The sequence below is a fragment of the Singulisphaera rosea genome, from assembly GCF_054877945.1.
Window position 1 is genome coordinate 1 of sequence record NZ_JBTYIP020000020.1, and the last position, 115,343, is coordinate 115,343.

Sequence of the window (115,343 nt, forward strand, 5' to 3'; positions counted from 1 at the left end):
CCCCGGCCCACCGCTTGGGTGGGCCGGGGGATCCTCCCCGACCGCCCGGCTTCCCAGCCGGACTCATTCTCGGAGGAGCGACCCCGGGGCCGCGTTGTGTTGAGAGGCTCAGGCCGAGGCCCGTCGGCTGCGGAAGGCCTTGAGGGAGCCGAGGCCGAGGATCAAGGAGAGGACGATCGAGGAGGGCTCGGGGACGGCCGGGATGGTCAGCACCGGGGTGCCCGGGGTGGTGGTCGGGGCGGTCGACCGGATGCTGTGGTTGTCGGTCTCGAAGCCCGAGCCGGAGCTGTTGTTCTGGAAGACGATCGAGGTGAACTGGGTCCCGTCCGTCCCGGTGACGTCGACGTAAGCGAACGGCTCATTCGAGTCCTGCGACCGGTTGTTCGGGTTGCCGTAGTAGGCCGAGGAGTTCGACTGGGTGTTGATGAACGAGATCAGGTCGCCGACGTTGAACGTCCCCACCAGGCTCGACCCGTTGTAGAACTTGATGACGTTCTGGTTGTCGCCCGCCAGCCACTCGAAGCCGAAGTAGGACTGGGGCGAGTTCAAGGTCAGGGTCATCGACGTCTGATGGCTCTGGGCCCCGATCGCGACGTACTGCGAGGTGTTCGAGCCGCCGTACGAGTCGGGGGCCACGATCGCGATCCCCTGCGACCCGGACGTGTAATTGCCGATCGAGGACGAGATCGACGACTTGAGGCCGGTGCTGTAGGAGTTGAACGACTCGGTCATCACGCCGGAGACGGTCGAGGCCTGAACGTTGGGGGCCTCGAGGCTAACGACCAGGGCGGCCTTCGCGTCGCCCGAAACGGCACCGAACGATCCCGCAACCACCAGCATCGAAGCCACGAATCGTCGCATCGAAAACCTCTTCGTTTGAGTTGGGGAACGCCGTCGGCCCCTGCCGTCGCCCGTCGCGACCCGGCTTATTTGCGTGTCAACGTCAGCACTGAGGAAGACAATATCGGGCCTTTCAACGCGCCGCAAAGCCAGTACGACGAAGATGCTTTTTTACAACACCAACCCATCCAAGCATCCCCATCCTCCAGATGCCGGCATCGGAGACGGTCCGGCCTCGAGATTCCTCCTCGCCCTACGGAGAAAGGGTAGCTCAGGATTCTGGGCTTGCTGTCAATGTCGACAGAAAGCCCCATCGGTGCCTTCTCAGATCATGCGGGTGCGTCAGCTTTGCGGGGAAGCGGGCCGAAGGGAACCGCCTCTCCCGACGTTGAGACGCAATAGGGTCACGATAGTCCAAAGTGGCCACGATAGGCACGATCGATCCGCGGGGGCATCAAGGTCACGAAGCGGCCTCTTTGAGCCGTTCCGCCAGCGCTTTTTCGTCACCCGGCACGAGCTTACCGTCCGGGTCGATCAGGATCACCGTGCCCAGGCCGGGGAGGCCGAAGCGTTCCCAGGTCCGGAAGGTGGTGTCGAGCAGGATCGGGAACGGGAAGGTCTTTCGTCCCCAGACGTGCTCGAGGATGGGCGCGAGCCTCCGGTCGACGTCGGCCATCGACGCGACCGAGCCGTCGTCCTCGATGCAGACGGTGAGGATCTGGTACTGGTCGCGTTGCGCGGCGTGGGCCTCGTCGAAGGCCATCAGCTTGGGCAGGCCCGTCTTCAAGCAAGGGCGGCAACTGAAGCCCCAGAAGTCGACCAGGAGCCACTTGCCCTTGAAGTCGGAGGGCTGCGTTTCCTTGGGGACGCCCTTGGCCTCGGTCACATGCCAGCGGGGCGGGGGCTCCCCGAAGTGCTTGGTGTAGTCGCTCCAGATCCCTTCCGACTTGGCCTTGGCGATCTTCTCGGGCATCTGGACACCGTGCTTCGCCAGGATCAGCCGTCCGAGATCCAATTCGGGCACATCGCCTTTCAGCTCGATAGGACGATCGGGGACGAGCTCGCCCTCGAACAGGTCCTGGTCGGCAAACTGGCTGTACGCCTGGAGCGAGTACGAGCCCAGGGGCAGACGGACGTCGAGCTTCGCCTCGAACGACCCACAACTGACGATTCGGGGCGAATCGATGGGGTGAGAAGGATATTCAGGCAGGTTGATATAAACGTGGGTCCAGGCGGGTTGCTGGCCAAGCCCCGGCCCTTCGAACGACCCGAAGACGCGCACCAAGGGACCCAACCGGATCTCGACCGCGGCCTCGGGATCCTTCGGGATCACGACCAGGCCGCCCCGCCGTCGCGCACGGTCCATCGCCATCACCGCGCGATGAACACCGTCGTACGCCATCGAGAACCGCCCGTCCGGCCCCGTCGTCACGACCTTCTCTCGGCCTCGGGCCGCGGTGTGGGGCTCCATCCGCCCGAGGTTCCCCCAAAACGCCTTCACATCTTCAGGCTTGCTGAAATCCAAAGTCTTACCGGCTTCGTCCGTGCCGGTCCCATTGGCCCTCCAGAACTCATCGACGTCCGCGTCGGCGACGGGAATTCCCGTCTCGTCGACGACGCGTCCCCGGATCGTCCTCGACTCTCCGGCTAGGGCACCGACCGCGAGGACCAGCAAGACAAGCGCCGATCGGCCCACGGACAGGCCCAACGACATCGCCCGCCCCGGGCGACCTCCGATGACAAAGCTACGGAGCAAGGCTCGCGACATCGACATCCCCACAGGTTGATCCCACCACGATCACAAATGCCACGCTCAGCCTCAACAAGAGCATGGACAATGATCCACGCGTCCACAATTTGCTGGACGAGCCAACGACACTTGTAGCACACGGACTCAAATCGCACAATCGTCATGTCCAGAGGGATTGAAATTCGTCGTGATGCAATCGCCATCGAGCGCGTCCGGAGCTGCTTTGGGAAGGCCTGACCGGCGGACGTCGGCCCGAAGCGTCGCGGCGAGGCGAACGATCGGCGTGGTCAACGCGGCATAGTTCGACGCGGGTGCGAGCGCATCCAACCTCCTGAGACTCGCTGTCGCCCTGATCCGGAGTAGCTCTCTCCGAACCTCGTAGTCGACGATCACTGGTACGATGATGATCGCCCCGGACATATCGAGTGCGCAGAGCCGAGTCCGACAACGATCAGGACCGGGCTTCCCGATTGGTCCTGTTGCCAACCCAACCGGTCCCGAGTCGAGGAGTATGAGACGAGCCACTCAGTCGCGCCCTTTGAACTGCGGGCGAAGGGGGTGTGACTCGACAAACCCTTGCATGAATTCTTCCCAACGCCCGTCGGTATCAGACTCGTCCGTCATCGTTTCCAGCTCCCGGAGCATCTCCTGGAATCTCTCGGAGCGAGCTTTGCGTTCTTCGGACGATAGGGAGATAAGGCGCCCCGAGTTGTCGACGGCCGAGTTCGGAATCTCGTGAGGGGTTTTTGTTTGTTGGGACATGAGGAACTCCCCAGTGTTCGCCACCACCTCAGGGCGCGGGAAACGATGACTCTATCGCACGACGATCGGCTTCATCGATCTACGAAATGACCAGGCTCTCGCCGAATCCGTCAAATCGACCACCGCCAAGTCTCGCGAACCTTATCACTTCTGGGCTTCGACCGGCTTGCTCCCGTAGAGGCGGGAGAGCTCGAGCATCAAGGGCTCGAGGCGTCGGTAGTACTCGTCGTCGCCGAGCTTGGCTTTCTCATCGCGGAGGGCGGCGATGGAGACTTCGAGCTGGTCGCGGCGTTGGCGGACCTCGGCGGGGAGGGCACGCTCGCGGTCGCTGGGAATGAGGTGGAGCTGGTAGGCCCGGAGGCCGTCGAGGGGGGCGCCGTCCTTGGCGCGTCGGGTGGCGCGGACGCCCCGGAAGAAGTCGGGAGGAGTGCCGAGCTTGTCGCCGTTGTCGTCGATCAGGGAGTGCTCGCTGGCGAGTTGAGATTTGCTGCGATACGACTCCTGGACGCGGCCGCTGGCGATCAGGAACGCTTCCAGGAGGGAGACCTGGCCGTCCTTGTCGAGGTCGGAGCGGGGGTCGCCGATCGCCTCGGCGAGGTACTGGCCGAAGCGGGCGAAGTTCTGCTCGTTGCCGCTGCGGGTCGCCGTGACGATGATGCGGTTGGCGCCCGAGAGCTTGTTCAGGAACGGGCCGCTCGCCGAAGTGCAGTCCAGCACGGCCAGGGGCCGCTTGATCGGGGCGAGCCACTCGGCGAGCTCGGTGACCGACACGTCGGCCCCTCGCAGGTTGTATTTGGCCTCACGGCCGTCGAACGTGCCGTGGCCGATCAGGACGAGCCAGAGCGGCCCCCGGCCCGATTTCGCCTCCTCCGCGAGCACCGAACGCAGCCGATCGCGGTCCGAGCTCCCCGCCGACTCCGGCTGCTGCCCGATCGGGATCAGTTCGGCCGAGGCTTTCCCTACCGCCTCTTTCCAGTGATCGGCCCAACGGCGGAACTGGGCCTCGTACTCCGGCGTCCCCGGCGCACCGACCACGACCACGACGCAAGGCCGGTCGTCGTTCCCCGGCTCGGCCCCGACGCTCGGACCCGCAGCCAAGAAACTCAACGCCGTCAGCAGTGCGAAGGTCTTCAGGAATCGCCGAGACGTCCGATTCCTCGACGACGTCTCCCGTGGCAACCCGATAGGCGATGCCCCCCCTACCCGGAAACGAAGGCGTTCCCGTAGGGTGGGCATCGCCCACCGAGCATGTCCCTCGACATTGCGAAATAAATTCACTGGCTTGCGCTTCGGGCTCGTATCGGACGACGATACTCGGCTCTCGAGTCTGGGCATGGGTTTCCCCAAGAGGGTCGGGCATCGATCGGTGCGCGTCAGGTCAGGCCAACCCGTTGATGCGTCTGAGGCCCCACTCGGCGGTCAGGCAGGCGATGGCGATGAGGAAATAGAGGGGGTTGTGCCACAGCGGCGAGGTCCAGGGTTCGGTGATCGGGGCGTGCCGCGAGGGGAGGCTGTTGACGAACGAGTCGAGGCGATTCCCGTCAATGACCTCGCCGCCGGTCTTCTTGGCGATCGTCTCGAGGTAGTTGCGGTCGGGGGCGAGGCGTGCGAATTCGTCGGCGGAGGGCTGGGCGGCCCAGCCGGTCTCGCGCTCGCCCACGGCGCTGCCGTCGGGGGCGGTCGCGGTCGCGACGACGCGATAGGGCCCCGGCTGCTTGGGCACGTAGGTCGCGGCGTAGGCGCCGGACTCCCGGCCGTCGGGCTCGGCGTCGAGGGTCATGGTGTCCCCCCCCGGGAGGGTCAGCTTGAGGGCGACCTTGGCGTTGTCGAGCGGGCGGTACTCGGCGTCCCGGACGCGGGCGGTCAGCTCGATGGTGGAGGAGGTCGAGCCTTCCTTCGGCTTCGCCGCGATCTCGACCCGGCCGGGGACGTCCCCGACGAGCCAGCGCACGGTCTGCCGCCAGGAGCGTTCGAGGTCGCTCTCGGTGGTGTCGTCGCGTCGCATCCCCCACCGCCAGAGGTCGCCGACGAGGAGTGCCCCGACGTGCCCCTTGCCGAACTGCTGGGCCACGAGCGCCGGCGCGGTCTCGCCGCCGGGGTCGCGGACCTGCGAGAGGACGGCGGCCCCCGGCTTGATGTCGCCGGCCCGGTTCACGGTGTGGAACGGGGGCATGGTCGCCAGCCGCTTCTCTTCCTCGTCCTCCGTCTTGCGGACGCGGACCCAGGGCTGGAGCCAACCTTCTCGAGTCAGCACCAACTGATACGACCCGCCCCCCACCGGTTCGGCGGCGACCCGGTTCAGGTAGATCGGGAGGAGGTCGCCGACCGGCGTCCGGTCATACTTGCCGTCGGCGAACGAGTCCGGGCCGCCGAGCATCAGGAAGCCGCCCCCTCGCAGGCTCACGAAGTTCCGCAGGAGCGCGAGTTGGTCCTGGGTGAAGAACGCGGACTCGACGTCGTCGAGGACGACCGCGTGGTAGCGGTAGAGGGCTTCGGCCTCCTTGGGAAAGCCGTCCCGGAGCTCGACCTCGTCCGTCCCGAGACGGATCAGGACCGGCTGGTCGGAACGTTCGGCAGTGTCGGCGTCGGGGTTGTCGAAGCCGTCGTAGAGGGGGGAGCTCGGCTGGCTCCGGGAGCTTCGGAAGTCGAACTTCGGCTGGCGACGCGCGATCCGCAGGAGCCCCACAAGCTCGATCTGCTTGTCCTCCTCCAGGGCGCGCCGGAGGAACTTGAACTCCCAGTTGGGACGCCCGCCGACATACAGCACCCGATAAGGCCCCCCCCCTTGGTCGACGACGACGAGCCGACTGTTGTTCGCGAGCGTCTGCTCGCCCGAAGGCGACGCCGAAGTCGCCGGCGCGGATGCGGGTGCGGGTGGCGATTGCGACGGCGACCCGGCCGGTGGGGCCGCTTCGGTCTTCTCCTTGGGCTCGTCCGACGCGGCGAAGGCATTCACGCGATAGAAGTTCACGCCCCGGTGATCAGGACGGAACTGGAACCGGAAGCTGAGGGGCTTGCCGTCTCCACCGGCCTTCGCCTCGAGGCGTTCGAGCGGCTTGCCGGCCCCGTCGGTGACCGTGGCGACGATTGTCTCGCCCGAGTAGCCCACGGCGTTGACGTCGGCGCGGACGACCACCGGCGCGGATTCAAAATTGGTCTGGCTGATCGAGACGTTGCTCACGCCGACGTCCTTGGCCACCCCCGGCGACGGCGGGATGACGGGGTAGACCGGCGGGAGGGACGCCCAGTCGACCTCGCCGAGATCGGTCCGGTTGCCGTCGGTCACGAGCAGGACGCCCGCGAGCGGCAGGCCTTTGAATCGTCTCGAGAGTGCGGAGAGGGACGCCGAGAGGGACGAGCCGGTGCCGTCGAACCGGAGCGTCTCGAACCCGTCGACCGCGCGGAGGTGCGAGTCGAACGCGTAACCGCGGACGTCGAAGTCCTGGCCGAGCCGGGTCTTCCAGGGCGACTCCTTGCCGAGCAGGTCGCGGACCCAGTCACCCCGAGTCGTCGCGGACCGGTCGTCTCGGATGAGGAGGCTCTGGCTATTGTCCGCCATGATCACGAAGGCGTTCGCCCCTCGCCTCGGCCTCGAGCCGGCCAGGAGCGGCTCGAGCAGGCTGAGGGCCAGGGCCGCGAACCCGAGCCCCTTGAGCACCGCGCAGAGGATCCGGACCTTCCGCGACGCCCGTGCCCGGCCATAGCTCCACAGCAGCGCCGCGGCGGCGACGGCGAACACCCCGAGGGCGACCGAGAGCCACTGGGGAGCGCCCCAGACCAGGGACGGCATCGTCATAAGCCACTCCCGAGACGTTCGTAGTATCGGCGTACCCCTTCGGTGAACTGGGGGGGGACGGGATCGCGATCGATGGGGACGAGGGCGTCGGGCGACTCGCGGCGGCGGACCTCCTCGGCGACCCGGTTCTGGAGCTCACGGATCGGGTCGGCGACCATGCCCTTGAGCTTCGTCCAGTCGGGCATCTTGGAGTGCCGCTTGAAGTCCTCGCGGGCCCCCCGGGCGCGGTCGCGGATCCGCGCCGCCTCGGAGCGCAGCTCGGGGTCCTCGAGCAGTTCCTCCACGTCCCTCAGGCGATCGGACCACTCCCGGAACCCTTCGCCGGTGATCGGCCCCGCGGGCCCGCCGGGGATGCCCTGGAGCATCTGGTCGAGTTCGGACGAGCCACCAGCCTCACCGCCGCCGCCACCTCCAGGCCCCCCGGCCCCGCCGCGGTTGTTGTTCCCCCGCAAGCCGCCTCCCGCCTGCTGACCTCGCCCCTGGCCCCCTCCCTGGCCTTGCTGACCGCCCTGTCCTTGGCCCCCTTGGGCTTGCTGACCCTGCTGACCGCCTTGTCCTTGTTCCCCTTCTTGGCCTTGCTGGCCCTGCTGGCCGCCTTGCTGACCTCCCTGTTGCCCCTGCTGGCCGCCTTGCTGGCCCTGCTGGCCTCCCTGACCCTGCTGACCGCCTTGCCGACCTTGCTGGCCCTCTTGGCCCGGCTGGTCGCCTTGGCCTTGCTGACCCCCTTGCTGGTCCGGAGGACCGCCCTGTTGGCCTCTCTGACCCGGGCGACTCTGCTGGCCAGTCTGGCCTGGCTGTCCCTGTGGGTTTAGCGCGTCGGCCTCCTGGCCCTCCGCCCTTGGCTGGCCAGGCTCGGCCTGCGCACCGGGTTCGCCCGGCTGGCCCTGGCCTTGGCCCTGTCGGCGTTGTTGTTGCGGCCCCTGGGGATTGCGACGACCTCCCTGTTGGGGCGTCTGGCCTTTCTGTTGGGCATCCCGACCCTGGCGGCCTTCCTGGGCCTCCTGGCCATCCTGAGCGTCGCCGGGCTGTGTCGAGTCCTGGCCATCGGGCCTCGGCTGCCCCTTCGTGTTCGGGCCGCCTTGACCGGGCTGGTTGGGCCGACGCGACGGGTTGTTCCCCTGGCCGGGCCGGTCAGTGCCGGTGGCCTGGGCGATCTCGCGGTTGACCTGGTCGGCGAGCGTCTCGAGCTCCCCTTGCGCCCGGCGGAGGGCGGCCGTCTCGTCGCCGAGGACCCCTTCGGCCGCGCGTTCGACGCCCGCACGCAACTGCTCGAGCCCCTTGCTCGCGAGGCGCGACGTCTTGGCCGCGTCCTCACCGATCCCCGCGTCGACGAGCTGTTGGGTGACCTTCAGGGCGTCGGGGATCGTCTGCTCCTCGGCTTTCTTGACGGTGTCGAAGAGCCCTTTGGCGAGGAGGGGCTCGGTCTCCTCGGCCTCTTGCACGGTCTGGCGCATCTGCTCGAGGAGTTTGTCGAGCTTCGTCTGCTGCTGTTCGAGACCCTTGCGGACCGGCTGGCGGTCGGCGTCGTCCCGGAGCGAGCGCGAGGGCTTGTTGTTCCAGGCGTCAATCTGGTCGGAGAGTCGTTTCTGGTCCTCGTCCAGTTGCCGGGCCTGGTCGCGCATCTCGGTCATCGACTCGGCGAACCGGTCGGAGGCCTTCTTGCGGAGGTCTTCGCGGAGCTCGTTGAGCTGCCGGCCGGCGCGGCTCCCCTCGGTCACGGCCTGGGAGAGCCGGTTTTGCTCGAGCGCCTCGGAGGCCTGCCGGACGTGCTCGCGGGTCTCCTCGACCCCTTGTCGGGTCTCGGCCATCCGGTCCCGGTTCTCCTCGCCCTCCATCCGCTCCCGGAGCTCGTCGGTGTCGCGGAGGACCTGCTGCTGCTGGTCCCTGAGCCGCTTGAGCTGTCGCTCGATCTCCTCGCGGGCCTGGGGCTCCTTGGCCGCCTCGAGGGCGGATTGCAGCTCCTTGAGCCGGTCGTTGAGGTCGGTCTGGCGCTGGGCGAGCTCTCGGAGCCGGTTGAGGACCTGCCGGTCCTCGCGCTGTTCGCGTTCGCGAGGGGTGAGGTTCTCCGGCGCCTTGGCGGCGCTCCGCTCCTCGTAGCGGTTCTCGTCGGACGTGAGCTCGAGCTGCTCGAGCTGGCGCTGTGAGGCCCCGCCGCCGCCTCCTCCCCCTTGGCGCTGACGACGGTTGCCGCGGATGACCTCGAACTCGCGGGCCCGGAGCTTGAGCAGGGCCTGATACGCGGCCTGTTCGGCGGCGAGGGCCGGGCGTTGCGAGGCGATCGTCGCTTCCGCCAGCCGCGTCTCCGCCTCTTTCATGTGCATGACGGCGCGCTTCAGGTTCTCCTTCGACTTCGGGTCCTGGAGCCCCTCGCCGAGCTGCTCGGCCTGCTCGATCACCGCGTGCTGCGACTCCTTGAGGGTCTTCACGTCGTCCGCGAACTTCGCCGAAGGCTTGGCGCCGGCCTCCCTGCGGATGATCGTCCAGGTGCCGTTGATGACCTGCTTCTGGAGCTCGGCCAGCTCCTCCGCTTTCTGGGCGTTCCCGCCGCCTTCTTGCTGTCCCTCGTTCTCGGCCGAGCCGGACGGGGGCTGTTCTCCTTGGCGGAAGATCTCCTCGAAGTGCCGGACCTCGGCGAAGAACATGTCGCCGGAGGCCCGCCGGGTCATGCCGTCGGGCCCGATGTCCTCGGCCCAGAAGAAGTAGGTGACGAGCTGGTCGGGGGCGGCTTTCATCGCCTCGAAGTCGATGACATGCTCCGCCTTGACCTTGCGGATCGGGGCCGGCTTGCCCGAAGGCGAGGCGGGAGCCGGAGCAGGGGCCTTGGCCGAGGCGTTTAGCGACGCTGGTGTTGGGGCCGGGGCCTTGAGGACGAGCTCTTTCGGCTCCTGGCCGGCCAGCGAGTAGCTCAGGCCGTGGCGGACGACGCCGTAGTCGTCCTCGGCCTCGGCTCGGAGCGTGAGCTCCTCGACGGGCGAGACCCGGACGTCCTGGGTCGGCTGCTTCATCACCACGACCGGCGGGCGGTTCTTGGTGACGTTCACCACGATCTCGGCCGGCAGCTTGTTCGCGCGTTTCTCGCGGTCGACGAGCTGGACTCGGTAGCGTCGAGTCTCGTCGAGGGTGACGGTGGCGGAGTAAAGAGGCTCGCCCCCTTCGGCCTTCAGTTCGAGGATCTTCCCGGACGGGTCGACCAGTCGGGCCGTGGCGACGGCTTTGTTGAGGTGGCAGAGCAAGGTCAGCTCGGTCCCCTCGACGGCGGTGACGTGCCGGACGTCCTCGACCGTCTTCGGCTCGAGCGAGGTATACCCGGGGAAGAGGAGCTTGGCATCGGTGCGCTTGAGCTCGGGGTATTCGAACACCTGGACGCGATACGTCTCGGTCTGCTTGCCTTCGAACTCGACGCGATAGGAGAGGTCGGCTTCGACCGACTCGACCCTGGCGGCGAACGTCGGGTCTTCGAGGCTCCGCGTCATGGCCCTCGCAGGCACGGCCGAGGCGCCCTTCTCGTTCACGACGACGAGGCTCGCCTCGGGGGGCACATGGTCGTTGAAGCGGGCGACGACCAGGAGCGTGGACCCTCGCTCGATCGAGGTGTTGCCGGGGTCGACCTGGACTCCATGGGCATTGGCCGGGACCAGTCGCCCCGAGCGCCGGGCCTCGCTCGGGCGGGACTGCCCCGCCATACCGACGGCGACGACGATCAGCAGGCTGAGGGCCAGGGCATGGGCTAGTTGCGACCCGCGCAGTCGCCAGGTCGGCACAGTCTCGTCCCAGTTGTGCGCCCGCCGGTGGTCGAGGGCCTCGCGAATGACGTTGGCCTGGAGGAAGCCGAGTCGGTCCGAAGTCGTGGCCTCATCCTCCTCGACCGCGGCCAGGAGCCCGGCGTCCAGATCCGGGTGCCTCGCCTCGATGCGCCGGGCGACCCAGCGACGGTCGCGGGCCGACCGCAGGGCCAAAGCCGCGCAGAGGCCGGCCGAGGCCAGCAGGCTCAGCGCCCAGATGACGACGAAGGAGCGCGGGATCGCCCCGAAGCTCGGCTTCGAGAGCACGGCGATCGCCGCCAGGCCTGCCAGCGACCAGGCCAGCCAGCAGAGCGCCAGGAGGCTCCAGAGCCGGACCCGGCGGATACGTCGTGCAACCTGTTCCAGGGCCCGCCGCAATTCCCATCTCATGTCGCGAGGACCTCCGCAACGGCCGGGCGAGGCCGCTTGAGCCGCCCGGCGAGCCAGGTTTCGACGATCAGGACGCCGATCACCGCCAGGACCAACCAGCGCCAGAGCTTCTGGCGCCCTTCGAGCTCCCCGTTCCGCAACTGCCGGAGGTGCTCGGGATCCTCGACCTTCCGGGCGTGGGATGCCAACCGGCACCCGAACTGCTCGAGGGTCTCGACGTGCAAGGGCGCGGTCTTACTCTCCGCCGGGTCGAGGTTCACCGCGAACGCCCGCGCGCCTTCGCCCGCGCCGACCGTGTAAATACCGGGCTGGTCCGCCCCGGCGAACGTCGACGACCCCGACGCGAGCATCACGGTCGTCCCGTCCGGCTTGAGCACGGCACGTCCCTTACCGCCGGTGGTGCTCGAGGCCGTCGATGCCGGCAGCGGCACGCGGTCGTCCACCCGGAGGTTCGCCAGGTCGGCCTCCCCCGAGTTTCGGCCTTCGAGCAGGCCCGCCATCAGGGGGACGAACTTCGACGACCGCGCCAGCTGGCTATCGACGGGGTTCCAGCCGCTCGCCAACACCACGAGCCTCCCCGCCCCGACCGGCTTCTCGACGACGGCCGGGTCGCCGTTCTCGAACCGGGCGACCACGCGAACGTCCCCGAGGGCTGCCGACTCGAGGCGTCGATACTTCCAGAAATGAATCTTGGTAAAATCATTGAACTGTGGACCGGCGAGCGGGGCGAAGATCGGATGCTCGAAGGCGATCTCACCGAGCATCACGTCGCGGGGGACCGAACCGGCCTCGACGTCCAAGTCCGGGACCCCGGCGAGCCTCGCGAGCGTCTCGGCCTTGCCGGGGGAGGTGACGACGTCGAGCACCGTCCCCCCCTCGTTCATGTACGCCTTGAGCCGGTTGGCGTTCTCGAGCGTCGTCTCCGTCGCCAGGACGACGAGCGGCAGCGGCCGCAACGGCCCAAGGTCGAGGGCGACCGACGGGGCCTTGGCGACGACACGGACGCTTCGCCTCGGCGACTCGGGGAACACGCGCCCGAGGTAGTAGAGCAGGCCGGCGGGGTCATCGGCCGCGTCGGGGCCGACGTAGAGCACCGTCGCGTCTTCCTTGCGGGCGGTCGCGAGGTAGATCGTGTTGTCGAACGCGTGCGAGTCCCCGGTCAGCCGCAACGCCCGACGCAGGCCGGGGCCCGTCGGCAGCGGCACGCGGACGACCCGGCTCTCCCCCGGCGGAACGTACGCCGAGGTCGGCGCGACCGACGCGGCCCCCTTCTCATCCAGCCAGGCGAGCTCGAACGTCTCGACCTTCGAGCCAGGCTCGTTGGAGACCCGGACGCGGGGCCTCGGGTCGGCGCCGGTGTCGTTGGGGTCGGCGAGCCACTGCAGGCTCGCGTTCGAGCCCTCGTCGACGACCGTCTTGAGGTCGAGCTCGACGTCCGACGGCCATTCGAAGTCACCGAGGCCGTCGAGCCGGCTCCCTTGCTGGAGGTCGCCGATCAGGACCAGCTTCCTCGGCATCCGGGCGGCCTTCTCGCTCGAGTCGGCCTGCTCTTCGATCGTGGCGACGGCGTCGATCAGCGCCTGCCCCAGATCCGTCGCGGCCCAGCTCGGCGAGAGCGACCCGAGTCTCGACCGGGCGACATCCCCGCGCCGGGCCGGGTCGAGCGTCGCCGACTCCTCGAAGCCGAGCAGCGGTCGGGTCGACCCGTCGAACGCGAAGAGGGCGAGCTGGTCGCCGGGCCGGCACTCGGCGATGGCGGCGTCGGCGAGCGCCTTGGCCTTCGTCCAGAGGTCGTCGCGTCGCAGGCTCGCGCTCGTGTCCACGAGGATCGCGACCCGTCGTCGTTCGGCCTCGCCCGAGTCGAGCCGGGCGGGCTGGCGGAGGAAGGGCCTCGCGAACGCCAGGGCCAGGAGCGTCAGGGCCGTCGCCCGGAGGAGGAGCAGGAGGAGCTGATCCAGGCGGCTCCGCTTGGAGAGGCGAGGGGGGGAGGGGGCGAGGAACATGAGCGAGCTGAACTGGACCTCGCCCTTCGGGGCGCGCCGGATCAGGTGGAAGACGATCGGGGCCGCGATCGCGAGGGCCCCCAGGACGTAGAAGGGAGTGAGGAAACTCAACGGCCACCTCCCCGGCCCGGGGCGTTCCGCCGTCCCGGCTGCCGTCCCCGGCGCATCCGGGCTTTCAGGAGGTCGAAGAGGACGAGTTCGAGCGGCCGGTCGATCGTGATCGACTCGTACTCGACCCCCAGGTCGACGCACGCCTTGGCGATCTCGGCGGCGTGCTCGGAGAACCGGCGGAGGTACTCGGCCCTTGCTTCGGTGGGGTCGATGTAGAGTTCCCGCCCCGACTCGACGTCGAGGAACATCGCCGGCGTCTCGAAAGCGAAGGCGACTTCGGCCGGGTCGAGGACCCGCAGGACGACGACGTCATGGCCTCGGGAACGCAGGTAGCCGAGCCTCGTCCGGAGCAAGTCCGTCGGGGCCAGGAGGTCGGAGATGAGGACGATCAGGCCTCGTTTCCGCACGGTCGCCGCGATCTGTTCGAGCGGTCCGGCAAGGTCCGTCGCCTTCCCCTGGGGCTCGCGTTCGAGCACGGCCATGAGTCGCCGGAGATGCCCCGGGCGATGCCGAGGGGGGATGTACTCGGTGACCTTGTCCTCGAACGTGATCAGGCCGACCGCATCCCGCTGGGTGTTCAGGAAGTAGGCGATGGTGGCCGCCAGGGTCCGGGCGTACTCCCCTTTGCCGTACTCCCCCGACCGATACCCCATCGACCGGCTCATGTCGAGCACGAGCGTGCAGCGCAGGTTCGTCTCGTCCTCGAACCGCTTGACGTAGTACCGGTCCGAGCGGGCGAAGAGCCGCCAGTCGAGGTAGCGGGGGTCGTCGCCGGGGCTGTATTCGCGGTACTCGCTGAACTCGACCGAGAACCCGTGGTAGGGGCTGCGGTGGAGCCCTTTGATGAACCCTTCGACCGCGACCCTGGCCCGCATCTGGAGGCTCTTGATCCGCATCAACGCCCGAGGGTCGATCACCGAGCCGGGGCGTGCCGGGGCCCCGCCGTCGGGACGGCGAGGGGAGGGGCCGGAAGGTCGGGGGCGGGCAGGGGGGGCCATCAGCGGCGCGGTCCCTTCACGTGTTCGAGCAGGCGGTCGATCACGGAGTCGACGGTCACGCCGTCGGCCTCGGCCCGGTATCCGAGCAGGATCCGGTGCCTCAAGGTCGGGTGGGCGAGCGCCAGGATGTCGTCGGGCGTCGCGTGGAACCGGCCGGCGAGCAGGGCCCGGGCCTTGGCCCCGAGCACCAAGGACTGCGCCGCCCGGAGCCCCGCCCCCCAGCCGACCCAGTCGTTGACGAACGAGGGGGCTTCGGGGCCTGGGCGGCTGGCCGCCGCGAGGCGGACGGCGTGGCGGATCAGGTCCTCGGCGATCGGCACCTTGCGCACGACCTCGTGGAACTGGAGGACGTCCTTGCTGTCGAAGAGGGGCTCGATCGGATCCGAGCGCTTCGAGGTCGTCTGGCGGACGACCTCCACCTCGTCGTCTTCGGGCAGGTAGTCGACGATCACGTTGAACATGAACCGGTCGAGCTGGGCCTCGGGGAGCGAGTACGTCCCCTCCATCTCGATGGGGTTCTGCGTGGCGAGGACGAAGAACGGCTCCTCGAGCGGGTAGCGGACGCCCGCGGCGGTCACCTGGTGCTCCTGCATCGCCTCGAGGAGTGCGGCCTGGGTCTTGGGCGGGGTTCGGTTGATCTCGTCGGCGAGGATCACGTTGGCGAAGATCGGCCCCTTGACGAACTGCATCCGCCGGCGGCCGTCGCCGGTTTCTTCGAGGATCTCGGTGCCGGTGATGTCCGCCGGCATCAGGTCGGGGGTGAACTGGATCCGCTGGAACTTGAGGTGGAAGACCTGCGCGATCGTCCGGACCAAGAGCGTCTTCGCCAGGCCTGGGGCCCCGGTGATCAGGCAGTGGCCGCCGGCGAAGAGGCTGATCAGGAGTTGGTGGGTCGCCTCCTTCTGGCCGACGATGACCTTGGCGAGCTCGCGTTCGATCCGGCCGCGACTCTCGTGGATCGCCTCGACGACCCGGCGTTCCCCTTCGTAAGCGTCGACATCGTCGGTCACGATCGCTCCTTGTCCAGTCACGGGTCCAAACCAAGCCGAACGGCCGGGGTCCCCCGGGCCTCTCGCCCGAAGGTCAGTGGGTCATGGCGTAGGTCACGATGTTGATCCCCATCGGGTAGGCCTTCTTCTCGGAGAACTCCTTGAAGTACCAGGGATCTTCCCCCTCGCGTTCCCAGCCGTCGCCAAGGTCGGTGTTGTGGCAGATGATCGCCACCATCCGGTTCTTGTCGTCGAAGATCGCCCGGTAGTGGACGTCCCGGGTGTTCCCGTCGTGGTGCCACTCCCAGGTCACCCCCTGGTCGCGCCCCTGCATGGCCGAGCCGATGCTCGGGACCTGCGGCTTCTCCTTGAGCCGGTAGACGCAGCGGAAGATCTCATGGTCGGCGTCGAGCTCCTGCGGCTCGCGGTCGGGGAAGACGCGCTTGATCTGCTCGTAGAAGTTCTGCCACTGGGAGTCGCCCCAGAAGTCGTCGACCATCAGGAAGCCGCCGTTGAGCAGGTAGCGCCGGAGCGTCTTGACCTCCTCCTCGGTGAACTCCAGCCGGCCCGGCTCGATCATGTAGACGAACGGGTAGTCGAAGAGCGTCTCGTCGGTGATCTTCAGGTGGATCGGCTCGGGGTTGACCTTAAGCGCGGTGAGCTGCTGGAGGCGGTAGGAGAGGTTCAGGTCGCTGTCGGGCCAGTCGGTCGCCCACCCACCGCCGCGTCCCCCCCACCCCCGGCCGCCGAAACCGCCCCGGCGCCGGCCGAAGTTCTGGCCCGTGCCGTATTCGAGGCGGACAAACGTGAAAACATCGTTCTTGAATTTCTCGTCCACCTTCCAGTCCGGCACCCCGGCGCGGTCGTCGGGGAGCGACCCGTCCCACCACGGCTGGGCGAACGAACCGGCCGCGGCCGCCAGGATGGCGAGCGAGGCGAAGGCCAGGGTCAAGCGTTTGCGACGTCGAGTCATGGCTTCACTCCCTGGGAGCCCGGCGGTGGATGCGGCAGGAGGGCCGGAGTTGGGGGCGGCGGGGGAGAATCGGGGCCGGCCAGCTCGAGAAGGAGCCGGTGGGCGTCGAGAAACCTCGGCGCCTCTTCGAGCGACTTGAGCACCTCGCGCCTCGCCTCGGCGGGCTTCCCGGCCTCGCGGAGGAGCTTCGCCAGGCGGAAGTGGAGCTCGGCCGGGTCGGACTCGTCGAGCAGCGCCAAGGCCCGGTACGCGGCCACCGCCGCCTCGCGTCCCCCGAGCGCCTCCTCGGCGCGGGCGAGGGCCCGGTGCGGGGCCGGGATCAACGGGTTCACCGCCAGGAGCCGACGCGCGTTCTTCGCCACGCCTTTCCAGTCGCCCGAGGCCTCGTCCAGCTCCATCAATCGGAGATAGGCCGGGCCCGCGTCGCCGTCCCGCGCCGCCAGCGCCTCGAGCGCCGAGTGTTCGGCCCCCGTGTCGGACAATTTCCTGGCGACGACGGCTTGCAGCATGTAGGCGTTCTCCGGCCCGACGTATTCCGGAAAGAGCTCCTTGAGCTTCTCGAGGGCATGCCTGGCCCGCAGCCAGTTCTCCTCGGCCACGAACCGGGCCGCGAGACGTTTCCAGCCCCAGAAGCTCCTGGGGTGCGCCTCGACCCAGGTGGAGAGGGCCTTGGAATCGGCGTCCTGGGGAAGCTCAGGCTCCTCCCAGGTGGCTCCGGGGGCGACGGCCTGGGCCTTCTTGCGGGCGTACTCCGCGAATTCCCGATCTAATTGAACTAGCGACGTTTTTGTGCGAACCGGCAGCGCGTCGTTCATCGCCGTCCCGACGGCCAGGTCGTCGAGCAGCCCCTTCAGGCTCGGCAGGCCGAAACGCTCGACGAGGAACCCCACCGCCAGGGCCGACTCGTAGTAGGCGAACTGCAGGTGGTGCGGGGTCTCCGGGGCGAGGAAGGCCGCGCTCAGCTTGCTCAAGGGGGTCAGCGAATCCTCCAGGAGCATCGCGCGGAACCGGGGGTCCATCGGCATCCCCCAGGCGGGGTCCTGCCGCGACTCCTCGTAGACCGAAATCCCCTCGCTCAGCCACCTCGGCATCTTGTTATGGGTCTTCGTCAGCGTCACCACATGGCAGAATTCGTGCCAGAGCACGGCTTCCCAGTTCGAAGGGGTCTCTCCCTGCGACGCCGGGCTATTCGCCGTGATCAGCCGGCCGAAGCAGACCCCGAGGAATCCGTCCGCCCCCGGCAGTCCGAACGTCCGGACGGCGAACTCCTTCTTCTGCGGGAAAATCTCGACGATCACCGGCTCCTTGAGCGTCACCTCATACGTTTTGCAGAGCGTCTCCTTCGCCCGTCGCAGGAGGGCCAGCACGCGCTCGCCGTACAGGTCGGCCTCGCGCTTGTCCATCCGCACGAGGAACCCGTCGGACTCGAGCGTCCGGAATCCGGCGAGCCGGTCGCGGAGCGTGACGAGGTTGTAGGCGAGCACGTTGTAGCCGTCCTTGGCGAAAATCTCGCCGGCCAGCGTCCACCCTTCCGACTCGTCGCCGAGCCGTAACAGGTCGTTGCAGAGCTGGACCTTGGCGGGCGCGTACTCGGCGTCGAGCTCGAGCGCCCGGCGCTGCGCCGCGGACCCTTCGGCGAACCGGTATTTCTGGGAGAGCTCCCGCCCGATCAGGTGGTCCACCTCGGGGTTCGTCGCCCAGGGGGAGAGCGCCGAGCCTCGCGCGTCGGCCTCCCCCTTGGGGTCGTTCCGGAGGTGGGCCAGCACCGCACGATAGGCCCAGGCCCGAGGCTCCTTCGGGTTGACCTCGAAGACCCGCTTGAGCAGTTCCTCCGCCTCTGGATATCGCTCGGAATCGACCAGGTGGTCGACCCGCAACAGGAGGCTGTCGGCGTGGTTCGGGTTGATCTTCAGGGCGTCGTCCAGCGCCTTCTCCGACCGCGCCCGGTCTTCGCTCGAGAGGGCCGTCGCCAGCAAGACGTGATATTTCGGGTCCTCGGCCGCGTCCTTGGGTGCCTTCGCCAGAGTCGCCGAGGCCAGGGCGTTGTCCTGCTTATCCAGCGCCAGCTCCGCCGAGGCGAGATAGGCGTCGACGAGCTCGGGCTGCTCCTTGATGACGACGTCGTAAAACTGGTCGAGCACCTGCTTGGCATCCGCCCCCCGTAGGAGGAAGAACCTCCCGAGTGCGAGCCGCATCTCCGGCGAGAGGAACCTGCGAGGGGCCTCCCGCAAGATCGTCTCGATCGCCTTCATCTCGCCCGCGGCCGAATCCTCCCGGCCGTTCGCCCGATAGACCTGGCGCCCCAGCAAATGAAGCCCGAAGCTCGTGGGATACCGCTCCAGGGCCTCCTCCAGCGTCGCGGCCGCCTCGGGATACTTCCCGCGCGCCAGCTCCGCCTCGATCTTCAGGTGCGCCCAGCGCGGGTCACGCGTCCTCGCCCCGATCGCCTCCTCGGCCATCTTGGCGCACTCGTCGTACTTCCCCTTTCGCAGCGAGTCCTCGGCCTCCTCCAGGTCCGCTGCGGACGCGGTCGCGGCGAGCAGCCACGCGCCCAGACCCCAGAGGACCAGCTTCCAACGAGCCCCCGGCGTGCCTGGACCGGCTCCGGGCTTCGAACCCCTCGACAGGTCCGGGGACAACACCCCGCAATCGCCAGGTCCGGGGTGGGGGTGGCTTCGCCGCGGTAGCCCTTCCGGCGGCGTTCCTCGTTGCGAGGCGGGTGCGACCATGGAAGCCCATCCCTCTCGGAGTCGTCTTCCGTCCGTCCGAAATGTCTCAGCCAACCGCGATTATAGCCCGTGACGAAAGCCGTTTGCCAAGACTTTCCCAACATGCCTCGCCGACGGATCTCGCCCGAACGCGGGCGCATTCGACGAGGGGCTCACGCCCTTTCCGCATGCGTCCCGGAGACATCTTCGCACAGATTGGCCACGTCCCACTCAACATTGAAACCAGCCCGCAGGCGATGACACCAACCGCCATGTGGCAGGCCAATCCCGAAGAGCGCCAAGGAGCGAGACGACGGCCCCGCACAACTTCAAAATTTACACTTCTTAAGATTTTTGAAAAATAGACCTCACCATGCATCGATCCGCGCGAGATTCGTGCTCGGTCGGCGGAGGATTGGCGAAGAGGGTGGGCCGCGGGCTTCGGTCGTCAGCCACGACTCTCCGCCATCCCCGCCCTATGCGCAAAGAGTCTTTGCCCGAACGAGACGACCTCGATGACGAGAACCTCGGCGAAGAGACTCATCACGGTGACAAACATGGCCGGTCGCCTCAGGTGTTTGTCTCAAACGCACGACGGCGAGCGAGACCGCCCCAGAATGGACCTCGAGGATGCGTCACGATCATCGGTCCGGCGGTATGCGGAGAGTGATGAGGGGGGAGAAGTGGGGGCTGCCTTCGGGCTTCAACAAGCGATCAAATATTCGCGCCAATTCTTGAACATCAAAGAAAAGAAAAAGCCCGGGCCCCCCCGAGGGGCCCGGGCACAGCCAGGGAGAACGACGCTTGCTCGTGAATTGCACTCGAGTCTTCGGGTCAACTGCCTCATCGCAACTGTCGAAGCCGGCACCCTTTACATCGTTTGCCGCTCGAGTTGAGAGGGTAAAAAGCATCTCGTGTGCCACAGCGATTTTCTCCGCCCATATTCCAAGACCATTCGCCGTAACACGCCCGTCTTCTAGGACTTCCGACGAGCAAATTTTCCAAGCCGCCGAGACCGGCGGGGAGCAAGCCGATTTCTTCCTGCTTACAATTTCAACAAAGTCGTCGCGGATTTGAGCACTCGCCCCAATTCCGTCAAGACAGACCCGAGTCGCTTTTCCGATCGGCATTTCGGTAAGATGCTTCATCGGCGAATCTAGGGAATAGGCGAAGCCCAGGGCCGGTGGGTTCAGTTCGAGTGGCATAAGGATCGGGCGACATGAAGGTTTTCGTGCTGGGCCTGGACGGAGCGACGTGGGACATCCTCGGACCTTTGGTGAAGTCGGGAGACCTGCCGAATCTCTCGAGGCTGATGGAACGGGGGGTGTCGGGGTCGTTGAGCTCGGTCTTCCCCCCGCTCAGCCCGGTGGCCTGGACCGGGGTCATGACGGGGAAGAACTCCGGAAAGCACGGGGTCTTCGAGTTCCTCGAGTACGCGCACGACCCGCTCAAGGGGCGGGTGAACTCCTCGAGGTCGATCAAGACCGAGTTGGTCTGGGAGATCGCCGGCCGACACGGCAAGTCAACCGTGGCGGGGGGCGTCCCGATGAGCTACCCGCCGAGGAAGGCGCCCGGGTTCTATCTCGGCGACTTCCTCAGCCCGGCCGGTGCGCCCGACTTCTCCAGCGACCCGAAGATCTTCGCCGAGCTCGAGCAGGCCGTCGGCCCCTATCGCCCGTGGTCGGCCTCGGTCCACGACGGGGGGAATGAGGGGCCGGTGCTCGCCGACCTCACCGAGTTCCTCGACCACCACCTGAAGACGGTCCAGTTCCTCATGGGGCGCTGCGAGTGGGACCTCTTCATGTTCGACCTCATGGCGACCGACCGCGCCCAGCACGAGCTCTGGCACGTCTGGGATCCGTCGCACCGGCTCGCCAAGGGGCACGACTATTCCAAGCTCGCCTCGGGCTGCGTCGACTTCTGGAAGCGGCTCGACCGGGGCATCGGCGAGATCGAGGCCGCGCTGCCGCCCGACACCGCCCTGATCCTGATGAGCGACCACGGCTTCGGCCCGATCGAGTGGTACGTCAACTTCAACGTCTGGCTCCTCGAACGCGGCGACATCGCGCTCCAGGACTCGTTCTACGTCAAGCAGAAGCACTGGTTCTACAAGCAGGGGGCGACCCCCGAGTGGTTCTATAACCTGATGGGGCGGTTCGGCATGGCCGGCCAGCGCGTCAGCCGGTTCCGGGGGAAGCAGACGAGCCCCATCGAGCGACTCGCGGAGTCGGCCTTCCTCTCGCGAAGGCACATCGACTGGTCGCGGACCAAGGCTTATGCCCAGGGGAACTTCGGCCAGATCTTCCTGAACCTCAAGGGGAGGCAGCCCCAAGGGTGCGTCGCCCCCGAGGACGCCCGGTCGGTGCTCGACGACCTCAAGGCCGGGCTATTGGGGATCCCCCACCCCGAGACGGGCGCCCCGTTGGTCGAGCGGATCTACGAGCGCGACGACCTCTACTCCGGCCCGCACGCCCACCTCGCCCCCGACCTCACGGTCGTCCTGCACGACTGGCGGTACCGGACGATCGGCCTGCACGACTTCACGACCAACAAGCTGATCTCGCCCGCCTTCGGCCCGACGGGCGACCACCGGATGGAAGGGATGATCGTCGCCTCCGGCCCCGCGTTCCGCCCCGGGGCGACCCCGAAGGACGCCACCCTCCTGGACATCGCGCCGACGGTCCTCCACCTCCTCGGCGTCCCCGTCCCGCCCGACATGGACGGCCGGGTCCTCGGCGAGATCCTCGACCCCGCGCTCACCCTGGGCCTCGGCCAACCCGACGGATCCGCCCCCCTCGACGCCGAGGCCCCGGTGCCCGTCGCCTACTCCGAGGAGGAAGACGCCGAGATCCAGCAACGCCTGGCGGACCTCGGTTATCTCTGAGCCGTCGAGGTGGGTGCGACGAGGAGCCCTTTGGCGTAACGCCGCCGGGACGGGCCCTCGGGACCTGAGGAGGACGCTCCCCAGAGGCCGGCCCCGATCGCGGAATCAGTGGGCGGGGCCGGGGGAGGCCGTGGTGACGCTCGAGGCCTTGGCGGGGGGCGTCGCGGCCCCTCCGGGAGGCGACGCCTCCGCCCTCGTCCGCCACTTCATGGCCTCGTCGGGCTTCCCCCAGGACTCGTAGAGCTCCGCCAGGCGTGCGCGGGCCTTGTCGACGCTTGGTCGATCTTCGGCCGGGATGGCGGACTCGCGGAGCTTGAGGCCCTGGTAGCCCGAGACCAGCAGCGGCTCGGCCGCCTCGTACTTGCGCTGGGCCGCGAGGGCCCCGCCGAGGGCGGATTCGGCGTCGAACGTCGACCAGTCGTCGGGGAGGATCCGCTGCCGGATCGTAAGGCACTCGCGCAGCGGCAGCTCGGCCTCGGCGGGCTTCTTTTCGAGGAGGAGGGCCTCCCCGCGGACCGCCAAGGCCGAGGCCTTGGCGGGGGTCTCCGGCTTGCGTTCGAACAGGCTGCCGCCTTCCGAGACGAGGCCGGCGAGGCGATAGGCGACGGCGAGCCGGTTCCGGCAGTCGGCGGTGTCGGGGTGGTCGCTCCCCTCCTCGGCCTGGCGCAGGGCCAACGCCCGCTCGTACTGCTTGACCGCCAGGCCCGGCTCCCCGAGCCCGAGGTACGCCTGGCCCAGGATCTCTCGGACCGAGGCCTCCGCCTTCGGCCGTTCCCCGAACGTCCCCGAGACCCTGGACTCGGCCGTGTCCAGCGCCTTGCGCAGGGTCAGATCCCGGCCGTGGCCGCCGTTCCAGAACGTCTCGGAGAGCGAGCCTTCCTGCGGCCGGCCCGCCGACAGGACCGTCCCCTTGAAGAAGTCCAGGACGGCCCGGGTCTCTCGATCCGAGGCCCGGGCTTCCGCCTCCGCTACCTTCGACTCCTTGAGCTCCTCCACCGCGGCCATCCACGCCGCCTGCGCCTGGAGGAGCTTCGACGACCCCGGCTCGCCGCCGGGCCGTGCGGAGTCCGCCCCGGAGCCGCGGCCCTCGCCCGGGCCGGCGTCGGGGTCGTTGCCCGAGGCGTCCGACGTGGCGGAGTCGGAGCCCCGGCCGGCCCCGGGATCCTTGCTCGACGCCTGCGTCCCGGCCGCCTTCTTCGGCCCGAAGACGGCCGAATAGCCCCAGGCGCCGGCGACGCCGCAGGCCAGCGACACGGCGGCCGAGTAGAGCAGCACTCGGCCGGTCGAGGCCCCCTGGGGCGGCCCCAAGCGACGACGGTGATCGTCTCCCGACTCCGCCCGGCCCCCTTCCCGATCTTTCGAGGGCTCGCGACGTTCGCCGCCAGCGCCTCCCCGCGCCTTGCCCCCGCCGTCGTCGGTCTTCCTGCCCTCGTCCCCGGCCCGCCGGTGCCCCTGCCGGAGCTGGTCGGCCTCGACGGGGACGGCGGCGGAGTACCGGTCGTGGGCCGCGTCTTCGCCCCGGATCCGGCTCGTCTCGAGGGCCGTGGTCCGCTCCGGATCGGCGGCCGGCCCAGGGTGGGGGGGGGTGCCGGACGTCGCGATCACGGGGTCTCCGGCCCCGACGGCGGACGGACCGGTGGCCCCGGTCGTCTCCGCCCCTTCCTCCTGGGGCGTCCGGCGCCCTCGGCCTTCGTCATATCCTTCGTCGACTTCCGGTGCCATCGCTAGTGCTCCCCGCCATGACGCCGGCACGCCCCCCGCGAGGCGGGAGTGCCGGGCCAACTCAAGAAAGTCATCGATCCCGTCACCACGAACGCGGCCGAGGGCGTGGGGGGAAGGCGCCCTCGAGCTCGCCTAGCCGGGCCTCGTCGAAGCGGCGAGCTCTCCCTCCGTCCCGGTTTCATCCTTCCACGGCGTCTCCTCGGAGAGCCGCACGAGGGCGCCATCGGTCAGGATCGAGAGCTTGTTGCCGATGAGCACATCTTCCGAGCCGTCGACCGCCTTCCAGCCCTCGTCGTCGTCGGCCCCCTCCTTGATCCGGAGGTTGGTGAGCTCGACCCAATCGGCGTCGGTGACCCCGGTCTCGACCTCCGTCCGGACCGCGTGATGCCCCTGGTATCGCCAGATGAACGCCTTCCCGCCGGCGTGCACCACGGCCGACTTCGGGACGGAGCGTACGTTGGGCCGTTCGACCACGACCTTCCCGTAGGCATACATCCCCGGCAAGATCTGGCCCCCGGGGTTCGGGATGTCGATCTCGGCCCGCATCGTCCGACTCTTTACATTGAGCGCCCAGGAGAGCCGGGTCACGGAGGCCGGGAACCACTCGTCGCGGTAGGCCCAGAGCTTGACGCGGGCCTTGGAGCCGACGCGGACGTGGTTGGCGTCCCGCTCCGGGATGTCGACGAAGATCCGGATGATATCGGTGCGATCGACGACGTAGATCGGGGCGGCTTGGCTCCCGGGCGAGAGGTCGGGCGACCGGCTTTCGGCCGAGGGGTCGCCGGTCCTCGGCAGGACGAAGTCCCAGGTGTTGGCGTTCCGGGCCACGATGATGCCGTCGAAGGGGGCGAAGAGCTTGAGGTAGCCGACCATGGCCTCGATCCGCTTCGCCTCGCTCCGGGCCATGGCCAGCTCGGCGCGGGCGGCGGCGACGGCGACCTTGGCTCGCTCGAGCGAGACCTCGTCGGCCTCCAGCTCCGCGGCCGCCTTCGCGATCGTCGACTTGGCGGCGTCCCTCGCGGCGATGTCCGCCTTCAGCTCGTTCTGCGACTCGAGCAGGATCTGGGGCGCGAGGACGCCGCGCTCGACCTCGCGGGCGAGCCGCTTGACCTGGACGTCCCACCGCACGACCTCGGCCTCGTACTTGCCCAGGATCGACTGCGCCTCCTCGAGCCTCGCCCTGGCCGCGCGGACCTGGGCGTCGGCCACCTCCACGTCCTTCACGGAGAGCCGGACCGCCTCCTCGTCGTACTCGACGGTCGCCTTCTTCGACTCCCACTCCTCGCGCAGCTCGGGCACGAACAGGTCGGCGAGCACGTCCCCCTTCCGCACCTTGTCCCCGATGTCCACGTTCCACTTCTCGATGTAGGCCGTGAGCTTCGGATAAATCGACGTCCGCTCGTAACTCTGGACGAAGCTGGGTTGGCCCACGACCCGGACGATCTTCCGGGGCGAGGGGTGGACCACCCGGAGGACAGGGGGCTCCGACACGCTCGGGGCGACCTTCGACTCCTTCGAACAGCCCTGCGCGGCGAGCAGCGCCAACAGCCAGAAGGCCCTCCTTCCCCGAGGGGCGGGGCGACCCTCGCAGCCGGTCCCAGTTGCCGTTTCCAACGCTCTCCTCCGGTCGTTTGAGAATCGGTCGGGGCGGCCGCGCCGGCCCGCCTTGGGGTCCTGCCTCCGGTCGGCTACGACTCGTCCTCCCCGTCCTCGGCCTCCCCCTCCTCGGGCTCGAGGCCCCCTCGGTCGCCCTCATCGAGCCCGGGATCGTAGTAGGCGCTCGAGGGGTTGCCCGGGTAGAGAGAGGGGGAGCTCGGCTCCCTGGGTCCGATCACGAGGGTGAAGATCGCGGGGAGCATCAGTAGCGTGGCGAACGTCGACATCACCAGCCCGCCGATGACGGCGCGGCCCAGGGGGGCTTCCATCTGGCTGCCGCGTTCCAGCGCCAAGGCCATCGGCACCATGCCCACGGTCATGGCGCAGGCCGTCATCAGGATCGGCCGAAGCCGTTCGCTCGCCCCGAGCAGGGCCGCCTCGGCCGACGGCTTGCCCGCCTTCCAGTGCTCGTCCATGAACGTGACCAGCATCACCGAGTTCGACACCGAGACCCCGAGGCACATGATCGACCCCATGAACGACTCGATGTTCAGCGTGGTCTTCGTGGCGAGCAGCGCAACCGCGATCCCCGCGAGGACCCCCGGCACCGCCCCGATCGAGATGACCGCGAGCCGGGGCGACTGGAAATAGGCCGTCAGCAGGACGACGATGACGAACACGGCGACGGCCAGCCCGATCCCGAGCGCCCGGAACATCTGGGACATCTGCGGCAGGGAGCCTTGCTCCTCCACGCGGATGCCCCGGGGCGGGTCGCCGACCTGCTTGACGGCCTCGCGTACCTGCTTCGCGGCCCGGCCGAGGTCCTCCCCCTCGACGTTGGCGACCACCGTGAGGAACCGCTGCGACATGTCCCGGTCGTACTCGCCGGGCCGGGTGCTCGTGTGCACCCGCCCGTCCTTCAGGACGTCCCGGACCGTCAGCGGCATGACCGGGTTGACCGACCGGAGCGGCAGCTCCTCGACGTCCTCCGGCTTGTCGATGCGCAGCGGCGGGACCTGGATCTGCACGAGGTAGTCGAAGCCGGTCTTCTCGTTGATCCAGTAGTTCAGATTCGTGAACCGCGTCGACGCGGTCGACATGACGAGCGCGTGCTTGACATGCTCGGGGGTGACGCCGACCAGCCCCGCCAGCTCCCGGTCGATCTCGACCTCGACCGTCGGGTAGTCGAGCGTCTGCTCGAAGCCGACGTCGCGGAGGTGCGGCAAGGACCGGAGTTTCCCGGCGATCTTCTCCGCGTGCTTGCGGATCTCGTCGTAATCCGTGCCGATGACCCGCACGGCGATCGGCCTCGAGGAGCCGAAGCTCATGACCTGGCTCACGATGTCCCCCGGCTCGAACCCGAACGTGGACGACTCGGCCTGCTCCCTCGCCTCGTCCGCCGGCAGTCCCCCGGTGCCCCCCCCCGCCTCCAGGCGTTTCGCCAGCCAGGCGACCACCCGGCGGGGCAGGGCCCCGCGGAGCCGCTCCCGGAACGCGTCGAGCGCGATGCCGGACGACTCGTTCAGCTTGACGCGCAGCCAACCGTCGTCCGGCCCCCGCATGAACAGCACCATGTTGTCGATCCCGAAGTTCGGGGCGACCTGGCCGACGAACCCCATCGTGATCTCGACGTTCTCGCGCCCCGCCTCGCGTTCGATCTCCTGGAGGCACTTCAGCCCCATCTCCCTCGTCAGCTCGTAGCTCGAGCCCGGCGGCGGCCGGAACCGCAGGACGAACTCCCCGGAGTCGACCCGGGGGAAGAGCTCGGTCCCGATCTCCAGCCCCAGCCCTCCGAGGATCGCCAGGCACGCCGCGAGGTACGCTGGGACCACGGCCCATCGCCACGCGATGAATCGTTCCACGGCTCCGTGGTAGGCGCCGTTCACCCGATCGAAGAGCCCCGGCCCCCCGCCCCCCGCCGCTTCCCTGCCCTTCTTATGCTTGAGCAGGTACACGCTCAGGACCGGCACGAGCGTGCTGGAGAGCAGGTACGACGTGACCATCGCGAACCCGACCGCCAGCGTCAGCGGCATGAACAGCGAGCGGAGCGGGTCCTCCATCACGAAGGCGGGGATGAACACCGACAGGATGCACAGCAGCGCCAGGAGCCTGGGGACCGCCGTCGCGTTGCTCGCCCGGAGGACCGCCGTCGCGGTCTTCGGCGTCCCCTCCATCTGGACGTGCGTGTTCTCGATGGTCACGGTCGCCTCGTCGACGAGGATCCCGATGGCCAACGCCATCCCCCCGAGCGACATGATGTTGATGGTATTGCCCGTCACCCAGAGCCCGAACAGCGAGCCGGTCAGGGCGAGCGGGATGTTGCAGACGACCACCACCACGCTCCGGAGGTCGCGGAGGAAGAGCAGGATCATCAGCCCCGTCAGCCCCGCGCCGATCGCCCCCTCGCTGGCCACGCTCTCGACCGCGTGCACGACCGTCGGCGACTCGTCGAACTCGAAGCTGATCTTCACGTCCTCGGGGACCGCGGCCCGGAACTTATCCATCGACTTATGTACGTCGGACACCACCGTCAACGTCGACCCCGTGTCCTTCTTGATGATTGGCAGGTGGATCGCCTTCCGGCCGTTGACCAGCGCGTACCCGTAGGTGATGTCCGTGTCGTCCTGGATCGTCGCCACGTCCCGGATGTAGACGTTCTGCCCCAGCTTGATCGGGATGTCGCCGAGGCGCTTCACGTCCACGACCGTTGCGTTGTTGTGCACGATCGGCATCGAGTCTTTGATGTAGATATTCCCCGAGGGGATGACCACATTCCCCTCCGCCAGGGCCGTGACCAGGTCCTGCGGGTCGAGGTTGTAGGAGAGCAGCTTCTGCGGGTCGACGTTGACGATGATCGACCGCATGTTCGGGCCGAAGGGCGAGATGGCGACCGTCCCCGGGACGTTCTTCTGCACGAGCGGGCGGATGACGTTCTGCGCGAGGTCGCCCATCGCCCCGATGGAGGTCTTGTCCCCCTCGCTCGTGAAGACGAGGTAGCCGATCGGCACGCTGCCGGCGTCCATCCTCATGATCATGGGGGGCAACGCCCCGGGGGGCATCCACGACATCGCGCGGTCCGACATCGCGACGACCTGCGCCATCGCCTGCCCCATCTCCGTCCCGTTGAAGAACCCCAGCTCGACCAGCCCGACCTGCTGGATGTTCCTCGACTTGATGTCCTGGACCCCGTCCACGTACTGGAAATAGAGCTCGAGCTCATTGACGATGAAGCCCTCGATCTGGTCGGGGCTCATCCCGATAAAATCAAAGAACACGTAGATTTTCGGGGTGTTCAACGAGGGGAAGATGTCGACCCGCATCCGGGAATAGGCCAGGATGCCGAGGCTGATCAGGGCCACCACCAGCATCGCGAGCGTGACGGGATGGTCCATCGCCAGGACCGTCGGATTCGCCGAACTCGAGCTCGCTCTCGTCTTGACGGCCAATGGACAGCCCCCCCGATCCGGCGCAAGGCGCCACCGGGGCCGACCGGAGGCCCTCCGATCGGCCCGAATCCCCAGAGACCCACCCGTCCGGGCGTCGGGGCGACGCCCGCGTGCCGCGATGGTCGATGCGTTTGCCGGACGCCGCGCGCCCCTTCATCCGCATCAAACCGACGGCCGCCTATTCCTGTGATCCGAGTCTGGGGGGGAATGTCGTGTCTGAACTCTGGTGACATCCAAATCCCATGCCGAATCGCCTTCCACTCCGAATTTCTTCCGGTGCGGGGGCGGGGGCGCGATCTCATCGGAAACCGAGAAGGGCCATCATTCGTCTTCATAGATCAGCTTGAACTGGAACTGCACGCCCCGATAGAACCCCCGGTTGGTCTTGGGCTGGACAGGCTGGCCGATGTCCTGCTTGCCGAAGAGCTCCGTGATGAGGCTGGTGACCTGGAGGATGCCCGTCGCCCCGTCCCGGGTGACGAACAGGAAGGTCGCCGTCTTCTCGGGGTGATAGGTCTTCGATTTGGGGTCGAAGTCCATGAGGAGGTCGCCGGCGGGTCGGCCGAGATCCGGCGGCTCTTCCTTGCGGAGCTCCGTCTCGATCGTGTCGAACCTGCGGTCGTCGATCTGCCAGGTGCGAAGGCCGAGCCCCTGGAGGGCGTAGGTCGGTTGCTCCGCGCCCGGGGCCCGGTAGTCGATCCCCCGCAGGTCGAAGCCTTCGCGCTTCGCCCAGGACTCGACCTCGTCCGATTTCGCGTCCTCGACGGCGGGCAGTTCCTTGGGCCAGGGGACGTCGCCGCCGGTGTCCAGGTCCTTGAACGTCCGGTAGTACTTGAGGGGCTGGGGAGGGCCGAGGATCACGTTGGATGTTGTGGTCGAGGCCCGCACCTTCGGGCCGGTCGGGAACGGCCGGTCGGGGTCGGCGAGGGTGCCGGGCTGATCGGCCAGCGGGGGGAGGTTCACCAAGGCATAGGCCGGGTCGTCGGTGAGCCGCTTCCGGTTCTTCAACCACCAGAGGGCCCAGTGCTCCGCGAGTTGGTGGAGTCGTCGGCGCTGGATTCGGCGCTGCGCCGGGCCCCCTTCGAGATGGATGAAGTTCAGTTCGTCCTCGTTGAACCGCTGGCCGGTGATCGCGTGCAAGGCCCCGGTGATCTCACGGAAGGGCCTGCCAAAATCAAAGTAGCCCCCGGATTCCCCCGCGCTCAGGTCGTGAGCCTTCATGAACGCCAAGAGTTTGGGGTCGTCGACCACCAAGCCGTAGTCGCTCGAGGGCCCGATCAGGGTGCGGGGAATCGCCCGGATCAGGGCAGGCACCGCCCTGGGGTCGCCGATCGCCCGGAGCGTGAAGCCGATCGACCGCAACGGCATCTGGTCGGTCGTCCGGTCCAGCTCCTCGATGAGCGGCGGCACCGCCGGCTTGCCGATCTCGACGAGTTCGCGGACAGCGGCCGCCCACTGCTTCTCCTCGCCGATCTTCGTCTTCCTTAGAGCCTCGATCAGCTCCGCCACACGGGCGGGAGGGGGATCGACGGCCGCGTCGGACGTGCCGGCCGCGACGAGGATCACGACAACAACAACCAGGCAGAAGGCCATGCCTCGTCTCGCAGGACTCTCGCCAACACTCATCGCCATCCCCTTTCGATGACACGTCGTTCGTTGGACGAAGGGCCCGATCACGGGCCGAGATCCGGCCGGAGTTCGTCCCCGCGGCGCTCGCCCCGCCGGATTTCCGCGATCCTCCGAATCCGTGCGAACCCGAAGGGGGCCGAGGGCCTCTGATCAAGAGTACCAAAACATTGTGATGGGAGGCTTGGCCTCGAATTCGCCGAGGACGGCTTCGTGCCCCGAACCTCGGCCCATCACAAAACCCCGCCCGAACCGAAGGAGGCCGACGATGCGCCCGAGTCCCCGCCTGACTGTGCCGTCGAGCCTGCGACCGGAGGCCGGGCTACCCCCGTCCGGCTGATCCGGCCAGGCTCTTACCACGTCGAAGCGTTTTCACCCGCCCATCCGACCGATCGGCGCCGGGGGTACGTTGCGCCGAGCGTTTCCACGTGAGAGCCGAAGATGCCATCCTCCCGGAAGCCGTCACGAAAGACGTTGCGTTCGCTCTGCGCCGAGGTCCACCCGGACGACGGGGTCGACCCCCGCGACGAGATCCGCCAGGGCCTGAAGGGCCAGAAATCCCTCCGCAAGGCCCGCCAGCTCTGCGGCCAGGTCGCCGAGGCCCTTGATGCGGCCTTCGCCGGCGACTGCGGCGACGACATCCTGCGCAACCTCCAGGTCGTCGCCGTCGCGCCGGCCCCCGACGCGTCACGCCTCCTCGTGACCGTCCGCGTCCAACCCCCGACCGACGCCGTCACGCCGGCCCAGGTCCTCGAACACCTCGCCCGGGCCACCGGCCGCCTCCGCTACGCCGTCACCTCCGCCATCACCCGCAGGCGGGCACCCGTCCTCGCCTACCAGGTCGCCGTCCCCACCGGGGGCGCCACACCGTAATATCACCCCTTCCGAAGCCCGTTATCCCCTCGAAAACGGGCCTCGGAGAGAGGCGGTGGCAACTCACCCAAGAGGAGAGACCGGTGGTGGCTGCGGCCGAAACCCGGCTTCTTCTTCAAAATCGGGATTCGGAACACATACGGTATCGACGCAGGAGGTCTCCGTGAAAATCGCCAGTATTCACGAAGCAAAGTCTCGCCTCTCGGAACTGATCGAGCTCGCTCTCAATGGTGAGGATGCCCTCATCGCCAAAGCCGGGCAGCCGGTCATGCGACTGACTCCGATCCAAACCGACGTATCACCCCGTCAAGGTGGGCGATGGAAAGGGCGGGTCAAGATCGCCGACGATTTCGACGAGTGGCCCACTGATCTATAAGCATTGACAAATTGATCCGAAACCCGGCTTTTTCTTCAAAGCCGGGTTTCTGCCGCAGTCCCCGCCAACCCCTATCCCCTCTCAGACCAGCGAACACGAAAATCACTATATTTTTAATTCCAGATCTAACAACATCAATAAAATTGTGCCGCAATTCCCTTGCTTCTGAGCCGTCTGCAAACGACCATCCCAAACAAGAGGCGGGTCGGAAACGCGACAATCCTCTACGTCCTCGATCCCCGTGCGGCGATCCGGTACAAAGGGGTCGGAGGGCCTGGCGAGACGGCCATCGACTTGGCCTTTGACTTGCCTACGAGGGCGCGAGGATCGAGAGCCATGTCGCTTCGGGACAGGCTCCGTCGAATCAAGATTGTCGATCGCCTGATCTTTCCCCGGCCGTGCGGCATCGAGGCAACGGGATCAAATATCCTTCGAGACGAGATTAAGGACGAGCCGATGCAACGCAGAACCTTCCTCGGGTCGATGGCAGCCTTGGCAGTGACGACCAGCGGCGCAGCCTCGCCGCCGTTGCGGCTCGGGATGGCGGGACTCGTGCACGGCCATGCGTCGGGGTTCCTGGGCCGTTACCGCAACTCCAAGGACGTCACGTTGGTCGGCGTCGCCGAGCCCGACCGCGAGGTCGCGGCGCGATACACGCAGCGTTCCCGGCTCGACCCGGCCACGGTCTATCCCTCGCTCGAGGCGATGCTCGACGGGGCGAAGCCCGAAGCCGTGGTCGCCTTCACCAGCACCGCCGGGCATCTCGAGGTCGTTCAGGCCTGTGCCCGCCGCAAGATCCCGGTGATGATGGAGAAGCCGCTCGCCGTCAATGTTGAGCAGGCCCGAGCCATCGAGCGGGCCGCATCGGAGTCGGGAATCCCTGTGCTCGTGAACTACGAGACGACCTGGTATCCGTCCAACCGCGCCGTGTACGCACTGGCGAAGGAAGAGAAGGCCCTGGGCGAGATCCGCAAGGTGGTCGTCCACGATGGCCACCGCGGCCCGAAAGAGATCGGCGTACAGCCGGAATTCCTCGCCTGGCTCACCGACCCCGAGCAGAACGGGGCGGGGGCCCTCTTCGACTTCGGCTGCTACGGCGCCAACCTGATGACCTGGCTCATGGACGATGCCCGGCCGAGTTCCGTCACGGCGGTGACCCAACGGTTCAAGCCCGAGGTCTATCCGAAGGTCGACGACGAGGCCACGATCGTCCTGGAGTATCCCGGGGCGCAAGCGATCATCCAGGCCTCGTGGAATTGGCCGTTCGACCGGAAGGACATGGAGGTCTACGGCCGGACCGGGCAGGTGCTCACCGTCGCCCAGAAGGGCTTGCGCGTTCGCCTCCCGGGCAGCAAAGCCGAGGAATCCCGCCAGGCCCCCGAGTTGAAGGCCCCCGAGGACGACTTCCTCCGCTACTTCGCGGCCGTGGTGCACGGGGAGATCAAGCCCTCCGGCCTCTCATCGCTGCGCAACAACCTCGTCGTCGTCGAGATCCTCGACGCCGCCCGACGCTCCGCCGAGACCGGCCGCGCCGTGAAGCTGGCCTAAGCCGTGTTGGAGATTCACCACAAAGGCACAAAGGAATCACAGAGAGGACTCGAGAGTGATTCATACTCTTGTAATCTTTCCTTTGTATCGTTGTGCCATTGTGGTGAAGAACTTTCCCGGCAAACGTTTTGGTGAGAGGCATCAGCATTTCTATGCCTATCCATGAGGATCTCGGCGCGCGACGAAACGGGCCGGGGTAATCCAGGCCCGTCTCTCGTCAGGCTTACAATCGACCCGGTCAAATCAGGCCGGTTCCCATTCGAGCTCGGCGTCGCCGCAGCTCTTGCTCAGGTGGACCTGGGAATCGACCCGGCTCACCCAGCTCAACGGGATGCGATGGTGTTGGCCGTCGGGGCTATCGGACCTGGTGAGCTTGATCGAGCTCCCCTCGACGTGATCGACCCGGCCGAGCGCCTTGCCGCAGGAGCCGACGACGGTCATGTGCTCGCGGATGTCGGCGTGGGTGCCCGAGGATCCCGAGCCGAGCTCGCCGAACGTCTCCTTGGCCTTGTGCTCGACCTTCTGGGCCGCCTCGTCGATGCGGTTGCCGACCACGTGGGCCTTTTCCTTCGCCCAGTCGGCCGCCTCTTCGACCTTCTCGCCGACCCTGTGCCCGACCTTCGTCGCCGTCTCGGCGATCTTGTGACCGGTTTCCTCAACCTTGTCTTTGAACGACTCGGCCATGACAACCTCCGGGGATTGGATCACGAACGCCTCGCTTCGCAGCAGAGGACCTTGCTGGGATGAGAATGCAAGCGGCGTGCCGCAACGTCCCCGGCGTTTTCGGTCACGATTCGCTGTTCAGGGCCGACCATAGCGCCCTCGATAGACGCGAAAACCAAAGCTCGTGCAACCAATCCCTCCGCCCTCTGGCCGACTCCACACGGCCGAACCGCGGCCCACCACGGAGTTCATCATCGGGCGTCGGCCCCGAAGAATCACCGGTCCGATCCGCGTCCTCGACGCAGTATCTTGGTGACGAGAGGAATCGCGAACGAGGGCCACACGCATGCGAGACGCGGATCAAGGCGCGGTCGCCCGGCAGATCCAGCGGGTTTTCCAGGTGGGGACCGTCTCGGGTCTGTCGGAGGACGAGCTTCTCCATCGCGTCCATGCGCGACGGGATGCCCCTTCGTTCGAGGCTCTGCTTGGTCGTCACGGCCCCATGGTCTGGGGAGTCTGTCGCCGTCTGCTCCACGATACGAACGATGTCGAGGACGCCTTCCAGGCCACGTTCCTGATCCTGCTCGGCAAGGCCGGCTCGCTCCGAGACCCCAGCGGGGTAGGCCCCTGGCTCCATGGAGTGGCCTACCGGGTCGCCTTGCGAGCCCGGGGGGATACGGCCCGTCGTCGCGAGAAGGAGCATCGGGCGGCGCATCCGGAAGCCACAGCCGGGGAGGTCGACGATGATCGGGAACGCCTTCTCGCACTCGATGAGGAGATCCGTCGCCTCCCCGAGAAATACGCCCGGCCGGTGATCCTCTGCGAGTTGGAAGGCCTCACCTACGAGGACGCCGCGAGACGCCTCAACGGGACTCCCGCGGCGATCAAAGGACGACTCTCCCGGGCCCGCAAGCGCCTGCGCGACCGCCTGAGCCGGAGAGGGTTGGCCCCCAACGCCGGGTTGGTCGGGCCCTCATCCCTTTCGATCCCCGCCCCAGCCACTCCCCCCGAAACCCTCACCATCTCGACGATCGGACTCCTGAAAACCACGTCCCTCGGCGATCCGATCGCGAAGACCTCGGTCATGGCGATCGTCAACGGAGTCCTCGGTGCGATGCGAACTTCCCGACTGAAATTCATGGCCATGTCGCTGACCGTGATGGCCGGCACGACGCTGATCGCCCTGGCCTGCGTGTTCGGTCAGCAGGGTGGACCGGACCAACAAGAACCGGGCGCCGGGACGCCGCGAGAGTCGGCTCGTCCCATCGCGACTGAGGAATCGGATCCGCGGGACCGGGATCAGGAAGCCTCCCCCGGCCGAACCATGAAGATCCGCGTTGTCGACAAGCGGACCAGGGGAGCCGTGCCCGCTGTTGCGCTGAGGGTGGCTTCGGACAACCTCCTGAAAGAGGTTGTCACGGACGCGTCGGGGCAATACCTCCTCACTTTGCCCGAGGCGCATCCGAACGGCCTCTGGATCCGGGCCAGGAAGGAAGGATTCGTGCCGACCTGGGTCACATGGGGAGGGGGCCACGACTCTCCCCGATTGTCCCTGCCTGGTTCCTTCGAGATCGAGCTCGAACCGGGGACATCGATCGGCGGCCAGGTCCAGGATCCTCGGGGCCAGCCTATCGAGGGCGTCCTCGTCGAGTTGTCGATACCGAGTGGGTTCATGGCCGATGGCATTTCTCTTCCCAGCCTGTCGGCCGAGCCCATCAAGACCGACGCAAAGGGGCATTGGGTCTGCAACTTCGCGCCGGCGAACCTCGAAGGCTTATCCTTCCGGCTCCAACATCCAGACCACGTGAGCGACCAGATCATATCCCGCAAGTTGACGCGGGTATCGGCGTTGCGAGACACGACCGCGGTGATGGTCATGGATTCCGGCGTACCGCTGACAGGTCGTGTGACAGACCGAGAAGCCCGGCCGATCGCCGGCGCGAAAGTGACACAGGGCACGGAGTCCTCACCAGGCCCGCCTTTCGTGAAAACGACCGACGCCGACGGGCGGTTCTCCTTCCCGCATGTCGAGCCGGGTGACACCCTGCTCGTCGTCCGCGCCCCCGGCTATGCTCCCGACCTTGCACGTGTTCGAGCGAGGGCAGCAATGCCTCCCGTCGACATCCGACTCGAGCCAGGCCGAACGATCGAAGGGCGTGTGCTGGATCTCGAGGGCAAACCGTTGGCGAACACCTCGGTCGGTGCCGTCGGATTCCCGGAGTTCCCAAGCCTGGGGTCTCGGACGAAGTCGACCGCCGAAGGCGGATTCCGCCTCACCGACCAGCCGACACGCCCTGTCACACTTCGGGTTTACAAGCCGGGCTTTATGTTCGTCGAGCGACCATCACGGGCAACCGACGGAGAAAGTCGCATCACGTTGACCCCGGAGTTCACCGTCCGCGGATCCGTGGTCGACGCCGAGACCGGCCAGCCGATCCCTGACTTCAAGCTGCTCATCGGCGACGACTCGACGGATGAGTCGGAACGATGGAACCGCGAATTGGCGTATAAGTGCCAGGGTGGTCATTATGAGGTCGTGTTCACAACATCAAGACCCGAGCTGCGCAGTCTTCGAATCGAGGCGGCGGGCTACTTCCCGGCCGTCTCTCGAGGGTTCCGGACGACCGAGAGTCCCCAGGTCTACGATTTCCAACTGAAGCGGGGCACCCCGGCCAACGATCCTGCCCTCTCGGGCATCGTCCGACTCCCGGACGGGAGCCCTGCGGTCGGCGCGATCGTGACCCTGGCCACGAACTCGCAGAGGGTAAGCCTCAAGGACGGCCGGGACATGGACCCCGAACGACACCCCACCGTGACCACCGGGTCGGACGGCCGCTTCGCGTTCCCACACCAGGACGAGCCGGCCGTTCTCCTGGCCTACCACGAACGGGGGCAGGCCCGGATCCTCGAGGAAGACTTCGCCAAGTCGCACGTGATGACGATCCAACCCTGGGGCCGCGTCGAGGGCACCCTCAAGGTCGGCACCAGTCCGCGAGCCTTCCAGGTCGTCGTGCTATTCCAGGGCAGGACATCGGGTCGCGAAGACCGGCGGGTTGACTACCAGGCTGCCTCAACAGAGTCAGACAGCTCGGGGCGATTCTTCTTCGAGCACGTCATCCCTGGCGACATCCGGGTCGGGAGGGCGAGCAGTGCATCCTCTTGGATCACTTCCGGTCCCTGGTTATCCCTCGAGGTCGCGCCTGGTGCAGCGGTACACGTCACGGTCGGAGGTTCGGGGCGTCCCGTCGTGGGACGATTCGTTGCGAAGCCGGACGCCATTCCCAACCTCGACTGGAGTTCGCTGAGATTCACTCTTACCCCCCAGATCAAGTTTCCTCGGGTCAACGTGCCCGAAGGCCTGACCGGAGAAAAGCGAGCCGAGTGGATCAAGGCCTGGCGGCAGAGCGAGGCAGGGATCGCGTACATGCGACGAAGCGATCGTGAATCGAGTGGGTATTACCAGATCAAAGTCGAGGCCGACGGCTCGTTCCGGATCGAAGATGTCATCGCCGGGGCATATCAGTGGATTATCATTCCCACAAGCCCTTCGAGTGAACACCGACGGTTTTGGTCGGTGACCCCCGGGACGACGACCATCCCCGAGATCCCCGGGGGGCGCGGCGATACGCCTCTCGAGCTCGGCGAGTTGACGCTTGCTCCCTCGGAGCAACCGGCTCGGTGAAGCCGAGGGGCGCGGCCTCGTCTCAGGGTTTCAGCTCGACGTTGGAAACCCCTTGCAGTCCCGGATGAAAGACGTTGTTCGAGAAGTGCAGGCCGACGGGCGCGGTGGGGCCGGACTCGACGAGGACGGCGTAGCGGTATCGGGGCGGGACGACTTCGGGCTTCCCGTCCTTGATCAGAGAATCGCGGCCGGTGTCGTACACGACATTCCCCTGGATGATGACGTCGGCCAGCGGAGGGTTCTCGGGGACCTGGCCGTGGTCGAACCGGATCGGGCAGCCGAGGCTCTCTTCGCCCCAGATCCAGCGCGTCTGGCCGAGCCCGAAGTCGGAGATGATGTTGTTGGCGATGATCGAGCCGCCGTCGACGTTGGCCGCTCGAGCCGGTCGGTTCGACTCCGCGGCCTGGGCCGGGAGCGACGAGGCCCCGGGCATCATGGCGATGCTCCAGAGGGAATTCTTGAGGAACTGATTGCCAATCACAATCACATGCTTCGAGCCATGCATCGCTTTCATGCCGATCAACGCATCATTGACGATGTTTTGGGATAAGATCACGTGGTCGGCGTGGATGTCAAACCCCTGGCCCGCGCGCTCGACGAGGTTGCCGATCACCTGGGTGGCGTCCGTCACCTCGGGCGAGGCCACGTGCACGGCGGTCCCTTGCATCCAGTTGTCGGTCTCGCCCCGCTCCCAGTCTCGGGCGTTGGTGATGCGGCCCCGGACGGCGTTCCTCTTGGTGAACTTGCCCAGCTCGTATCGACGCTTGACCTCCGGCGTGGGGACGAGGCGGTCCTCGCGGACGCGGTTCCCCCGGACCAACGTCCCCTGGCATTCCCGGATCATGATCCCGGTGCCGATGATGCAGCGGAACGCAAATCCCTGATCCGGCGTCGCCGTCCGGTCGTCGACCCCGACGCGCTGATAGTTCTGGACCAGGCAGTCGCAGACCCGGCTGTCGACGCAATTCCGCAGCTCGATCGCGGCGGCCCGGGTCTGGTTGTCGACGACCTTCAGGGCCTCGAGGGTGACGTCGCGCGAGTCGGTGGCGAGCACCGCCTCCGCCACGGTCTCCCGAAGGCCCTCCGGCCGCGTCAGCGTGAGCCCGCGGAGGCTGGCCCCCGGCGCGTGGTCGATTCGGATGATTGCCCGCGCGGGGTCCGTCTGGATGATCCTCCCGGATCCGTCCAGGCCGCCTCCCTCGGTCACGATCCGGATCGTCTCGGCGATCTCGTGGGTCCCCGGGCCGACGTCGATGACCTTGCCCGGATTGGCGTCGAGCGCGGCCTGGATCGTCGGGTAATCCCCCGAGGAAATGCCCGAAGCCTCGGCCCGGGGCGGCCCCACGACCATCGCGAGTACGGCCAGGCTACCCAGACAGGCCAGGGGAGAAGAGAGTGTCATCACGACTCGGTCACCTCGCATCAACGACCCGACGGATCCGTTCCGTTCCGGCCGTTATGGTAGAGGAACGAGTCCAGCCACCTCAAGGAGCCACCCTGGGTGACCGGCGTCGCGGCGAAGACGAACCGTCGGACCTCGTGGCGAAGATCAGGAGACGATGACCCGGCCGGGTTGGTCGAGGGTCGGCTCGATGATCTCGATGGTGCGGTCGAGGAAGGCCCGAATGGTCGCGGCGTTGGTGCGGAGGTGCTCGGTGACGTCGGTGACGGTGTACTCGCTGCGGCCGGGGGCGAGCGCCAGGGGGACGAGGATCTGGTCGGCCGAGTGTGGGTCGACGGCGCCTCCGTCGAACTGCTCGTAGGCCAGGAGTTCATCCACCGCCTCATCGGCGACGGCCTCGGCGGGCTTGCCGCGTTCACCAAGGCCGACGAACGTGGCGGGAGCCCCGTGGGCATGCTCGGCGGTCAAGCGGATCGCCGCGCCAGGGCTGGGCCCTGTCCATTCCGTCAACTCGAACTCGGCCGTCAAACCATAATCGGCGAGCCGGGCCTCGGCCTGGTCGCACATCCGCCGGGCAATGTCCGGGCGGAGCCTGGCGACCCCGGCCACCCCTTTGATCCGCTTCAGGGGGCCCCGGTCGGTCAAGGTCATCGGCCGCAACGTCGCCGGCTCGATCCAGGCCTCGAGGCGTCCTCCCCCCTGGGGATAGAAGCCCGCGGTCGGCATCGCCAACCCCAACGTCGCGCCCACGGCCGCGCAGTGTGCCCGCCAGGTCGAATCGAGGAACGGGAAGGACGGGGCCGACTGGTTGAAGGTCCCACCCGTCAAGGTGAGCCGCACCGCCTGCTCCGTCCGCAGGGCGATCGCCAGATGCAACGTCTGAAGGACCAATGCCGTCGAGCCCGCCGTCCCGATGTCGACCTGGAGGTCGCCGGGCGTGTACGGGCCGGGCCGGAAGGTCAGGTCGCGTGAGCCGGGCTTCCCGCCGATCACGTCGGCATCCGCCAGCATCGCCGCCGCCTCGACCGCCTTCAAATGTTGCGGTCGGAGGCCGGGCCGCTCGCGGTTGGCCCGGATTTTCACCATCCGGAACGGCTTCCCCGTCAGGAGCGACAGCGTGAGCGCCGTCCGGAGGATCTGGCCCCCTCCTTCACCCTCGGAACCGTCGAGTGTGATCAGGCGCGACGACACGTCCCAACTCCCTCCCAACGGCAAAATCGCCCTTCCCCGCTCGCCGACAATCGGGGTCGGCCGATGCGGCGAGGCCACCGCCTCGTGCCGTCCATGATAGACCCATTGCTTCCGAGCCTCCGCCGGCCGGCCGCCTTTGCGCCCTCCCCAAATCGGCTGCCAATCCATGGCGGGACTCCCTTGGGCGTAATCCGTAGACAGTAGTCAGGAGACAGAAGTTCGGGAGGCAGGAAGCCGAAGTCAGCGACTCCTCCGAACCCGGTTTCTTTCTCAAACCCGGGGTTCCGCCGCGGCCGACTCCGACATCTCCTAATCCTTGGCCGGGAGCTCGATCGGCTCGACGCCCGGGGGGAGGCTGATGGTGCCGCCGGGGGTGATGGCAGCAGTACGGGTCGCCCAGATGAGGATGACCTTCTGGAGGAGGCGATCGCTGTTCGTCTCGGTCTCGGTGAACAAGAACGCCCCCAGGCTGCGGGACGCGTCCGCGTGGCAACCGAGCACGGCGACCTGGCCAGGCTTGAGCTTCAAAGTCGTGGCGAGCTCGCGGAGGGTGTCCTCCTGCTGGCCATCCTTCTGCATGAATTGGTGGGGCGCATTCGCCCCTGAGTTCGGGAGCTGCGAGAACACGCGCTGGACCTGCCCGTGGTGGATCTCGGGGACGATCCGCAAGGCCACGTCATTGGTCCCCTCGTGGGTCGGGGTGACCCGGAACCAACCGCTGGCGTCCTGGTAGTCCCTGCCGGACGCATGCCCCTCGCGATTCAGGAGCAGGCTGGCCTGCGGGAGCTTCTCGTTCAGGCTGATGAGCGTCGGCTCGCCGTCAGGCGCATTGATATGTTGAACCGGCTCACCTTTACCCGGCGTCGGCGTCTTCTTCAAAAGAGCCTCGACCTCGGCGGGGACGTCGCCGGTGATCAAGCCGACCCGAAGCCCGTTGCCCTCGAGGTCGTGACGGAGTTCCGAGGGGACCGACTGCTCGTCGGCCACGCTCCAGATCTTGCTCTCGACGATCTCGTCGCGAAGCGGCCGGGCCAGGATCGCGACCTGGAGTGCGCATCGCTTGGGTTCGATAATGTGGCCGCCCCCCCCGATCTTCGACAGGAGAGACGTCTGGCGCAGCTCCGAGCGATTGAGCGTGCAACCCGCCACGGCCATCATGGCCACGACGAGCATCAGGGGTTTCCGATTCATCGGGCGGAATCCTTTCCGCGACACCCATGGGCGAAGGAGACAGGCCGGCCCACGCCCGCCTCTCGAAATGCAGGGCGGAGTCTAGCGCGAACATCCAAGACCGTCAATGCCAGGACCCGCCCCTTTTTCGGTCCCGACCGCGTTTTGATGCCCCACGTTTCGGACTCCCTCTCCGACCTCTCCTACTGCCAACGGCCCCGGAACCTTGATCGCTCTCTCCCACACTTTGACGGCCGCTTCCTCCCTCCTTCCTCCTGCCTCGTGCCTACTGTCTACTATCTACTCTGTCGACTTCATTACAGCTCGCATGAGAAGGATCCCGAAATGCTTTGGAAACCCAGTCGTCGTCGCTTCCTCGGTCAAGGCCTCCGAGCCCTCGGCGCCCTCGCGGCCGTGGGCCGACTGACGCCCGGTCTGGCCTTGGCGGCAACGTCGGTCGGCGAGATGACCGATAAGGCGATCGCCTTCTTACGGTCGCGCCAGGATGCGAAAGGGGGCTGGTCCACCGAGCGCGAGCCGGGGATCACGGCCCTGGTCGTGACCGCACTCCTCCGCTCGAAGCGGGTCACCCCCTCCGACCCCGCGGTCGTGCGCGGCCTGGCGTATCTCGAGCGGTTCATCGGGCCCAAGGGGGGCCTGTCCGAAGTCCCCCACGCGAACTACGCGACCGCGATCTCGTTGATGGCGTTCCACGAAGCCAACACCAAAGGGCGCTATGACGGAGTGATCAAGGACGCGCAAGCGTTCCTCAAGACGATGCAGTGGGATGAGGGGGAGAAGAAAGGACGCGACGATGCGTTCTATGGAGGTGCCGGGTACGGGGGCGGCAACAGCCGTCCCGACCTTTCCAACACCACGTTCTTCATGGACGCGCTCCGCGAGACCGGGCTCCCCGCCGACGACCCGAGCTTGCAGAAAGCCCTGGTCTTCGTCTCGAGGTGCCAGAACCTCAAGGGCGAGTTCAACGACCAGCCCTGGGCCGGCAAGGTCAACGACGGAGGCTTCGTCTACACGGCGGCCAACGGCGGCTCGAGCGTCGCCGGCAACGATCCCAACGGCGGCCTCCGCTCCTACGCCAGCATGACCTACGCCGGGCTCAAGAGCATGATCCACGCCGGCCTGACCCCCGACGACCCTCGCGTCAAGGCGGCCTCAACCTACATCGCCAAGCACTACTCCCTCGACGAGAACCCTGGCCTCGGCGCCCTCGGGCTGTACTACTACTACCAGACCTTCGCCAAGGCCCTGGGGATGCTCGACAGGCCGACGTTCACCGACGCGTCCGGCAAGGAACACAACTGGCGTGCCGAGTTGGTCATCGCCCTCGCCAAGCGCCAGAACGCCGACGGCAGTTGGGTCAACACGGCCGACCGCTTCATGGAAGGCGACCCCAACCTGGTGACCGCCTACGCCCTCCTCGCCCTCATTTACGCCCGGCCCAAGGCCTAAACGGCCGCGAAACCCGGCGTCCTTCGCGAGGCCGGGTTCTTCTGACACCTCGCAGCGAGAGTGACGATCAGCCGCTATGGCGGAGAGGGCGTCGCGCGTGCTCGCGAAGGGCGATCAGTCGTCGAGGCGCGTCGGGTCGAGCTCGCGTTCGATGCGGAACTGCATCTGACCGAGTTCGTCTCCGACGTACTCGGAGTGCGGCCAGGGCCATTCGACGGGGTCGTTGTGGAACCGGGGGATGATGTGCCAATGGCCGTGGTCGACCGTCTGTCCGGCGGCGCGGCCGTTGTTGACGATCAGGTTGAAGCCGTCGGCCCCTGTGGCCGAGCGGACGGCACGGCAGAGGCGGGGCAGGAGGGTGGCGACTCGCCCGGCGAGTGCCTCGGGCAGTTCGACAAGGTCGGCGTGATGGGCCTTGGGCACGAGCAGGACATGCCCCCGGTTCACGGGCCGGATGTCGAGGAAGGCGATGGCGTCCTCAGTCTCGAGGACCTTGGCGGAAGGGATGTCGCCTCGGACGATCTTGCAGAAGATGCAATTCGCGTCGTCGGGATGTCGGGACAAGACTGGGCGCTCCCCGAGGGCCTCATTGGCGAGGACGGTCGCCCTCCGGGGGCTGAACCCCCCGGAGGACCTGGATCCGTGACCGTGACCGTGACCGTTCCCGAGATCAGGAGTTGCTCGAGCTGGAAACGACGGCCGGGCGGGTCGGGGCCTTGATCTGCTCGTTCTCACCCAAGAGGCTGATCACGGCCATCGGCGCCGCGTCACCCTGGCGGACCTTGGCGAGCTTGTAGATGCGGGTGTAGCCGCCCGACCGCTCCTTGAAGCGCGGCCCGATCTCCTTGAAGAGAGCGAAGGCGACGTCCTTCTTGGTCACGACGGCCAGGACGCGGCGGAAGTTGTTCAGGTTCCAACCGTCTTTGGCCAGGGTGATCAGCTTCTCGGCGAAGGGCTGGACCTCCTTGGCCTTGGCCAGCGTCGTCTCGATCCGGCCGTGCTCGAACAGCGAGGTGGCCAGGTTACGGAGCATCATCCGCCGGTGCGACGGGGAACGCTTGAACTTCCGGCCGGCTTTTGCGTGTCGCATGGTTCATCAAACCGTGGCTAGAACTTGATTTCTTCAAGGGCTCGCGCCCTTGGCGAAAGCGGGACCGGCCGGGCGAAGCGGGGGCGCCCCCGCGGTTGTCGCCGCACGCGACCGGGGAATATGTCAGACGCCCTGGCGCGAAGGGAGCTCCATGCCGAGGTCGAGCCCGATCTCGTGGAGCTTGGCCCGCACTTCTTTCAACGTCGTCTCGCCGAAGTTGCGGACCGTCAGGAGTTGGTCCTCGGAACGGCTGACGAGGTGCCGGACGGTGGTGATCCCCTCGCTCTCGAGGCAGTTCGTGGCGCGGACCGAGAGCTCGAGCTCGGCCAGGCTCATGTCGAGCTTGCGCTCCAGTTCGGCGTCGAGCGGCTCGGAGCGGTGACCGTCCTGGCCACCCCCTTCTGAAGGCAGGCCCGGGCCCGGCTCGTAGTACTGTACGAACGGATTCAGGTGCTTCCGGAGGATCTTCGCCGCCTCCACCAGCGACATCTCGGGGCCGAGCGTGCCGGTGGTCCAGATCCGGAGGACGAGCTTGTCGTAGTTGGTCCGCTGTCCGACGCGGGTGTTCTCGACCCGGTATTCGACCCGGATCACCGGGCTGTAGATCGCGTCGATCGGAATCGCGCCGACCTCGAGGTCCTCGGTGTGACCTTCGGCGGCGGGCCGATAGCCACGGCCGTTCTCGACCGTCATCTCGAGAGCGAACGGCACGTCATCGGTCAGCGTGCAAAGGATGTGGTCCGGGTTGATGATCTCGATCGACTCGTCGTGGAGGATGTCGGCCGCCGTGACGACGCCCCGACGATCACGCTCGATGCGGATCGTCCGGTTCTGTTCGGAGTGGTTCTTAACGACCAGGCCTTTGATGTTCAGGACCAGGTCGGTAATATCTTCGACCATGCCGGGGATCGACGAGAATTCGTGCTGGACGCCTTGGATCTTGATCTTGGTGACGGCGCTCCCCTCCAGGCTGGACAGGAGGATGCGCCTGAGGCTATTACCGACCGTGTGACCGAACCCGCGCTCGAACGGCTCGATGTGGAACTCGCCGTACGTATCGGTCAACTTCTCACGGTTGCAGACGACCCGGCTGGGAAGTTCGAGGCCACGCCAACGGATGCGCATCGCACTCTCCAAAAAGGCGATCGGCCCTCGGCGGTCGGTCGAAATGAGCCGGTCGTGCGACCGGCACCCTCGTCCCCGTCGGAGGGCGGATCACCGCTTGTTTTCTTTCTCAGCGGCTCAACAATTCGACGATCAACTGCGGGGTGACCGGCAGCGAGATATCCTGAGTCGCGGGCAACCGGGAGACGCGCCCTTCGGGCGGCTCCGTGCTCGAGCGATCGAGCCAATCGGGCACCGGCGGCATGCCGTCGGTTTCCAGGCTCGCCGCGGCGAGCTTCCGAGAGTGCTCGCGGTCTTTGACCTGGATATGGTCACCAGGACGGACGAGGTAGCTCGGGATGTCGAGCTTGCGGCCATTTACCGTGATGTGCCCGTGCGTGATCATCTGCCGGGCCTGCGGACGGCTCGTGGCGAAGCCGAGACGGGTGACCACATTGTCCAACCGGCGCTCCAGGATCGCCATCAAGGCGTCGCCGGTGTTCCCGGGACGACGACCGGCGAGCTCGAAGTACTTCCGGAACTGCCGCTCGAAGATCCCATAGTAGCGCTTGACCTTCTGCTTCTCGCGGAGGCGGATCGAGTACTCGCTCGCTTTGCTCCGACGGAACTGGTGCATGCCCGGAACGCCTTCGCGGCGGTTGATGGCGCACTTCGGGGTGTCGCAGCGCGTCCCCTTCAAGAACAGCTTCAAGCCTTCACGGCGGCAGAGCCGGCAAACCGGCCCGATGTGACGTCCCATGGTATTCGAGCAATCCTTCAGGCGATGGTCGGGTTGAGTGGGGCCGAGTCTTCCGTGGTCGCGAACGCGCCGACGGGTTCCTCGGACGCTTGACTTACGATCCGCCGGAGGGCATTGACCGCGGGATTCGGCAACCCGATATCCGGTTCACCCGCGGATCCGGCCGGATCCGAACGAAGGAGGTTGGCGAGGCCTCGATCCCGTCGAGGTCGAGGACCAAGCGATGCAATGCGATGCGAGAGGCGTCGAAACGATCCGCTCAGACCCGCCGCTTCTTGGGGGGACGGCAGCCGTTGTGGGGCAGGGGGGTGACATCCTCGATCGCCTTGATCGAGAGTCCCGAAGCCTGGAGGGCGGTGATGGCGCTCTCGCGGCCGGAGCCGGGGCCCTTCACCTTGACCTCGACTTCCTTGACCCCGTACTTCGTCGCGGTCGCCGCGGCGGTCTCGGCCGCACGCTGGGCCGCGAACGGAGTGCTCTTGCGGCTCCCCTTGAATCCGACGGTCCCGGACGAAGCCCAGCACAACGCGTCGCCGTTGGGGTCGGTGATCGTGACCGTCGTGTTGTTGAACGTCGCTTTGATATGCACGACCGCCCGGCTGACGTTACGTCGTGTCTTACGCTTCTTGGCCTTGGCCACGGGTCCGTAGCTCCCTGGGAATCCTCGAAAAATGAAACCGCTCGGCGTTCCGAGCGAATCGATACGGGGGTCGGAGGCCACGTCCTTGGCGGCCTCGCCAGGTCAACGATGGCCTGAAGGGGGATCGAGACGATCGAGACCCAAGGCCACCAACGACGACAGGGCCGACACCGGGGCCCAAAAGGCGAGACCCCAGGCCACCCCATCGGGGCCGGATCCGCGGGCGAGGCGTGATGCCGAAAGGGACGGGCTGACACATCCTCGCGTTGCCACGAGGTTGCCAACGTCCCCCGACATCAGCGCATCTCCTTGACGCCCTTCTTACCGGCGACCGTCTTCCGCGGCCCCTTTCGGGTCCGGGCATTAGTCCGAGTTCGCTGGCCGTGAACGGGCAGTCCCTTGCGGTGACGAAGACCGCGGTAGCAGCCGATGTCACGCAGCCGGGCGATGCTCTGCTGGACCTGTCGACGGAGTTGACCTTCGACCGTGTACTCGTTGTCGAGCAACGCGGCCAACTTGGCCAAGTCGTCTTCCGTCAGGTCGCGGGCGCGCTTGTCGCGGTCGATCCCCGTCCGTTCGCAAAGCTGCTCGGCGAGGAACGGCCCGATCCCATAAATGTAGCGCAGCGAGATCACCGTGCGCTTGTCGTTCGGGATATCGACACCGAGAATACGAGGCATCCGTCCTAATCTCCGTGGGGCGAAGGCGTGGCGTGAGTTGACGTGCTAGGGTCAGTCTCCGACGGCCGGCCAAGACTCCGAGCGGCGAGCGCTCAGCCCTGCCGCTGCTTGTGGCGGGGATTCTCGCAGATGACGTAGACTTTGCCCCGGCGGCGGACGATCTTGCAGTGTTCGCAAATCCGCTTGACGCTGGATCGGATCTTCATCGGTCTCCTGGCTCTCTTTCCCAGCTTCGCGGGGACGAACCCCCGAGGCGGCCCAAGCCTTCGGGTCGCCCCGTCAACATCCCATCCAGACGCGGGCCGAATTGGGCCAATATAATCGCCCCGTCAAACTCACGCAAGCCCGGATTTTCGGACGAAACGGGTTCCCTCGGGAACTTCTCCCCACCGCCGGGAACCGAACCGAACTCCGAACCGTCGATTAATCATTCAAATAAGTCAGGACACGTGGACCATCGGGCGTCATCGCGACGGTGTGCTCGAAATGGGCACTAACGCCACGGTCCTTGGTCTCCACCGTCCAGCCATCGTCAAGGGTCCGCACGTCCTTCGTCCCGAGCGAGACCATGGGCTCGATGGCCAGCACGATCCCAGGCTCGAGGCGAATGTCATTCTTTCGCAGGGCCTTGCTCACGAAGTTCGGAACCTGGGGCTCCTCGTGCATCGCCTGGCCGATCCCGTGACCGACGAACTTCTCGACGACGTACATCCCCTGGCTCTTGACGTACCGCTCCATCAGGCTGGCGACTTCGGACCAGAGCGAGCAACGCTCCATGGCCCGGATCGCGAGATTGAGCGTCTCCGAGGTCACATCCAGGAGCTTCTGGACCTCGGGCCGAATCGCGCCGATGGGCAACGTCACGGCCGCGTCGCCGCACCAGCCGTTGACCTTGCACCCCGTGTCGATCGACACCACATCACCTTCGCGGAGGGGGCGGCGATTCGGGATGCCGTGGACCACCTGTTCGTTCACGCTCGCGCAGATAACGGCCGGGAAAGGAGACTTCCCCTTGACCGAGCTCGGATAACCCTTGAACAGAGGCGTCGCGCCGTGCTCGAGGAAGATCGCGGCCACCGCCTCATCCAGATCTGCCGTCGTCACGCCCGGCACCGCGAGCGAGCGGACTCGGTCCAACGCCTTGGCGACGACCCGACCCGCCTCACGCATCAGGCCGATCTCGCGGGGGCTTTTCAGCTTGATCACGTTTCGCTTCGTTTCGAACCTGTCCGCTCGAACCGCGGAACACCTACTTGAAATTCAACCCACAACGCCCTGGTCTTAACCCACCAGAGACTCGAACGGAAGGGGCCAGCCGGGAACCAGGTCCCGGACGTGGCCCGCTCCGCGCGGTCCTATCGAATCAACGCTTGCTCACGAGGCCACCGTAGTTCCTCATGATCAAGTGGCTGTCGATCTTCTGGACGAGGTCGAGACAAACGCTGATCACGATCAGGAGGCCTGTACCCCCCATGAACGCCGCGATCGTGTAGTCGACCATCAAGGCGTTCTGGACGACGGAGGGGATGACCGCCACGAGGCTGAGGAACGCCGCCCCGACGTAGGTGATCCGCAGCATCACCTTCTCGAGGTAGTCGGCCGTCCGCCGGCCCGGGCGATACCCGGGGATGAAGCTGCCGTAGTCCTTCAGGTTCTCGGCCATGTCCTTCGGGTTGAAGGTGATGGCCGTCCAGAAGTAGCAGAAGAAGTAGATCAAGACGATGTAGAACAGCGTGTAGACATAGCTTTGCTTCTGGAACGCGTCGGCCGTCTCTTGGATCAAGGCGGCGACGGCCGACCAGACGTTCCACGAGTCGGTACGCCACCCCGCCGTGGCCCGCGAGAGCCCGTTCAGGATGAAAGAGGGGAAGATGAGCAGGCTCGAGGCGAAGATGATCGGCATCACGCCCGCCTGGTTCACCTTCAAGGGAAGATACTGGCGAGTCCCACCGAAGACCCGACGGCCCCGGACGTGCTTCGCCGACTGGGTCGGGATCCGCCGCTGACTCTCGGTGATCGCGATAACCCCGACGACCACCGCGATGAACAGGGCCAGGAGCATGACGATCGTGGTGATCGGATACTTGCCGGCGTCGGCGGTGAGCCGAGGGGTCGCATTCACGGCGAGGTCGCGGAGGGCCAGCGGCATCCGGGCCAGGATCCCGGCCATGATCAGGAGGCTGATCCCGTTGCCGATCCCGTACTCGTCAATCTGCTCGCCGATCCACATCAGGAAGACGGTCCCCGCCGTCATGATGCAGACGCACACGAGCCCATCCCAGAAGTTTTGGTGCTGTGGTAGCACGACCCCCATCTGGGGACTCATCATGTACTGGACCCAGAATGCGCTCTGTACCGCGCATAAGAGTACCGTTGCGTATCTCGTGTATTCGTTAATCTTCTTACGGCCGCTCTCCCCCTCCTTCATCATCGCCTCGAGCGATGGGACCACGCTCCCGAGGAGCTGGAAAATGATCGAGGCGGAGATGTAGGGCATGATCCCGAGGCCGAAGATCGTGCTCATGCCGATCGACGTGCCGCCGAACATGGCGACGGTGCCGAAGATCTTTCCCGCGGTGTTGCTGCTCTGGTGTTCCTGCCAGTTCTTGAGCTGGTCCTGATTGACGATCGGCAGGGGGACATAGAACCCTACCCGATAGAGGGCCAGGAACATGGCCGTCATCAGGATCTTGCGCTGAAGCTCAGGAACCTTGAAGAGGATCGTATAGAGCTTGCCCACGTCGAGACGCCTCCTCGGTCGCGATCAAGGGGAACGAACGAAAAGGGTGGGCGCCGGCGCCCACCCCGGGATCGTTTCTATTGGACAACGACCGTGCTGCCGCCCGCCGCGGCGATCTTCGCGGCGGCCGATCCGCTGAACTTGGTGGCGTGGACGGTGAAGGCCTTGGTCACCTCGCCCTCGCCGAGGATCTTGATGCCATCGTCGTGACGCCCCTTGACGAGCCCGCGGGCCCGCAAGGCGGCCTCGTCGATGACGGCACCCGCGTCGTAGCAGGCGTCCAGCGACGCGATGTTGACGATCGCGAAGTCTTTCTTGAAGTAGCCGTTGAAGAAGCCACGCTTCGGGACGCGGCGGGCGAGGGGCATCTGGCCGCCCTCGAACAGGGCGCTTTGCTTGAAGCCCTGACGGGACGAGTGGCCCTTGTGCCCCTTGCTCGAGGTCTTGCCGTGACCCGAGCCGATACCGCGGCCGACGCGCTTGCGCTTCTTCCGCTTGTGAATGCCTTGGTGGACGTCGTGGAGTTGCATTAGAGGGAGACTCCCCGGAGGCGAGCCACTTCTTCCTTGGTCCGCAGTTGGGTCAGGGCATTGATCGCCGCCTTGACCAAGTTCAGCTTGTTGGTCGAGCCGTAGCTCTTGGTCAGGATGTCGGTGATCCCGGCGGCCTGCACGACCGAACGGACGGCACCGCCGGCGATGACGCCGGTACCCGGGCTGGCGGAGAGCATCACGACGCGGGCGGCACCGAAGCGACCGATCACGCGGTGCGGGATCGTGCCACCGCGGAGGTTGACCCGGTTCATCTGCTTGTGGGCGTCCTTGACGCCCTTCTCGACGGCGGGGGGCACCTCGTTGGCCTTGCCGTAGCCCCAGGCCACCTGGCCCCGGCCATTCCCGACGACCACAAGGGCATTGAAGCTGAAGCGGCGACCACCCTTGACTACCGCGGCGCAGCGGCGGATCGCCACCACGCTCTCGGTCCATTCGCCTCGTTCTCGACTATCGCTCGACATGGCGGGCTCCTTTTAGAATTCCAGACCCGCCTCGCGGGCGGCATCGGCCAGGGCCTGGACCCGGCCATGATATTTGTAGCTTCGGCGGTCGAAACAAATCTTGTCAATACCGGCCTGCTTGGCCCGCTCGGCCACCTTGCGCCCCACCAACGTGGCCGCCGCCTTGTTGCCGCCGTACGCCAGCTCAGTCTTGATCTCCGGGTCGAGCGTGCTGGCCGAGGCCAAGGTCGTCCCGGTGCTGTCGTTGATCACCTGCGCGTAGATGTGCTTCGAGCTCCGGAAGACGGCCAATCGGGGCCGCTCGACGGTGCCGAAAAGTCTCTTGCGGACGTGCCGCTGGCGGCGAAGCCGCCTCACCTGGACAAGTTTGCGCTGATTCACGAAAATATCCTCGGCTCGGGGTTCGGGGCGACCGATGCCGACCGGGCGCCCAGCCCTCAACACTCGGCCATTGTTGGATTCGGAAACGAGAGCGCCGACGGGAACCCCCGGGGAGCCGGAGGGCTCGACCCGGGGGAAGACCGCGGCAGGCGGCCCGCGTTACTTCGAGCCGAAGGCCTTACCGGCCTTTCGGCGGACGACTTCGCCCTCGTAGCGAATCCCCTTACCCTTGTAGGGCTCGGGCGGGCGGACCTTGCGGACGACGGCGGCGAACTGCCCGACCGCCTGCTTGTCGGCGCCGCTGATCGTGATGTGCGTCGGGTCGACGACGACGACGCTGACGCCCGTGGGGGCCTCGAGCACGATCTGGTTGGCGAAGCCGACCTGGAGGGCCACGGTGTTGGCCTTCTTCAACTGGGCCTGGTAGCCGACGCCGACGATTTCCAGCTTCTTGACGTAGCCGGTCGCGACGCCCTCGACCATGTTGGCCACGAGGCTGCGGGTCAGCCCGTGCAATGCCCGGCTCTCTCGTTCGTCGTCGACGCGGGTCACGACGACCTGCTTGCCCGCGTCATCAAGAGTCACGCCGACCTCGGGTCGATACGTGAACGACAGCTTACCTTTCGGGCCTTCGACGCTGATGGTCGAGTCGGCGACCGACACTTTCACGTTGGCCGGCACGGGCACCGGCTTGCGTCCGATCCGGGACATGGGACCACGATCCTCTCGCTCAAGGGGCACCCACGGGGGATCCGGGAGACCTCACCGCCGCGGTGCGAGTGACTCGATGTGTTCGTTTCAACGACGACGGCCGGGATCTTAGTGGATCAAGGCGAGGACTTCCCCGCCGACCTTCTCGGCCCGGGCGCGTCGGTCGCTGATCACGCCCTTGGGGGTGCTCAGGATCTGGATCCCCATTCCGCCGAGGACGGGCCGGAGGTCCTTGTACCCGCTGTAGACCCGGCGGCCGGGCTTGCTCACGCGGTCGATCCGCGTGATCAGCCGCTCGCCGTTGGGGCCGTACTTCATGTGCAGGCGGAGGGTCTTGGAGGGGACGGTGTCGACTTCCTCGAAGTCCCAAATATACCCCTCGTCCTTCAACACCTGGGCGACGCCCCGGCGGAGGTTCGAGCTGGGCAGGTCGACCAGCGGGCGCTCGATCCGCACGGCGTTGCGGATCCGGGTGAGCATATCAGCAATCGGGTCGGTCATCATGGCAGGAACGATTCCCGTCAACCGTCGCGGGTAACGCGCCTCGACCCGGCAGGATGGGCTCGCCGGGAAGGGCCGCGTCGGCGCGGCGGGGCATTGATCGAACGAGGCGGACGCACCTCGGGACGACACCCGAGGGCAGGAGACTCACTTACCAACTGGCCTTCTTGACGCCCGGGATCAGGCCCTTGAGGGCGAGGCTCCGGAAGCAGATCCGGCAGATGCCGAACTTGCGATAGACGGCGCGGGGTCGGCCGCAGAGCTTGCAACGGTTGCGGTGCTGGACCGCAAACTTGCGAGGGGTCTGCGACTTGATCATCTGGGCTTTGGTCGACATCGCTGGTTCACCGTCACCTGGGAGATTAGGGAGGGCTCAAACTCGGCCTCGGGCCTCTCGGCCGAAGGACAGGGGTCGTCGTCCCTCGCCGGTCGGTTCAACGAGACTTCTGCTGCGGCTGACGATAGGGCATGCCGAACGACTTGAGCAGTTCGCGGGACTGGTCATCGTTGGCGTTCTTCACGACGATCGTGATGTCCATGCCTTGCGTGTGCTGCAGTCGGTCGGCGTCGATCTCGGGGAACACCACCTGCTCGGCGAGACCGAGGGTGAAGTTGCCGTGCCCGTCGAAGCTGTTCGGATTCACGCCGCGGAAGTCACGAATACGAGGGAGAGCGACCGAGATCAGTCGGTCGAGGAACTCGTACATCCGCTTCCCGCGGAGGGTGACCTTGCAGCCGATCTCGTTGCCTTCGCGGAGGCGGAAGCCGGCGACCGAGGTCTTGGCCTTGGTCACGAGGGGCTTCTGTCCGCTGATCCGGCTCAGGCTATCGATGGCCACTTCCATGAGGGCCTTGTCCTGAGTCGCCCGGCCGACGCCCATGTTGATGACGATCTTCTCCAGCTTGGGGATCGACATCTTGTTGGCGAGGTTGAACTTGGAGGCCATCGCCGGCGCGATGGTCGCATTGTACTGATCGAGCAGGCGAGCCATTCCAGTCGTCCTTCAATCGATCCTTATTTCTTTTCGGCATGGGCCGGCTTGGCCGGCCCGACGTTGCCCAGACTTGCCGAGCATTTCTTGCAGAAGCGTTGCTTCTGGCCGGCCTCGGTGAACCGATGGCCGACGCGGACGCCCCGCTTGCAGCTGGGGCAGAAGAGCATGACGTTCGAGACGGCGATCGGCATCTCCTTGGAGAGCCGCCCGCCCTGCTGGTTCTTGGCGCTCGGCTTCAGGTGCTTGTAGACCCGGTTGACCCCCTCGACGACGATCTTGTTCTTCTCGGGGAGGACGCGTAGCACCTTGGCCACCCGACGATCGGAGGGCGAACCCTTGTCGTCGCCGGTGATCACCTCGACCTGATCATCTTTGCGAATATGCATGGTCGTTTCTACGTGCGAATAGGGTGGCGGTTGGCCCCCGCCGACGGTCGCGAAGGGGCGGGCCCTGGCCGGGCCGCATCGGGTCCTCCCCGAATTCAGACCACCTCGGAGGCCAGGCTGATGATCTTCATGTACTGGCGGTCGCGGAGCTCGCGGGCGATGGCGCCGAAGATGCGGGTGCCGCGCGGGTTCCGCTCGTTGTCGATCAGGACGACGGCGTTGCGGTCGAACTTGACGTAGGAGCCGTCGATTCGTCGGGTCGAGTTGCGGACGCGGACGACGACGCAACGGACCACGTCGCCGGCCTTCACGTCGCCGCCGGGGGACGCCTTCTTCACGCTGGCGATGATCACGTCGCCGAGCCCCGCCGTGCGACGCTTGTAATGCGAGGCGCTACCGCCGAGGACCTTGAAGCACATGACTTCTTTGGCCCCGGAGTTGTCGGCCACGTCGAGCCGAGTCTGCATTTGAATCATGGGACACCCTGCTGATCATTAGGAGGGCGTGAGGTCCACGCCGAAAACCTTCCGAGATGCGTTCCGGCGTGAATCCGATCGACGCCCACCGGGATCCGCCCGCCTTGCCGACACACTGGCCCGCCGACCGAACGCGAAGCTCGGCCGGCCCGGCCCGGTCATCACCGGGGCCGACCGTCCGACCGACCGACTCAGACCGAGGCCTTCGCCGCTTCGCCCTCGCCGGCAAGGGCCTGCTGCGCCCCCTGACGGACGATCCGGACGATCCGCCACCGCTTCAGCTTGGAAAGCGGGCGGGTCTCCATGATCTCGACCTGGTCGCCGATGTGCGACTGGTTCGTCTCGTCGTGCGCGTGGCAGACGGTGCGACGACGGAGCAGCTTGCCGTACTTGGGGTGCGGGTACAAGGTCTCGATTTCGACCCGACGGGTCTTGTTCATCTTGTCGGACGTCACGACCCCGATCTCCGTCTTGCGCCGGCTGCGGGCGGGGGCGGCGGGGTTGGTTGTCGGTTGGCTCATCGCGGTTAACCGGTTCCGGTTCTCGTGTGGGGACGAATTAGGTCGTCGAGGCCGCGGCGGCGGACCGTTCGACATCGATTTCGCGGAGACGGAGGATCGTCTTGATTCGGGCGATCTCGCGCTTCGCCTTGATGATCTCGCTCGGCGCTTCGAGCCGTTCGGTCTCGCTCTGGAGTCGGAGCCGGAACAGGTTCTGCTGGGTCTCCTTCAGGAGGAGGTCCAACTGTTCGTCGGTCTGCTCGCGGAGTTCGGCGGGCTTGCTCATGGTTTCGGTCCTGCCGGCGGCTCAGCCCGCCCGGCGATCGGCCTCGTACTCGGTCTCGGTGGAACGAACGACCAGGGAATGACGACGGCCCGGCTCACCCGGGCGTCGCGAGTTACAGCGTGGGGCGCCGGGTGACGAACCGGCAGGAGACCGGGAGCTTGTGGGCGACCCGCGCCAGGCACGCACGGGCGACTTCTTCGCTCACGCCGGTGACCTCGTACAAGATCGTACCGGGCTTGACGATCGCCGCCCAGTACTCGACCTCACCTTTACCCTTACCCATTCGGGTCTCGGCGGGAATCGAGGTGATGCTCTTGTGCGGGAAGATCCGGATGAAGAGCTTGCCGCCCCCCTTGACCGCCTGGCTGGCCACGACTCGGCCCGCCTCGATGGTCGCCGCGCTGATCTTGCCGGGCTCGAGCGACTGGAGGCCGAACTCGCCGAACGCAACGTAATTGCCGCGGGTGGCGTTACCTTTTACGCGGCCTTTTTGGCTTTTTCGGAACTTGACCCGCTTGGGCATCATGGGCATCGGTGCCGCCCTCCGTCTTCAGGTAATCGCCTTGGTTGACCCACACTTTGATCCCGATGTGGCCTTGCGCCGTCTTGGCTTCGGAGAAGCCGTAGTCGACCTTGGCCCGGAGCGTGCTCAGGGGGATCGAGCCGAGGTTGGCGGACTCGGTCCGCGACATCTCGGAGCCCCCGAGGCGGCCCGAAAGCTGAATCTTGACGCCCTTGGCACCACCGTCCATGGTCTGCTCGAGGGCGCGCTTCATCGTGCGACGGAAGCTCGAGCGCTTCTGGAGCTGCTCGCCGATGTCCTCGCTGATGAGCTGCGCGTCGATCTCGGGGCGGTTGACCTCGACGATCTTGACTTCGATCCGGCGCCCGGTCAGTTCCTGGAGCTCGTCCTTGAGACGATCAACCTCGGCCCCTTTGCGGCCGATGATGATGCCCGGGCGGGCGGTCGACAGGAAGACGGTGACGGCGTCGCGGGTCCGCTCGATTTCAATCTTGGGGATGCCAGCGTAGCTGTACTTACCCTTGATGAATTTGCGGATCTTGAAGTCTTCGACCAAAAGGTCGCTGAATTCGTGCTTGGAGGCGTACCAGCGGCTTCGCCAGTCCTCCATGATCCCGATCCGAAAGCCGGTCGGGTGAACCTTCTGGCCCATGGGTCGACGTCCTTTGGGTTAGTCCTGGTCCTGGTCCGAGGCGCCGGCGCTGACGGCCGCCAGGTCGGTCAGGGCGATCTGGATGTGGGCGCTCCGCCGACGGATCATGTAGGCCATGCCGCGGGCCCTCGGCATCAGTCGCTTGAACATCGGGCCCCCATCTCCCCGGGCGTCGACCACGACGAGGTCGCCGACGTTGCGGATGCCGCGATCTTCGGCATTAGCCATGGCGCTCTTCAGCACCTGCTCGATCATCCGCGCCCCCCGGTGGGGCATGTACTTCATGATGTCCATGGCGTCGTCGGCATACTTGCCGCGGACCAGGTCGAGGATGGGCCGGAGCTTGCGCACCGAGATCCGGGCGAAGCGATGTTTGGCGACGTATTCAGTCGAGGGACTCATGGCCGATTTCCCACACGGTCTCCCGAGAGAAGGCGGGGCCTCCTTCGGATTCAGCTCTTCGGATTGGTTTTATTTCCGACCACCCTTGGTGGCCTTACCGCCGTGACCCCGGAAGGTCCGCGTCGGCGCGAACTCGCCAAGCTTGTGCCCGACCATGTCCTCGGTCACGTACAGCTTGATGAAGTTCCGCCCGTTGTGGATGGCGAAGTTCTTGCCGATGAACTCGGGCACGATCGTGCAGGCGCGCGCCCACGTCTTGATCGGTTCGCGGTTGCCGGTCGAGTCGACCCGGTACACCTTCTCGAGCAACCGCTCGACGACGTACGGGCCTTTCTTCAACGAACGTCCCATAAGTATCAGGTCCCGGACCCTTCCAGGTCGAAAGCGGACAGCGAGAGGCGAATCTCGTTCGGATCCCTAAATGATTCGATCGATTCGGGGCCGGTCCCGATCCGTTCGGATCCGATCCCTTCAGACGGCGAGGCCGGTCGTCGTTTTTCGGGACGACGACCGGCCCAATCGATGCGAGCGGCGAGTCGCCGATCAGAGCTTCAACTGGCCATACCGGACGCTCTTGCGACGGCGGATGATGGCCGAATTCGAGGGCTTGCGACGGCGACGAGTCTTGCCGCCCTTCGCGAGCTTGCCGGTCGGCGAGCACGGGTGACGGCCGCCCGAGGTGCGTCCTTCACCGCCGCCCATCGGGTGGTCGACCGGGTTCATCGCGACGCCGCGGACGTGCGGCCGACGGCCCAGCCAACGCGAGCGGCCCGCCTTACCAAGATGAATGTTCATATGGTCGGAATTACCCACCGTGCCGATCGTGGCGCGGCAGGCGGCCGGGATCCGGCGGACTTCGCCCGAGGGGAGCGTGATCTGGGCCCACGTCCCTTCGCGGGCCGTGAGGGTCGCGCTGACGCCCGCCGAGCGGCAGAGCTTGGCGCCGCCGCCGGGCTGCATCTCGAGGTTGTGGATCGACAGGCCGGTCGGGATCTTCGACAGCGGCAGGCAGTTGCCCACCTTCGGATCGGCCGTCGGGCCGCTGGTCACGGTCATGCCCGCCTTCAGGCCCTCGGGGGCGATGATGTATCGCTTGACCCCGTCGGGGAAGAGGATGAGCGCGATTCGGGCCGAGCGGTTCGGGTCATACTCGATGTGAGTGACCTGCGCCGGGATGCCGTCGTGGTCGTTGCGCCGGAAGTCGATGATCCGGTACATCCGCTTGTGGCCGCCGCCGCGATGTCGCGCGGTGATGAACCCCTGGTTGTTCCGGCCGCCGGTCTTCTTGAGCGGTTCGGTCAGGCTCTTTTCGGGCTTCTTGTTCTTATCGGTCAGCTCCGAGAAGTCGCTGACCGAGGCGTTTCGGCGCCCGGGGCTGGTTGGTTTGTAGTAGCGGATACCCATCGGGGTCGCGTCCTTCGCTGGGCCGATGCGGCCCGGTCTCGTTATCGATATTCCCGTGCAACTCGCGGGACCCGGCTCAGCAGACGGACAGGCCGGCGGCCCCGGGCCTTCGCAAGCATCATCACTTCGGGGCTCGACGGCCGGCGGTGGTCACCGCGACGGCCCCCCGGGTCCGGCCCCTCGAGGAGGAGACCCGGGCCCGGCGACGGTCCCGCACAAACGATCAATAGAAGTCAATTCGATAGTCTTCGTGGAGGGCGACGATCGCCTTCTTCCAGTTCCGCATCCGGCCCGACTTGAGGCGGTGGCGGCGCATCTTGCCGCGACGGTTCTGGGTCCGGACGTCGGCGACCTTGACGTTGAAGAGGGCCTCGACCGCCAGCTTGACCTCGGTCTTGGTGGCGAGCGGGTTGACCTCGAACGTGTAGGCGTTGTGCCGTTCCGAGAGGTGCGTGGCCTTCTCGGTGATCAGCGGGCGGAGGACCACCTGGTACGGCTCCAGAACGGGGCCGCGACGCTGATATTGGGGCGGACGACGGAGCGTGACCATGGACTCAACCCTCCGAGGCGGCCGACGAGGCGGCGGCGTTCTGGGCCGGGCGGCGGGCCGGCTTTTCCTTGACGCGATCCTTCAGCGCCGCCAGCGCCTCGCGAGTCAGCAACAGGTAACGCTGCTTGAGAATGTCATACGTGTTGAAGTCGGCAACCGGGGCGACCTGGACGCCTTCGATGTTCCGGGCGCTCTGGTAGAAGACCGGGTCGTGCGTCGGGAGCCCGATGAGGATCGACCGGTGGTCGAGGGTCCGCGACAGCACCTTTCCCTTCGTCTCGCCGACGGCCTCGGTCGACTCGGCCTCGGTGAGGTCGGGGCGACGGATCGCCTTGAGGGCCTGGACGACCACCTTCGTCTTGGGGGTCGTCAGCGACAGGCCGTCGAGCACGATCGCCTGGCCGTCCTGGAACTTCGACAGGAGGGCCATCCGGATTGCGGCCCGGATCGAGCGCTTCGGCAGTGCGTAGCGGTAGTCGCGGTTCCGGCGGGCGAAGGCCATACCGCCGCCGACCCGCTTGTTGGTCCGCTTGGCACCGGCACGGGCGTTGCCCGTCCCCTTCTGGCGGAACAGCTTCTTCCCCGAGCCGGCGACGTCGGCCCGGCCGCGGGTGTTCACCGTGCCCACCCGCCGGTTGGCCAGGTGCATCAGCACGACCTCGTGCAGCAACTGCTTGTTGACCTGCCCGCCGAAATCGGCCGGGTCGATCGACTCCTCGCCGACCTTCTCGCCGGCGGGGTTGTAAACGGGTACGGTCAGCATGTCGTTAGATCCAGATTCTTACCCACAAAGGCACGAAGAAAAGCATCAAAGATACGAAGATCTTGATCTGCTATCTTCTTTTCCCTTTGTGTCGTTGTGCCTTTGTGGTGAGTCTCTTCCCTTGATATCAGACTTTGTTCGTCTGTCGAACGGTCAGGAAGCCGCCGTTCGGGCCGGGTACCGCGCCCCGGACCAAGATCAGGTTGTTCGCGAGGTCGACGCGGACGACCTTGAGGTTCCGCACGGTGATCTGCGCGTTGCCGTACTGGCCCGGCTTGCGGATCCCCTTGCGGGTGTGGGCGGGGTCGGCACTGGGACCGGACGAACCGGGGTGACGGTGCATACGCTTGACACCGTGCGTCGCCCGGAGGCCCTTGAACCCGTGCCGCTTCATCACGCCCGAGAAGCCACGGCCTTTGCTGGTCCCGATGACGTCGACCCGGCCGATCTCGTTGAAGACCTCGACCGTCAGGGTCTGCCCTTCGGCGACCTCGGTCGGGCCTTCCTGGCGGATCTCTCGGATGTAGCGTTTCGGCTCGGCATCGACCTTCCGGGCATGGCCACGGGCCGCCTGGGTCGCGTTCTTGCGCTTCTTATCGGCGTAGCCGAGTTGCAGCGCATGATAGCCGTCGCGTTCCTCGGTCCGGACTTGCAGCACCGTGCACGGGCCGCATTCCAGGACCGTGATCGGGACGGCCGTGCCGTCGGCCTCGTAAATCTGGGTCATGCCGACTTTGCGGCCGAGCAATCCCACGCGCATCACGCAAACTCCGTCGTCAGTCCGTCCCATCCCGCTCGGGTTCGTTGCCGCCGCCCGGCGAACTGGTCTGTCTGTCGTAGTGTTTTTTCACCGAGAGTGCGACACCGTCCCGCCACCCCGATTGCCGGTGGCCGCGGTTCGGTATACGAACCCCAAATTTTCGTCTTCGATTTCCGGGACGAACGCACGGGAGGTATGGCACCCCCCGAGCGGCCCAGGGTCGCTTCGACATGGCCCGTCGGCCGGGCATGGGTCGATGGCGAGCGATCAGCCCCCGGAGGGACCGGCCTTGATTTTGATGTCCACGCCCGCGGGCAGGCTCAGCTTGTTCAGCGCGTCGATGGTCTTGTTCGTCGGCTGCACGATGTCGATCAGTCGCTTGTGCGTCCGGATCTCGAACTGCTCACGCGACTTCTTGTCGATGTGCGGGCTTCGGAGCACCGTGTAGCGCTCGATGCGGGTAGGTAGGGGGATCGGCCCGTGGACGATCGCCTCAGTCCGCTTGGCGGTGTCGACAATATCCTTCGCCGACTGGTCAAGGATGGTGTGGTCATACGCTTCCATGCGGATGCGTATCCGTTCATTACTGATGCCCGCCACGCGTTGTTCCCTTCGAAACGACCGCCGACCCGAGGGCCTTCCATATCGCTAAGCCCGCATGCCACGCGGGAAAGTAAGAATGTAACGAGTCACTTCGTGACAGTCAACGACTCTTCTTGGAGTATTTCCCGAAAATGCACAGATTTGCCGATCAACCGGGATCTGCAGGTCGTCCTTTTTCTGCGTCGCGCGTCGAGGTTCTGTCCTTCCCCCTTTTTAATGATGTGGTGACGAGCGTTCGATCGGCGTCGGGTGGGAGTTCTGGCTCATGGCGGGCGAACATTTCGGGGCGGTCGTTCGGCAGATCCAACGAGTCTACCACGGTCGGACGTACGCCGACCGCGGCGACGCCGATCTCCTCGATCGCTTTGCTTCGTCCGGGGATGAGGCGGCGTTCACGACCCTGGTCGAACGTCACGGGACGATGGTGCTTTCCGTTTGCAAGGGTGTCCTGAGGGATCCGAATGACGCGCAGGATGCGTTCCAGGCCACGTTCCTTGTCCTCGTCCGAAAGGCCCGTGGGCTCCAGGTCGACGGTTCGCTCGGTGGGTGGCTCCATCGAGTCGCCTTCCGGATTGCGCTCCAGGCGAATGAGGATCTCGCGAGGCGGCGAATCCTCGAGCGTCGGGCCGTGGAGCTGGGGGTTTCGTCCGGACACGGTTCAAGCTCGACTCGCGACGACATCCCTGTCCTCCACGAGGAGCTCGACCGGCTTCCGGAGAAATACCGTGCCCCGATCGTCCTCTGCCATCTCGAGCAGATGTCGCATGCTCAGGCGGCCGAACACCTGGGATGGTCGGTCGGGTCAATCCGCGGTCGGGTCGCCAGGGGCCGGCACCTCTTGCGGACGCGCCTGGTCCGTCGAGGGTTCGCACTCACGGGCGGTCTTCTGGTCGACACCGGGCCTTCCCAGGCATCGACGGTCCCGCTCTCCGGGGTCGTCGCGACCTTCCGGGCCGCCTCTGGGCTCGCGGCAGGGCAAGCCGTTGACCTCGCCTCGACGGCCTTCGCCCTGAGCGAACGGGTTGCCGAGGGCCTTTGGGTTTCACGCCTCAAACCAGTCCTTGCGCTCGTCCTCTCCGTTGGCGTGGCCCTTGGCGCCACGACGGGCCTGCTGGCGTGGGCCAGCGGGTTTGAGAGCCAGGATGCCCCACCCCACTCCAAGACCACGCCCCAAGCCTCCGCCAAGGGCCGCGACGTCAACTCAGTGACGCCTTCGGGAGTTGCTGAAGCCTCAATACCCCTGACGGGGACAGTCATCGGACCCGACGGGCGTCCGGTCGACGGGGCTTTGGTCCAAGTCCTCTTCGATCGGCCGCCCGGCATCGAAAGCCCTGATTTGCGGACCTCGACCGGCCCCGACGGCCGGTTCACCCTTCAGGCGCCTCGGTCTGCCTTCGATGTGCCCGGCCCACCTCCGTCGATCACCGCGAAGGCCGAAGGTTCTGGACCGACCTCGGCGAGACTCGGCTCCCAACCCGATCTGAGTCGGGGCGTGACCCTGCGGCTACGGGCGGATGACGTGCCGATCGAAGGCACCATCGTCGACCTCGAGGGACGGCCGGTGGCTGGAGCCCAGGTGACGACCGAATCGGTGTGGATCCCGACGGGTCCGCTCTCGGCCTGGCTCGACCAAGTCGCACGGGGGAACGTCCGATCCCCTTGGCAAGGGGGGTTCGAGGGCCTGGCATTCTCGACAACGAGGGCGACAGGCCCCGACGGCCGATTCTTCGTGAAGGGGGCCGGTCGTGATCGGCTCGTCGCGCTGACGGTGTCAGGGTCGACGATCGAGACGACCTCGTTCTGGGCCACGACGCGTCTCGGTGACGACGTCCGCTCGAAGCCCCAGCTCCGGAGCACGGAGAAGGAAATCCTGTACCATGATGCCCGGGTCGAGCTCGCCGTGTCGCCGACCAAGCCGATCGCCGGCGTCGTTCGGGACAGGGACACCGGCCGCCCACTCCCCGGCGTCCGGATCCGAGGCCACGCTTACGAGGGGTTTGAGGGACACGTCCCGGTCGGACCGGCGGCCACATCCGACGCCGAGGGACACTATCGGTTGACCGGACTACCCAGGGCGGCCGAATACCGGCTCGTGGCCACCACACCCGACGGGCGTCTCTATCCCGACGCCTATCTCAAGGTTCCCGGCGACACCCCCGGCCTTGACGTCCAAACGTTCGACTTCGCGATGAAGCGAGGGATCCGGGTCCGAGGCCGCCTCCTCGACAAGGCCACGGGTCGCCCAGTGATCGCCCGAGTGGAGTCCTTCACCTTCCCGGACAACCCCCACCTCAAGGATTTTCCCAACTACGGTCTGACCGACTCGGGCACCTGGACCAAGCGCGACGGTCGTTTCGAGCTCCTGGCCCTCCCCGGCCGGGGCCTGCTCGCCGCCGGTTCGCTCTCCGGCGGTTACCTCAAGGGCGTCGGGGCCGACCACATCAAGGGTCGAGTTCAGCGGAATGGCCAGGGTCCCGAGATCTTCCCGGCCCTACCGCGCGACTGCGTCATCAATAGCTATGACGCGTTCGTCGAGATCGACAGCAACCCTGAAGAGTCCTCGATCACCCGTGACCTCCAACTCGACCCCGGACGGATTCGGTCGGGGACGGTCGTCGACCCCGACGGCCGGCCGGTCACCGGGACCCTGGCGGAGGGTCTCGAGTCGGAGACCTCGTGGGGCACCACCCCGCGCGAGGCGCAGTTCCAGGTGGTCGGCCTCGAGCCGGGCAAACCCCGTCGGGTCGTCTTCTCCCACGCGGGTCGGAAGCTCGCCGGCACCGCGCTGGTCTCTGACATCGCGGAGGGCACGGTCACCGTCCAACTCCAACCCTGGGGTTCGATCCGAGGCCGGATCGTCGACCACGAAGGGGAGCCCCTCACCAAGGTCTTCCTGATCGGCCGCTACATCCGATCGAACCCGAACCATGACGATGGCCGATTCCGCAACGACATCCCCGTCGACCGCGAGGGCCGATTTACGGTCGAAGGGCTCGTCCCCGGCCTCGCCTACGAAGGGAGGGTCGCCGCCCAGGGGGGTCGAATCCTGGGATCGGCATTCAAAGGCCTCCGGATCGCGCCTGGCGAGTCGAAGGACCTTGGGGACGTGAAAGCCATCCTCGAGGGGTCGCAGTGAGTGTCTCCCCGGCAGCCCGGATTGGCCGTCAAAGCCGGGCTCGGGCTTCCGTCAATGCCCCCACTTGCGCCCGAATCGCCCGCTCGATGACCGCCTCGTCGGTTCGAGGACTCGGCGTCTCGCAAGCGAGCAGTTGATGGACGCAGGTCACCGCGAGCGAGCCATCGCCCACGGCGAAGCCCACGCGTTTGGTGGAGCCGGAGCGGATGTCGCCCGCGGCGAGCACTCCGGGGATCGTGGTCTCGAGCGGGCAGGGGCCGCGGTCGGCTCGAGGCCAGCGGCCGGAGTTGGCGGCATCCACGCCGGTGAGGATGTACCCTCGGTCGTCTCTCGTCAGGCCGTCGGGGAGCCAGACAGCCTCGGGATCCGCGCCGATGAAGACGAAGGCACCGGAGACCCTGACCCGTCCCGGCATGGCCGACGGCCCACCGACAAGGTCGATCCATTCCAGGCGGTCGTGGCCCCCGAGTTCGACGATCTCCGCCCCCTCGTGGACGACGATGTTCCGGAGCCCTCGGACGCGGCTCAAGAGATATTCGGACATCCCCCGCCCGAGCCTGCTTCGGACGATCAGGTGGACGCAACGCTCCCGGCAGGTTTCGGCGAGATACACCGCCGCCTGTCCCGCCGAGTTCCCCGCCCCGACGATGGCGACGTCGAGGTGGTCATAGAGCGTGGCCTCGATGGCCGTGCAGACGTAATGCACCCCCACGCCCTCGAATCGGTCGGCGTCCTTCGCCGGCAGCTTGCGCCAACGGACGCCGGTCGCGACGAGGACGACCTTCGCCTGGATGCGATCCTCACCGTCGAGGGCGAGGGTGAAAGGCTCTCCAGGGTTCTCGGGAACGTCGAGCCCCTGGACCTCCGCGGGCGCGACCATCCGGGCGCCGAACTTGAGCAGTTGCAAGACGCCGCGGGTCGCGAGCTCGGCCCCGCTCAGGCCGGCGGGGAAGCCGATGAAGTTCTCGATCTTCGACGAACCCCCCGCCTGGCCGCCAGGGCCGAGGCGGTCGATCAGCAAGGTGGAGAGTCCTTCGGACGACGCATACACCGCGGCCGAGATCCCGGCGGGCCCGGCCCCGACGACCGCGAGGTCGACCACGCCCGACGGGCTGGGCCGCCAGGTGTCGGCCGAGCGTGCGAGCTCTCGGAGTGGCGGGGCCTTGAGCACCACGCCCGGCCCGCACGCCACGAGCGGGGTGGGACAGTCGGGCCCGTGGGCGGCCAGGGCCGAGACGCCTTCGGGCGACTCGGAATCGACCCAGGTGAACGGGACAAAGTTCTTGTGCAGGAACTCCTTGGCAAGATTCGTGCTCTTGCAATGACGAGGACCGACGACCTGGAGGCCAAGCTTCCCGGTGCGGGCGAGGGCCGCGCGCCTCAGCTCCACCGCGACGATGAGCTTCTCGCCGAAGCTCGGCACCCGGTTGAGGATCGACCGGAGCCGCGAGTGGGAGACCCGAAGGAGCCTGGTGATGCCCCGGGCGATGCCCTCGACGATGATCGGCCGGCCTGTGAGGAGGTCGATGTCGCCCGCGAACTCGCCCGGCCCGTGGGTCGTGACGATGACGTCGCCGTCGGCGGGGTTGCGGATCTCGATCGCCCCGCCCTCGACGACGAACAGGTCGAGCTCGGCCTCGCCGGGCCGGAAGATGACCGCGCCGTCGGCGAACTCGACCGACTCGCCGAGGGCTCGGAGCAGCTCGACCTCGGCCGAATTGAGTCTGGGGAAGGCGGGATCGTCCCGGTCGATGGTGATCACGCGAACGCTCCGGCGGTTGAGGTGAGGGGTGCCGCCGACGAACACGTCGGCCTGGTGCGGTTGGCGTCAGGGCTTCGCGACGTCCCGCTTCGCCGCCCCATACCGTTGGCCCATCGGCGACTGCTTGTGGACCATCGTGTAGGCGTACTCGACTCCCTGGCCATAGGCCCCGGAGTGTTCCAGCACGATCTGCATCACGGCGTCGTAGGTCTCGCGACGTGCCCAGTCGCGCTGGAGCTCGAGCATGACCTGCTGCCAGGTGACCGGGACGGCCCCCGCCTGGACGACCCGCTGCATTGCGCAGCGGTGGGCGACTTCGCTGGTGCCGCCGCTCGCGTCGTCGACGGCATAGACCTCATACCCAGCCGCCATCGCCTGGATCGCCGGGAACGCCAGGCAGACTTCGGTCCAGAGGGCGGCGATGACCAGCTTCTTGCGCCCGAGGCGCTCGACCTCGGCGACGAACGGCCGGTCCTCCCAGGCGTTCATCGAGGTGCGTTCGAAGAGTTTATTGCCCGGGAAGAGCTCGGTGAGCTGCGGCCACATGGCGCCGCTGAAGGACTCGGTCTCGACCGTGGTCAGGATCACCGGGACGTCGAATACCCTGGCGGCCTTGGCCAGCCCGATCGTGTTGTTGAGCAGGGCCTGACGGTCGATGCTCGTCACCCCGAAGGTCATCTGGGGCTGGTGGTCGATGAAGACGACCGTGCAGTTCTCGGGCGTGAGCAGGCTGTGGATCGGGGTGGACATTGGCAGGAGCTCCTGAATCGAGGAAGGCCGGATCGGCCCGCTATCTACCTGAGCGTGGCGGGGGTTCAGGGTCGGGGATATAATCGAGTTGCGTGACGCAAGTCGCGTCCGGGAGACGCCATGGAGCATGAACCCACCACCCTCGTCGTCCAGCGATACCTCGACGAGCTCGCGGCCGACACTCCTTCGGAACCGATCGTCCGCGAGCTCCTGGGCCGGTCGGCCCGCCGGCTCCAACGGCTCTGCGTCCTGTTCCTGACGCGGAGCTACCCGCGACTGATGCGGCCTCCGCTGAACCTCGAGGCCGAGGAGCTGCTCGGCTCCGTCGCGGAACGGCTGATGAAGGCACTCCGCGAGGCCCGCCCCGCGAACGTCCGGGCCTACTTCGCGCTCGCGAGCCAGCACATGCGCTGGGAGCTGAATGACCTGGCCCGACGCTTGGATGAGCGTCCGACCTCGTTGGAGTTGGGAGACGACCGGTTCCCCGGCCCGCCCGAGAGCGAGTCCGGGCTCACGATGGACGGCCGCAGGATGCTCGCGGCGATCGACGACCTGCCCGACGAGGAACGCGAGGTGTTCGACCTGATCCGCATCCAGGGGATGACCATGCCCGAGGCCGCGGACGTCATGAAGGTCTCGGAATCGACGGCGAAGCGAAGGCTGCGCAAGGGCCTGGCCCGCCTCGCCGAGGCCCTCGTCGACCTGGGGCCTGCGGGAGAGGCCGACGATCGTCGGGGCACCGAAGCCGAGGACGCCTGACGCCAACGGTCGTCGCGACATCGCGATCAAACGGGGGGAGCCGACGTGGCGATGGACGAACGGGTCGACGCCCTGCTCGACGAGCTGTTCGATTCGGGCAGGACTCCGGAGGAGGTCTGCGTCGCCTGCCCGGAGCTATTGCCCGAGGTGCGGGAGCGTTGGCAACAGATCCGGCGGCTCGAAGCTGAGCTCAACGCCGTGATGCCCCCCGAACACGGGGACGTCAGGATCTGGGCGGATCCGCGGACATCGGACGCCTCTCCGAAAATCCCGGGATACGAGTTCGAGGGGCCACTCGGCCGAGGCGGGATGGGCGTCGTCTACCGGGCACGCCACCTGCGGCTGAACCGGCCCGTCGCCATCAAGCTCGCGGCGCTGGGAGGCCTGCCGACGTCGCGCGAGCGGTTCCAGCGCGAGGCGGAGGTCGTGGCGGCGCTGCGGCATCCCCACATCGTCCAGATCTACGACGTCGGCGATTGGGATGAATGCCCCTACTACGCGATGGAGCTGGTCGCCGGGGGCAACCTCGCCCAGTCGGCGAAGCCCTCGGCCCCTCGCGAGGCGGCCTCCCTTGTTCTCGCGCTCTCCGACGCCATCGGGGCGGCCCATGCGGCCGGGATCATCCACCGCGACCTGAAACCGTCGAACATCCTGCTCGAGCCGGACGGGACCCCGAAGGTCGGCGACTTCGGCCTCTCGCGCCGGCTCGACGACGCCTCGGGCCTCACGATGGACGGGGTCCTGATCGGGACCCCCAGCTACATGGCCCCGGAGCAGGCCTCGGGGGACCAGGAGGCCGTCGGCCCCCTCGCCGACGTCTATGCCCTGGGCGCGATCCTCTACGAGCTCCTCACCGGCCGACCACCCTTCCGGGGCGGGACCCCGGCCGAGACGATTCGCCTCGTCGTCCAATCCGACCCGACGCCGCCTTCTCGGTTGAACTCCAAGGTCCCGCGTGACCTCGAGATCGTCTGCCTGAAGTGCCTGGGCAAGTCACCGGCCGAGCGGTACTCCTCGGCCGAGGCGCTCGGGGCGGATCTCCGTCGCTTCCTCGATGGAGAAGCGATCGAGGCGAAGCCCGAGGGGCGGATCTCACGACTCTGGCGGCGGGCGCGTCGCCATCCGAGGTCGTTCGCAACACTGGCGGGGGCCGCCCTGTTGTCGACGTCCCTGGCCGCCGTCAGCGTGCGACTGTCGGCCGAGCGGGTCGAGTTGCGGCGACGGGCCGCGGCCGAGCGGGCGGCGATGGAGAATGCTTCCGGAGGCGACCTCCGGGACATGGTCGGCTTGATGGGCGGGCGATCCTGGAGCGAAGCGAGGGCCGCCTTCGGACGGGCGGAGAACCGACTCGGCGGACGAGGATCGACCCGGATGCGTGCCATCCTCGACCGAGGCCGACGCGACCTCGACCTGGCGGCCAGGCTCGACGCGGTCCGACTCGGTCGGGCCAGGACGGTCGGAGGCGTCTTCGACCCCGGGGAAACGGAGAAATCCTACGCCCAGGTATTCCGCGAGTTCGGGTTCGGAGGGCCCGATGAGGATCCGGAAGTGGTCGCGGCGAGGATTCGGACGTCCAACGCCCGATCGGCCCTGGTCGACGCCCTCGACGACTGGACCATCCAGGCCGAGCACTGGGATCGCAAGACCTGGCTCCTCCGCGTCGCTCGACTCGCGGACGTCGACCAGGCGGATTGGACCAAACACGCCCGCGACCCACAGACGCGCCAAAGCCGGGCCGCTCTCGAACGACTGGTCAAGGACGCCCCCGCGGACGGCCAGCCCGTGACCCTGATGCTGGCGGTCGCCGGAGATTTGAAGGCGCAAGGCGGGGACCCGCTCCCGCTCCTGACTCGCGTCCAGCAAGCCCATCAGGGCGACTTCTGGGCGAATCTCGAGCTCGCGGCCGTCTTGACGAGGGCGGGTCAGTATGGCGAGGCGATCCGCTTCCAGCAGGCGGCCATTACGATCCGGCCCGACGCGGCCATCGTCTACAACAACATGGCGCATGGCCTGTATGCCACCGGCCGGCGGGAGGAGTCCGTCGAATACTACCGACTCGCCTTGCGGGTCGACCCGACGGCCGCGATCCCTTGCCACAACCTCGCGTTCGTGCTCACGGCCCTCGGCCGGGTCGACGAGGCCATCGACCAGCTACGCACCGGCCTGAAATACAATCCCAGGAATCCGCTGATCCACGCCGGACTGGCCCAAAGCCTTGCGGCCCGTTCGAAACCCGAAGAGGCGCTCACCGAGTACTCCACCGCCATCACGATCGACCCGAAGCTGAACTTCGCCCAGTCCGGACTTCGGTCCACGCTGATCCGCCTGGGTCGTCCCGAGGACGCCCGCACGGCCTGGCGCCGGGCGATCGAAGCCTCTCCCGAGGACCTCGAGGCTCGGGACGGCTACGCCGAATTCTGCCTGGTCCTCGGCCATCGAGACGACTACCGGGCCGCAAGGCGTGAGCTGCAAGAAAGGCCCGCCAACCTCGCCGATCCTCGGGCCGCCGAACGGGTGGGGCGAGCCTGCCTGCTCCTGCCCGATACCCCCGAGGAGACCCACAAAGCCTCGGCCGCGATCGATCGGGCCCTCGCCGCGACGCTCACCCCTCAAACCGACTGGGCCCGACCCTACTTCCTCTTCGCCAAAGGACTGGCCGAGTACCGACTGGGCCGCTTCGACGCCGCAATCACGATCCTCCAGGGCGAAGCCCCCGTGATGGGCCCATGCCCCCTCCTGATCACGGCGATGGCCCAACACCACTCGGGCCGAGCCCCCGAGGCACGCAAGTCCCTCGAGACGGCCATCCGCTCGCATGCCTGGGAGACGCCGATCACCGACAGCCGCGAAGCCTGGATCTATCAAATCCTGCGGCGAGAGGCCGAAGCCACCATCCTCGGCCAGGAGTCCACCAAGAGGGGAGATCCGCCACGACCAACCTCGAAGCGATAGGTCCGAGGCGACCAGAACCAACCGATTTGCAAAATCTCAATTTTCCGTATTTTCATTTTATCAATTTTTTCGCGGACCGAAATCCACCCGCCGCCAGGCCCATCTCAGCTCACACGACCACCACCAGCTTCCCGCCCGCCTCATTCGCCTCCATGACACGGTGGGCTTCCTGGATGTCCTCGAACCGGAAGACGCGTGTCGGTTTGGCGTTGTATCGACCTGCCTCCACGTCGGCGGCGATCGTCGGCAAAGGCACGTCCGACAGAGGAAAGCCGGGTTTTCCGAACACGAAGCTGGCGAAGAAGGTCAGGTAGACACCGCTCGCCATCTGCGCCAGCGGGTTGAAGTCGGCGATCGGAGCGAGGCCGCCGAGCCAACCGGCCAGGCAGGCACGCCCGCCACGTCGCAACATGGAGAGTGAGTCGAGGATCGTGCTGTTCCCGACCAGGTCGAGCACGGCGTCGATCTGACCGCCGATCCGCTTCGAGAGGCCCGGCACCTCGACCTCCCCACGAATGGCTCCCAGGGCCTCGAGCATCGGGAAGCGCTCGCGGCTCCGCGTGGTGGCGATGACCCTCGCCCCGGCGTTGACCGCCATGTTGAGGGCCGCCTGGCCGAAGGACGACGTCGCTCCCCGGATGACCAGCGTCTGGCCCGCGGTGAGTTCCAGGTTGCGGAAGAGGCACGTCCAGGCCGTGGCGTAGGTTTCGGGGATTGCGGCGAGTTCGGCCCAGGAGAGGTTCGACTCGATGGCTGCCACGTTCGTCACCGGGACGCGGGTGACCTCGGCATAACTGCCGTTGATCGTCCGCCCCAAACCACCCATCAGGGCCGCGACCTTGGAGCCGGGAGCGAACTCACCCCCGGGGCAGGACTTGACGACCCCGACGCACTCGATGCCGCTGACCTCCGCAATCTCGGCCCATTCCCCCTTGCGCATGTGCAGCTCGGCGTGATTGAGGCCGAACGCCTTGACCTCGATCACCGCATGTCCCTCCACCGGCTCCGGCTCCGGGATCTCGCGGATGACCAGCACTTCCGGACCGCCGAACTCGGTCCTGAGGATCGCACGCATGGGATCGCCTCCAACTCGTGTCTGTCCCGAAAGCCGTGTCTCGAAACCCGGTCCTTTCTTACAGAACCGGGTTTCTGTGGAGTAGGCGGCGACATCCCGGGAGGGGTCGTCGACGTTGAGTGCGTCAGAGACCCGGTTTTCCAGAAACATCCGGGTTTCGAGATAGACACTTAGACAAGTGCCGGGGCCTTGGGAAAATCGATGGCTGTGCCTGCCACGTTGTTGAAGTAGTTGGTGAAGATGTTCAGGGCAACGTGGGCCACCACTTCGGCGATCTCCGCGTCACCATAGCCCGCCGCCCGGACGGCCTCGACGTCGGCATCATCCACCACACCCTGCTTCGTGACCACGGTCCGGGCGAACTTCAGCAGGGCGGCCGTCTTCGCATTGGCCGCCGTCCCCTTCCGGCTATCGGAGATATCCTGATCACTCAGGTGTGCGACGTTCTTGCCGATGTACGAGTGGGCCGAGACGCAGTAATCGCAGTGGTTCACCTCGCCGACATCGAGGGCCAGTTGCTCACGCACCGCCGCCGGCAGCACGCCGTGGGCCAGGGAGCCGCTGAATCCCAGGTAGGCCTCGAGGACCGACGGCGAGACGGCCATCGCGCGGGTCATGTTGGGGACGATGCCGAGCTTGGCCTTCACGGCGTCAAGCAACTGCTTGGCCTTGCCCTCGGCGGTCTCGACGTTGACGGGAGTGACGCGTTCCATGATCGTGCTCCTTGAAAACAAACAGACTGGTCTGTTTCGATGTGGGGAAAAAAAGAGGAGAGCTACGCCCCCCCCTCGGAAATCAGTCTCGCAGCGGCATCGCGAGCTACCTCGACGGCGTCGGGTTTCCCCTGCATGACCGCCGTCACGATGGCCCCCTCGACCAGCAGTGACACGGCGGGTGTGAGCCTCACGGCCTTCCCACCGACCGATTCTTCGATGAGTCCCCGAAGGAACTCGCCGAAGCGTTGCTTGTACCCTCGGGAGAACTCGGCCCCCGAATGCTTCGGGTCGGCCAGCTCGACGGCGGCATTCTGGAAGGCACAACCTCGGAAGCCCGGCGTCTCGAACCACTCTCTCAGGGCGGCAAAGAACGGACCCAGGGCACCTTTCGCCTTGGCGTGCCGCCCCATCGCCTCGCGAAAGAACTCCGAGGTGGAGTGCTCCCTGTGCTGAAGGACGGCCAGGATGAGATCGTCTTTGGACGGGAAGTGGACGTAGAGCGTGGCCTTGGCGACCTCCGCCTCGCCGATGATCCGGTCGATGCCCACAGAACGAAACCCTTCCTCATAGAACAGCCGGTCGGCCGCTTCGAGGATACGTCGCCGGGCTTTCGAGGTTGTCCGTTCCATGCCCGAATCATACAGACCGATCTGTCTAATTTCAAGTGCATCGTGCGGATTATTCTGCGGGGAATCCTCCCAGGCTTTACGCGCCACGAGGTGCGAATGCAAAAATCATCGACCGCCTTCACAGACGCTCAAATATGCAGTCCGTATCCAGCGGCTACCGAGGATGGGCCCAGCGACTTTACAATGCGGAGATGGAAGACAAACGACGCGAGCCTACGGCCGAACCCCGACACTTCCAGACGACGCGTTGGAGCGTCGTGCGGAATGCGGGCGGCCGTGGAACGCCCGAGGCGAGCGAGGCCCTCGCCGCGCTCTTTGAAGCCTACTGGTATCCGCTCTACGCCCATGCTCGACGCGGCGGCTTTGGGGTGGAGCAGGCGCAGGATTTGACCCAGGCGTTCTTCGTGCGGCTGCTCGAGAAAGGTGACCTGGCCGCCGCGGATCGGACGCGAGGGCGATTCCGGTCCTTCCTGCTGGCCGCCTTCCAGCATTTCCAGGGTAATTGGCGCGATCATGAGCGGGCGGTGAAACGGGGCGGCGGCCGTCCCGCTCTCTCGCTCGACTTCGCCGCGGGCGAGTCCCGCTTCGGACTCGAGCCGTCGCACGAATCGACCGCGGAGCGAGCCTTCGATCGCCAGTGGGCGTTGACGCTCCTCGAGCGGGCGCTGGACCGGCTCCGAGGTGAGTATCAACGGGCGGGCAAAGGGGATCTCTTCGACCGTCTCAGGCCGACCTTGGCGGGGGACCGGGCCGTGCCTTATGCCGACCTGGCCGGGCGGCTGGGGATGAGCGAGGGGGCCGTCAAGGTCGCGGTCCACCGACTTCGAGCTCGGTGTCGCGAGTCGGTTCGCGAGGAGATCTCCCAGACGGTGTCCGGCCCCGAGGAGGTCGACCGAGAGTTGCGGGACCTCTTCGCGGCGCTCGGTCCCTTGAAAAGTTCGCCCGCCCTGTAACCTTCCGCCCGTCTTGCTTCAATGGAGGTTGTGGGAGGCAAGTCCAGTCGGCGGAGGCGGAGGGTGTCGCATGGTTTCCTCAACGTCCTGCCCGGAATGCGGCGAAACGATCGCGGTCGACGCCCCGCTGGGGATCTGCCCGGCCTGTCTCCTGAAGCCGATGGTCGAAGACGCACCGACCGAGCCACACCCGTCGCCTCGAGGACCCTTCGAGACCGACCCGCTCTCGCCCGACGGCCTGGTCGGGCGGTTCCCGGACCTCGAGATCCTTGAGCCGATCGGGCAGGGGGGGATGGGGGTCGTGTATCGGGCCAGGCAGAAGAAGCTCGACCGTCTGGTCGCCCTCAAGTTAATCCGGCCGGACTCCTTCGGGCAGAGCGAGTTCGCGCAGCGCTTCGCGCGGGAGGCTCGCGCGATGGCCCAGCTCAACCACCCGAACATCGCCACGATCCACGACTTCGGCGAGGACGACGGCCTCTGCTCGCTCGTCATGGAGTTCGTCCAAGGGGCCGACCTCCAGAAACGGCTCCGCGGCGGGGCCTGGGAGCCCGAGCCCGCTCTGGGTGTCATCCTCCAGGTGTGCGACGCCCTCCAGTACGCCCACGCCCGAGGGGTCATCCACCGCGACATCAAGCCCGGGAACGTCCTCATCGACCAGGCCGGTCGGGTCAAGATCGTCGACTTCGGACTCGCCAAGCTCGTCCTGCCCGTAGGAGGCATCGACGACAGGATGACGGCCACCGGGCAAGTCCTGGGCACACCCCGCTACATGGCTCCAGAACAGATCGAGTCGCCCCGGAGCGTCGATCACCGCGCCGACATCTATGCCGTCGGCCTACTCCTCTATGAGTTGCTGACGGGCGACGTGCCGTTCGGCCGATACGAGCTGCTCTCCGAACGGATCGGCACATGCGAGTCGCTCGACGAGATCCTCGCACGTTGCCTGGCACGCGACCCGGCCGCCCGCTACCAGTCCATCCGTCGGCTCCTCAAAGACCTTTCCGAGTTCGCCGAGGAGCAATACGAGGTCGTCAGCCCCGCGCGGGCCGTGCTCGAGGACGACAGCCAGACCTTCGAGCCCGACGAGGAAGCCGAGTCGAGCGAAAGCTCCGGCGAAATGGGCGATTGGAGCTCGCTGGGTTACCTCGCCATGCTCTTCGGCTTCCACGTGATCTATCACAACCTCCTCGGGGCCTGGACGCCCGGCCCGGCGAGGCTCGCCGTTTCGCTCGTCGTCTGCGCGCCGGTCGTCTTCTTCGTCGCCTGGTTATCCGCGCGGAGTCGAGACTGGGTCTGGCTCTATGCCGCGACAACCCTGCCTTATCTGGTCTGGTTCTTCAGCGACGTCGAACGCCTCCCGAAGGGCGGATGGGCCCCGGCCTGCGGGTTGATCGCCGAGTTGGGTCTGGTCGCGAGCGGCGTCGCCGCATTCTGGGGCTGGCGAGGGGAGGCGCCAGGGTCGCAGGAAGACCGCACCCTGGCGCGAGGCCCGGCGATAGGCCTCATCCTCATTGGCGTGGTCAACTGGCTCGCACTCGTGTTCTGCGTCTGCGGCTTCGCCGGCCTGCTCCTGGTTCGCGAGCTCCACGTCGGGTATTCCACCCTGACGGCGGCCCAGGTCGAGCCACTCTTGCCGCTGTGCGTCTCGTCCGCGGTCGCGGGCGGGGTGATCCTGATGGCCGGGATCCGGCTCTTTCATGGAGCCTCGCCCGACCTGGCGAGGGCTTCGAGCCTCCTCGCGATGGCCCCGCTGACTCCGGGATTTCTGCTCGGCCTGCCGATCGGCATCTGGACCCTCGCCGTCCTGGGTGAACCCCGGAACGCGGCAGGATCCGACGGCCTCAAACCTACCCCCGACGACCTCAACGCCTCGGCCCTGCCCGGGGACAATCCGGTTTGAGCATGGCGGCGTGGTTTTGATTCGAAAATAGGGCCGAAGAGCAACGAGGCTCAAGACTATCCGCAAATTGGCGCCGATGAAATTCCAACCATTCCAAGATTTTTCATCTGTGCCAATCTGCGTCATCTGCGGATCAATCCGTTTGCTCCGGTCCGTGTTCCATCCGTGGCAGATCCAACCCCGATGCCGAGTCATCGCCTTTTTTCCGTCACACGTCACAAAACGACCCCGCTCATTCGTCCTTGGCGTCGGATGGTACGACACCTTCGAGGGAGGAGGCGCAATGACCCACAAGACACTGATGGCGACGGCCGGGGTTGTTCTGGGGGCGGCCGGGATGGCCGCGGCCTGGCACGGGGAGAAGCACGAGGCGGTCAAGCCGCTCGCGGTGCGGGAGATCGCCGAGAAGTTGAATGGGAAGGAGACGAACGCCACGGCGGTCGAGGTAACGCTCGAGCCCGGCCAGGCGGGCGAGCCGCACCGTCACCCCGGCCCGACGTTCGGTTACATTCTGGAGGGGGAGTACGAATGGGCCATCGACGACCACCCTGCCAAGAGGCTCAAGGTGGGTGAGACGTTCTACGAGCCCGAAGGATGTTTGCACCGGGTGACGAGGAACCCGGGCCGGGTGAGAACCCGAGTCATGGCGTGGGTCCTTCACCCTCGAGACGTGAAAGACATCGTCATCCCCGTCCAGAAATGATGATCAAGGCAACTTTCCGATTGGGGACATCATGACCGACGACATGAACGCCCTGCGGTCGCGGATGATGTCCGTCGCGTACCGGATGCTCGGGAGCGTGGCGGACGCCGAGGACGCCGTGCAAGACGCCTTCGTGCGCTATCAAACGGCCGGCGGCGTGTCGTCACCGGAAGGGTTCCTGATCCGGACCACGACGCGCCTCTGCATCGACCGACTGCGGGCGAGACGCCGTCGTGAGTATGTCGGCCCGTGGGTGCCGGAGCCCGTGGCCACCCAAGGGGCCATCGAGGATTCCGCGCTGTCCGAGTCGCTGACCCAGGCCTTCTTGTTGCTCCTGGAGCGGCTGACGCCGGACGAGCGTGCGGCCTTCCTTCTGCGGTCGGTGTTCGACTACGAGTACGCCCAGATCAGCGAGGTCGTGGGCAAGGCGGAGCCAGCGGTCCGTCAGATCGTCAGTCGCGCCCGGCGTCGACTCGGACTGGATGCGGATCGCCGATTCCCGGCATCGACGTCGCGGGCGGAGGGGCTGGCCGAGCGGTTCCTGCAAGCGTGCCGGGCGGGCGACCTGAATGCGGTCGAGGGGATGCTGGCGGAAGACGCCGAGATCCACTCAGACGGCGGAGGCCGCGTGTCGGCCGCCTTGGTCGTGATCCGAGGACGGCATCGGGTCGCGCGGTTCCTCACCGGCGTGTTCGGCAAGAAACGGCGCGATTGCGAGATGCTCCCGACCCCCGTGAACGGGGCGCCTGGGGTCGTTCTCCTGTCCGACGGAGCCGTCTACCTCGTCATGGCCCTGTCCATCGAGGCGGACGTGCAGGCGATTTACATCACCGTCAACCCGGACAAACTGGCCCGTTGGTCGGCCGCCCAGGTCCAATAAATCCAAAGCCGTTCCTCGATGGACGGCCCTCAAATCAAATGCGGGGCAGGAGTGCCCCGCCCACCGGATGTTGGGAGCTCGCTGGGTAGGTGGGGCACTCTTGCCCCGCCAGGCTGAGCAGGAAACGGCGCGTCCCCACATACTGAAATTGTGCGCAAGTCGACCGCAAAACCAAACTAACACAAGAGGATCCATATGAAGATCATCGTCATCGGCGGGAGCGGACTCATCGGGAAGAAGCTGATCCCCCTGCTGCGCGAGCGGGGCCATGAGGCCGAGTCGGCATCTCCGTCGTCGGGCGTGAACACGCTCACCGGAGAGGGGCTGGACGAGGCCCTCGCGGGGGCCCAGGTTGTCGTCGACGTAACCAACTCGCCCTCGTTCGAGGACAAGGCGGTTCTGGAGTTCTTCGAGACGTCCGGGCGCAACATCCTCGCCGCGGAGGCGGACGCTGGGGTTGCGCATCACGTCGCCCTGTCGGTCGTCGGGGCCGACCGGCTGCCGGACAGCGGCTACATGCGGGCGAAGGCGGCCCAGGAGGCCCTCATCAAGGCCTCGAAGATCCCTTATACGATCGTCCGGGCGACGCAGTTCTTCGAGTTCCTCGGCGGGATCGCCGGGGACGGAGCCGAGGTCCGGCTCCCGACCGCCCCCATGCAACCCCTGGCAGCCGACGACGTGGCGGCCGCCCTGGCCGAAATCGCCGAGGCGCCGCCGAGGAACGGCATGGTCGAGTTGGCGGGCCCCGAGTCGCTCTCCATCGCCGATTTCGTGAGACGCTTCCTCACCGCGAAGGGAGACACCAGGACGGTGGTCGCCGACCCGCAGGCGCACTACTTCGGCACGGCGCTGGATGACCTCGGCCTCAATCCGGGGGCCACTCCCTTGATCGGTCGCACGCGGTTCGAGGAGTGGATCGTCCGGCCGGTGTGACACCACACCGACCGGTGACGGAAGTGACCAAGATCAGTCCCATCGACCGATCTTGGCCATTTAACACAAAAGGATATAGGAATCTTATAGAGAGTTCGAAGAAAATTCTTTCTTTCGGGATCTTCCCCCTTTGTGCCTTCGTGGTGAATGACAGACGTGGCGATCGCCAGGAATCTCCAAATACTCATATCAACGAAACGCCGCATCCACCTCGTCCCGGAGGATCTGGAGGGGGAGCCAATGCCAGATGGCGTGGACGGAGACGACGCCGTCGGGCATATCGGGAGGGACCCCGTTGGTGATCTCCCGGAGGAGGCGTTCCGCTTCGTCCCTCGACTTGCGGGCGAGCTCTTCCTGGTTCAGGCGGTGATAGGCGAGGGCCAGCACGAGGCGGGCGCCCATGCGAGAGCTTTCATTGAAGCGATCGCCGCGCAGTTGTTCTTCGAGGTAACGGACGGTGCGATCGGAGTGTCCCCGGCGGTGGTCCTCCAGCCCCAGGAAGGCTTGAGCCATCGGGGAATCCTCGCTGAGCTCGAGCCACTGGCGAACCCGGGAGGTCGGGCCCGGCGCTTGGCCGGCGGCCGGGGGGCCGAGGAGCTCGAGCGTCGCGAGGGCACGCGCCTTGTGACGATCGATCGGCGTCGCGAAGAGGGCTCCGGCACGGTTGCGAAGGTGTTGATAGGCCTCGAGGTCCCCCGCCTTCAAGTGGAGCATGCCGAGCTCGACCCAGCGCAGCGGATCGGTGATGAGCATCGGCTCGAACGCCTTGAGGTAATCCCGGCGTGCGTCCTCCCAGCGGCCGACCCTGGCGAGCAGGGCTCCGCGACGCAGTTGCTGGTGGGCGTCGACCGGAGTGAGCCCGGCCAGGATCGAGGTGTGGAGCAAGAGCCCTCGGTACTTGCCTTCCGGCCAACTCTCCTGCGCACAGCGTACGTGCCAGTCGAACGCACGCGACGTCTCGGCGACGCGGTCTTCGGAGGCATTCACGAATGCAGGGCGATGCCGCCAAAGCGAGATCGTGTCATTGCTGTTGACGGCCGCCAGGGCAAGTCCGTCCGGACTCCAGGCGATCCTCGGCCGGCAAGGCTCGTCGCCCGATCGCGGGCCCTGGCCGTGGAGCACGAGGACTTTCAGCCCCCGGGAGAGCTCCCAGATGACGACTTCCTCGCGGTTGGCCGAGGCGAGTAGTCGGCCGTTGGGGCTGATGCTCAAATGTTCGAGACCTGCCGCCCCCTGAAGCGGCACGAATTCGCGTCGGGCCCAGGTCCTGGTGTCCCAGATCAGGATCCGTCCTCCGCGTTCCGCGGTGGCGAAGATTCGGCCATCGGGGCTGAAGTGGAACGCGCTCAGGATGCCTTCGTGACCGGCGAGTGTCGCGAGCTCCCGGCCGTTGGCGGCGTCTACGACCCGCACGAGGGGCCCGGGTGAGTCGTCGTAGGCCAGGAACCGACCATCGTGGCTGAGCGCGACCAGCCCGGCCGGCTCCTTCGAGGGCGGCCCCGAAGGCGTCCGTTGGACCAGGCGCTGCCCTTTGGCGACGTCCCAGGTCATGACCTCGCGTCCCGTCGTGGCGGAGGTCGTCGAGGCGGCGGCGAGCCGGCCGTCTTCGCTGAGCGCGACGTGGGCGATCGGGGACTTCGACCCGCCGAGGGTCGCCAGAAGTCGAGGTGTCGCCTCTCGGTTGGCGGGAGCCTCCAGCATGGGCTCCAGGTCCCAGACCTGCACCGACGCGCGGTCCTTGGTCGCGAGGGCGACGCGCGAGCTCCGGGCCGAGAAGGCCGCCAGGGTCGTCGGGTAGTCCACCCCCGAGGACGCGGCGTCCAGGGACGCTTCCCTCACGAGGCTCTGCGTGTTCAGGTCCCAGACCTCGAGGCCGTCCTTGCAGGCCTGGAGCAGGTAGCGGCTCCCGCGAGCGAAGCCCACATTCTGGGTCAGATGCCCGGCGAGCTGGTCGGATCCTTGCGGCCGAGCGAGCTCCCAGACCTTGATCTCGCCCGGTTGCTGGTCTCCCGAGACGAGGTAACGACCGTCCGGATCGAAGGCGAGGCAACTCACGCGCCCGTGGTGCCCCCGGAACGTCCGGACCAGCCGGAGGGTCGTCAGGTCCCAAACCTGGATGCTCTTGTCCGCTCCCCCGGTGGCGAGGAACAGGCCGTCGCGGCTGAAAGCCACCGCGAGGACCGCCGCCTGGTGGCCGCTGAGGACGTTCAGGAGTTGGCCGCTTTCGGGGTCGCGGAGCTCGACGTCTCGGTCCGAGAGGTTGGCGAGCCGGTTGCCGTCGGGACTGAGGTACGGCGTGCCTCGCGCGGGCCATCGGCGCACTTCCCGACCGGTGGCCGCTTCCCAAAGGCATTGCGAGTCGAGACCGCCCAGGATGTAACGGCTGTCCGGTGTGAATGACAGGTTTCCGAAAGGAGATTCATTCCAGGCGATCGTGGCCCCGGGTTTGAAGGTGAGGCCCGCGTCGACAGTGCCTGGTGTGACGTCCCAGACGCGCACCGTGCTCCGGGTGAAGTCTTCGACGAGGAACGCCGCGAGCCGCTGCCCGTCGGGGCTGAACGCCAGTCCCGCCGACGGGACGCGAGCCTTGCTCCGCTGGCCGACCTGAAGGGTCTGCACGATGTTGCCGGTTGCTATTTCCCAGACCACGACCTTGCCGTCGAGGTCGATGGCCGCGACGGTACGGCCGTCGGGAGGGAAGGCGAGGGCGGCGACGACGTTGTCGTGTCCCGACAGGGTCCGGATCGGCGCACCCGAGGCGGCGTCCCAGAGCTTCACCTCGCCGGGGCGAATCGAGCGCGGGCTTTCTTGACTGTAGTAAGGAATGCCCCCCCCGGCGGACGCGAGGTATCGCCCGTCGGGGCTGTAAGCGACGCCGCAGACGTAAGGGTCGTGGGCCTTGAGCGTGAGGCGGTCGGCGTGGTGGATCCCCTTGAGATAATGCCACTCCCAACCTCGGCGCGCGGGGTCGCAGTGATCGAGGACCGCCTCGCTCTCGTCGAGGTTGTTGAGCTGCCACTCGAGCCGGGCCTGGGCGATCGCGCTGAAGTAACTCTGGGTTTCGGCGTTGTTCTGGGCGGCCTGGGCTTCCCCGTGGCGCAGCTCGGCACTCCCGCGGGCCTGCTCGGCCCTCGCGCGTTGGTCGTCGGCCTCTCGCCAGCCCTGTAGGGCATAGAACAGGGCCGTGCTGCTCCCGGCGAATCCGCAGATCAGCGACAAAGAAAGGGTCGCCGCGAGCACCGCGGGGAGCGGGTTGCGGCGGGACCATTGCCGGATCCGTTCCGGACGCGTGACCGGTCGCGCGGTGACCGGTTCGTCGTTTCGCCAATGCGCCAGGTCCCTGGCCAGGGCCTCGGCCGTGGCGTAGCGACGACTCGGGTCCTTCTCCAGGCATTTGAGGCAAACGGTCTGGAGGTCCGCCGGGATGCTTCGGCCGGATTTCGAGAGGCGGGGCGGCTCCTGCTGGATCACCGCGTGGATCGTCTGCATGGGACCGTCCGCGCGGAACGGCGGGTGGCCCGCGAGCATCTCGTAGAAGATCGCGCCCAGGCCGTACACGTCCACAGTCGGACCCAGCCGCTTGCTGTTCTGGGCCTGCTCGGGGGCCATGTAGCTGGGAGTCCCCAGCACGACCCCGGATTCGGTGAGGCTGACGTCGAGGTTGAGCCCTCGCGCCAGGCCGAAATCCGTGATCATCGGGTGGAATGGCAGAGATGAGCTCGCGAGCGAGGGAGCGTCCTCGTCCTCCTGGAGCCGCTTGAGGAGGATATTCGCCGGCTTCAGGTCGCGGTGAACGATCCCCTCCTGGTGAGCGTAATGCATGGCGAGGGCGAGCCGCTCGACCAGGACGGCGGCCGTGCGAGGTGGCAATGGCCCTTGCTTCAGGCGATCGGAAAGCGTGATTCCTTCCACATGTTCGAGTGCGAGGTAAGGGCGTCCCTCATGTTGGCCGGCTTCATAGACCTTGACGATGTTGGGGTGGTGCAGCCGCGCCAGGGTCTCGCCCTCGACGAGAAATCGGACGAGGTGATGCTCGGAGGCGAAATCGCCGGCCATGATCATCTTGATGGCCACCAGGCGATTGAGCCGGATGTCGCGGGCCTTGTAGACGATCCCCATGCCCCCCCGACCGATCTCGGCGAGCACCTCGTAGCCGGGCACGCCGGGCAGTCGTCGCGTGGGGAGCGTCGCCGACGAGGAAGGACGGGGCGTGGACGCGAGGAAATCGGCCCCTTCCTTCGAGGCGACGGGCCCCGTCTGCGCGTACGCACGCCGCTTCGCTTCTTCGTCGAACACTTCGCGGGCGATCGCCGCGAAGGCGGGAAACCGCGCGCCGTAGTTCTCCCACGCCGGGGGCTGCCCCTGGCGCTCGCGGTAGGCGAGGTCCAGGATGAGGAGCTCTTGAAAGAGCGCGGGCTGATCCACGACCGGGACCCGGTCGAGGTAGTCTTCGATGACCGGTTCCTGCCCCGCACGCCAGACCGACTCGAACCGCGAACTGATCTGATCGATGGCGTACTGGGCTTCCAACGACGCCTGGATGTAACGATCGAAGGAGCTGTCGCGCATGGCACCAAGTCCGCACGCCTCGGGTGATCTCCTCGGCGGCAGATCCATGGAGGGGAGGACTCAATGGTCGGAAGTCGCTGACGGTATCCTGTCCAAAACCGGGGCTCGCCCGTCACGGGGTCGTCGATTTTTCCCAAAAGCTGCGGATCAGGACCAGCTTCCGCTCGACGGTCCGTTCCGTGCACCCCAGGTTGGTCGCGACCTCGGCGCTCGTATAGCCCTCCAGGCGCATCCGGACGATGAGGCGCAGGGACTCGTCGGGCAGGAGGTTCGAGAGCGTTTCGAGGTGCTCGGCCAGCATCACGGTGAACTGCGGGTCGGGCTCATCGCCGATGATCTGGTCGAGCTCCCAATCCTGGGGAGAGACGACTTCGGCGCAGCGGGGGCCGCCGGCTTCGTGGGTGCCTCCGCGCTTGCGAGTCTGCTGCCGACGACGCTCCTGGTACGCCTTCCGCGCCGTGAGCATCACGAGGACCTGCCAGAGATCCTGCCGGTTGTCGAGCCGGGGGAAGTCTTCGACGGATCGGCAGAAGCTATGGAACGCGGAGAGGGCCACGTCCTCTTCATCGGCGGCCCGCCGCGAGGTCCCCTGGAGCCGATCGCGCGCGACCGTCACGAGCCTGGCGAAATAGCGCTCCCACAGGAGTCGCGCCGCCGCGCCGTCCCCTTCGCGGAGCTTGCCGATCCAGGTCGTAATCGAATGCTCGGAGGCCAAGACCGATTCCCGAGAGTCGCCGGCGACCCATCCGCGATAAAATGTACCACATCGGACCATTTCGGTGATATTTTTGATTATCACGATTCGCCTGTCGGCCTTCCAGCGCATCAGGACAGTATTCTTTAGCTCCGTGAGGAACCCCGATGTCGGGGAGCAACAGGCGCTCGGATGGCCCCCATTCGGATTGGCACCGAAGGAGTTTCGAGAGTGGCGACGGATATCTTGATCGACGAGGTCCTTCGACGTGCGACGCAGGGCCGGGTCGTCAGGCCGTCCTCGACCGGGGATGTCGACGTCCTTTAGAGTCGAGGCGACCCCACGCGCCGAAGATCGCGATCCATCCGGCCGAGGCCCCGCACCGAGGAACGACCCTAGGCCCTCGGCGATCGGCAGGGGCCTTCGCGCGCCCTCGCCTCGGCCCGGCCGCCGATCGCGGCCGGCGACATTCCAAAGCATCGCCCCCGGGATGTCGGGGTGGCTATATGACCTACACACGTTGAATTGGCACGCTCCTGGCACCGATGCCCACATAGGCGAATCTACACCGATCACTGGAGATACACCGATGATCCTGAACCGGCTCACCGAACTCTTCCGCCCGAAGAACGACCCTGCCGAGACGCGACGACCGACTCCCCGTCGCAAGTCGATGGGGCCTCAACTCGAACCGCTCGAGACGAGGCAACTCCTCGCCTATTCCGGGCCCAAGGTCTACGGGATCGACTACAGCCCGACCTGGCCTGGGTGGAAGGCGGTGGCTCACACGCAATTCGAAGACAGCGACTTCTTCAACGGCTCATTCAAAGGGCTTTGGGGGATGGCGGGCAACAAAGGACGCAATGACCTGCAGACGATCCAGGGCGGCGGATACAACCTCGTGCGGCTCTACAACTGGAGCCCCAGCCGCGGGACGGCCAAGGGCAAATTCGACGCCCACGACGTCTTCCTCAAGTCCGCCAAAGCGCTTGGCTTGAACGTCATGGTCCCCGTCTCGAACTTCTTCTTGAGCAGCAATCAATACGCCTGGGGACAGGCCACCCCGACTGCGGATTACAACTACGATAAAGCGCCGGATGCGATCAAGGTTGCCTTGCGCCAGTTCCTCGACAGCATTACACAGGAGCATCGCCAGGGCGGTCGAACGACGTACACTCTCCTCCCGGGGGTGGGATCGATCTCGGTGGGCAACGAGTTTGAACTGGGGGGAGTCGGGGGTGGTCCCAACGCCACGGTCAAGCTCCAGCGAACCATGTGGTGGGTCGTGAACCTCCAGAATGCGCTCGTCAACGTGCGCAAGGTCAATATACCGGACCAGTTCCTGACGATCCCGATCAGCAACGCCGACCAGAACGACGCCTGGTCCTCGGGGACGTCGACGGGCGGCAACGGGGCGACGACCCTCAATGACACAAGCCGAACCGTCAACAACCCGGACAGAAACAAACTCGCCTGGACGCCCAACTCTTTCGCCCAACTGACCCTCAAGATCATCGCGGGCACGGGAGCCGGCCAGGAGCGTACGATCGTCTCCAACACCGGCACTCAGATCACCGTGAGCTCGCCCTGGGCCACCACCCCGAATGCGACATCACAGTACCAGGTGGTAAATCCGAACCCCGTCTCATGGTTCCAGATCTTCGCCAATGGTGTCAAACAAGGGACCCGTGTGCCCACGGGAACCCAGCCGGACGGGCCCGCCGGCAAGTTCTCGAGCGATGTGAAGGGACTGTCCGGCTACTCCTGGTACAACACCAAGTTCTTCAATTCGCTGAACATGTTCCAGACCGGCGACCAGTTGAAGAACACGCTCACGCAGTACGACACGGGGACTCCCAGTGGTACCTCGTGGTCCCAGATGTGGCCAGGTCCGAAAATGACCGTGCCACTTTTCATCACCGAGATCGGCACGTCGCGATTCAACATCAGCGAGACGAGGCAGGCGCAACTCGTGGCCGATCAACAGGCCCAGGTCGCCGAAAACGTGCTCAAGACCTCGACGAACCTCATGGGCTACACCATCTTCGAGTTCAACGACGAGCCCGGCAAGCCTGGCGAAGAGCGAGAGAAGTTCTACGGCATCTATCGCAACGGGACGATCAAGGATCGGCTCCAGACCGGTACTGCCGAGTGGGCAGGCGGCACGCTCCACAACGTCGAATACCCGGTCTACAACCTCATCCCCGTGCAGTACTCGCCCACGGTCACCTTGCCGCAGAGGCTCAAATCCATTTTCAGCCAGGTGAAGTGAGGTAAAGACAAGGTGACATAACGCGATCGAAGCCGTCCCTCCCAGCGCGAATCCTACCACGAGCCCGCACAACGACTCCGAACCTGGAGACGATGTGCGGGCTCCCACGCGTCTTCTGCCCGTCCTCTTGAGTGTCTCTCCCGAAACCCGGTTCCTTCTTCATAACCGGGTTTCTGATCCACTCGACCCCGACGAACCCCTTTCGGGATGTCGTCGCCTCATCCCGAAGAAACCCGGTTATGAAGAAAGAACCGGGTTTCGGGACGTGGCTGGCGGTCAAAGCACTTGGGTATGCACAGGACCGAAAGAGCAAAACGATTGCCGCCCCGTGTCAGGTGGAATCGAACGACTGACCACTTCGGAGAACTGATCCCGAGGATAGCGAGTGCGAGCCGCATGTCGTAGATTGGCCATCCTCATCAACACCTCGAGGCGAGGCCCACTCATGCCGTCCCTTCGAATGCAATTCCCAATGCGCTGGCTGATGCTATTCGTCGTCGTGGCAGCTTTCCTCTGCACCTACCTTGCCGCATGGCAAGCCAGCCGGATCGGCAGCCAGACCGCGCGGGAAGTCTCGATCAGCCAGAGAGAGGTGACCTCCTCAATCCTGAACGACGTCCGATCGAAGAGCACCGACTCATGGGGCCGATGCGCCGAGGCCGGAGGAGGCTCCCCCTCGGCAACCGGCCTCGGCTGGTACATGACGGTGAAAGTTTGGAAAGGCAACGACACGAGCCAGACCCCGGCGATCGACCTGGAGGTCTCAGGAGGGTACGACGGCTCGAAACTTCGTCCGATCCGCATCAAGCACCGGGCAGAACGGGGACGCACGGAATACCTCGAAGCCCTGACCCGCGCGTACAAGGAACGGGGTTGGCAATACAAGATCGCGGAGTAACAATCCGATACCGCAAACGACGCAACCACAGCAATTTATTAATTCTACACGACTTAAAAATAATTATTCTCTCGTTCCCATGGTCTCCGTGGGAATGCCGGCTTCGGACGCTCCGCGTCCTCTTCCTCACCCGCACCTTGAGCGGAATTGTGTCGCATCCGCTTGGCACATTGGCACTTCATCATCTGTAAAAATGAACGCGAAAAATCCAAGGAGGGCATTCCCACAGGGACCGTGGGAGCTTTCAATGAACATTGAATAACCATTAGTGACGAGGAAGGATCGAACCGGAGTTTCGTCATTTCTCTTGAATCTCTCCCTGGCACGGCGTATCACCAGATCATATGGCTGTCTTCGAGGTCAACTTCTCCGCGAGTGCTTGTCTCCGAGGGGACGAAGGGGTTTGGGGTCTGCGAGAGGGTCGGGCAGGAGACGTCGCGTCTACTCGAGTAATCGCCCGGGGAGTATCGCCTCATGCGAGGCGGACGCGGATCGACGTCGAAAGACCCTTCGTAGATCCCGCACGAGGCCAGGCACGTCCTCTCCCGACGACTCATCTGGAGCGATCCATGTCCGGACGACGTTGTGTTCTTGCGTTCCTGGCAATGAGCCTCTTCGCCTCTTGGGACGTCCTGGCCGCGGCCCCGGCGTCGGAGGGGACGCCAACGACACGGACGCCCTACCCGGCGAGGGTCAGCGACAATCATCGCGACCTGATCGATCAATTCGGCAAGCCCTTCTTCTACCTCGGCGACACCGCCTGGGAATTGTTCCACCGGCTCGACCGTGACGAGGCCGACTTCTATTTGAAGACCCGGGCCTCGCAGGGGTTCACGGTCATCCAGGCGGTCGTGCTCGCCGAGTTCTCGGGCCTGGACCTCCCCAATGCGTACGGCCACGTCCCGCTCGAAGGTAAAGACCCGACCCGGCCGATCGAGGCCTATTTCCAGCACGTCGACCACATCGTCGACCGCGCCGAGGCCCTGGGCCTGGTGATCGGCATGCTGCCGACCTGGGGCGACAAGTGGAACAAGAAGTGGGGCGTCGGGCCCGAGGTCTTCACCCCCGAGAATGCCGCCGTCTACGGCGAGTTCCTCGGCAAGCGCTACAAGGACAAGCCAATCGTCTGGATCCTGGGGGGTGACCGGCCCGTCGACAACGACCGCCACAAGTCGATCGTCCGCGCCATGGCCGTGGGCCTCCGCAAGGGCGACGGCGGCCGGCACTTGATGACCTATCACCCTAACGGCGGCCAATCCTCGTCGAAGTGGTTCCAGAACGACGACTGGCTGGCGTTCAACATGATCCAGTCGGGCCACGGCCACGACCACGACAACGACGCGAGGATCGCGGCCGACCTCGCCCGCAAGCCCTCCAAGCCCGCCCTCGACGGGGAGCCTGGCTACGAGGACCATCCCGTCGACTTCGACGCCAAGAAGGGCTACCTCGACGACTACGACACTCGCAAGCACGCCTACTGGGCGGTCTTCGCCGGGGCCCTGGGCCACACCTACGGCTGCCACGACATCTGGCAATTCCTCGGCCCGACCCGCCCGCCGGTCACCTTCGCCCGCACCCCCTGGCGCCAGGCCATCCTCCTCCCCGGCGCGACCCAGATGAAATACCTTCGCGCCCTGATCGAGTCCCGCCCGTTCCTCACCCGGATCCCCGACCAATCCCTCCTGGCCTCCCCCCCCGGCCGAGGCACCGACCACGTCCAGGCCACCCGAGCCGACGACGGCAGCTACGCCCTCGTCTACTCCGCCTCCGGCAAGCCTTTCACCGTCGACCTCGCCAAGCTCTCCGGCCCCCGCCTCCGCGCCTCCTGGTACGACCCCCGCACCGGTGTTGCCAAAGTCATCGACACCATCCCCCGCGAGGGCCACCGCGAATTCCGCCCCCCCTCCCAAGGCCAGGGTCACGACTGGATCCTGATCCTCGACGACGAAGCGAAGAGCTATTCCCTGCCGGGCCAGGGTTCGCATTGATGGGCCTTGAGGACCGAGGCTGAGCATCAACTCGGCGTCGCGTCGACCGCACGTCCGAGCCTCTCGAGAGAGCAGGGGGGACTCGCCGAAGCCGTGTCGCTGAGACTCAAATCCCAACCGACTCCTCAGAGCAAACCCGATTTCCGCACATCTCGACGATCATTTCCCAGATTAGAGGCTGCGGATCGCCGACGATCCTCGGGCCACCAGGCGCGAACCATCGGTCACGAATCAGACATCCCCGGGATCGATCGGCTTCATACGCAACGCCCAATCGGGGATCAGTTCTCCCTCGTCGTCGAGCATCCCTTGCTCCTCGTATTCCAAGAAGACAATGCTCGATCCCGCGGCGAGGGCCTCGAACGCCTCGATGGTGATGTCCCGATACTCGGCATGCGCTCGCCTATAGACCGGCTCGCTGGGCCCTTCGTCCCCGGCGACGATGAGCCGATCGCCGGCCCAGGATCCCCGCATCGGTGTCCCTCCCGTAAGAGGAGCCCCGTCGGCCAGGAGCCAGACCAAGATCTTGGGAAGGGGGCTGGCGATGAGTCCATCGAGCTTGACCGACGTGCCCAGCGCATTGCTGTCGAGGTACTGGCCCTTGTCCGGGTTGACGATCATGAAATACTCGCCCATGTTCGAGGCTCCACAGGTCTATCTCAGTTCCGCTCGATCGGACGCAACTCGGACCGCGAGGAGAGCACCTGTGACTCACAAGATTGTGAGACACCATAGCGTTGAAAATCGACCTCGATCGGGCGTTTCCAGGACGTGTCGGCGAGCCTGGCGTTGCTCGCCGTGGCTTCGATGAGGAAGCGAGGGTTTCGGCCGTCGCGGTCGGCGGTGAGGACCAGACTGGCTTTGCGCGAGTGGAATTGGCCCGGGAAGATGGCGAGCTTCCAGTTGAGGGCACGAGCGCCGGGCTTTTGGCCGGTGCAGCGACGGATCCGATCGGCCTCCTCGGGGACGGCCCGGGCAAGGAGCCAGGGGGCGGATAGGCGCAAGGTCGAGACGAGGAGCTCGGTCCAGGACGCATCGGCGTGGGCGCAGCAGGCGGGGGGGACGATCCGCTGGCCGCCGAGGAGGCGGTGGAGATCGTCGCTCAGGGTCACGCCGAAGAGGGCCAGGGCGTCCTCGATCTTGCCTTCGTCGAGGAGGCGTAGGGAGGCTTGCTCGGGGGATTCTTTGTCATCTCCGGTGGGGGCACCCAGGAGTTCGTCCGCGGGGACGTCGACGCGTTGCCACATCCAGGGGTGTTCTTGCCAGCGGTGCGTCTGGTTGACAGGGAAGAGGGCCGTCAGCTCGATCCGGATTTCCTGCGCATCGCGACGCCGGGCGGGCCCCACCGCGGCGAGGCAGACGAACCTCCGGTTGGCAAGCGGCTTTGTCGTCGCGTAGACCGCCAACATCGCCGAGGCTTCGAGAGCGAGCCGCCCGAGGTGGTCCCAGGGGAAATGCCGCCGGATCCGAGACGAGTCGAGCGAGGCAAGATCCCGTTCAAGGGCCCGACGCGCCTCGACTGTCAGCAATGCGAGGAGGGCGGGGTCGGGGTCGACGGCGCGGACGTCCAGCCGGCCCCTGGCCTCGAGGCCGGCCGAGAGGGTCTCGAGACGACGCTTCTCCTTCAGCCGATCGATCGGCCCGGGCAGCGTCCATTCCTGGGGAAACGCCCAGGGGAGGAGGCGATCCACCACGTCGTCGGGACGGAAAGTGCTCCAGCACTCGGCCTTCTCGCCGTCGTCAGCCTCGCGCAAGGCGAGTAGGTAGTCGATCGACCGAGTTGGATCGGAGGTGCGAAGGCGAGACGGCTCGTACAGGAACGCAAACCCAGGGCGATCGACGCAACGGATCTCCAATCCCGAGGCTCGTCCCTGAGTCCCCGGCCGACACTCGAACTGGCCCGGGAACCGGCCGTTCAGGATACCGATCACCTGGTCGAAGTGATTCATCGGAGACTCCTGGCGTCGCCATCCGTCATATCAGCCGACTTTATCGACAATGAGAACAAAAGAACAGTAGTCTCTCTGGTTCGATTTCTTCGAGACTCATCGCTGAGGCCCACCAAGCGGATCCGGTCAACTTGGTTGGGAACCCTCGGGTTCGAGACCGAGCTGGCACCATCGAGCCGGAGAACTGGCCGACAGGGAGGGTGGCTTGCGATTGTCTTCTCAAAATCTGCCCGACATCGAGAACGTCTCCGAGGCCCTCATCGAGCGAGCCTTCGAGGGCAAAGCCATCGGGGGCTTCGCTCATCTTTGGAAGTCGGACGACGTGTTCATCCAGGCGGGCTGTCGGGGAACACCCTCGCATTGTGCGCCTCCCGATGATCCTTTGGCCGAAGAACTCCGGGCATTCCTCGAGAAAACCGGCTCGGAACCTTGGACGTTAGAATACAGCGACGGGGTCGCGAGGAAGGAATTTCGGGTTCCAGGCGACTTGTCACTTGAGCAAGTCAAAGCGGCATTCGTCGAATTTCTGCGGAGCGACGGCGATTGGCGCCAGAATCATGAGTGGGTCGAGATGGATACGACGAGGAATCCCTTTCCCAACCCGATGCCCGATGAAGCCTTTGAGCTCGTGGAGACGATTCCGAACCAAGTTCTGACGCATGAACACCTGCCGCCACCCGACGCGGACGGGGCGGGGGTCTGGCGGCTCGCCGACACATTCAACGGATTCAAACACTGGGGCTCGTTCGAGCGTTGCGCGGAGATTGCCAATCAGGCACCGGACTCAACATTGACCGAGTTGCGAACCTGCCTCTTCTTCGAGTGCCGCCGCTGGCACCATTACGGCGAACGACCCGATGGGCACGAAGCGCCGTATATCAGGGGATTGGTGGAGAAGATCCGAGCGATGGTCGTCGCCGGTCGGGTCGAATGATCCTGGTCTCTTGCCAGACCGTGCCAAAGACTGTCGAAGGAACGACTCTCTTCGCCGATCTCCACCATACTCTTAACCCAAGGATTCTTTCACGACATAAATATAAAAATACAACATGCGATAGATTAAGAGGGATTAGCCCGCTCGGGGTTCTCCCCTGGTGACTTTGCAGCAAGACCATTCTCGTAAAAACGACATGAAACTTCTACTCGTCGAGGATGACCGCAAGACCATCGACTATCTGCGCAAGGGCCTCGTCGAGGCGGGATTCACGGTCGATGTCGCGTTTCGAGGCGATGACGGCCTGCATTCGGCGAGGACCGTCGACTATGACCTGATCGTCCTCGACGTCATGCTTCCCGGCCAGGACGGGTGGTCCGTGATCGCCGAGCTGAGGGCAGGGGGGCGGCAGACGCCCGTCTTGTTCCTGACCGCGATGGACGCCGTTCATGACCGCGTCCGAGGCCTGGAACTGGGGGCGGACGACTACCTCGTCAAGCCGTTCGCCTTTTCCGAGTTCCTCGCTCGCGTGAGGTCGGTGCTGCGTCGAGGTGCCGGGCGGCAGACGGAGACCCTCCGGATCGCGGACCTGGAAGTCGACACGCACCGGTTCACCGCGAGCCGCGCGGGCCGCAAGCTGGAGCTGACGCCCAAGGAGTTCAGCCTCCTGGCCTTGTTGATCCGACGCGCGGGGGACGTGCTGTCGAGGACCTTGATCGCGGAACAGGTCTGGGACATGAACTTCGACAGCGACTCCAACGTGGTCGACGTCCACGTCCGTCGGCTCCGGGCCAAGGTCGACGACCCGTTCCCGGTGAAACTCATCCACACGGTTCGCGGGGTGGGCTATGTCCTCGAAGACCGGGGGTAAGGCGTGGTCGATGGGGGCGAGGATGGCCGCCTGGTATGCCGGATCGGCGGCGGTCCTCCTCATCGTCGCGACCACGAGCTTGTACGTAACCATCGCGTCGGGCCTGGAGACCGAGGCCGACAGGTGGCTCGTCTTCGGCATCGACTACCTGAAGAAGTACCAGCTCCGCACCGGCAAACTACTCCCCGGACCCGAGGACTGGGAGACCGACGACCTCCGCATTCGCGACGAGAGCGGGAAGGTCCTCTTCGAGACCCGAGTCGGGAGGAATCGACTGCCGAAGGACCTCGTCCCGGGCACGTCGGGGGTCAACTATTTCACCGCCAATGGGCGGTGGTACCGTGCCCTGGCGCGGCGAGTCGACGGCCGGATTTACGAGGTCGCCTTCGACCGGACCCGCGAGCTGGAGTTGCTCAGGCGCTACCGGCATGCCATCGTGTTCGTCATGGTCCCGGCCCTGGCGGCGTCGGCCGTCGTCGGGATCGTGATCGCCCGACGCGGCCTCCGGCCCCTCGAGGAGATCGTGGCGACGACGCGCCGGATCGGCCCGGAGCGGTTGGACGAACGCATCGTCACGGAAGGGCTCCCCGCCGAGCTCGGCGACCTGGCCCGGACCTTCAACGTCATGCTCGGACGGCTCGAGGACTCCTTCGGGCGTCTCGAGCGGTTCTCGGGCGACATCGCCCACGAGCTCCGGACGCCCGTGCATGCGATCCGCAACGTCGCCGAGGTCGCCCTCGCGGCGTCACGCACCCGCGATGAGGATCGCGAGGCACTCGCGGCCTGCCTGGACTCGGCCGAGCACCTCGCTCGGCTGATCGAGCGGCTGCTGTTCCTCGCGCGGGCCGAGGACCCGAGGACCGTGCTCGAGTTGGAGACGTTCGACCTGGCGACCGAGCTAACGGCCATCCGCGAATTCTACGGGCCGGCGGCCGAGGAGGCGGGGATCGAGCTGGCCATCGAGTCCCCGCCCCACCTGTCGTGCCGGCTCGACCGAACCTTGTTCCAGCGGGCGCTGGGGAACCTCCTGACCAACGCCCTGACCCACACGCCCGAAGGGGGCCAAGTCTGCGTCTCGGCGTCAACAGGACCGGATGGCCTCGAGGTCTCGGTCTCCGACACGGGCCTCGGGATCGCGCCCGAGCATCTGCCCAGGCTGTTCGATCGGTTCTATCGGCTCGATCCCGCCCGCTCTTCGGGGCGGGGGGTCGGGCTCGGGCTGGCGATCGTCAAGAGCATCGCCGAGTTGCACGGAGGGAGTGTCTCCATCACGAGCCGGGTTGGGGCCGGGTGTGTCGCGACCCTGTCGTTCCCGGCCGGCCAACATGACGAAATCGTCATCTCGGCGTAACGCCCGCGTCATCCGCCACCTCGTAGTCTCGCCGTGGAGTCCTGGACATCCTTTTCGGAATGGACGACACGGAGCCCCGAAATGACGCGACGTCATGTTCCCCCAGGTGGATTCACGCTGATCGAGCTTCTGGTCGTGATCTCGATTATTGCCATCCTGATCGCACTCCTGCTCCCGGCCGTGCAGGCCGCCCGAGAAGCCGCGAGGCGGGCGCAGTGCGTCAACAACCTCAAGCAACTCGCCCTGGCGTCCCACAACTATGAGTCCTCCAACGGGTGCTTCCCCACGGGCACCCCGATGAGGGTGGCGACCCGCAGCGTCGGCTGGATCAAGGCGGGCGACTATGAAGACGGACCCAGCATCTTCGTGGCGATGCTGCCGCAGATGGAGCAGTCCGCCCTCTATAATGCCGTGAACTTCTCGTTGAACCTCACCTTCCCCGAGAACCTGACCATCCACCGGACCCAGGTGAGCGCCCTCTTGTGCCCGAGCGACTCGACCGCCTGGCAGATCGACACGCCGACCATGTGGACGACCTATAACGGCTTCCAGGTGGCCCACGGCAGCTACAACGGCTGCACGGGGACCTGGTCCCACTGGGCGATGAGGCCATCGTCGAGCCCGACGCTCGCGACGCTCGCGGCGCAGGACAACGGGATCTTCTTCGTGAACAGCCGGACCCGGATCGCCGACGTGACCGACGGGACGAGCAACACGATCCTCCTGGGGGAACGGATCCTCTTCGATCGCTATCGAGCGGACAGCAACTGGTGGTTCAGCGGTTGGGTCGGCGCCAGCCTGTTCGACACCTTGACCGCGATGAACCCCCAGCGCCTCGTCGCGATCGCCTCTCTTCCCGCCCCGGACCCGAACCTCCCGCCGACCGTCGAAGACAATGCCCTGTGGAACTCGGCGTCGAGCCGGCACCCGGGCGGGTCCAACTTCGCGATGGCGGACGGCTCGGTCCGATTCTTCAAGGAGACGATCCAGTCCTGGCCCGTCGACGCCTTCGGCAACCCGACCGGGGTCAAGGACGGCGGCGGCACCTGGCATCCCTTCGACGGGACCACCCTCTACTCGCTCCTCCCCGGAACAAGTCCCGGCGTTTACCAGGCTCTCTCCACTCGCAACGGAGGTGAAGTCATCAGCGCCGACAGCTACTGAGCTAATATTGACCATCCGCGGACGAATGTCCGATCATGGTGGCCCCCTCACACCGGAGACCGTTGTCGTGGCACGAACGTGGCGCGCCCTGAAACAGGGCATGAAGAGCCTGCTGTTGCACAAGCTCCGTTCGGGCTTGACGGTGCTCGGCATCGTCTTCGGCGTGGCCGCCGTCATCTCGATGCTCGCCATCGGCGAAGGGTCGAGCCGCGACGCCCAGGAGAGGATCCAGCAGCTCGGGGCGACCAACATCATCGTCCGCTCGGTCAAGCCGACCGAGGAGTCGCAATCCGCCGGCGGCCGCCCTCAGTGGATCCTCAACTACGGCCTGAAATACAGCGACTACGACCGCATCCTCGACACCATCCCGACGATCCGAAAGGCTCTCCCGATCCGCGAGATGCGCAAGGAGATCCGACGATTGAACCATGTCCTCGACGGCCGAGTCGTTGCCACGACCGAAGACTACGCCGAGTTCAACCGATTAACGATGGAGCGAGGCCGCTTCCTGACCGAATCCGACGACGAACGCGCGATGAACTACGCGGTCCTGGGCCACCAGACGGCCGAGACACTGTTTCCCTACGGGGATCCTGTTGGAGCCTCGGTCAAGATCGGGGCAGATTACTACACGGTCGTCGGCGTCGCGCGTGAGCGAGGGAGCACCGCGGGGATCGGCGGCAGCCTCTCGGGACAAGACTTCAACAAGGACGTTTACATCCCGCTGAGAACCGGCAAGCTCCGGTTCGGCGAGTTGGTCATGAACGCCCGTTCGGGATCCTTCGAAGCCGAGAGGACCCAACTCTCCCAGATTACCCTCCAGGTCGGTTCGATCGCCGAGGTACGGACGACGCACCCGATCATCGAAGCCGCCGTCAAACCCTGGCACGCAAAGACCAGGGATGTCGACATCGTTGTCCCCTACGAATTGCTCGTAGAAGCCCAGCGGAGCGCCCGGCAGTTCAGCATCATCCTGGGCACGATCGCGTCGATCTCGCTCCTGGTCGGCGGCATCGGCATCATGAATATCATGCTGGCCACCGTCACCGAGCGGACCCGCGAGATCGGCATCCGTCGCGCCCTTGGGGCCAAGCGCAAAGACATCACCCAGCAGTTCCTGATCGAGACGATCGTGCTCTCCAGCGTCGGGGGGGTCTTGGGTGTGACCGTGGGAGTCGCCATCCCCCGAGTCATCGTCATGCTGATCCCGGAGCAGAAAGCGTTCGTCACCGTGGGATCGGTATTACTTTCTTTCGGGATCTCGGTCGGCATCGGCATCCTCTTCGGCCTCTACCCCGCCCGACGCGCCGCGATGATGGACCCGATCGACGCCCTTCGCCACGAATGATCGGCAAGGCAATCGGGCGCCAAAAGCACGCGGGCCCGAGGCCAATGACGCACGTAGATTTTATTCAAATACATAAATTTCTCCCGGTAGGTGAAGCACCCTTGCCCCGCGGATTTCACCCCGGCTCACGCGGCAAGAGCGGGGCAGGAGTGCCCCGCCCACCGGGGGGACGGCTCGTGAGACTCGAGTGCGGTCGGGTCAGCCATGTCCGTCCGGCGACCTCTCGTTGATAATCGAGGGACAAGAGCGAATGGCCTGCTGATCTCGCTCGACCCCGGCCGCCGCGGCCGGAGGGTCGACGCGGGGTCGGAGCCAATATCCAGATGGGCGTCGTCCATGACCTTGGCGATCGAAACACACCAGTTAACGCGATACTTCGGCGAAGCCTGCGCCGTGAGCGGGATCGACCTGGCGGTCGAGCGGGGGACGTTCTACGGGTTCCTCGGCCCGAACGGCGCGGGGAAGTCGACGACGATCAAGATGCTGACGGGCCTCCTCGCCCCGTCGGGGGGCCGGATGTCCGTGCTCGGGCGGAACATGCTCGACCCGACCGAAGCCCTCGAGGCGAAGCGAAAGATGGGGGTCATCCCCGAGGACCTCGCGCTCTTCGACAACCTGACGGCGAGGGAGTACCTCACGTTCGTCGGCCGGATCCACCTGATGCCGCGCGAGACGATCCGGAGCCGGAGCGATGAGCTGCTCTCGATCCTCGACCTGCAACGGGAGGAGAAGAAGCTCACGCTCGAATACTCGCACGGCATGAAGAAGAAGCTGGCGATGGCCGCCGCGCTCCTGCCGAACCCCGACTTGCTCTTCCTCGACGAGCCGTTCGAGGGGGTCGACGCGGTGACCTCGCGCGTCATCCGCGACCTGCTCGCGGGGTTCGTGGCGCGAGGGTCCACGGTCTTCCTCACGTCGCACGTCCTCGAGATCGTCGAGCGGCTCTGCACGCACGTCGGGATCATCGTCCGTGGCCAGCTCGTCGAGCAGTCGTCGCTGGATGCGATCCGGCAGGGGGCCTCGCTCGAGGAATGCTTCCTCCAGAAGGCCGGGGCCGACCACGACGCGAGCAAGAAAATCGGCTGGCTCGAGGAGGCGACGTCGTGAACTGGCAACACCTGTCGGCCTTCGTCTGGCTCCGCTGGCGGCTGATGGCCAACCAGTGGCGGCGAGCCGGGTCGCTCAACTCCGTGCTGATGATGATCATCGCGGTCGGGGCGATCGTCTCGGCGGTCCCGCTGTTCGTCGGATGCTGGGTGCTCGGGACCTTCCTGATCCCCATGGCGTCCCCCGCGCACCTGATGTATGCCTGGGATGGGATCCTCTTCGCGTTCCTGCTCTTCTGGACCATCGGGCTGATGAGCGACCTCCAGCGCTCCGACCCGCTCTCGCTCTCGAAGGTCCTCCACCTCCCGGTCCCGGCCAACTGGGCCTTCCTGATCAACTATCTCAGCTCGTTGGCCCGGCTCAGCCTGATCACGTTCGTCCCGATCATGCTCGGCTACAGCCTGGCGCTCATCCAGGTGAAGGGCCTGGCGCTCATCCCCGCATTGCCGGCGCTGGTCGCGTTCCTGCTCATGGTCACGGCGCTGACCTACCAGTTCCAGGGATGGCTCGGCTCGCTCATCAGCAACCCTCGGAGGCGCCGTACGATCATCACGATCGCGACCCTCGTCTTCGTGATGATCTTCCAACTCCCGAATTTCCTCAACATGTTCGTCTTCGCGGATCCCGGACAAGACCGGGCCCTGACAACCAAGCTGGCCGAGGACCAGGCGAAATTACACCAAGCCGCGAATGACAAGCAATTCCCGCCGGAGGAATACCCGAAGCGTCTGGAAGAGTTGAGCACGAACTACACCAAGGCCCTCCATGAGTCGCGTGCCCGGTCCACGGCCCGACTCGAGCGGATCGTGCGGACTGTGAACATGATTCTACCCGTGGGATGGCTCCCGTTCGGGGTCGCGACGTCGGCCGAAGGGCAGGCCCTCCCGGCTTGGCTCGGGATCCTCGGAATGTCGACCATCGGCGCCGTCAGCCTCCGCCGTGCCTACGTGACGACGGTCGGGCAATTCCAGGGACAGGGCTCGAACCGCAAGGTGCGGGCGGCTCATCCGGACACTGCGACAACGACAACGACGACAACGTCAACGGCGGAGCAGGGGAGGCCGAAGCTGCTGGTCGAGTGGACGCTCCCGGGCGTGTCCGAGTCGGTCGCGGGGATCGCGATGGCGAGCTTCCGCTCGCTCCTCCGGTCGCCGGAGGCGAAGATGAGCCTGCTGACCCCATTGATTATGGGCATGGTCTTCGGCTCGATGCTGTTTCACAACCGCAATGACATCCCGGAGATGATGCGCCCGCTCGTCGCCTTCGGCGGCGCCGGCTTCATGCTGCTCAGCGTGCTGCAACTGGCGGCCAACCAGTTCGGGCTCGAACGCGACGGCTTCCGCGTCTACGTCCTCAGCGCGGCCCCCCGCAGGGACATCCTGCTGGGCAAGAACCTCGCCCACGCGCCGATCGCCCTGATCGGAGGGATGATCATGTTGTCGGTCGTGGAAATCCTCTTCCCGATGCGCCTCGATCATTTCCTCGGCCTGTTCCCGCAGATCCTCTCGATGTACATGCTCGCCTGCGTCTTCACGAACTTCCTGTCGATCTACACGCCGATCTACCTCTCGCCGGGCTCGCTGAAGGCCTCGAATCCGAAGCTGAGCACGGTGCTGATCCAGTTGTTCGTCAGCCTCTTCTTGTTCCCGATGACCGAGGCCGTGACGCTCCTGCCGCTCGGGGCCGAGACCCTGCTGGGGTACTTCGGCCAACCCACGAACATCCCGATCTTCCTGCTCCTCTCCTTGATCGAAAGCGTGGTCATCATCCTCGTGTACCGCGCCACCTTATCCTGGCTGGGCGGCTGCCTCCAATCCCGGGAACAGGCGATCCTCGAGGTCGTGACCAACCGCGGGCTCTGAGCTTCATCCCGCTCCCGCCTCCTCACTTCCTTCGCGTCCCCCGGCAACGGGCCGGGGGCGCGGCACGTCTGCAATCGCCACGAATTCTTCTCGACATATTCACGAATCATCCTCGACCGGGAGCGATGATGAACGGGATTCGTACCGTCGACGGGGCTCGAGCCTCGAGACTCGGCGGCGATCCTCGGACGGGCTCCAATTCTCGGGCGGGTCCATGGTCCTCTCCATCCTGATCATCGAGGACGAGCCCGAGTTCGCCGAGTTCATCATCACGGGCCTGGCCGAGGAAGGGTTCGCCGTCGAGCACGGCATCGACGGCGAACAGGGCCGATCGATGCTGACGGGCCGAACCTGGGACCTGGTCCTGCTCGACTGGTCGCTGCCGGGGCAGGATGGCCTCAGCCTGCTGCGCGAGTACCGCGGGTCCGGCGGCGAGGCCCCGGTGATCTTCATCACGGCGAGAGACGAGGTCGCCGACCGCGTCCGGGGCCTCGACGGCGGGGCCGACGACTACCTGTGCAAGCCGTTCGCCTTCGCGGAGCTCCTCGCCCGGGTCCGAGCCCTGGTCCGGCGCCGGGACCGGATCCCTCGCCCGGCCCTCAGCTTGAGCCACGGCGACGTGACCGTCGACCTGGTCTCCCAACGCGCACGACGGGCCGGCCGGGGCCTTGAGCTCACCGCCAAGGAGTTGGCGCTGCTCTCGTTCTTCCTCCGCCACCCGGGCCGGGTCCTCGCCCGCGAACAGATTTATGAACACGTCTGGGGCGAAGGCTCCGACCCCTCGTCGAACACCTTGGAGGTCCATCTCAAGGAGCTCCGTCGGAAGCTCGACGCCCTCGGCCCGAAACTGATCCACAACCGCCGAGGGCAGGGCTATTTCCTGGGGAGGCTCTCGCCGAGGGGGCAGGCATGAGCCTGACCAACCGATTCTCCATCCTCCTCCTGGCCACCCTCGGACTCACGCTCATCGGGTTCTCCACGGCGATGTACGTGACGTGCCGGATCTACCTCGACCGCCAGGTCGACGACCGTTTGACCGCGGCGCTGTTCTTGCTCGACACCTGCACCGATTCCAAGCCGACCTGGGTCCGCTGGGAGCTTCGCAGGCGACGCCTCCCGGTGAGCCGTTGGCACGATCCTGGCGCGACGGCCTGGCTCGTCTTCGACGGCAAAGGCCGGCTCCTCTCGGCCTCCGATCCTCCGATCGAAACGCAGATGACGGAGGAATGGACCCCGAAGCCCGGCCGAGGGCGACTACCGAGGCGGGTGACGGACCGGTCGGGCCGATCGTGGCGGGTCGCGCAACGTCGGGTCGTGCCGACCGGGACGTGGGATCCCGGCACCCCGCCGCCCGAGCGGCCGGGACCGGTCCCGCCCAAGAGCTACCACGACACGCTCCTCCTCGCGGCCTTCGGCTCCCTCGACGAAACCGAGTCGACGCTGGCGACCCTGAGCTGGTTCCTCCTCGCGATCAGCGCCTCGATCTGGGGCCTGGCCGCGCTCTGCGCCCGATGGCTCTCGCGGAAGACGCTGGTCCCGCTGACCCGCCTGGTCGAATCGGCCCGCAGCCTCGACGCGAGCAACTCGGGGTGGTCCCTCGCCGACGTCGGGACCCGTGACGAGCTCGACGGGCTGAGGCAGGCGTTCAACGACCTCCTCGCCCGACTCCACGAGGCCTACGACCGCCAGCGCCGATTCAGCAGCGAGGCGTCGCACCAGTTGCGCACGCCCGTCGCCGTGATGATCGGGCACCTCGAGGTCGCCCAGCGCCACGAGCGATCCGGCGAGGAGTACCGCCGGGTCATCCGGATGGCCCACACGCGGGCCGTCGACCTCGGCCGGATCGTCGAGGCGCTCCTGTTCCTGAGCCGGCCCGACTCGACCACGCTCACCCAGGTCGTGTCCCTCGAGCTCGGCCGTTGGCTCGCGGGATCGATCGAAGGCCGGCCCGACTTGCCCCGATCGGGCGACGTCGTCGTCACCGTCGATTTCGACGACCCGCTGTGGATCAAGGCGCAACCCCACTTGTTGTGGCAATCGGTCGAGAACCTGCTGGACAACGCCTGCAAGTACAGCCCGCTCGGGACGCCCGTCGTGATCTCGGCCACGCGCGACGACGACCACGCGGTGCTCTCGGTCGAGGATTCGGGATGCGGGATCGCCCGAGACGACCTACCGAGGATCTTCGAGCCGTTCTTCCGCGCGCCGCAGGCCTCGCGAGGGCGGATCCCCGGCACGGGACTCGGGCTCTCCGTCGCCCAGCGGATCACCCGATCCCTCGGCGGGACGCTCACGGTGCAAAGCCGGGTCGGCCTCGGAAGCCGCTTCGAGATCCGCTTGCCGATCGCGGCCCACGAGCCCGAACCCGACGAGGGACGCGAGGGCCACCGAGCTCTCAACGACCGAGCGATTCACCACGAAGGCACAAAGACACAAAGGTGAGAATTCCGAAAGAACAAACCTCCTCGGACTCTCTCCCCGTGTTCTCTGTGCCTTTGTGGTGAATCTGGACTCAGGTCGACAAGTCTCCCCACGACAGGGATCCGAAGAAATCCTTTATTCTTCCGACCGACCCGGCCCCGAGCCTCGCATTGCCCGGAAGCTAACCCGACGCGACGACCGGGCTTCGGCGGAAGTCTAAGAAACCCTTTAGAATAAGAAATTCACATTCTTCAATTTTTTGTCGGGTATTCACTACCGGCACCCGTCCAGCCCCCCTAACATCGTCCTCGCGACGTTGGTCATGGCTCTATTGCCAACGGATCTTCTCCCCCGAGGTATCCCATGAAACGGACGGGCTTCACGCTGATCGAGCTCCTGGTCGTGATCGCCATCATCGCGGTCTTGATCGCCTTGCTGTTGCCGGCCGTGCAGGCGGCGCGGGAGGCGGCGCGTCGGATCCAGTGCACGAACAACCTCAAGCAGATCGGCCTGGCGTTGTTCAACTACGAGAGCGCCGTCGGCGCCTTCCCCCCCACCTCGGTCCTCATCGGGGTCGAGCCGGGCAGCCCGAAGAAGCAGTTCAAGTCGAACTGGAGCGTGCTGGGGCGGATCGCGCCCTTCATGGAGCAGGGATCCATGTTCAACTCGATGAACTTCTCTTACAAGTGCGCCGACCCGCAGAATCTGACGATCTCCAACGTCGTGGTCAACACGTTCCTCTGCCCGAGCGACCCGGCCCCGGCCAGGGCGACCAGCGGCAACGGTGGCGCGAGCTACGGCAACGTCGTGGGCGATTGGTACGTTTGGGAGGAGCTCGGCCAGGTCAACCGCGTCGCCTTCAGCCCGAACGTCTCGAAGCACCTCGCGCAGTTTACCGACGGCCTGACGAACACCCTGCTTTTCTCCGAGTCTCAGATCGGACACCACGAGTTCCGCAAGTGCAACTCGTCCGGAGGCATGACCTACAGCAGTTACCCCGACGTCGCCGGGACCGCGGCGATGGTCGCCACCATCGCCCCCACCTGCACCGACATCACCCGCGTGGGGCACGCCACGTGGACGAATGGCAGCGTCTTCAACAGCGGCGTGACCACGGCCAATACCCCCAACAGCAAGGTGGTCGTGCCCGCCTATGGGAGTGTGTCCTACGACCTGGTGACGATCGACGAGGACCAGGGGGGACCGGTCTTCGCCATGCTCACCGCCGACAGCTATCACCCCGGCGGCGTCAACTCCCTGATGGGCGACGGCTCCGTCCGGTTCGTCAAGGACAGCATCAACGGCCCGGTCTGGCGTTCGCTCGGCTCGATCGCCGGCGGTGAAGTGATCTCGGCCGACTCCTACTGAGCCCACGGCTCACACCTGGCCAACGATCCGGGCGGTCGCGGGCGATCCGCGGTCGCGACGAGCGTCCGGGCCGATCTCACGTCCTCTTCCCGAAAACCTGGAGCCGCCCCATGAACACATCGCGAATCCTGATCCTCTCCCCGTGGATCGTCCTGTGCGGGTCGACCCTCGCGCCGGCCCAGGGCCCGGCGCCCGAGGCCGCCAGGGCCGAGGCGAAAGCCCCGTCGAAGCCGGCCTCGGCCGAGGCGACGAAGCCGGAGGCCCCCAAGGGCCCGTTCCTCGCCAAGCCCTATCTCCAACTGGGCCACACCCAGGTGCCGGAGAAGCTGGTGCTGTTGTGGCACACGGCCGACGTCGACGCCCCCTGGACGGTCGAATACCAGACGGGGACCGCGACGCGTTGGCAGGCGACGGCCAAGGCGCCGGGCGCCCGCCGCATCGCGGTGGCCGGCGTCGAGCCGCACCGCCTCTATCACGTCCCCCTTCAGGGCCTCCAGCCGGGACAGACGTTCGGCTATCGGGTGAAGCTGGATGGCAAGGTCGTCTTCTCGGCCGAGGCCCGGGCGCCGAAGGCGGCCGACCAGCCCCAGCGGTTCGTCGTCTTCGGCGACTGCGGCGCCGGCACGCCGGAGGAGCGGGCGATCACCTATCGCGCATACTTATCTAAGCCCGACTTCGTGATGATCACCGGCGACATCGTCTACGGTAAGGGCCTGATCTCCGAGTACCGCGAGAAGTACTGGCCGATCCTGAACGCGGACGAGGCCTCGCCCCAGATCGGCGCCCCGCTCCTGCGCTCGACGCTGACCCTCGCCGCTCCCGGCAACCACGACATCGGCTCCCGCGACCTGGGCAAGACGCCCGACGGCCTCGCCTACTTCTACTACTGGGTCCAGCCCCTGAACGGGCCCGTTGGCAAAGAAGGGGGCTCGCTCGTCGCCCCGCTGCTCGGCTCCGAGGAAAACAAGGCCGCGTTCGCCAAGACCGCCGGCAAGGCCTTCCCCCGGATGGCGAACTTCTCCTTCAACTACGGCAACGCCCACTGGACGGTCCTCGACGCGAACGCCACCGTCAACTGGACCGACCGCGAGCTCCAGCAGTGGGTCGCGGCCGACCTGGCCGCCGCCAAAGGGGCGACCTGGCGGTTCGTCAGCTTTCACCAGCCCGGCTTCAACTCGTCCAAGGAACACTTCAGCGAACAATACATGAGGATCCTTTCCCCCGTGTTCGAGGCGGGGAAGGTGGATATCGTGTTCAACGGCCACGTCCACAACTACCAACGATCCTACCCGCTCCGCTTCGTCCCTTCCTCTGACTCAGGCGCGGTCCCGGTCGTCGGCAAGGACGGGAAGCTGTCGAAGGCCCGGCAGGTCGACGGCCAGTGGACCCTCGACAAGACCTTCAACGGCCAGACGGACACGACCCCCGAAGGCGTGATCTACCTCGTCACCGGCGCCGGCGGCCAGCACCTCTACAACCCCGAGCAGCAGGACGACCCGGCCTCCTGGCAGGAGTTCACCTTCAAGCACGTCTCCAAGGTCCACTCCCTGACCGTGGCCGACGTCGACGGCTCGACCCTGACCATCCGCCAGCTCACCGCCGACGGCGACGAGGTCGACCGCTTCATCGTCACGAAGTGATCGAACCGCCCCGCTCTCACCGGGTGAGTTCTTCACCACAAGGGCACCAAGACACGAAGGGGAGAATCCCATGAGAACAGGGCCCCTTCGAACCTCTTGGAAACTTTGTGGTGAATTCCTTCTCAATTCGATGGGAATGAGCGTGCTGGATTTCAGCGAGGTGTCTCGGGCGTCACATCACAGTCCTCGACCGGTTTCGCGACAACTCGACCGTCCTCCCAGACGATCACGGGAGTCCCCGTCCGTCGGGCACGCTCGAGGACGGCGATTGCCACGAGTTTGAAGGCGGCCTCGTTCTTCTCAGCGAGCGAGAGGTCCTTGGAATGAGTCGGCATTAATTCACCCTTCAAGATTCCGGAGAATTGCGGCGAACAGGTCGGGCTGCTCAACATTGACAAGTCCGTCTTCACCCCTAGCGATCAGCCCTGGCGTGCGTTGGGACGCGTCATAGAGCCACCAGACGTCGCAACAGGGGCGGTAAAGGTCAAAGAAGTTCTTCAGCCCCAATCTGTACCGGCGCCGGATGTCGGCCTCGGGAACGGAGTGGCCCCCTTGCCGCACCCGGTTGGCGACACGCGTCATCGCGAGCTCGTCGTCCGGCAACCAAAGGAAGTAGAGAATGACCCGGTAGCCCTTGTGCTTCAGCCGAGTCAAGAGTCGGACATAAGTACGGCCCGATAAGGTCGTCTCGAATCCGAAGTCCTCACCGGCCGCCGAGAGTTCGTCAATCCGTTCCAGGAGGAGCCGCCCCGCCCGAAGATTCTGCGTCTCGGGGGCGAAAGGCGAGAGGCCGGCGGCGATGAGGTCAGCGTTGAGGAATTGGCGACAATCGCCGAAGGCGGGCAAAAACACAGTAGCGAACGTCGTCTTCCCCGCCCCGTTCGGCCCGGCAATGACATAGACCGTGGGGATTCGACGGGGCGACGACATGAATGAGTCCCGCGTTCCAAATGTCGGCGAACTCCGAAGATCAGTGTCGAATCCCATGAGGTGTTTGGTCAATCCCTCATCATGAACGCAAGGAATCCCGAGGCCACGCGACGTCGGTCCTCCCATCCGATAAGATCGTTGGCCGCTCCACGAATCTTGTGGGCGATGGACACGACGAACCGTTGGGACGACGATGAGCACAATCCTGGTGACCGGCGGGTCGGGCTTCATCGGTAGCCATGCGATCCTGCAACTCCTGGGCGAAGGGCACCGGGTCCGCACCACGGTGCGGAGCCTGAAGCGCGAAGACGACGTGCTCGCGATGCTCAGGGCAGGGGGGACCGAGCCGGGCGATCGGCTGACCTTCTTCGCCGCCGACCTCACGGCCGACGCGGGCTGGGCCGAGGCGGTCGACGGCTGCGAATACGTGCTGCACGTGGCCTCGCCGTTCCCGCCGAACGTCCCCAAGCACGAGGACGAGCTGATCGTGCCCGCCCGCGAAGGGGCCCTCCGCGTCCTGCGGGCCTCGCGCGACGCCGGAGTCCGTCGCGTCGTGCTGACCTCCTCCTTCGCGGCGATCGGCTACGGCCACGGCCACGGGCCTCGGGAAACGCCGTTCGACGAGACGAGCTGGACGAATCCGGACGGCGACGACGTGCTCCCCTACACGAAGTCGAAGACCCTGGCCGAACGCGCGGCCTGGGATTTCATCGCCAGGGAAGGCGGCAATCTCGAGTTGTCCGTCGTCAACCCGGTCGGCGTGTTCGGCCCGGTCCTGGGCCCCGACTACTCGACGTCGATCCTCCTGGTCCAGCGTCTGATGGACGGGGCCATACCCGGCTGCCCTCGGCTCATCTTCGGCGCGGTCGACGTGCGAGACGTCGCCGACCTCCACATTCGCGCCATGACCCACCCGGCCGCGAAAGGGGAGCGGTTCCTCGCCGTCGCCGGCGACTTCGTCTCCATCCTCGATATCGCCCGGATCCTCAAACAGCAGTTGGGTTCCTCCGCCGCGCGAGTCCCGACCAGACAACTGCCCAACTGGCTCGTGCGCCTCGCCGCCCTGCGTGACCCGGCGGTGAAACAGATCCTCCCCGAGCTCGGCAAGGCCAAGAACGCCACCAACGCCAAAGCCCGAAACCTGCTCGACTGGTCCCCCCGATCGAACGAAGAGGCCATCGTCGCCACCGCCGAGAGCCTGGTGCGACTCGGCCTCCTCAAGGACCGCCCGAAATAACGCCGAGGTGTCGGGTCCAGGGCCCCAGACCGCTCAACAGACCGGCCAAGGATCGCGTTCGAGGCTCGAAAGGGAAACAGCCTCGTCAACGGTGGGCATTCACCCGTGCGGGGTCGGGGTCCGGGTGGAGCATCCTCTTTATGACTCCCTTGGCGACGTAGCACTCGACCCCGAGCTTCTTAAGCCTCGCGTGCTCCTCCCGGAGCCGGGCCGCCTCCTCCGGCTGGTTGACATCAAACCAGGTCGCACTCGTCCCCGCCGACTTGCCGTCCTCGTACCGCACGACCATCAAGCCGTATAGGCCGGTCTCCGGGGCTTTTCGGCGCCCGAGGCATCCGAGTCGGTTCAAAGCGAGGACCCCGGCCAGAATCACGAGCATGACGACGCCACTCCAACGCGGCCGGAATCTCATTCCTGGGCTCCCGGGACGAGGGGCTCGACGACTTCCTCGAAAACATGCCTCTCACCACTCCCGCCGAGGAACCTCAACTCGCCCGACGGGAGGGCCTCGTACAGGAAATACCGGAGCATGAAAGGGCCCGGGTGTGGGACCCTTGCATTCCAGACAAACCGGCCAGACGCATCCTCTCGTTCGCCGACGGCCAGCGCGGAGTCGAACGAGTATCCGTCCACATAGCGATTGGTCTCCATATCTTCAAACCAGATGATCGCATAAAGCCTGGCCGTCGCCCCTTGGCGATACCCCGTGGCGTCGAGATGAAACTGGTATTGGATCGACACGGGGACGGGGCTGTCCGGCCTCAAGGGTACCTTCAAGGGGTCCCCGCCGACGGTCATCTTGATCCGAGACTTGCGGACCGGGCTATCAAATCCGTTAGCCACCCGGCGCTGTCGTTCAGACCGGGCCACCAGACTCGCCAGGGCGAAGAGCACGACAATAGCCATCATCTGCCATGTTTTTATATTTTTTACGAACCTTAATCTCATTTTCACATTCCGGCATTTTAAATCTAATACCACAGCAGGTGCGATACTAGCGGATCCATTCCAGCCCTCCAAGCCCAAAGTTCCTCGCACGGCGTCTCGCCCCTCCCAACCTCCCGAAGAGACGGGCGAGGAGGGGCCGCAACCCGAGGCGGCACCGGGGCGGGAGCGATCGAGTCGATCCGGGACCACGGGAACGCACCGTCCCCGTCACCCCAGTGACTCAACTGGGCGGTCATGACGCGACCCCGCCCCCACGAGATCGCGACCCGTGTCCTTTCCGGCCGTGGAGCGCCAAGGGGCTCGCGGTCAAGGGTCGATGGTCAGCGCCTCGGGCTTGATCTCGCCGTCGAAGACGACCTTGTCGTTGACGGTCAGCTTGACCGGGCCGCTCAACCCAAGTCCGTCTTTCCCGAGCTGGACCGCGAGTCGCCCGATGCCCTGGGTGGTGATGGAGACGTTGGGCCCGGCGATCTTCACGTCGAAGTGGGGCCAGGGGGCCTTGAGGAGTCTGGGGCCTCGGTCGCGGAAGGCCATCCGCACACCCCAGATGCCCGGATGTTCCGACTGGTCGATCGTGAAGGAGAACGCATCCGGGCGCTTGCGGACGAACTTCCGCAGCCAGGCTTCTTCTTCGGCGTACGCGGAGTCGGGGAGCGGGTAATGGCCGACGCCCGGGAGGAGGTCCAGGTGGGTCTCGTCGCCCGCATCCTTGAGCAAGCGATAGGCTCCTTTCGAGTCGGGGACTCGGCCGGGCAGGGGGTCGTTCTCGCCGATCAGGATGTGGAAGGGGAGATGCTGGATGTTGGCGAGGAGCCCGAGGCTCGGCGGGCAGGACCGCATGCTGCCGGACTTCATCCCGGCGGCCGCCCAGAGGTCGGGCGTGTGGGTCGCGATCGCCCAGGCGCCGTCGCCCCCGGCCGAGTGGCCGGTGAGATACCAACGTTCCGGGTCGAGCTTGGCGAACGACTGGAGGTCGGCGATCGCCTCGAACAGGTCTCGCTCGGAGTCGTTCCGCCAGCCACGATTGCCCCGTCCCCAGGGGGCGAGCCGGATCATCGGGTTCTCCGCACTCATCTTCGGCGCGGCACTCCTCGGCCCGAGGACGAAGCTCGGGTACGCTAACGGATTGTCCGGCCCCGTGCCGTGCAGACCGACGAACAACGGATAGGCGCGGTTCGGATCCCAATTCGGCGGGAGGTCGACCATGAAATACTGCAACGATCCGTCGAGCTGCGAGGCGAAGGCGAGGATCAGGGGCCGGGTGCCGTCCTTGAAGTAGCAGTCCGGGTTGGCGGCGTCCCCCTCGAACCCTCGGTCGATCGTCGAGAGGTAGCCGTGGTATTCCTTCAGGTGCTCGGCCAGGGGACGCCCCAGGTAAGCCGGCGGCTCCAGCGAGAGCACGGCGAACTGCGACCGCGCCATCGACCGCAGCGACTTCAGGTGCCGCAAGAACAGCGGGTGCTGCGGCTTCGCGAGCAGGGGCTCCAGCCGCGCTTCGAATCGCCTGAGGAGCGTCTGGGCGTCCTCCAACGACTGCGCCGGCGCCACGCGACCGGTCCCCATGACCGCGACGACGACCAGGATCAGGCGTGGGAGAGATCGAGGGAAGCCACGCCACGGGAGTCGCCCGCCGTCACCAACTTCAACACCGCGACTCGACCCCCACATGAGGCATCCTCCTCGAAGCACGTGAACATCTCCGACAACAAGGTCGCATCCGAAACCCGGTCTTTTCTTCAAGACCGGGTTTCTGCGAGGACAGGCGATGACATCCCCAGGAGGGGACGACGTCGACCGTGGCCGAAACCCGGATTCTCAGAAGAGACCGGGCTTCGGGGATCATTGCTCAACGAAAAAGCTTCGGGGCGAACTCGCTGAGATAGTGCCGCCAGTTGATCCAGGTGTGGCCGCCGCCGCTGATGTGGACCTCGTGCTTGATCCCGCGCCTCTCGAACACGCTCGCCAGCGCCTTCGAGCCCGCCACGAGGGAGTCCTTATCGCCCACGCAGATGTCCAGAACCTTGACCGTATCGTTGACCTTGCTGGACGCCGCCAGGAACGCCTCGTTGCGCTTCTCCCATTCGTCGGCATTGCCGCCGAAAAGCCCGGCGCTCCAGATCCCCACGTATGCGAACGTCTCGGGGTTGGTCGTCAGGACCCGAAGCGTCTGGCCGCCTCCCATCGACAGCCCGGCGAGCGCCCGATCCGCAGGCGAGGTCTTCACGCGGAAGCCCTTCTCGACCGTCGGGACGACCTCCTTGAGCAGTTCGTCGGTGAACCGATTTTGCATCGCCTCGCGCGCGGCCCGCGCCTCGGGCGAGGGCGGGGTCCCGGGGGTGAACGCGGGGAGGTTCGTGGGCCGAGGCAAGCTGCCGTTGGGCATCACCACGATCATCGGCACCGCCTTCTTGGCCGCGATCAGGTTGTCGAGGATGAACCCCGCGCGTCCGATCGTGCTCCAGCCCGAGTCCTCGTCCCCGGAGCCGTGCAGCAGGTAGAAGACCGGATAGGCCTCCGAACCACCTTCGTATCCAGGAGGCGTGTAAACATGCAGACGCCTCGGCATTTCGAGGGTCCCCGACCGATACCAGACGGCGCGGACCTGGCCGTGCGGGACGTCCTTGGTCGTCTCGAAGTCCGCCTCCTCGCCCGGGACGAGGAAGAGGCTATCGAGGCTGTTCACCCCCGGCTTGACCATCGGGTTCTTCGGGTCCACGGTCCGCACGCCGTCGACGTTGAACGTGTAACTGTAGAAGTCGGGCGTCAGCGGGCCGACCGTCCGGGACCACACCCCGTGCTCGTCCTTCTCCATCGCACCACCCTGGCCGAAGTCGCCGCCGACCGAGACCTCGCTCGCCTTGGGCGCGTAGATCCGGAACGTGACCTTGTGGTCGTCGGCCACCTCCGTCGACTTCAGCCCCTCGTTCGGCGTCGTCCGACGCTGACCCTGCCCCTGCCCCTGGGCCGAGGCGGTCGAGGCAACGACCAAGGCCCACCCCAGAACCACCATGCCGAGACCAAGCCGTTGCGCGATCATGAATGATCACCCTTTCAAGGAGTTGCGACGCGGGAGAGTCACGAGATCCACCTTGCACGGGCATTTGACCGGACGCGACGGGCAGGAACAAGGGGCTGCACAATCTCTCATGCACTTCACGGTGTTGGGAGAGGATTCACCACAAAGGCACAAAGGAAGACAGAAACTTCAATATTTTTTATTTTTGTGCATATTTCGTTTATTTTGTGCCTTTGTGGTGAATCCTCTCCTCCCTCAGCCGACAACCAACCGGGCGCGGGTCTGCTCGGCTTCTTCGACGGGGGTCACGCCGAAGAGGCGTTTGAACTCCCGGCTGAACTGCGAGACACTCTCATAGCCGACGGCCCTCGCGGCGGTGCTGGCGTTGTAGCCTTCGTGGGCCATCAGGCGTCGGGCGTGGTCGAGCCGGACGCGCTTCAGGTACTGGAGCGGCGAGCTCGCCGTCACGAGCTTGAAGTGCTGGTGGAAGACGGCGAGGCTCATCCCGGCTTTTCGTGCCAGCTCCTCGACGCCGAGGGGCGTTGAATAGTCCGCGTGGATGTGCTTCAGGACGCGGGCGATCCGGGTGAAATGGTCGTCCCGGCTGGCCAGGGCGCGGAGGGCGCCGTCTTGTTCGCCGCGGAGGACGCGATAGACGACCTCGCGGACCAATTGGCGGCCGAGGATGCGGCTGTCGAGCGGGCACTTGAGGCATTCGATCAGCCGGCAGACGGCCCTGCCAAGGTCGTCGCTCATCGGAGTCGTTGAGATCCCCCGAGGGGTCGGGACGACCGACGACGGGGGCTCGTCCAATTCGAGGAGCATCTCGCCGAGCATCGTCGGCTCGACGGTGATCGAGGCCATGAGGATGGGCTCATCGGGGCTGGATTCCCACTCGCACTCCGCCGGCAGGGGGACTGAGAGCACGAGGTAGTTGAACGGGTCATACTGATAGACCCGGTCGCCGAGATAGACCCGCTTCCGCCCCTGGCCGACGACGAGGATCCTCGGCTGATAGATGACCGGCACGCGTTGCGTGGACGGCTGCGACGTCCGGACGACCTGGACGCCGTCCACGAGCGTCGAATTGACGCCCTCACGGTCGGCCACCTCGTCGAGGAGCTTCGCGAGCTGCTTGCGAATGTCGAGGGAATCGCCCATGAGACTCTCCGATCCGGCGGTGGGGCCAGAGGATTAGGTTACCCCATTCTACGAACGGCGGATAGTTCTCCCAACCTCAAGAGGATTAGGCAAATCTTCGAGAGGATCGCTCCTTTTCTAGCGAGGGGGTCGGGCCTCTAATGATCCTCGTGGGACAGCGGTGACGGGTGGGGCCGGCGAGTCGTCGGCACCACGCCGATCGGCCGCGAAACTCGAGAATGGATCTTATGTACAAGTCGAAAGCGTACTCGGCCTCCGCATCGACGTCTCCCCTGGCCTCGACCACGATCCCGAGGCGCGAGCCGACCGAGCACGACGTGCAGATCGAGATCCTCTTCTGCGGGGTCTGCCACTCCGACCTGCACTCGGTGCGAGACGAGTGGAACGAGTTCGTGCCCACGGTCTACCCGATCGTGCCGGGGCACGAGATCGTCGGGCGGGTCACCAAGGTCGGCTCCGCGGTCACGAAGTACAAGCCGGGCGACCTCGCCGCGGTCGGCTGCGTGGTCGACTCGGACCGCACCTGCCCCAACTGCCGGGCGGGTCTCGAGCAGTTCTGCCCGAACATGACGCTGACCTTCAACTCGCCGGACGGCCGCAAGACCGCACCGGTCACCTACGGGGGCTATTCCGACAGCATCGTCGTCGACGAGCGGTTCGTCTTGCGCGTCCCCAGCAACCTCGACCTCGCGGGGGCCGCCCCGCTCCTGTGTGCCGGCATCACGACGTACTCGCCCCTGCGCCATTGGGGCGTCACCGAAGGGAAGAAAGTCGGCGTGGTCGGGCTCGGCGGGTTGGGCCACATGGGGGTCAAGTTCGCCCGGGCCCTCGGGGCCCACGTCGTGGTCTTCACCACGTCGCCCCACAAGCAAGAGGATGCCCTGCGACTCGGGGCCAACGAGGTCGTCGTCTCCCGAGACGCGAACGCGATGCAGAAGCACGCGGGGAGCCTCGACTTCATCCTCGACTGCGTCTCCGCCGACCACGACGTCACCCCGTTCATCAACCTCCTGGGCCTCGACGGCACGTTGACCCTCGTCGGAGCCCCGGCCAAGCCGCTCGCCGTCTCCGCCTTCGGGCTCATCATGGGGCGTCGCCGTCTGGCCGGCTCGGCGATCGGCGGAATGGCCGAGACGCAGGAGATGCTCGACTTCTGCGGCCAGCACGGCATCACCGCCGACGTCGAGGTCATCCCGATTCAGAAGGTCAACGAAGCCTACGAACGGCTCCTCAAGTCCGACGTGAAGTACCGCTTCTCCATCGACATGGCCTCCTTGAAGTCGGAATGAGGTCGCCGCAGCAATCCCAAAGTGCGATCACAAACCCGGTCCCCCGACCGGGCCGCCTCCTCGATCGGACTTGGCTCGAAATTCAAGGAAGGTTTGGGAGTAAGGACAATGCCTCATAACATCGTGAAGACTTGGCCCGCCCGCTTGGACGACCAAAATGACCGGCTCGCCGAACGGATTACCGGCGAGGCCCTATCGATCCTCGATGACTCGCAAAAGTCGTGGCCGGCCTCGCTCGAAAACGTCCCGCCACCGCATTGGGCGGAAGCCGTCTACGAGCCGGATTTCCTCGGCGATCTCGGTAAGCTCTCCAGGAGAGTTGGCGACCCTCTCTGAGCCGAATTCTCATGCCGCGTCCCCGACGCCGTCATCCCCGAAATCACCGATATTGTCGACACGTTGATGCTTTGATTTTCCGAAGCCCTCTCGATCTCGCCACCACCCCAGGTTAGGTTTGACGGCGCTCGAGGTCACGTGCATGAAGGCTCCTCACGAACACGACTCCAATTCATGCATGCCACGCCGCCATTTCCTCGCGGCCGGAATGGGATGGGCGGCGACGCCACTCTTGTCTCGGTTCGCGTCTTCGGCGACGCTTTCCCAACAAACAGAGGTTCACATGCAGATCAAGAAAAGTGGGTCCCAGCCCTCGAACAAAGGGCCGGACGACTGGTTCACCGGCACCGTCCGCATCGACCCGCTCTTCCAACCGCAAGAGCCGGCACGAGCCGCCGGCGCCAGCGTCACGTTCGAGCCTGGGGCCCGGACGGCGTGGCACACCCACCCCCTGGGCCAGACCCTGATCATCACGGCCGGCAGCGGTCGCGTCCAGCGCGAGGGCGGGCCGGTTACGGAGGTCCATCCGGGCGACGTCGTCTGGTTTCCGCCCGGCGAGAAGCACTGGCACGGAGCCTCGCCCACCACGGCGATGACGCACATCGCCATCCAGGAACAACTGGACGGCAAGGCCGTCGATTGGCTCGAGAAAGTCAGCGACGAACAATACCAGGCCTGATCGTCTCCGACCGGGCCACAGGGAGCGTCTCAAATGGGCCCGCCACGATGAGGCGGGCCTGACGCCATGCCTCGCGTCGGATTGGTCTCTTGGAAAATCATCGCCGAACTCCGACGGGTCGGGCCGCCAAGATTCGCGGCCAGGCGGAGACGGCAATTAAATAACTTATTCCATATAATTAATATATCTATATGCCATACACAATTCTTCGTGGAAAGACACCGCCTAATTGGTCTTCGTGAAGCGAACCATCCTTCACTGGATTGGGTGCACCAAAACCCCGTCCCAACCATTCCATTCATCACTCTATCAAATATTTTTCTATTTTGATCGGTGGCAAACCAAAAGAAAATCGATGGCCTATGGACAATATCTCTGTTACGGGGTTATAAACAACGAGTCCCTTCTTCGGCCAATTCCAACTCCAACGATCGCGTTCTCATGACCAACCGGGATCCGAGACCCCCGTCGGCCCGTAAAGTCGCCGTCCTCGGCGTGCTCTTCGTCCTCGGCTGTCTGATGACGTCCCGAACGAACGCGTCGTGCGGCAATCATCTCTCAACACGTCCGGGGACCACCTCGCCCGACCCGGAGGTTTTCGGGGATTTGGGATCGCTCGGACTCGAACGCGAGAGCTCCGCGAATCCCCCGCTCAGAAGCAAGACCACCCCACCCGAACGGAGGCGAGGTTGTTCGGGGCCGTCCTGCTCGGAGAAGAAGAGTCGCCCCCAAGCCCCTCCGCCTTCAGTCTCCTGGCGAACCGACCCAGGATGCGAATCCGTCCCGATCCATCTCGGACTCGATTCGGACGAAGGCAAGCCTTTCCCTTCTCAGAATCCCTCCGGACTTCCCATCTCCCATGCGGACGAGATCGACCGACCGCCTCGAGACCCGTCGCCCGCCCGTGCGTGAATGATGTTAAGGTCAAGGATCGCGCACGTCTCGGCGGTTCCGATCGATGCCCGATGAATCGTGGCGAAGGTCATTGACTTCGCTTGGTTCCTGCACGCTCGCCGCCTGAGCGTTCATCGACTGCGCCTGCCGTCGCGATGTCCGCGGCGCTCGCCGTCGAAGCGGTCCGCATTCGGCCGCATAAATCCGATCGTTCGCTTACAAATCAACTAATTGAGCCTCTCTATGTTCTTACTTATCGAGTTGAGACGCGTGCGGGCGCTGCGCGTCTTGGCCTCGCGACGTCGGGCCATCTTGCTCGTCGCCCTCGTCATGCTTGCCGGATGCCGCGACAGCGACCGCGGAGACCTGATCCCGACTCAGGCCGTCCGGGGCCTGGTGCTCCTGGGCGACGGCACCCCACTTCCAGGCGGGTTGGTGACGTTCGTCCCACAAGGAGACGCCGGCCGACAGGCGGTCGGCACGCTCGGGGCTGACGGGACGTTTCGCCTTACGACGGAAGACCCCGGTGACGGCGTCGCCGAAGGGCAGTATCGGGTCCGCATCGAACCGTTCGCGACCGGACCGGGCGCCCCTGC

95 protein-coding genes (1 of these 95 running past the window's edge) are annotated in these 115,343 nt (G+C 66.1%); 32 read left to right on the plus strand and 63 right to left on the minus strand.

Annotated features, from left to right (window positions below):
• Window positions 1-108: 108 nt before the first annotated feature.
• The 10 genes from ACYOEI_RS27255 to ACYOEI_RS27300 form a co-directional block, all read right to left on the minus strand.
• Window positions 109-861: an Npun_F0296 family exosortase-dependent surface protein gene (locus ACYOEI_RS27255; protein WP_462852803.1), complete on the minus strand. Its 753-nt coding sequence runs from the start codon at window positions 859-861 to the stop codon at window positions 109-111.
• Between the two features lie 439 nt (window positions 862-1,300).
• Window positions 1,301-2,614: a redoxin domain-containing protein gene (locus ACYOEI_RS27260; RefSeq protein WP_462852804.1), complete on the minus strand. Its 1,314-nt coding sequence runs from the start codon at window positions 2,612-2,614 to the stop codon at window positions 1,301-1,303.
• Between the two features lie 882 nt (window positions 2,615-3,496).
• On the minus strand, window positions 3,497-4,450 hold the full coding sequence (locus tag ACYOEI_RS27265) for a hypothetical protein (RefSeq protein WP_462852805.1): 954 nt from the start codon (window positions 4,448-4,450) through the stop codon (window positions 3,497-3,499).
• A 280-nt stretch (window positions 4,451-4,730) separates the two neighbouring features.
• The gene (locus ACYOEI_RS27270) at window positions 4,731-7,148 is read right to left on the minus strand and encodes a glutamine amidotransferase (protein WP_462852806.1); all 2,418 of its coding nucleotides are present in this window, start codon (window positions 7,146-7,148) and stop codon (window positions 4,731-4,733) included.
• Window positions 7,145-11,320, minus strand: coding sequence for a DUF4175 family protein (locus ACYOEI_RS27275; RefSeq protein ID WP_462852807.1), 4,176 nt, complete (start codon window positions 11,318-11,320; stop codon window positions 7,145-7,147). The genes ACYOEI_RS27270 and ACYOEI_RS27275 overlap by 4 nt, the downstream gene beginning before the upstream one ends.
• Complete coding sequence (locus ACYOEI_RS27280; RefSeq protein WP_462852808.1) at window positions 11,317-13,434, minus strand: BatA domain-containing protein; 2,118 nt, start codon at window positions 13,432-13,434, stop codon at window positions 11,317-11,319. Before ACYOEI_RS27280 ends, ACYOEI_RS27275 begins: the two co-directional genes overlap by 4 nt.
• Window positions 13,431-14,432, minus strand: a complete 1,002-nt coding sequence (locus tag ACYOEI_RS27285) for a DUF58 domain-containing protein (protein ID WP_462852809.1) — start codon at window positions 14,430-14,432, stop codon at window positions 13,431-13,433. Before ACYOEI_RS27285 ends, ACYOEI_RS27280 begins: the two co-directional genes overlap by 4 nt.
• Window positions 14,432-15,442, minus strand: coding sequence for an AAA family ATPase (locus ACYOEI_RS27290; protein ID WP_462852810.1), 1,011 nt, complete (start codon window positions 15,440-15,442; stop codon window positions 14,432-14,434). The genes ACYOEI_RS27285 and ACYOEI_RS27290 overlap by 1 nt, the downstream gene beginning before the upstream one ends.
• 73 nt (window positions 15,443-15,515) lie before the next feature.
• Window positions 15,516-16,394, minus strand: coding sequence for a DUF4159 domain-containing protein (locus ACYOEI_RS27295; protein WP_462852811.1), 879 nt, complete (start codon window positions 16,392-16,394; stop codon window positions 15,516-15,518).
• Window positions 16,391-19,036 (minus strand): tetratricopeptide repeat protein, encoded by a 2,646-nt coding sequence (locus tag ACYOEI_RS27300; RefSeq protein WP_462852812.1) that lies wholly within the window; start codon window positions 19,034-19,036, stop codon window positions 16,391-16,393. The genes ACYOEI_RS27295 and ACYOEI_RS27300 overlap by 4 nt, the downstream gene beginning before the upstream one ends.
• A gap of 1,285 nt (window positions 19,037-20,321) precedes the next feature.
• On the opposite strand from ACYOEI_RS27300, the gene ACYOEI_RS27305 reads away from it, so the two are divergent.
• A complete protein-coding gene (locus ACYOEI_RS27305; RefSeq protein WP_462852813.1) occupies window positions 20,322-21,986 on the plus strand; it encodes an alkaline phosphatase family protein in 1,665 nt (554 codons plus the stop codon).
• 105 nt (window positions 21,987-22,091) lie between these two features.
• Here the strand turns inward: ACYOEI_RS27305 and ACYOEI_RS27310 are convergent, their stop codons facing one another.
• The 4 genes from ACYOEI_RS27310 to ACYOEI_RS27325 form a co-directional block, all read right to left on the minus strand.
• Window positions 22,092-23,708: a tetratricopeptide repeat protein gene (locus tag ACYOEI_RS27310; RefSeq protein WP_462852814.1), complete on the minus strand. Its 1,617-nt coding sequence runs from the start codon at window positions 23,706-23,708 to the stop codon at window positions 22,092-22,094.
• 132 nt (window positions 23,709-23,840) lie between these two features.
• On the minus strand, window positions 23,841-25,322 hold the full coding sequence (locus ACYOEI_RS27315; protein WP_462852815.1) for an efflux RND transporter periplasmic adaptor subunit: 1,482 nt from the start codon (window positions 25,320-25,322) through the stop codon (window positions 23,841-23,843).
• A 74-nt stretch (window positions 25,323-25,396) separates the two neighbouring features.
• Complete coding sequence (locus ACYOEI_RS27320; protein WP_462852816.1) at window positions 25,397-28,696, minus strand: efflux RND transporter permease subunit; 3,300 nt, start codon at window positions 28,694-28,696, stop codon at window positions 25,397-25,399.
• Window positions 28,697-29,071: 375 nt separating this feature from the next.
• The gene (locus ACYOEI_RS27325) at window positions 29,072-30,376 is read right to left on the minus strand and encodes a HEAT repeat domain-containing protein (protein WP_462852817.1); all 1,305 of its coding nucleotides are present in this window, start codon (window positions 30,374-30,376) and stop codon (window positions 29,072-29,074) included.
• A gap of 441 nt (window positions 30,377-30,817) precedes the next feature.
• Here ACYOEI_RS27325 and ACYOEI_RS27330 point away from each other — a divergent pair, with 441 nt between their 5' ends.
• Window positions 30,818-31,249, plus strand: coding sequence for a ribosome-binding factor A (locus ACYOEI_RS27330; RefSeq protein ID WP_462852818.1), 432 nt, complete (start codon window positions 30,818-30,820; stop codon window positions 31,247-31,249).
• Between the two features lie 832 nt (window positions 31,250-32,081).
• Window positions 32,082-33,173 (plus strand): Gfo/Idh/MocA family protein, encoded by a 1,092-nt coding sequence (locus ACYOEI_RS27335; protein WP_462852819.1) that lies wholly within the window; start codon window positions 32,082-32,084, stop codon window positions 33,171-33,173.
• Between the two features lie 243 nt (window positions 33,174-33,416).
• Here the strand turns inward: ACYOEI_RS27335 and ACYOEI_RS27340 are convergent, their stop codons facing one another.
• On the minus strand, window positions 33,417-33,881 hold the full coding sequence (locus tag ACYOEI_RS27340; protein WP_462852820.1) for a DUF2171 domain-containing protein: 465 nt from the start codon (window positions 33,879-33,881) through the stop codon (window positions 33,417-33,419).
• A gap of 301 nt (window positions 33,882-34,182) precedes the next feature.
• Here ACYOEI_RS27340 and ACYOEI_RS27345 point away from each other — a divergent pair, with 301 nt between their 5' ends.
• Window positions 34,183-37,518: a sigma-70 family RNA polymerase sigma factor gene (locus ACYOEI_RS27345; RefSeq protein WP_462852821.1), complete on the plus strand. Its 3,336-nt coding sequence runs from the start codon at window positions 34,183-34,185 to the stop codon at window positions 37,516-37,518.
• A 22-nt stretch (window positions 37,519-37,540) separates the two neighbouring features.
• Here the strand turns inward: ACYOEI_RS27345 and ACYOEI_RS27350 are convergent, their stop codons facing one another.
• The 3 genes from ACYOEI_RS27350 to ACYOEI_RS27360 all read right to left on the minus strand — a co-directional run bounded on the left by ACYOEI_RS27350 (window position 37,541) and on the right by ACYOEI_RS27360 (window position 41,302).
• Window positions 37,541-38,920, minus strand: a complete 1,380-nt coding sequence (locus tag ACYOEI_RS27350; protein WP_462852822.1) for a right-handed parallel beta-helix repeat-containing protein — start codon at window positions 38,918-38,920, stop codon at window positions 37,541-37,543.
• Window positions 38,921-39,067: 147 nt separating this feature from the next.
• Window positions 39,068-40,111 (minus strand): RNA 3'-terminal phosphate cyclase, encoded by a 1,044-nt coding sequence (gene rtcA / locus ACYOEI_RS27355; RefSeq protein ID WP_462852823.1) that lies wholly within the window; start codon window positions 40,109-40,111, stop codon window positions 39,068-39,070.
• Between the two features lie 309 nt (window positions 40,112-40,420).
• Entirely contained in the window at window positions 40,421-41,302 is an 882-nt protein-coding gene (locus tag ACYOEI_RS27360; protein WP_462852824.1) for a hypothetical protein, read from the minus strand.
• Between the two features lie 324 nt (window positions 41,303-41,626).
• Between ACYOEI_RS27360 and ACYOEI_RS27365 the strand changes: the two genes are divergently transcribed.
• Complete coding sequence (locus tag ACYOEI_RS27365; RefSeq protein ID WP_462852825.1) at window positions 41,627-42,751, plus strand: prenyltransferase/squalene oxidase repeat-containing protein; 1,125 nt, start codon at window positions 41,627-41,629, stop codon at window positions 42,749-42,751.
• Window positions 42,752-42,865: 114 nt separating this feature from the next.
• On the opposite strand, the gene ACYOEI_RS27370 is transcribed toward ACYOEI_RS27365, so the two are convergent.
• The 29 genes from ACYOEI_RS27370 to rpsJ all read right to left on the minus strand — a co-directional run bounded on the left by ACYOEI_RS27370 (window position 42,866) and on the right by rpsJ (window position 60,670).
• Window positions 42,866-43,315, minus strand: a complete 450-nt coding sequence (locus ACYOEI_RS27370; protein ID WP_462852826.1) for an HIT family protein — start codon at window positions 43,313-43,315, stop codon at window positions 42,866-42,868.
• A 106-nt stretch (window positions 43,316-43,421) separates the two neighbouring features.
• Entirely contained in the window at window positions 43,422-43,841 is a 420-nt protein-coding gene (rplQ, locus tag ACYOEI_RS27375) for a 50S ribosomal protein L17 (RefSeq protein ID WP_462852827.1), read from the minus strand.
• Between the two features lie 123 nt (window positions 43,842-43,964).
• Complete coding sequence (locus tag ACYOEI_RS27380) at window positions 43,965-44,966, minus strand: DNA-directed RNA polymerase subunit alpha (RefSeq protein WP_462852828.1); 1,002 nt, start codon at window positions 44,964-44,966, stop codon at window positions 43,965-43,967.
• 109 nt (window positions 44,967-45,075) lie between these two features.
• Window positions 45,076-45,705 carry a 30S ribosomal protein S4 gene (gene rpsD / locus ACYOEI_RS27385; protein ID WP_462852829.1) on the minus strand — a complete coding sequence of 210 codons (630 nt, stop codon included), beginning with the start codon at window positions 45,703-45,705 and terminating at the stop codon, window positions 45,076-45,078.
• A 259-nt stretch (window positions 45,706-45,964) separates the two neighbouring features.
• Complete coding sequence (gene rpsK / locus ACYOEI_RS27390; protein ID WP_015244082.1) at window positions 45,965-46,345, minus strand: 30S ribosomal protein S11; 381 nt, start codon at window positions 46,343-46,345, stop codon at window positions 45,965-45,967.
• 296 nt (window positions 46,346-46,641) lie between these two features.
• Window positions 46,642-47,025, minus strand: coding sequence for a 30S ribosomal protein S13 (rpsM, locus tag ACYOEI_RS27395; protein WP_462852830.1), 384 nt, complete (start codon window positions 47,023-47,025; stop codon window positions 46,642-46,644).
• A 92-nt stretch (window positions 47,026-47,117) separates the two neighbouring features.
• On the minus strand, window positions 47,118-47,231 hold the full coding sequence (rpmJ, locus tag ACYOEI_RS27400; protein ID WP_015244084.1) for a 50S ribosomal protein L36: 114 nt from the start codon (window positions 47,229-47,231) through the stop codon (window positions 47,118-47,120).
• Window positions 47,232-47,448: 217 nt separating this feature from the next.
• Window positions 47,449-48,231, minus strand: a complete 783-nt coding sequence (gene map, locus ACYOEI_RS27405; RefSeq protein WP_462852831.1) for a type I methionyl aminopeptidase — start codon at window positions 48,229-48,231, stop codon at window positions 47,449-47,451.
• 157 nt (window positions 48,232-48,388) lie between these two features.
• On the minus strand, window positions 48,389-49,765 hold the full coding sequence (secY, locus tag ACYOEI_RS27410; protein WP_462852832.1) for a preprotein translocase subunit SecY: 1,377 nt from the start codon (window positions 49,763-49,765) through the stop codon (window positions 48,389-48,391).
• A gap of 77 nt (window positions 49,766-49,842) precedes the next feature.
• Window positions 49,843-50,295, minus strand: coding sequence for a 50S ribosomal protein L15 (gene rplO, locus ACYOEI_RS27415; RefSeq protein WP_462852833.1), 453 nt, complete (start codon window positions 50,293-50,295; stop codon window positions 49,843-49,845).
• Window positions 50,295-50,780, minus strand: a complete 486-nt coding sequence (gene rpsE / locus ACYOEI_RS27420) for a 30S ribosomal protein S5 (protein ID WP_462852834.1) — start codon at window positions 50,778-50,780, stop codon at window positions 50,295-50,297. The genes rplO and rpsE overlap by 1 nt, the downstream gene beginning before the upstream one ends.
• A 12-nt stretch (window positions 50,781-50,792) precedes the next feature.
• The gene (gene rplR, locus ACYOEI_RS27425; RefSeq protein ID WP_462852835.1) at window positions 50,793-51,161 is read right to left on the minus strand and encodes a 50S ribosomal protein L18; all 369 of its coding nucleotides are present in this window, start codon (window positions 51,159-51,161) and stop codon (window positions 50,793-50,795) included.
• A 159-nt stretch (window positions 51,162-51,320) separates the two neighbouring features.
• Window positions 51,321-51,872, minus strand: a complete 552-nt coding sequence (gene rplF / locus ACYOEI_RS27430; protein WP_462852836.1) for a 50S ribosomal protein L6 — start codon at window positions 51,870-51,872, stop codon at window positions 51,321-51,323.
• A gap of 108 nt (window positions 51,873-51,980) precedes the next feature.
• Window positions 51,981-52,376, minus strand: coding sequence for a 30S ribosomal protein S8 (gene rpsH, locus ACYOEI_RS27435; protein WP_462852837.1), 396 nt, complete (start codon window positions 52,374-52,376; stop codon window positions 51,981-51,983).
• A gap of 148 nt (window positions 52,377-52,524) precedes the next feature.
• Window positions 52,525-52,710 carry a type Z 30S ribosomal protein S14 gene (locus tag ACYOEI_RS27440; RefSeq protein WP_462852838.1) on the minus strand — a complete coding sequence of 62 codons (186 nt, stop codon included), beginning with the start codon at window positions 52,708-52,710 and terminating at the stop codon, window positions 52,525-52,527.
• 97 nt (window positions 52,711-52,807) lie between these two features.
• Window positions 52,808-53,365 carry a 50S ribosomal protein L5 gene (rplE, locus tag ACYOEI_RS27445; protein WP_462852839.1) on the minus strand — a complete coding sequence of 186 codons (558 nt, stop codon included), beginning with the start codon at window positions 53,363-53,365 and terminating at the stop codon, window positions 52,808-52,810.
• Between the two features lie 23 nt (window positions 53,366-53,388).
• Window positions 53,389-53,754, minus strand: a complete 366-nt coding sequence (gene rplX / locus ACYOEI_RS27450; protein ID WP_462852840.1) for a 50S ribosomal protein L24 — start codon at window positions 53,752-53,754, stop codon at window positions 53,389-53,391.
• 95 nt (window positions 53,755-53,849) lie between these two features.
• Window positions 53,850-54,230 carry a 50S ribosomal protein L14 gene (rplN, locus tag ACYOEI_RS27455; RefSeq protein WP_462852841.1) on the minus strand — a complete coding sequence of 127 codons (381 nt, stop codon included), beginning with the start codon at window positions 54,228-54,230 and terminating at the stop codon, window positions 53,850-53,852.
• A gap of 191 nt (window positions 54,231-54,421) precedes the next feature.
• Entirely contained in the window at window positions 54,422-54,751 is a 330-nt protein-coding gene (gene rpsQ, locus ACYOEI_RS27460; protein ID WP_462852842.1) for a 30S ribosomal protein S17, read from the minus strand.
• Window positions 54,752-54,788: 37 nt separating this feature from the next.
• Window positions 54,789-55,016, minus strand: a complete 228-nt coding sequence (gene rpmC, locus ACYOEI_RS27465) for a 50S ribosomal protein L29 (protein ID WP_462852843.1) — start codon at window positions 55,014-55,016, stop codon at window positions 54,789-54,791.
• 112 nt (window positions 55,017-55,128) lie between these two features.
• Complete coding sequence (rplP, locus tag ACYOEI_RS27470) at window positions 55,129-55,548, minus strand: 50S ribosomal protein L16 (protein WP_462852844.1); 420 nt, start codon at window positions 55,546-55,548, stop codon at window positions 55,129-55,131.
• Entirely contained in the window at window positions 55,487-56,191 is a 705-nt protein-coding gene (gene rpsC / locus ACYOEI_RS27475; RefSeq protein WP_462852845.1) for a 30S ribosomal protein S3, read from the minus strand. Before rpsC ends, rplP begins: the two co-directional genes overlap by 62 nt.
• A gap of 18 nt (window positions 56,192-56,209) precedes the next feature.
• Window positions 56,210-56,593: a 50S ribosomal protein L22 gene (rplV, locus tag ACYOEI_RS27480; protein ID WP_462852846.1), complete on the minus strand. Its 384-nt coding sequence runs from the start codon at window positions 56,591-56,593 to the stop codon at window positions 56,210-56,212.
• Window positions 56,594-56,662: 69 nt separating this feature from the next.
• Entirely contained in the window at window positions 56,663-56,944 is a 282-nt protein-coding gene (gene rpsS, locus ACYOEI_RS27485) for a 30S ribosomal protein S19 (protein ID WP_462852847.1), read from the minus strand.
• 192 nt (window positions 56,945-57,136) lie between these two features.
• Window positions 57,137-57,997, minus strand: coding sequence for a 50S ribosomal protein L2 (gene rplB / locus ACYOEI_RS27490; RefSeq protein WP_462852848.1), 861 nt, complete (start codon window positions 57,995-57,997; stop codon window positions 57,137-57,139).
• A gap of 223 nt (window positions 57,998-58,220) precedes the next feature.
• Window positions 58,221-58,547, minus strand: coding sequence for a 50S ribosomal protein L23 (rplW, locus tag ACYOEI_RS27495; protein ID WP_462852849.1), 327 nt, complete (start codon window positions 58,545-58,547; stop codon window positions 58,221-58,223).
• Window positions 58,548-58,551: 4 nt separating this feature from the next.
• Entirely contained in the window at window positions 58,552-59,310 is a 759-nt protein-coding gene (gene rplD / locus ACYOEI_RS27500; RefSeq protein WP_462852850.1) for a 50S ribosomal protein L4, read from the minus strand.
• A gap of 127 nt (window positions 59,311-59,437) precedes the next feature.
• Complete coding sequence (rplC, locus tag ACYOEI_RS27505; RefSeq protein ID WP_462852852.1) at window positions 59,438-60,070, minus strand: 50S ribosomal protein L3; 633 nt, start codon at window positions 60,068-60,070, stop codon at window positions 59,438-59,440.
• Window positions 60,071-60,337: 267 nt separating this feature from the next.
• Complete coding sequence (rpsJ, locus tag ACYOEI_RS27510) at window positions 60,338-60,670, minus strand: 30S ribosomal protein S10 (RefSeq protein WP_462852853.1); 333 nt, start codon at window positions 60,668-60,670, stop codon at window positions 60,338-60,340.
• Window positions 60,671-60,938: 268 nt separating this feature from the next.
• Between rpsJ and ACYOEI_RS27515 the strand changes: the two genes are divergently transcribed.
• Window positions 60,939-63,809 (plus strand): sigma-70 family RNA polymerase sigma factor, encoded by a 2,871-nt coding sequence (locus ACYOEI_RS27515; RefSeq protein ID WP_462852854.1) that lies wholly within the window; start codon window positions 60,939-60,941, stop codon window positions 63,807-63,809.
• A 28-nt stretch (window positions 63,810-63,837) separates the two neighbouring features.
• Here ACYOEI_RS27515 and ACYOEI_RS27520 read toward each other — a convergent pair whose 3' ends face one another.
• Both ACYOEI_RS27520 and ACYOEI_RS27525 read right to left on the minus strand, forming a co-directional pair.
• Entirely contained in the window at window positions 63,838-65,571 is a 1,734-nt protein-coding gene (locus ACYOEI_RS27520; protein ID WP_462852855.1) for an FAD-dependent oxidoreductase, read from the minus strand.
• Between the two features lie 66 nt (window positions 65,572-65,637).
• Window positions 65,638-66,321 carry a hydrolase gene (locus tag ACYOEI_RS27525; protein WP_462852856.1) on the minus strand — a complete coding sequence of 228 codons (684 nt, stop codon included), beginning with the start codon at window positions 66,319-66,321 and terminating at the stop codon, window positions 65,638-65,640.
• A 120-nt stretch (window positions 66,322-66,441) separates the two neighbouring features.
• Here ACYOEI_RS27525 and ACYOEI_RS27530 point away from each other — a divergent pair, with 120 nt between their 5' ends.
• Window positions 66,442-67,080 (plus strand): RNA polymerase sigma factor, encoded by a 639-nt coding sequence (locus ACYOEI_RS27530; protein WP_462852857.1) that lies wholly within the window; start codon window positions 66,442-66,444, stop codon window positions 67,078-67,080.
• Window positions 67,081-67,131: 51 nt separating this feature from the next.
• Window positions 67,132-70,032, plus strand: coding sequence for a protein kinase domain-containing protein (locus tag ACYOEI_RS27535; RefSeq protein WP_462852858.1), 2,901 nt, complete (start codon window positions 67,132-67,134; stop codon window positions 70,030-70,032).
• Between the two features lie 109 nt (window positions 70,033-70,141).
• On the opposite strand, the gene ACYOEI_RS27540 is transcribed toward ACYOEI_RS27535, so the two are convergent.
• The 3 genes from ACYOEI_RS27540 to ACYOEI_RS27550 all read right to left on the minus strand — a co-directional run bounded on the left by ACYOEI_RS27540 (window position 70,142) and on the right by ACYOEI_RS27550 (window position 72,452).
• Window positions 70,142-71,107, minus strand: a complete 966-nt coding sequence (locus tag ACYOEI_RS27540) for a zinc-binding alcohol dehydrogenase family protein (protein ID WP_462852859.1) — start codon at window positions 71,105-71,107, stop codon at window positions 70,142-70,144.
• Window positions 71,108-71,277: 170 nt separating this feature from the next.
• Complete coding sequence (locus tag ACYOEI_RS27545; protein ID WP_462852860.1) at window positions 71,278-71,820, minus strand: carboxymuconolactone decarboxylase family protein; 543 nt, start codon at window positions 71,818-71,820, stop codon at window positions 71,278-71,280.
• A gap of 62 nt (window positions 71,821-71,882) precedes the next feature.
• Window positions 71,883-72,452 carry a TetR/AcrR family transcriptional regulator gene (locus tag ACYOEI_RS27550; RefSeq protein WP_462852861.1) on the minus strand — a complete coding sequence of 190 codons (570 nt, stop codon included), beginning with the start codon at window positions 72,450-72,452 and terminating at the stop codon, window positions 71,883-71,885.
• 191 nt (window positions 72,453-72,643) lie between these two features.
• Here ACYOEI_RS27550 and ACYOEI_RS27555 point away from each other — a divergent pair, with 191 nt between their 5' ends.
• The 5 genes from ACYOEI_RS27555 (at window position 72,644) to ACYOEI_RS27575 (ending at window position 77,821) form a co-directional block, all read left to right on the plus strand.
• Window positions 72,644-73,405, plus strand: coding sequence for an RNA polymerase sigma factor (locus tag ACYOEI_RS27555; RefSeq protein ID WP_462852862.1), 762 nt, complete (start codon window positions 72,644-72,646; stop codon window positions 73,403-73,405).
• Between the two features lie 70 nt (window positions 73,406-73,475).
• Window positions 73,476-75,305 (plus strand): serine/threonine-protein kinase, encoded by a 1,830-nt coding sequence (locus ACYOEI_RS27560; protein WP_462852863.1) that lies wholly within the window; start codon window positions 73,476-73,478, stop codon window positions 75,303-75,305.
• A 283-nt stretch (window positions 75,306-75,588) separates the two neighbouring features.
• Window positions 75,589-76,008, plus strand: coding sequence for a cupin domain-containing protein (locus ACYOEI_RS27565; protein WP_462852864.1), 420 nt, complete (start codon window positions 75,589-75,591; stop codon window positions 76,006-76,008).
• A 31-nt stretch (window positions 76,009-76,039) separates the two neighbouring features.
• Window positions 76,040-76,888 (plus strand): RNA polymerase sigma factor SigJ, encoded by an 849-nt coding sequence (sigJ, locus tag ACYOEI_RS27570; RefSeq protein WP_462852865.1) that lies wholly within the window; start codon window positions 76,040-76,042, stop codon window positions 76,886-76,888.
• 195 nt (window positions 76,889-77,083) lie between these two features.
• Entirely contained in the window at window positions 77,084-77,821 is a 738-nt protein-coding gene (locus ACYOEI_RS27575; RefSeq protein ID WP_462852866.1) for an SDR family oxidoreductase, read from the plus strand.
• Between the two features lie 189 nt (window positions 77,822-78,010).
• Here ACYOEI_RS27575 and ACYOEI_RS27580 read toward each other — a convergent pair whose 3' ends face one another.
• On the minus strand, window positions 78,011-82,390 hold the full coding sequence (locus tag ACYOEI_RS27580; RefSeq protein WP_462852867.1) for a protein kinase domain-containing protein: 4,380 nt from the start codon (window positions 82,388-82,390) through the stop codon (window positions 78,011-78,013).
• Between the two features lie 112 nt (window positions 82,391-82,502).
• Complete coding sequence (locus tag ACYOEI_RS27585; protein WP_462852868.1) at window positions 82,503-83,105, minus strand: ECF-type sigma factor; 603 nt, start codon at window positions 83,103-83,105, stop codon at window positions 82,503-82,505.
• Window positions 83,106-83,673: 568 nt separating this feature from the next.
• On the opposite strand from ACYOEI_RS27585, the gene ACYOEI_RS27590 reads away from it, so the two are divergent.
• From ACYOEI_RS27590 to ACYOEI_RS27600, 3 genes are all read left to right on the plus strand, one after another.
• Window positions 83,674-85,356, plus strand: coding sequence for a hypothetical protein (locus ACYOEI_RS27590; protein WP_462852869.1), 1,683 nt, complete (start codon window positions 83,674-83,676; stop codon window positions 85,354-85,356).
• A gap of 445 nt (window positions 85,357-85,801) precedes the next feature.
• On the plus strand, window positions 85,802-86,254 hold the full coding sequence (locus ACYOEI_RS27595) for a hypothetical protein (RefSeq protein ID WP_462852870.1): 453 nt from the start codon (window positions 85,802-85,804) through the stop codon (window positions 86,252-86,254).
• A gap of 569 nt (window positions 86,255-86,823) precedes the next feature.
• Window positions 86,824-88,242, plus strand: a complete 1,419-nt coding sequence (locus ACYOEI_RS27600; protein WP_462852871.1) for a glycoside hydrolase family 140 protein — start codon at window positions 86,824-86,826, stop codon at window positions 88,240-88,242.
• A gap of 231 nt (window positions 88,243-88,473) precedes the next feature.
• On the opposite strand, the gene ACYOEI_RS27605 is transcribed toward ACYOEI_RS27600, so the two are convergent.
• Both ACYOEI_RS27605 and ACYOEI_RS27610 read right to left on the minus strand, forming a co-directional pair.
• Entirely contained in the window at window positions 88,474-88,878 is a 405-nt protein-coding gene (locus ACYOEI_RS27605; protein WP_462852872.1) for a hypothetical protein, read from the minus strand.
• 23 nt (window positions 88,879-88,901) lie between these two features.
• The gene (locus ACYOEI_RS27610) at window positions 88,902-90,191 is read right to left on the minus strand and encodes a hypothetical protein (RefSeq protein WP_462852873.1); all 1,290 of its coding nucleotides are present in this window, start codon (window positions 90,189-90,191) and stop codon (window positions 88,902-88,904) included.
• 205 nt (window positions 90,192-90,396) lie between these two features.
• Between ACYOEI_RS27610 and ACYOEI_RS27615 the strand changes: the two genes are divergently transcribed.
• The 11 genes from ACYOEI_RS27615 (at window position 90,397) to ACYOEI_RS27665 (ending at window position 104,257) form a co-directional block, all read left to right on the plus strand.
• Complete coding sequence (locus ACYOEI_RS27615; protein ID WP_462852874.1) at window positions 90,397-91,125, plus strand: hypothetical protein; 729 nt, start codon at window positions 90,397-90,399, stop codon at window positions 91,123-91,125.
• Window positions 91,126-91,321: 196 nt separating this feature from the next.
• Window positions 91,322-91,996: a heavy metal response regulator transcription factor gene (locus tag ACYOEI_RS27620; RefSeq protein WP_462852875.1), complete on the plus strand. Its 675-nt coding sequence runs from the start codon at window positions 91,322-91,324 to the stop codon at window positions 91,994-91,996.
• Entirely contained in the window at window positions 91,974-93,347 is a 1,374-nt protein-coding gene (locus ACYOEI_RS27625) for a heavy metal sensor histidine kinase (RefSeq protein WP_462852876.1), read from the plus strand. Before ACYOEI_RS27620 ends, ACYOEI_RS27625 begins: the two co-directional genes overlap by 23 nt.
• A gap of 81 nt (window positions 93,348-93,428) precedes the next feature.
• The gene (locus ACYOEI_RS27630; RefSeq protein ID WP_462852877.1) at window positions 93,429-94,511 is read left to right on the plus strand and encodes a DUF1559 domain-containing protein; all 1,083 of its coding nucleotides are present in this window, start codon (window positions 93,429-93,431) and stop codon (window positions 94,509-94,511) included.
• Window positions 94,512-94,578: 67 nt separating this feature from the next.
• Window positions 94,579-95,859, plus strand: a complete 1,281-nt coding sequence (locus tag ACYOEI_RS27635) for an ABC transporter permease (RefSeq protein WP_462852878.1) — start codon at window positions 94,579-94,581, stop codon at window positions 95,857-95,859.
• 336 nt (window positions 95,860-96,195) lie between these two features.
• Window positions 96,196-96,966 (plus strand): ABC transporter ATP-binding protein, encoded by a 771-nt coding sequence (locus ACYOEI_RS27640; protein ID WP_462852879.1) that lies wholly within the window; start codon window positions 96,196-96,198, stop codon window positions 96,964-96,966.
• A complete protein-coding gene (locus ACYOEI_RS27645) occupies window positions 96,963-98,828 on the plus strand; it encodes an ABC-2 transporter permease (RefSeq protein WP_462852880.1) in 1,866 nt (621 codons plus the stop codon). Before ACYOEI_RS27640 ends, ACYOEI_RS27645 begins: the two co-directional genes overlap by 4 nt.
• A 214-nt stretch (window positions 98,829-99,042) precedes the next feature.
• The gene (locus ACYOEI_RS27650) at window positions 99,043-99,741 is read left to right on the plus strand and encodes a response regulator transcription factor (protein WP_462852881.1); all 699 of its coding nucleotides are present in this window, start codon (window positions 99,043-99,045) and stop codon (window positions 99,739-99,741) included.
• On the plus strand, window positions 99,738-101,270 hold the full coding sequence (locus tag ACYOEI_RS27655) for a sensor histidine kinase (protein ID WP_462852882.1): 1,533 nt from the start codon (window positions 99,738-99,740) through the stop codon (window positions 101,268-101,270). The genes ACYOEI_RS27650 and ACYOEI_RS27655 overlap by 4 nt, the downstream gene beginning before the upstream one ends.
• A gap of 342 nt (window positions 101,271-101,612) precedes the next feature.
• Window positions 101,613-102,617, plus strand: coding sequence for a DUF1559 family PulG-like putative transporter (locus tag ACYOEI_RS27660; protein WP_462852883.1), 1,005 nt, complete (start codon window positions 101,613-101,615; stop codon window positions 102,615-102,617).
• Window positions 102,618-102,727: 110 nt separating this feature from the next.
• Entirely contained in the window at window positions 102,728-104,257 is a 1,530-nt protein-coding gene (locus tag ACYOEI_RS27665) for a metallophosphoesterase (RefSeq protein WP_462852884.1), read from the plus strand.
• 152 nt (window positions 104,258-104,409) lie between these two features.
• Here the strand turns inward: ACYOEI_RS27665 and ACYOEI_RS27670 are convergent, their stop codons facing one another.
• Complete coding sequence (locus ACYOEI_RS27670) at window positions 104,410-104,592, minus strand: hypothetical protein (protein ID WP_462852885.1); 183 nt, start codon at window positions 104,590-104,592, stop codon at window positions 104,410-104,412.
• A gap of 4 nt (window positions 104,593-104,596) precedes the next feature.
• Window positions 104,597-105,187: an ATPase gene (locus ACYOEI_RS27675; RefSeq protein WP_462852886.1), complete on the minus strand. Its 591-nt coding sequence runs from the start codon at window positions 105,185-105,187 to the stop codon at window positions 104,597-104,599.
• Window positions 105,188-105,380: 193 nt separating this feature from the next.
• Here ACYOEI_RS27675 and ACYOEI_RS27680 point away from each other — a divergent pair, with 193 nt between their 5' ends.
• Window positions 105,381-106,424, plus strand: a complete 1,044-nt coding sequence (locus ACYOEI_RS27680; protein ID WP_462852887.1) for an SDR family oxidoreductase — start codon at window positions 105,381-105,383, stop codon at window positions 106,422-106,424.
• Window positions 106,425-106,509: 85 nt separating this feature from the next.
• Here ACYOEI_RS27680 and ACYOEI_RS27685 read toward each other — a convergent pair whose 3' ends face one another.
• From ACYOEI_RS27685 to ACYOEI_RS27705, 5 genes are all read right to left on the minus strand, one after another.
• Window positions 106,510-106,836 (minus strand): hypothetical protein, encoded by a 327-nt coding sequence (locus tag ACYOEI_RS27685; RefSeq protein ID WP_462852888.1) that lies wholly within the window; start codon window positions 106,834-106,836, stop codon window positions 106,510-106,512.
• Complete coding sequence (locus tag ACYOEI_RS27690) at window positions 106,833-107,333, minus strand: hypothetical protein (protein ID WP_462852889.1); 501 nt, start codon at window positions 107,331-107,333, stop codon at window positions 106,833-106,835. Before ACYOEI_RS27690 ends, ACYOEI_RS27685 begins: the two co-directional genes overlap by 4 nt.
• 345 nt (window positions 107,334-107,678) lie before the next feature.
• Window positions 107,679-109,040, minus strand: coding sequence for a carboxylesterase family protein (locus ACYOEI_RS27695; protein WP_462852890.1), 1,362 nt, complete (start codon window positions 109,038-109,040; stop codon window positions 107,679-107,681).
• A gap of 178 nt (window positions 109,041-109,218) precedes the next feature.
• Window positions 109,219-110,409, minus strand: a complete 1,191-nt coding sequence (locus ACYOEI_RS27700) for an alpha/beta hydrolase-fold protein (protein WP_462852891.1) — start codon at window positions 110,407-110,409, stop codon at window positions 109,219-109,221.
• Between the two features lie 234 nt (window positions 110,410-110,643).
• A complete protein-coding gene (locus ACYOEI_RS27705; RefSeq protein ID WP_462852892.1) occupies window positions 110,644-111,549 on the minus strand; it encodes an AraC family transcriptional regulator in 906 nt (301 codons plus the stop codon).
• Window positions 111,550-111,776: 227 nt separating this feature from the next.
• Between ACYOEI_RS27705 and ACYOEI_RS27710 the strand changes: the two genes are divergently transcribed.
• The 4 genes from ACYOEI_RS27710 to ACYOEI_RS27725 all read left to right on the plus strand — a co-directional run.
• On the plus strand, window positions 111,777-112,838 hold the full coding sequence (locus ACYOEI_RS27710; RefSeq protein WP_462852894.1) for an NAD(P)-dependent alcohol dehydrogenase: 1,062 nt from the start codon (window positions 111,777-111,779) through the stop codon (window positions 112,836-112,838).
• A 108-nt stretch (window positions 112,839-112,946) separates the two neighbouring features.
• Window positions 112,947-113,174 (plus strand): tautomerase family protein, encoded by a 228-nt coding sequence (locus ACYOEI_RS27715; RefSeq protein ID WP_462852895.1) that lies wholly within the window; start codon window positions 112,947-112,949, stop codon window positions 113,172-113,174.
• A 283-nt stretch (window positions 113,175-113,457) separates the two neighbouring features.
• Complete coding sequence (locus ACYOEI_RS27720) at window positions 113,458-113,853, plus strand: (R)-mandelonitrile lyase (RefSeq protein ID WP_462852896.1); 396 nt, start codon at window positions 113,458-113,460, stop codon at window positions 113,851-113,853.
• A gap of 1,137 nt (window positions 113,854-114,990) precedes the next feature.
• Window positions 114,991-115,343: the 5' portion of a carboxypeptidase-like regulatory domain-containing protein gene (locus ACYOEI_RS27725; protein WP_462852897.1), read on the plus strand. 112 nt of this gene lie beyond the right edge of the window; only the first 353 of its 465 coding nucleotides appear in the window; the start codon lies at window positions 114,991-114,993; its stop codon lies off the right edge, out of view.

Coding starts and splice junctions, on each gene's coding strand:
- ACYOEI_RS27255 (WP_462852803.1), bottom strand. CDS start 861: ATGCGACGATTCGTGGCTTCGATGCTGGTGGTTGCGGGATCGTTCGGT.
- ACYOEI_RS27260 (WP_462852804.1), bottom strand. CDS start 2,614: ATGTCGATGTCGCGAGCCTTGCTCCGTAGCTTTGTCATCGGAGGTCGC.
- ACYOEI_RS27270 (WP_462852806.1), bottom strand. CDS start 7,148: ATGACGATGCCGTCCCTGGTCTGGGGCGCTCCCCAGTGGCTCTCGGTC.
- ACYOEI_RS27275 (WP_462852807.1), bottom strand. CDS start 11,320: ATGAGATGGGAATTGCGGCGGGCCCTGGAACAGGTTGCACGACGTATC.
- ACYOEI_RS27285 (WP_462852809.1), bottom strand. CDS start 14,432: ATGGCCCCCCCTGCCCGCCCCCGACCTTCCGGCCCCTCCCCTCGCCGT.
- ACYOEI_RS27295 (WP_462852811.1), bottom strand. CDS start 16,394: ATGACTCGACGTCGCAAACGCTTGACCCTGGCCTTCGCCTCGCTCGCC.
- ACYOEI_RS27305 (WP_462852813.1), top strand. CDS start 20,322: ATGAAGGTTTTCGTGCTGGGCCTGGACGGAGCGACGTGGGACATCCTC.
- ACYOEI_RS27310 (WP_462852814.1), bottom strand. CDS start 23,708: ATGGCACCGGAAGTCGACGAAGGATATGACGAAGGCCGAGGGCGCCGG.
- ACYOEI_RS27320 (WP_462852816.1), bottom strand. CDS start 28,696: ATGGACCATCCCGTCACGCTCGCGATGCTGGTGGTGGCCCTGATCAGC.
- ACYOEI_RS27325 (WP_462852817.1), bottom strand. CDS start 30,376: ATGAGTGTTGGCGAGAGTCCTGCGAGACGAGGCATGGCCTTCTGCCTG.
- ACYOEI_RS27330 (WP_462852818.1), top strand. CDS start 30,818: ATGCCATCCTCCCGGAAGCCGTCACGAAAGACGTTGCGTTCGCTCTGC.
- ACYOEI_RS27335 (WP_462852819.1), top strand. CDS start 32,082: ATGCAACGCAGAACCTTCCTCGGGTCGATGGCAGCCTTGGCAGTGACG.
- ACYOEI_RS27345 (WP_462852821.1), top strand. CDS start 34,183: ATGCGAGACGCGGATCAAGGCGCGGTCGCCCGGCAGATCCAGCGGGTT.
- ACYOEI_RS27350 (WP_462852822.1), bottom strand. CDS start 38,920: ATGACACTCTCTTCTCCCCTGGCCTGTCTGGGTAGCCTGGCCGTACTC.
- ACYOEI_RS27360 (WP_462852824.1), bottom strand. CDS start 41,302: ATGAATCGGAAACCCCTGATGCTCGTCGTGGCCATGATGGCCGTGGCG.
- ACYOEI_RS27365 (WP_462852825.1), top strand. CDS start 41,627: ATGCTTTGGAAACCCAGTCGTCGTCGCTTCCTCGGTCAAGGCCTCCGA.
- rplQ (WP_462852827.1), bottom strand. CDS start 43,841: ATGCGACACGCAAAAGCCGGCCGGAAGTTCAAGCGTTCCCCGTCGCAC.
- ACYOEI_RS27380 (WP_462852828.1), bottom strand. CDS start 44,966: ATGCGCATCCGTTGGCGTGGCCTCGAACTTCCCAGCCGGGTCGTCTGC.
- rpsD (WP_462852829.1), bottom strand. CDS start 45,705: ATGGGACGTCACATCGGGCCGGTTTGCCGGCTCTGCCGCCGTGAAGGC.
- rpsM (WP_462852830.1), bottom strand. CDS start 47,025: ATGCCTCGTATTCTCGGTGTCGATATCCCGAACGACAAGCGCACGGTG.
- rpmJ (WP_015244084.1), bottom strand. CDS start 47,231: ATGAAGATCCGATCCAGCGTCAAGCGGATTTGCGAACACTGCAAGATC.
- rplO (WP_462852833.1), bottom strand. CDS start 50,295: ATGCAACTCCACGACGTCCACCAAGGCATTCACAAGCGGAAGAAGCGC.
- rpsE (WP_462852834.1), bottom strand. CDS start 50,780: ATGTCGAGCGATAGTCGAGAACGAGGCGAATGGACCGAGAGCGTGGTG.
- rplF (WP_462852836.1), bottom strand. CDS start 51,872: ATGTCCCGGATCGGACGCAAGCCGGTGCCCGTGCCGGCCAACGTGAAA.
- rpsH (WP_462852837.1), bottom strand. CDS start 52,376: ATGATGACCGACCCGATTGCTGATATGCTCACCCGGATCCGCAACGCC.
- ACYOEI_RS27440 (WP_462852838.1), bottom strand. CDS start 52,710: ATGTCGACCAAAGCCCAGATGATCAAGTCGCAGACCCCTCGCAAGTTT.
- rplE (WP_462852839.1), bottom strand. CDS start 53,365: ATGGCTCGCCTGCTCGATCAGTACAATGCGACCATCGCGCCGGCGATG.
- rplX (WP_462852840.1), bottom strand. CDS start 53,754: ATGCATATTCGCAAAGATGATCAGGTCGAGGTGATCACCGGCGACGAC.
- rplN (WP_462852841.1), bottom strand. CDS start 54,230: ATGATTCAAATGCAGACTCGGCTCGACGTGGCCGACAACTCCGGGGCC.
- rpsQ (WP_462852842.1), bottom strand. CDS start 54,751: ATGAGCCAACCGACAACCAACCCCGCCGCCCCCGCCCGCAGCCGGCGC.
- rpmC (WP_462852843.1), bottom strand. CDS start 55,016: ATGAGCAAGCCCGCCGAACTCCGCGAGCAGACCGACGAACAGTTGGAC.
- rplP (WP_462852844.1), bottom strand. CDS start 55,548: ATGCCCATGATGCCCAAGCGGGTCAAGTTCCGAAAAAGCCAAAAAGGC.
- rpsC (WP_462852845.1), bottom strand. CDS start 56,191: ATGGGCCAGAAGGTTCACCCGACCGGCTTTCGGATCGGGATCATGGAG.
- rplV (WP_462852846.1), bottom strand. CDS start 56,593: ATGAGTCCCTCGACTGAATACGTCGCCAAACATCGCTTCGCCCGGATC.
- rpsS (WP_462852847.1), bottom strand. CDS start 56,944: ATGGGACGTTCGTTGAAGAAAGGCCCGTACGTCGTCGAGCGGTTGCTC.
- rplB (WP_462852848.1), bottom strand. CDS start 57,997: ATGGGTATCCGCTACTACAAACCAACCAGCCCCGGGCGCCGAAACGCC.
- rplW (WP_462852849.1), bottom strand. CDS start 58,547: ATGGTCACGCTCCGTCGTCCGCCCCAATATCAGCGTCGCGGCCCCGTT.
- rplD (WP_462852850.1), bottom strand. CDS start 59,310: ATGCTGACCGTACCCGTTTACAACCCCGCCGGCGAGAAGGTCGGCGAG.
- rplC (WP_462852852.1), bottom strand. CDS start 60,070: ATGCGCGTGGGATTGCTCGGCCGCAAAGTCGGCATGACCCAGATTTAC.
- ACYOEI_RS27515 (WP_462852854.1), top strand. CDS start 60,939: ATGGCGGGCGAACATTTCGGGGCGGTCGTTCGGCAGATCCAACGAGTC.
- ACYOEI_RS27525 (WP_462852856.1), bottom strand. CDS start 66,321: ATGTCCACCCCGATCCACAGCCTGCTCACGCCCGAGAACTGCACGGTC.
- ACYOEI_RS27530 (WP_462852857.1), top strand. CDS start 66,442: ATGGAGCATGAACCCACCACCCTCGTCGTCCAGCGATACCTCGACGAG.
- ACYOEI_RS27535 (WP_462852858.1), top strand. CDS start 67,132: ATGGACGAACGGGTCGACGCCCTGCTCGACGAGCTGTTCGATTCGGGC.
- ACYOEI_RS27540 (WP_462852859.1), bottom strand. CDS start 71,107: ATGCGTGCGATCCTCAGGACCGAGTTCGGCGGTCCGGAAGTGCTGGTC.
- ACYOEI_RS27545 (WP_462852860.1), bottom strand. CDS start 71,820: ATGGAACGCGTCACTCCCGTCAACGTCGAGACCGCCGAGGGCAAGGCC.
- ACYOEI_RS27550 (WP_462852861.1), bottom strand. CDS start 72,452: ATGGAACGGACAACCTCGAAAGCCCGGCGACGTATCCTCGAAGCGGCC.
- ACYOEI_RS27555 (WP_462852862.1), top strand. CDS start 72,644: ATGGAAGACAAACGACGCGAGCCTACGGCCGAACCCCGACACTTCCAG.
- ACYOEI_RS27560 (WP_462852863.1), top strand. CDS start 73,476: ATGGTTTCCTCAACGTCCTGCCCGGAATGCGGCGAAACGATCGCGGTC.
- ACYOEI_RS27565 (WP_462852864.1), top strand. CDS start 75,589: ATGACCCACAAGACACTGATGGCGACGGCCGGGGTTGTTCTGGGGGCG.
- sigJ (WP_462852865.1), top strand. CDS start 76,040: ATGACCGACGACATGAACGCCCTGCGGTCGCGGATGATGTCCGTCGCG.
- ACYOEI_RS27575 (WP_462852866.1), top strand. CDS start 77,084: ATGAAGATCATCGTCATCGGCGGGAGCGGACTCATCGGGAAGAAGCTG.
- ACYOEI_RS27580 (WP_462852867.1), bottom strand. CDS start 82,390: ATGCGCGACAGCTCCTTCGATCGTTACATCCAGGCGTCGTTGGAAGCC.
- ACYOEI_RS27590 (WP_462852869.1), top strand. CDS start 83,674: ATGATCCTGAACCGGCTCACCGAACTCTTCCGCCCGAAGAACGACCCT.
- ACYOEI_RS27595 (WP_462852870.1), top strand. CDS start 85,802: ATGCCGTCCCTTCGAATGCAATTCCCAATGCGCTGGCTGATGCTATTC.
- ACYOEI_RS27600 (WP_462852871.1), top strand. CDS start 86,824: ATGTCCGGACGACGTTGTGTTCTTGCGTTCCTGGCAATGAGCCTCTTC.
- ACYOEI_RS27605 (WP_462852872.1), bottom strand. CDS start 88,878: ATGGGCGAGTATTTCATGATCGTCAACCCGGACAAGGGCCAGTACCTC.
- ACYOEI_RS27610 (WP_462852873.1), bottom strand. CDS start 90,191: ATGAATCACTTCGACCAGGTGATCGGTATCCTGAACGGCCGGTTCCCG.
- ACYOEI_RS27620 (WP_462852875.1), top strand. CDS start 91,322: ATGAAACTTCTACTCGTCGAGGATGACCGCAAGACCATCGACTATCTG.
- ACYOEI_RS27625 (WP_462852876.1), top strand. CDS start 91,974: ATGTCCTCGAAGACCGGGGGTAAGGCGTGGTCGATGGGGGCGAGGATG.
- ACYOEI_RS27630 (WP_462852877.1), top strand. CDS start 93,429: ATGACGCGACGTCATGTTCCCCCAGGTGGATTCACGCTGATCGAGCTT.
- ACYOEI_RS27640 (WP_462852879.1), top strand. CDS start 96,196: ATGACCTTGGCGATCGAAACACACCAGTTAACGCGATACTTCGGCGAA.
- ACYOEI_RS27650 (WP_462852881.1), top strand. CDS start 99,043: ATGGTCCTCTCCATCCTGATCATCGAGGACGAGCCCGAGTTCGCCGAG.
- ACYOEI_RS27655 (WP_462852882.1), top strand. CDS start 99,738: ATGAGCCTGACCAACCGATTCTCCATCCTCCTCCTGGCCACCCTCGGA.
- ACYOEI_RS27660 (WP_462852883.1), top strand. CDS start 101,613: ATGAAACGGACGGGCTTCACGCTGATCGAGCTCCTGGTCGTGATCGCC.
- ACYOEI_RS27665 (WP_462852884.1), top strand. CDS start 102,728: ATGAACACATCGCGAATCCTGATCCTCTCCCCGTGGATCGTCCTGTGC.
- ACYOEI_RS27670 (WP_462852885.1), bottom strand. CDS start 104,592: ATGCCGACTCATTCCAAGGACCTCTCGCTCGCTGAGAAGAACGAGGCC.
- ACYOEI_RS27675 (WP_462852886.1), bottom strand. CDS start 105,187: ATGTCGTCGCCCCGTCGAATCCCCACGGTCTATGTCATTGCCGGGCCG.
- ACYOEI_RS27680 (WP_462852887.1), top strand. CDS start 105,381: ATGAGCACAATCCTGGTGACCGGCGGGTCGGGCTTCATCGGTAGCCAT.
- ACYOEI_RS27685 (WP_462852888.1), bottom strand. CDS start 106,836: ATGAGATTCCGGCCGCGTTGGAGTGGCGTCGTCATGCTCGTGATTCTG.
- ACYOEI_RS27690 (WP_462852889.1), bottom strand. CDS start 107,333: ATGATGGCTATTGTCGTGCTCTTCGCCCTGGCGAGTCTGGTGGCCCGG.
- ACYOEI_RS27695 (WP_462852890.1), bottom strand. CDS start 109,040: ATGTGGGGGTCGAGTCGCGGTGTTGAAGTTGGTGACGGCGGGCGACTC.
- ACYOEI_RS27700 (WP_462852891.1), bottom strand. CDS start 110,409: ATGATCGCGCAACGGCTTGGTCTCGGCATGGTGGTTCTGGGGTGGGCC.
- ACYOEI_RS27705 (WP_462852892.1), bottom strand. CDS start 111,549: ATGGGCGATTCCCTCGACATTCGCAAGCAGCTCGCGAAGCTCCTCGAC.
- ACYOEI_RS27710 (WP_462852894.1), top strand. CDS start 111,777: ATGTACAAGTCGAAAGCGTACTCGGCCTCCGCATCGACGTCTCCCCTG.
- ACYOEI_RS27715 (WP_462852895.1), top strand. CDS start 112,947: ATGCCTCATAACATCGTGAAGACTTGGCCCGCCCGCTTGGACGACCAA.
- ACYOEI_RS27720 (WP_462852896.1), top strand. CDS start 113,458: ATGCAGATCAAGAAAAGTGGGTCCCAGCCCTCGAACAAAGGGCCGGAC.